The sequence below is a fragment of the Acinetobacter apis genome (assembly GCF_900197575.1).
Lineage (GTDB): Bacteria > Pseudomonadota > Gammaproteobacteria > Pseudomonadales > Moraxellaceae > Acinetobacter > Acinetobacter apis.
In genome coordinates, this window is record NZ_FZLN01000001.1 from 1,153,429 (window position 1) to 1,268,771 (window position 115,343).

105 protein-coding genes, 11 tRNA genes and 2 pseudogenes (2 of these 118 only partly in view) are annotated in these 115,343 nt (G+C 39.4%); 49 read left to right on the plus strand and 69 right to left on the minus strand.

All coding sequences use genetic code 11. The annotated features are described in order from the left end of the window. Both pgeF and rluD read right to left on the minus strand, forming a co-directional pair. Window positions 1–360, minus strand: partial view of a peptidoglycan editing factor PgeF gene (pgeF, locus tag CFY84_RS05355; protein WP_407640197.1) — the beginning only. 375 nt of this gene lie to the left of the window's left edge; the window shows 360 of its 735 coding nt (coding positions 1–360); the start codon lies at window positions 358–360; its stop codon lies beyond the left edge, outside the window. 41 nt (window positions 361–401) lie between these two features. Further along, the gene (rluD, locus tag CFY84_RS05360) at window positions 402–1,457 is read right to left on the minus strand and encodes a 23S rRNA pseudouridine(1911/1915/1917) synthase RluD (protein WP_088823401.1); all 1,056 of its coding nucleotides are present in this window, start codon (window positions 1,455–1,457) and stop codon (window positions 402–404) included. A gap of 73 nt (window positions 1,458–1,530) precedes the next feature. Between rluD and CFY84_RS05365 the strand changes: the two are divergent. Beyond that, window positions 1,531–2,619, plus strand: a pseudogene (locus CFY84_RS05365) (outer membrane protein assembly factor BamD); the annotation flags it as partial. Between the two features lie 292 nt (window positions 2,620–2,911). Further along, the gene (locus CFY84_RS05370; RefSeq protein ID WP_088823142.1) at window positions 2,912–4,762 is read left to right on the plus strand and encodes a DNA primase; all 1,851 of its coding nucleotides are present in this window, start codon (window positions 2,912–2,914) and stop codon (window positions 4,760–4,762) included. A 43-nt stretch (window positions 4,763–4,805) separates the two neighbouring features. Here the strand turns inward: CFY84_RS05370 and CFY84_RS05375 are convergent, their stop codons facing one another. Next, entirely contained in the window at window positions 4,806–5,063 is a 258-nt protein-coding gene (locus CFY84_RS05375; protein WP_088823143.1) for a hypothetical protein, read from the minus strand. 271 nt (window positions 5,064–5,334) lie between these two features. Further along, window positions 5,335–6,627 (minus strand): glutamyl-tRNA reductase, encoded by a 1,293-nt coding sequence (gene hemA, locus CFY84_RS05380; RefSeq protein WP_088823144.1) that lies wholly within the window; start codon window positions 6,625–6,627, stop codon window positions 5,335–5,337. Between the two features lie 86 nt (window positions 6,628–6,713). On the opposite strand from hemA, the gene CFY84_RS05385 reads away from it, so the two are divergent. The 10 genes from CFY84_RS05385 (at window position 6,714) to pth (ending at window position 12,287) form a co-directional block, all read left to right on the plus strand. Further along, complete coding sequence (locus tag CFY84_RS05385) at window positions 6,714–8,447, plus strand: tetratricopeptide repeat protein (protein WP_088823145.1); 1,734 nt, start codon at window positions 6,714–6,716, stop codon at window positions 8,445–8,447. Further along, complete coding sequence (lolB, locus tag CFY84_RS05390; RefSeq protein WP_088823146.1) at window positions 8,431–9,012, plus strand: lipoprotein insertase outer membrane protein LolB; 582 nt, start codon at window positions 8,431–8,433, stop codon at window positions 9,010–9,012. The genes CFY84_RS05385 and lolB overlap by 17 nt, the downstream gene beginning before the upstream one ends. Before the next feature lie 16 nt (window positions 9,013–9,028). Continuing rightward, window positions 9,029–9,865 carry a 4-(cytidine 5'-diphospho)-2-C-methyl-D-erythritol kinase gene (gene ispE, locus CFY84_RS05395; protein WP_088823402.1) on the plus strand — a complete coding sequence of 279 codons (837 nt, stop codon included), beginning with the start codon at window positions 9,029–9,031 and terminating at the stop codon, window positions 9,863–9,865. After that, window positions 9,864–9,938 (plus strand) — tRNA-Gln (locus tag CFY84_RS05400). The genes ispE and CFY84_RS05400 overlap by 2 nt, the downstream gene beginning before the upstream one ends. A gap of 29 nt (window positions 9,939–9,967) precedes the next feature. Continuing rightward, window positions 9,968–10,042 (plus strand) — tRNA-Gln (locus tag CFY84_RS05405). Window positions 10,043–10,062: 20 nt separating this feature from the next. Further along, window positions 10,063–10,137: transfer RNA gene (locus tag CFY84_RS05410), tRNA-Gln, on the plus strand. Window positions 10,138–10,230: 93 nt separating this feature from the next. Then, a tRNA-Gln gene (locus CFY84_RS05415) sits at window positions 10,231–10,305 on the plus strand. Window positions 10,306–10,341: 36 nt separating this feature from the next. Further along, window positions 10,342–11,295, plus strand: coding sequence for a ribose-phosphate pyrophosphokinase (locus CFY84_RS05420; protein WP_088823147.1), 954 nt, complete (start codon window positions 10,342–10,344; stop codon window positions 11,293–11,295). Window positions 11,296–11,389: 94 nt separating this feature from the next. Then, a complete protein-coding gene (gene rplY / locus CFY84_RS05425; RefSeq protein WP_088823148.1) occupies window positions 11,390–11,686 on the plus strand; it encodes a 50S ribosomal protein L25 in 297 nt (98 codons plus the stop codon). A 22-nt stretch (window positions 11,687–11,708) separates the two neighbouring features. Next, window positions 11,709–12,287, plus strand: a complete 579-nt coding sequence (gene pth / locus CFY84_RS05430; RefSeq protein ID WP_088823149.1) for an aminoacyl-tRNA hydrolase — start codon at window positions 11,709–11,711, stop codon at window positions 12,285–12,287. 416 nt (window positions 12,288–12,703) lie between these two features. Here the strand turns inward: pth and CFY84_RS05435 are convergent, their stop codons facing one another. After that, window positions 12,704–13,189 carry a DUF1289 domain-containing protein gene (locus CFY84_RS05435; protein WP_088823150.1) on the minus strand — a complete coding sequence of 162 codons (486 nt, stop codon included), beginning with the start codon at window positions 13,187–13,189 and terminating at the stop codon, window positions 12,704–12,706. Between the two features lie 122 nt (window positions 13,190–13,311). Between CFY84_RS05435 and trhO the strand changes: the two genes are divergently transcribed. The 5 genes from trhO to CFY84_RS05460 all read left to right on the plus strand — a co-directional run bounded on the left by trhO (window position 13,312) and on the right by CFY84_RS05460 (window position 19,408). After that, complete coding sequence (gene trhO, locus CFY84_RS05440; RefSeq protein WP_088823151.1) at window positions 13,312–14,244, plus strand: oxygen-dependent tRNA uridine(34) hydroxylase TrhO; 933 nt, start codon at window positions 13,312–13,314, stop codon at window positions 14,242–14,244. 235 nt (window positions 14,245–14,479) lie between these two features. Further along, on the plus strand, window positions 14,480–15,007 hold the full coding sequence (locus tag CFY84_RS05445) for a fimbrial protein (protein WP_088823152.1): 528 nt from the start codon (window positions 14,480–14,482) through the stop codon (window positions 15,005–15,007). Window positions 15,008–15,068: 61 nt separating this feature from the next. Next, complete coding sequence (locus CFY84_RS05450) at window positions 15,069–15,797, plus strand: fimbrial biogenesis chaperone (RefSeq protein WP_088823153.1); 729 nt, start codon at window positions 15,069–15,071, stop codon at window positions 15,795–15,797. 60 nt (window positions 15,798–15,857) lie between these two features. After that, the gene (locus CFY84_RS05455) at window positions 15,858–18,395 is read left to right on the plus strand and encodes a fimbria/pilus outer membrane usher protein (RefSeq protein ID WP_088823154.1); all 2,538 of its coding nucleotides are present in this window, start codon (window positions 15,858–15,860) and stop codon (window positions 18,393–18,395) included. After that, the gene (locus tag CFY84_RS05460) at window positions 18,392–19,408 is read left to right on the plus strand and encodes a fimbrial protein (protein WP_088823403.1); all 1,017 of its coding nucleotides are present in this window, start codon (window positions 18,392–18,394) and stop codon (window positions 19,406–19,408) included. The genes CFY84_RS05455 and CFY84_RS05460 overlap by 4 nt, the downstream gene beginning before the upstream one ends. A gap of 72 nt (window positions 19,409–19,480) precedes the next feature. On the opposite strand, the gene acpP is transcribed toward CFY84_RS05460, so the two are convergent. The 5 genes from acpP to CFY84_RS05485 form a co-directional block, all read right to left on the minus strand. Further along, entirely contained in the window at window positions 19,481–19,717 is a 237-nt protein-coding gene (gene acpP, locus CFY84_RS05465) for an acyl carrier protein (protein ID WP_088823155.1), read from the minus strand. Between the two features lie 83 nt (window positions 19,718–19,800). Then, window positions 19,801–20,538, minus strand: a complete 738-nt coding sequence (gene fabG, locus CFY84_RS05470; protein ID WP_088823156.1) for a 3-oxoacyl-ACP reductase FabG — start codon at window positions 20,536–20,538, stop codon at window positions 19,801–19,803. Continuing rightward, complete coding sequence (gene fabD / locus CFY84_RS05475; protein ID WP_088823157.1) at window positions 20,535–21,521, minus strand: ACP S-malonyltransferase; 987 nt, start codon at window positions 21,519–21,521, stop codon at window positions 20,535–20,537. The genes fabG and fabD overlap by 4 nt, the downstream gene beginning before the upstream one ends. Window positions 21,522–21,669: 148 nt before the next feature. Continuing rightward, entirely contained in the window at window positions 21,670–21,852 is a 183-nt protein-coding gene (rpmF, locus tag CFY84_RS05480) for a 50S ribosomal protein L32 (RefSeq protein ID WP_023273709.1), read from the minus strand. 77 nt (window positions 21,853–21,929) lie between these two features. After that, window positions 21,930–22,487 (minus strand): YceD family protein, encoded by a 558-nt coding sequence (locus CFY84_RS05485; protein WP_088823158.1) that lies wholly within the window; start codon window positions 22,485–22,487, stop codon window positions 21,930–21,932. 95 nt (window positions 22,488–22,582) lie between these two features. Here CFY84_RS05485 and CFY84_RS05490 point away from each other — a divergent pair, with 95 nt between their 5' ends. The 3 genes from CFY84_RS05490 (at window position 22,583) to rluB (ending at window position 25,489) form a co-directional block, all read left to right on the plus strand. Further along, entirely contained in the window at window positions 22,583–23,245 is a 663-nt protein-coding gene (locus CFY84_RS05490; RefSeq protein WP_088823159.1) for an elongation factor P hydroxylase, read from the plus strand. Window positions 23,246–23,310: 65 nt separating this feature from the next. Beyond that, window positions 23,311–23,928, plus strand: coding sequence for an L-threonylcarbamoyladenylate synthase (locus CFY84_RS05495; protein WP_088823160.1), 618 nt, complete (start codon window positions 23,311–23,313; stop codon window positions 23,926–23,928). Window positions 23,929–24,550: 622 nt separating this feature from the next. Continuing rightward, window positions 24,551–25,489 carry a 23S rRNA pseudouridine(2605) synthase RluB gene (gene rluB, locus CFY84_RS05500; protein ID WP_088823161.1) on the plus strand — a complete coding sequence of 313 codons (939 nt, stop codon included), beginning with the start codon at window positions 24,551–24,553 and terminating at the stop codon, window positions 25,487–25,489. Window positions 25,490–25,530: 41 nt separating this feature from the next. Here the strand turns inward: rluB and bioD are convergent, their stop codons facing one another. The 6 genes from bioD to CFY84_RS05530 all read right to left on the minus strand — a co-directional run bounded on the left by bioD (window position 25,531) and on the right by CFY84_RS05530 (window position 30,968). Then, entirely contained in the window at window positions 25,531–26,172 is a 642-nt protein-coding gene (gene bioD / locus CFY84_RS05505; protein ID WP_088823162.1) for a dethiobiotin synthase, read from the minus strand. Continuing rightward, window positions 26,169–26,939, minus strand: coding sequence for a malonyl-ACP O-methyltransferase BioC (gene bioC, locus CFY84_RS05510; RefSeq protein ID WP_171289037.1), 771 nt, complete (start codon window positions 26,937–26,939; stop codon window positions 26,169–26,171). Before bioC ends, bioD begins: the two co-directional genes overlap by 4 nt. Further along, the gene (locus CFY84_RS05515; protein WP_088823164.1) at window positions 26,936–28,081 is read right to left on the minus strand and encodes an 8-amino-7-oxononanoate synthase; all 1,146 of its coding nucleotides are present in this window, start codon (window positions 28,079–28,081) and stop codon (window positions 26,936–26,938) included. Before CFY84_RS05515 ends, bioC begins: the two co-directional genes overlap by 4 nt. A gap of 2 nt (window positions 28,082–28,083) precedes the next feature. Then, the gene (bioA, locus tag CFY84_RS05520) at window positions 28,084–29,358 is read right to left on the minus strand and encodes an adenosylmethionine--8-amino-7-oxononanoate transaminase (RefSeq protein WP_088823165.1); all 1,275 of its coding nucleotides are present in this window, start codon (window positions 29,356–29,358) and stop codon (window positions 28,084–28,086) included. A gap of 67 nt (window positions 29,359–29,425) precedes the next feature. After that, window positions 29,426–30,148, minus strand: a complete 723-nt coding sequence (locus tag CFY84_RS05525) for an alpha/beta hydrolase family protein (protein WP_088823166.1) — start codon at window positions 30,146–30,148, stop codon at window positions 29,426–29,428. Between the two features lie 97 nt (window positions 30,149–30,245). Continuing rightward, the gene (locus CFY84_RS05530) at window positions 30,246–30,968 is read right to left on the minus strand and encodes an acid phosphatase (protein ID WP_088823167.1); all 723 of its coding nucleotides are present in this window, start codon (window positions 30,966–30,968) and stop codon (window positions 30,246–30,248) included. A gap of 153 nt (window positions 30,969–31,121) precedes the next feature. Here CFY84_RS05530 and CFY84_RS05535 point away from each other — a divergent pair, with 153 nt between their 5' ends. Next, window positions 31,122–31,757 (plus strand): riboflavin synthase subunit alpha, encoded by a 636-nt coding sequence (locus CFY84_RS05535; protein ID WP_088823168.1) that lies wholly within the window; start codon window positions 31,122–31,124, stop codon window positions 31,755–31,757. On the opposite strand, the gene nadB is transcribed toward CFY84_RS05535, so the two are convergent. Together nadB and nadA are read right to left on the minus strand one after the other, a co-directional pair. Further along, window positions 31,754–33,265, minus strand: coding sequence for an L-aspartate oxidase (gene nadB, locus CFY84_RS05540; protein WP_088823169.1), 1,512 nt, complete (start codon window positions 33,263–33,265; stop codon window positions 31,754–31,756). The two genes, CFY84_RS05535 and nadB, sit on opposite strands and share 4 nt — an antisense overlap. Beyond that, a complete protein-coding gene (gene nadA / locus CFY84_RS05545) occupies window positions 33,249–34,373 on the minus strand; it encodes a quinolinate synthase NadA (protein ID WP_407640198.1) in 1,125 nt (374 codons plus the stop codon). The genes nadB and nadA overlap by 17 nt, the downstream gene beginning before the upstream one ends. 289 nt (window positions 34,374–34,662) lie before the next feature. Here nadA and CFY84_RS05550 point away from each other — a divergent pair, with 289 nt between their 5' ends. The 3 genes from CFY84_RS05550 (at window position 34,663) to CFY84_RS05560 (ending at window position 37,199) form a co-directional block, all read left to right on the plus strand. Next, a complete protein-coding gene (locus CFY84_RS05550) occupies window positions 34,663–35,610 on the plus strand; it encodes an NUDIX hydrolase (protein WP_088823171.1) in 948 nt (315 codons plus the stop codon). A gap of 62 nt (window positions 35,611–35,672) precedes the next feature. Next, window positions 35,673–36,536, plus strand: a complete 864-nt coding sequence (gene nadC, locus CFY84_RS05555; RefSeq protein WP_088823172.1) for a carboxylating nicotinate-nucleotide diphosphorylase — start codon at window positions 35,673–35,675, stop codon at window positions 36,534–36,536. A gap of 168 nt (window positions 36,537–36,704) precedes the next feature. Beyond that, window positions 36,705–37,199, plus strand: a complete 495-nt coding sequence (locus tag CFY84_RS05560; RefSeq protein WP_407640199.1) for a peroxiredoxin — start codon at window positions 36,705–36,707, stop codon at window positions 37,197–37,199. Between the two features lie 4 nt (window positions 37,200–37,203). On the opposite strand, the gene CFY84_RS05565 is transcribed toward CFY84_RS05560, so the two are convergent. After that, on the minus strand, window positions 37,204–37,692 hold the full coding sequence (locus tag CFY84_RS05565; RefSeq protein WP_088823174.1) for a type IV secretion protein Rhs: 489 nt from the start codon (window positions 37,690–37,692) through the stop codon (window positions 37,204–37,206). Window positions 37,693–37,921: 229 nt separating this feature from the next. Here CFY84_RS05565 and CFY84_RS05570 point away from each other — a divergent pair, with 229 nt between their 5' ends. Next, complete coding sequence (locus tag CFY84_RS05570) at window positions 37,922–39,547, plus strand: NAD+ synthase (protein ID WP_088823175.1); 1,626 nt, start codon at window positions 37,922–37,924, stop codon at window positions 39,545–39,547. Window positions 39,548–39,629: 82 nt separating this feature from the next. Here CFY84_RS05570 and CFY84_RS05575 read toward each other — a convergent pair. The 3 genes from CFY84_RS05575 to CFY84_RS05585 all read right to left on the minus strand — a co-directional run bounded on the left by CFY84_RS05575 (window position 39,630) and on the right by CFY84_RS05585 (window position 42,912). Next, a tRNA-Met gene (locus CFY84_RS05575) sits at window positions 39,630–39,706 on the minus strand. An 85-nt stretch (window positions 39,707–39,791) separates the two neighbouring features. After that, window positions 39,792–40,649, minus strand: a complete 858-nt coding sequence (locus CFY84_RS05580) for a hypothetical protein (RefSeq protein WP_143218766.1) — start codon at window positions 40,647–40,649, stop codon at window positions 39,792–39,794. Window positions 40,650–40,689: 40 nt separating this feature from the next. Further along, the gene (locus tag CFY84_RS05585) at window positions 40,690–42,912 is read right to left on the minus strand and encodes a TonB-dependent hemoglobin/transferrin/lactoferrin family receptor (RefSeq protein WP_228149604.1); all 2,223 of its coding nucleotides are present in this window, start codon (window positions 42,910–42,912) and stop codon (window positions 40,690–40,692) included. Between the two features lie 301 nt (window positions 42,913–43,213). Between CFY84_RS05585 and CFY84_RS05590 the strand changes: the two genes are divergently transcribed. From CFY84_RS05590 to CFY84_RS05605, 4 genes are all read left to right on the plus strand, one after another. Beyond that, window positions 43,214–43,924, plus strand: coding sequence for a nitroreductase (locus CFY84_RS05590; protein ID WP_088823177.1), 711 nt, complete (start codon window positions 43,214–43,216; stop codon window positions 43,922–43,924). Window positions 43,925–44,069: 145 nt separating this feature from the next. Beyond that, complete coding sequence (yccS, locus tag CFY84_RS05595) at window positions 44,070–46,241, plus strand: YccS family putative transporter (RefSeq protein ID WP_407640189.1); 2,172 nt, start codon at window positions 44,070–44,072, stop codon at window positions 46,239–46,241. 84 nt (window positions 46,242–46,325) lie between these two features. Next, a complete protein-coding gene (locus tag CFY84_RS05600) occupies window positions 46,326–46,886 on the plus strand; it encodes a YcxB family protein (protein WP_088823178.1) in 561 nt (186 codons plus the stop codon). Window positions 46,887–47,039: 153 nt separating this feature from the next. Further along, entirely contained in the window at window positions 47,040–49,694 is a 2,655-nt protein-coding gene (locus CFY84_RS05605; RefSeq protein ID WP_088823179.1) for a PepSY domain-containing protein, read from the plus strand. A 230-nt stretch (window positions 49,695–49,924) separates the two neighbouring features. Here the strand turns inward: CFY84_RS05605 and CFY84_RS05610 are convergent. The 8 genes from CFY84_RS05610 to CFY84_RS05645 form a co-directional block, all read right to left on the minus strand. Further along, window positions 49,925–50,000 (minus strand) — tRNA-Val (locus CFY84_RS05610). Between the two features lie 35 nt (window positions 50,001–50,035). Next, window positions 50,036–50,112: transfer RNA gene (locus CFY84_RS05615), tRNA-Asp, on the minus strand. A 34-nt stretch (window positions 50,113–50,146) separates the two neighbouring features. Next, a tRNA-Val gene (locus CFY84_RS05620) sits at window positions 50,147–50,222 on the minus strand. A 37-nt stretch (window positions 50,223–50,259) separates the two neighbouring features. Further along, window positions 50,260–50,336 (minus strand) — tRNA-Asp (locus CFY84_RS05625). Window positions 50,337–50,370: 34 nt separating this feature from the next. After that, window positions 50,371–50,447: transfer RNA gene (locus CFY84_RS05630), tRNA-Asp, on the minus strand. 21 nt (window positions 50,448–50,468) lie between these two features. Further along, window positions 50,469–50,544 (minus strand) — tRNA-Val (locus CFY84_RS05635). A 129-nt stretch (window positions 50,545–50,673) separates the two neighbouring features. Next, window positions 50,674–51,183 carry a cell wall-recycling L,D-carboxypeptidase ElsL gene (elsL, locus tag CFY84_RS05640; protein ID WP_088823180.1) on the minus strand — a complete coding sequence of 170 codons (510 nt, stop codon included), beginning with the start codon at window positions 51,181–51,183 and terminating at the stop codon, window positions 50,674–50,676. Further along, complete coding sequence (locus tag CFY84_RS05645; RefSeq protein ID WP_088823181.1) at window positions 51,183–51,563, minus strand: YbaN family protein; 381 nt, start codon at window positions 51,561–51,563, stop codon at window positions 51,183–51,185. Before CFY84_RS05645 ends, elsL begins: the two co-directional genes overlap by 1 nt. Window positions 51,564–51,639: 76 nt before the next feature. Here CFY84_RS05645 and CFY84_RS05650 point away from each other — a divergent pair, with 76 nt between their 5' ends. The 3 genes from CFY84_RS05650 to dapE all read left to right on the plus strand — a co-directional run bounded on the left by CFY84_RS05650 (window position 51,640) and on the right by dapE (window position 54,067). After that, window positions 51,640–52,515 carry a DUF1853 family protein gene (locus tag CFY84_RS05650; protein ID WP_088823182.1) on the plus strand — a complete coding sequence of 292 codons (876 nt, stop codon included), beginning with the start codon at window positions 51,640–51,642 and terminating at the stop codon, window positions 52,513–52,515. Between the two features lie 148 nt (window positions 52,516–52,663). Beyond that, the gene (locus tag CFY84_RS05655; protein WP_088823183.1) at window positions 52,664–52,804 is read left to right on the plus strand and encodes an entericidin A/B family lipoprotein; all 141 of its coding nucleotides are present in this window, start codon (window positions 52,664–52,666) and stop codon (window positions 52,802–52,804) included. 129 nt (window positions 52,805–52,933) lie between these two features. After that, on the plus strand, window positions 52,934–54,067 hold the full coding sequence (dapE, locus tag CFY84_RS05660) for a succinyl-diaminopimelate desuccinylase (protein ID WP_088823184.1): 1,134 nt from the start codon (window positions 52,934–52,936) through the stop codon (window positions 54,065–54,067). Between the two features lie 159 nt (window positions 54,068–54,226). Here the strand turns inward: dapE and CFY84_RS05665 are convergent, their stop codons facing one another. Both CFY84_RS05665 and pilG read right to left on the minus strand, forming a co-directional pair. Then, a complete protein-coding gene (locus CFY84_RS05665) occupies window positions 54,227–54,589 on the minus strand; it encodes a response regulator (protein WP_088823185.1) in 363 nt (120 codons plus the stop codon). A 10-nt stretch (window positions 54,590–54,599) separates the two neighbouring features. After that, the gene (gene pilG / locus CFY84_RS05670; RefSeq protein ID WP_088823406.1) at window positions 54,600–54,956 is read right to left on the minus strand and encodes a twitching motility response regulator PilG; all 357 of its coding nucleotides are present in this window, start codon (window positions 54,954–54,956) and stop codon (window positions 54,600–54,602) included. Window positions 54,957–55,396: 440 nt separating this feature from the next. Here pilG and CFY84_RS05675 point away from each other — a divergent pair, with 440 nt between their 5' ends. Then, complete coding sequence (locus CFY84_RS05675; RefSeq protein WP_088823186.1) at window positions 55,397–57,112, plus strand: proline--tRNA ligase; 1,716 nt, start codon at window positions 55,397–55,399, stop codon at window positions 57,110–57,112. Between the two features lie 45 nt (window positions 57,113–57,157). Here CFY84_RS05675 and dcd read toward each other — a convergent pair whose 3' ends face one another. The 5 genes from dcd to CFY84_RS05700 all read right to left on the minus strand — a co-directional run bounded on the left by dcd (window position 57,158) and on the right by CFY84_RS05700 (window position 63,982). After that, the gene (dcd, locus tag CFY84_RS05680) at window positions 57,158–57,727 is read right to left on the minus strand and encodes a dCTP deaminase (protein WP_088823187.1); all 570 of its coding nucleotides are present in this window, start codon (window positions 57,725–57,727) and stop codon (window positions 57,158–57,160) included. A 186-nt stretch (window positions 57,728–57,913) separates the two neighbouring features. Next, window positions 57,914–58,399, minus strand: coding sequence for a DUF934 domain-containing protein (locus CFY84_RS05685; RefSeq protein ID WP_088823188.1), 486 nt, complete (start codon window positions 58,397–58,399; stop codon window positions 57,914–57,916). Then, a complete protein-coding gene (locus tag CFY84_RS05690) occupies window positions 58,392–60,035 on the minus strand; it encodes a nitrite/sulfite reductase (protein ID WP_088823189.1) in 1,644 nt (547 codons plus the stop codon). The genes CFY84_RS05685 and CFY84_RS05690 overlap by 8 nt, the downstream gene beginning before the upstream one ends. Window positions 60,036–60,198: 163 nt before the next feature. Beyond that, window positions 60,199–62,604 carry a glucose/quinate/shikimate family membrane-bound PQQ-dependent dehydrogenase gene (locus tag CFY84_RS05695; RefSeq protein WP_088823190.1) on the minus strand — a complete coding sequence of 802 codons (2,406 nt, stop codon included), beginning with the start codon at window positions 62,602–62,604 and terminating at the stop codon, window positions 60,199–60,201. Between the two features lie 184 nt (window positions 62,605–62,788). Next, complete coding sequence (locus CFY84_RS05700; protein WP_088823407.1) at window positions 62,789–63,982, minus strand: carbohydrate porin; 1,194 nt, start codon at window positions 63,980–63,982, stop codon at window positions 62,789–62,791. A 420-nt stretch (window positions 63,983–64,402) separates the two neighbouring features. On the opposite strand from CFY84_RS05700, the gene CFY84_RS05705 reads away from it, so the two are divergent. After that, the gene (locus tag CFY84_RS05705; RefSeq protein WP_213062824.1) at window positions 64,403–65,437 is read left to right on the plus strand and encodes an AraC family transcriptional regulator; all 1,035 of its coding nucleotides are present in this window, start codon (window positions 64,403–64,405) and stop codon (window positions 65,435–65,437) included. A gap of 48 nt (window positions 65,438–65,485) precedes the next feature. Here CFY84_RS05705 and CFY84_RS05710 read toward each other — a convergent pair whose 3' ends face one another. Then, entirely contained in the window at window positions 65,486–66,712 is a 1,227-nt protein-coding gene (locus CFY84_RS05710; RefSeq protein ID WP_088823192.1) for a class I SAM-dependent methyltransferase, read from the minus strand. A gap of 103 nt (window positions 66,713–66,815) precedes the next feature. On the opposite strand from CFY84_RS05710, the gene trhA reads away from it, so the two are divergent. Further along, a complete protein-coding gene (gene trhA / locus CFY84_RS05715; protein WP_088823193.1) occupies window positions 66,816–67,460 on the plus strand; it encodes a PAQR family membrane homeostasis protein TrhA in 645 nt (214 codons plus the stop codon). A 52-nt stretch (window positions 67,461–67,512) separates the two neighbouring features. Here trhA and CFY84_RS05720 read toward each other — a convergent pair whose 3' ends face one another. From CFY84_RS05720 to ppx, 5 genes are read right to left on the minus strand one after another with little or no spacing between them, the layout of a single operon-like run. Further along, a complete protein-coding gene (locus tag CFY84_RS05720) occupies window positions 67,513–68,082 on the minus strand; it encodes a YggT family protein (protein WP_088823194.1) in 570 nt (189 codons plus the stop codon). A gap of 13 nt (window positions 68,083–68,095) precedes the next feature. After that, entirely contained in the window at window positions 68,096–68,932 is an 837-nt protein-coding gene (gene proC / locus CFY84_RS05725) for a pyrroline-5-carboxylate reductase (protein WP_088823195.1), read from the minus strand. Window positions 68,933–68,958: 26 nt separating this feature from the next. Beyond that, window positions 68,959–70,311, minus strand: a complete 1,353-nt coding sequence (tilS, locus tag CFY84_RS05730; RefSeq protein ID WP_088823196.1) for a tRNA lysidine(34) synthetase TilS — start codon at window positions 70,309–70,311, stop codon at window positions 68,959–68,961. Next, window positions 70,248–71,072: an acetyl-CoA carboxylase carboxyltransferase subunit alpha gene (locus CFY84_RS05735; RefSeq protein ID WP_088823197.1), complete on the minus strand. Its 825-nt coding sequence runs from the start codon at window positions 71,070–71,072 to the stop codon at window positions 70,248–70,250. The genes tilS and CFY84_RS05735 overlap by 64 nt, the downstream gene beginning before the upstream one ends. 32 nt (window positions 71,073–71,104) lie before the next feature. Continuing rightward, window positions 71,105–72,625, minus strand: coding sequence for an exopolyphosphatase (gene ppx / locus CFY84_RS05740; protein WP_088823198.1), 1,521 nt, complete (start codon window positions 72,623–72,625; stop codon window positions 71,105–71,107). Window positions 72,626–72,886: 261 nt separating this feature from the next. Between ppx and trxA the strand changes: the two genes are divergently transcribed. The 3 genes from trxA to CFY84_RS05755 all read left to right on the plus strand — a co-directional run bounded on the left by trxA (window position 72,887) and on the right by CFY84_RS05755 (window position 75,452). Next, complete coding sequence (gene trxA, locus CFY84_RS05745; protein WP_088823199.1) at window positions 72,887–73,210, plus strand: thioredoxin; 324 nt, start codon at window positions 72,887–72,889, stop codon at window positions 73,208–73,210. A gap of 325 nt (window positions 73,211–73,535) precedes the next feature. Beyond that, a complete protein-coding gene (rho, locus tag CFY84_RS05750) occupies window positions 73,536–74,798 on the plus strand; it encodes a transcription termination factor Rho (protein ID WP_088823200.1) in 1,263 nt (420 codons plus the stop codon). Between the two features lie 405 nt (window positions 74,799–75,203). Continuing rightward, entirely contained in the window at window positions 75,204–75,452 is a 249-nt protein-coding gene (locus tag CFY84_RS05755) for a hypothetical protein (protein ID WP_088823201.1), read from the plus strand. 122 nt (window positions 75,453–75,574) lie between these two features. Here CFY84_RS05755 and CFY84_RS05760 read toward each other — a convergent pair whose 3' ends face one another. From CFY84_RS05760 to CFY84_RS05785, 6 genes are all read right to left on the minus strand, one after another. Beyond that, complete coding sequence (locus CFY84_RS05760; protein WP_088823202.1) at window positions 75,575–75,868, minus strand: integration host factor subunit alpha; 294 nt, start codon at window positions 75,866–75,868, stop codon at window positions 75,575–75,577. Further along, the gene (gene pheT / locus CFY84_RS05765; protein ID WP_088823203.1) at window positions 75,865–78,246 is read right to left on the minus strand and encodes a phenylalanine--tRNA ligase subunit beta; all 2,382 of its coding nucleotides are present in this window, start codon (window positions 78,244–78,246) and stop codon (window positions 75,865–75,867) included. The genes CFY84_RS05760 and pheT overlap by 4 nt, the downstream gene beginning before the upstream one ends. A 76-nt stretch (window positions 78,247–78,322) precedes the next feature. Next, window positions 78,323–79,303: a phenylalanine--tRNA ligase subunit alpha gene (pheS, locus tag CFY84_RS05770; protein ID WP_088823204.1), complete on the minus strand. Its 981-nt coding sequence runs from the start codon at window positions 79,301–79,303 to the stop codon at window positions 78,323–78,325. 266 nt (window positions 79,304–79,569) lie between these two features. Further along, a complete protein-coding gene (rplT, locus tag CFY84_RS05775) occupies window positions 79,570–79,929 on the minus strand; it encodes a 50S ribosomal protein L20 (RefSeq protein ID WP_088823205.1) in 360 nt (119 codons plus the stop codon). An 11-nt stretch (window positions 79,930–79,940) separates the two neighbouring features. After that, window positions 79,941–80,135, minus strand: coding sequence for a 50S ribosomal protein L35 (gene rpmI, locus CFY84_RS05780; RefSeq protein ID WP_001096359.1), 195 nt, complete (start codon window positions 80,133–80,135; stop codon window positions 79,941–79,943). 181 nt (window positions 80,136–80,316) lie between these two features. After that, window positions 80,317–80,934 carry a glutathione S-transferase N-terminal domain-containing protein gene (locus CFY84_RS05785; RefSeq protein WP_088823206.1) on the minus strand — a complete coding sequence of 206 codons (618 nt, stop codon included), beginning with the start codon at window positions 80,932–80,934 and terminating at the stop codon, window positions 80,317–80,319. A 192-nt stretch (window positions 80,935–81,126) separates the two neighbouring features. On the opposite strand from CFY84_RS05785, the gene CFY84_RS05790 reads away from it, so the two are divergent. Together CFY84_RS05790 and CFY84_RS05795 are read left to right on the plus strand one after the other, a co-directional pair. Further along, entirely contained in the window at window positions 81,127–82,176 is a 1,050-nt protein-coding gene (locus tag CFY84_RS05790) for a tetratricopeptide repeat protein (protein ID WP_088823207.1), read from the plus strand. 189 nt (window positions 82,177–82,365) lie between these two features. Further along, entirely contained in the window at window positions 82,366–84,570 is a 2,205-nt protein-coding gene (locus tag CFY84_RS05795) for an OsmC domain/YcaO domain-containing protein (protein ID WP_088823208.1), read from the plus strand. A 64-nt stretch (window positions 84,571–84,634) separates the two neighbouring features. Here CFY84_RS05795 and CFY84_RS05800 read toward each other — a convergent pair whose 3' ends face one another. Next, window positions 84,635–85,351, minus strand: coding sequence for a LemA family protein (locus tag CFY84_RS05800; protein ID WP_088823209.1), 717 nt, complete (start codon window positions 85,349–85,351; stop codon window positions 84,635–84,637). Window positions 85,352–85,653: 302 nt separating this feature from the next. On the opposite strand from CFY84_RS05800, the gene CFY84_RS05805 reads away from it, so the two are divergent. Further along, window positions 85,654–86,592, plus strand: a complete 939-nt coding sequence (locus CFY84_RS05805) for a 2-hydroxyacid dehydrogenase (protein WP_088823210.1) — start codon at window positions 85,654–85,656, stop codon at window positions 86,590–86,592. A gap of 154 nt (window positions 86,593–86,746) precedes the next feature. Then, entirely contained in the window at window positions 86,747–87,292 is a 546-nt protein-coding gene (locus CFY84_RS05810; protein WP_088823408.1) for a DUF2062 domain-containing protein, read from the plus strand. On the opposite strand, the gene CFY84_RS05815 is transcribed toward CFY84_RS05810, so the two are convergent. After that, entirely contained in the window at window positions 87,293–88,057 is a 765-nt protein-coding gene (locus tag CFY84_RS05815; RefSeq protein WP_088823211.1) for a class I SAM-dependent methyltransferase, read from the minus strand. It lies immediately after the preceding gene. A 318-nt stretch (window positions 88,058–88,375) separates the two neighbouring features. On the opposite strand from CFY84_RS05815, the gene CFY84_RS05820 reads away from it, so the two are divergent. The 4 genes from CFY84_RS05820 to CFY84_RS05835 all read left to right on the plus strand — a co-directional run bounded on the left by CFY84_RS05820 (window position 88,376) and on the right by CFY84_RS05835 (window position 93,305). Then, complete coding sequence (locus tag CFY84_RS05820) at window positions 88,376–90,031, plus strand: MFS transporter (RefSeq protein ID WP_088823212.1); 1,656 nt, start codon at window positions 88,376–88,378, stop codon at window positions 90,029–90,031. A gap of 2 nt (window positions 90,032–90,033) precedes the next feature. Then, a complete protein-coding gene (locus CFY84_RS05825) occupies window positions 90,034–91,155 on the plus strand; it encodes an HlyD family secretion protein (protein WP_088823213.1) in 1,122 nt (373 codons plus the stop codon). An 11-nt stretch (window positions 91,156–91,166) separates the two neighbouring features. Beyond that, entirely contained in the window at window positions 91,167–92,033 is an 867-nt protein-coding gene (locus CFY84_RS05830; RefSeq protein WP_088823214.1) for a 1-aminocyclopropane-1-carboxylate deaminase/D-cysteine desulfhydrase, read from the plus strand. 75 nt (window positions 92,034–92,108) lie between these two features. Then, a complete protein-coding gene (locus tag CFY84_RS05835) occupies window positions 92,109–93,305 on the plus strand; it encodes a BaiN/RdsA family NAD(P)/FAD-dependent oxidoreductase (protein WP_088823215.1) in 1,197 nt (398 codons plus the stop codon). A 4-nt stretch (window positions 93,306–93,309) separates the two neighbouring features. On the opposite strand, the gene CFY84_RS05840 is transcribed toward CFY84_RS05835, so the two are convergent. Together CFY84_RS05840 and CFY84_RS05845 are read right to left on the minus strand one after the other, a co-directional pair. Then, entirely contained in the window at window positions 93,310–93,624 is a 315-nt protein-coding gene (locus CFY84_RS05840) for a hypothetical protein (RefSeq protein ID WP_088823216.1), read from the minus strand. A 165-nt stretch (window positions 93,625–93,789) separates the two neighbouring features. After that, window positions 93,790–95,271, minus strand: a pseudogene (locus CFY84_RS05845) (mechanosensitive ion channel); the annotation flags it as partial. Between the two features lie 498 nt (window positions 95,272–95,769). Between CFY84_RS05845 and CFY84_RS05850 the strand changes: the two are divergent. Further along, complete coding sequence (locus CFY84_RS05850; RefSeq protein WP_088823218.1) at window positions 95,770–96,192, plus strand: hypothetical protein; 423 nt, start codon at window positions 95,770–95,772, stop codon at window positions 96,190–96,192. Between the two features lies 1 nt (window position 96,193). On the opposite strand, the gene CFY84_RS05855 is transcribed toward CFY84_RS05850, so the two are convergent. Next, window positions 96,194–96,955: a ferredoxin--NADP reductase gene (locus CFY84_RS05855; protein WP_088823219.1), complete on the minus strand. Its 762-nt coding sequence runs from the start codon at window positions 96,953–96,955 to the stop codon at window positions 96,194–96,196. Window positions 96,956–97,039: 84 nt separating this feature from the next. Here CFY84_RS05855 and gigC point away from each other — a divergent pair, with 84 nt between their 5' ends. After that, the gene (gene gigC / locus CFY84_RS05860) at window positions 97,040–97,945 is read left to right on the plus strand and encodes a LysR family transcriptional regulator GigC (protein WP_088823220.1); all 906 of its coding nucleotides are present in this window, start codon (window positions 97,040–97,042) and stop codon (window positions 97,943–97,945) included. A 37-nt stretch (window positions 97,946–97,982) separates the two neighbouring features. On the opposite strand, the gene upp is transcribed toward gigC, so the two are convergent. From upp to ndhC, 14 genes are all read right to left on the minus strand, one after another. Then, entirely contained in the window at window positions 97,983–98,621 is a 639-nt protein-coding gene (gene upp / locus CFY84_RS05865) for a uracil phosphoribosyltransferase (RefSeq protein WP_088823221.1), read from the minus strand. A gap of 106 nt (window positions 98,622–98,727) precedes the next feature. After that, window positions 98,728–100,227, minus strand: coding sequence for an NADH-quinone oxidoreductase subunit NuoN (gene nuoN, locus CFY84_RS05870; RefSeq protein WP_088823222.1), 1,500 nt, complete (start codon window positions 100,225–100,227; stop codon window positions 98,728–98,730). Between the two features lies 1 nt (window position 100,228). Then, window positions 100,229–101,821 carry an NADH-quinone oxidoreductase subunit M gene (gene nuoM, locus CFY84_RS05875; protein ID WP_088823223.1) on the minus strand — a complete coding sequence of 531 codons (1,593 nt, stop codon included), beginning with the start codon at window positions 101,819–101,821 and terminating at the stop codon, window positions 100,229–100,231. Between the two features lie 9 nt (window positions 101,822–101,830). Then, entirely contained in the window at window positions 101,831–103,723 is a 1,893-nt protein-coding gene (nuoL, locus tag CFY84_RS05880) for an NADH-quinone oxidoreductase subunit L (RefSeq protein ID WP_088823224.1), read from the minus strand. Further along, complete coding sequence (gene nuoK / locus CFY84_RS05885) at window positions 103,720–104,028, minus strand: NADH-quinone oxidoreductase subunit NuoK (RefSeq protein ID WP_088823225.1); 309 nt, start codon at window positions 104,026–104,028, stop codon at window positions 103,720–103,722. Before nuoK ends, nuoL begins: the two co-directional genes overlap by 4 nt. Continuing rightward, complete coding sequence (nuoJ, locus tag CFY84_RS05890; protein WP_088823226.1) at window positions 104,021–104,542, minus strand: NADH-quinone oxidoreductase subunit J; 522 nt, start codon at window positions 104,540–104,542, stop codon at window positions 104,021–104,023. The genes nuoK and nuoJ overlap by 8 nt, the downstream gene beginning before the upstream one ends. Further along, complete coding sequence (gene nuoI, locus CFY84_RS05895; protein WP_088823227.1) at window positions 104,539–105,081, minus strand: NADH-quinone oxidoreductase subunit NuoI; 543 nt, start codon at window positions 105,079–105,081, stop codon at window positions 104,539–104,541. Before nuoI ends, nuoJ begins: the two co-directional genes overlap by 4 nt. 19 nt (window positions 105,082–105,100) lie before the next feature. Next, entirely contained in the window at window positions 105,101–106,114 is a 1,014-nt protein-coding gene (gene nuoH / locus CFY84_RS05900) for an NADH-quinone oxidoreductase subunit NuoH (RefSeq protein WP_088823228.1), read from the minus strand. Next, a complete protein-coding gene (gene nuoG / locus CFY84_RS05905; protein WP_088823229.1) occupies window positions 106,111–108,801 on the minus strand; it encodes an NADH-quinone oxidoreductase subunit NuoG in 2,691 nt (896 codons plus the stop codon). The genes nuoH and nuoG overlap by 4 nt, the downstream gene beginning before the upstream one ends. A gap of 11 nt (window positions 108,802–108,812) precedes the next feature. Continuing rightward, the gene (gene nuoF, locus CFY84_RS05910) at window positions 108,813–110,144 is read right to left on the minus strand and encodes an NADH-quinone oxidoreductase subunit NuoF (protein WP_088823230.1); all 1,332 of its coding nucleotides are present in this window, start codon (window positions 110,142–110,144) and stop codon (window positions 108,813–108,815) included. After that, window positions 110,141–110,650 carry an NADH-quinone oxidoreductase subunit NuoE gene (gene nuoE, locus CFY84_RS05915; RefSeq protein WP_088823231.1) on the minus strand — a complete coding sequence of 170 codons (510 nt, stop codon included), beginning with the start codon at window positions 110,648–110,650 and terminating at the stop codon, window positions 110,141–110,143. Before nuoE ends, nuoF begins: the two co-directional genes overlap by 4 nt. Before the next feature lie 12 nt (window positions 110,651–110,662). After that, window positions 110,663–112,453 (minus strand): NADH-quinone oxidoreductase subunit C/D, encoded by a 1,791-nt coding sequence (gene nuoC, locus CFY84_RS05920; RefSeq protein ID WP_088823232.1) that lies wholly within the window; start codon window positions 112,451–112,453, stop codon window positions 110,663–110,665. Window positions 112,454–112,537: 84 nt separating this feature from the next. Further along, a complete protein-coding gene (locus CFY84_RS05925) occupies window positions 112,538–113,215 on the minus strand; it encodes a NuoB/complex I 20 kDa subunit family protein (RefSeq protein ID WP_088823233.1) in 678 nt (225 codons plus the stop codon). Between the two features lie 27 nt (window positions 113,216–113,242). Beyond that, window positions 113,243–113,749, minus strand: coding sequence for an NADH-quinone oxidoreductase subunit A (gene ndhC, locus CFY84_RS05930; RefSeq protein WP_088823234.1), 507 nt, complete (start codon window positions 113,747–113,749; stop codon window positions 113,243–113,245). Between the two features lie 447 nt (window positions 113,750–114,196). Between ndhC and CFY84_RS05935 the strand changes: the two genes are divergently transcribed. Beyond that, window positions 114,197–114,550, plus strand: a complete 354-nt coding sequence (locus CFY84_RS05935; protein ID WP_088823235.1) for a hypothetical protein — start codon at window positions 114,197–114,199, stop codon at window positions 114,548–114,550. Between the two features lie 26 nt (window positions 114,551–114,576). Here the strand turns inward: CFY84_RS05935 and bfmS are convergent, their stop codons facing one another. Continuing rightward, window positions 114,577–115,343, minus strand: partial view of a sensor histidine kinase BfmS gene (gene bfmS, locus CFY84_RS05940; RefSeq protein WP_088823236.1) — the 3' portion only. Its footprint extends 874 nt past the window's final position; only the last 767 of its 1,641 coding nucleotides appear in the window; its start codon lies off the right edge, out of view — the gene reads right to left on this strand; the stop codon is at window positions 114,577–114,579.

The window sequence follows — 115,343 nt, forward strand, 5'->3', positions numbered from 1 at the left end:
GCTAGCTGCATTACCAAGCACAATAGGTAAGCAATCTGCTGTCATAATCATCAGCACATGACCCACTTGGCTTGTGACCAATGCATCTGCGTTATGGGGTAAAAACTGACTATTCTCTGCTACACGAATGCACGTGGTACTGTGGGTTTGATTTAACCATGTGAGTTTTTTAGCCCCATGGGCTGCCAATTGATTCAGCAATAACATACGGTGTTGTTGGACCCGTGCTGTATCATCCCCCACATGCAGTGCTACATTAAACCCGTGAAGTTCAGACACATCTGTTGGACGCGCCATAGCATGATGAATTTCTGTTTGACCTACATAAACGCCTTTTGGGACATCTGCAATCCGATCAATCATTAACTATACTCCTTATCATCCTATCTATGGCACATCTATTAGTATGCTTTATTGTCTTCTCTTAACACTTCAACCAAGTGCTTAAAGTCTTCAGGCCATGCGGCTTCAAACTGCATTTCCTTTTGTGTTCTTGGATGAATAAGCCCAAGTTTGGCAGCATGTAATGCTTGACGGCGAAAGCCACGTAAAGTTTCAGCCAAGCGCGTAGATGCACCTGCAGGTACACGCACACGACTCATGTACACTGGATCGCCAACCAAGCCAAAGCCAATATAAGAAAAATGTACACGAATTTGATGGGTACGACCTGTTTCTAACTGCGCTTGTACGCGTGTAAAGTGCTGAAAACGCTCTTTCACATTAAAATGAGTCACCGCATCACGCCCACCTGGCAAAACAGTCATTCTGATACGATCAACCGGATGGCGCTTAATCGGCTCATCAATGGTGCCACCTGCAATCACATTGCCATAAACAATTAAATCATAAACACGATATACCGATTTATTGGCAAGTTGTTGTGACAATGAAAACTGTGCTTCTAGTGTTTTTGCGACAACCAATAACCCTGATGTGTCTTTATCAATTCGATGCACTAATCCTGCACGTGATAACTCAGCAGCTTTAGGTACATGATACAAAATAGCATTAATCAGTGTTCCTGATGGATTCCCTGCGCCTGGATGTACGACCATCCCTACAGGTTTATCAATCACTAAAATGTCATCATCTTCATAAATAATGTCGAGTGGAATATTTTCAGGCTGGCTGTACGTTTGTTGTTCAAAGACAACATCTAATGCTAAAGTTTCATCACCTTCGCAGCGATATTTTGGCTTAACTTGGTTACCATTGAGTAAAAGATGACCATCTTTCATCCACTGCTTTAACTTTTCTCTTGAAAAATCAGGCCAAACCGTTGCTGCGACCTGATCAACTCTCAAGCCTGCATATTGTTCGTCTAATTGAACTTGCAGTGATAAGTGAGTTGCAGTTGGCGCAGAAGTATGATTATCTGCATCATCATCAGACTCTTCAATGGAATTGAAATCTGTTTCAGTGAAATTAGAGTGAGAATATTTTGTCGAAGTCATTTGGCTCATTAGAACAATTAATGGTTTAATAGTGCCATTGTAGCTCATTGCCCGTATTAACTGAGGAATTTTTATGTCGCTACCACGTTATAAAATTACAATGCTTGCACTTTCTTTAGGCATGGCTTGTACATTTGTGGGCTGTAGCAGTAATCCAGCAAAAAAAGAACTTGCTGATCTTGGACCAAAAGCCAGTGAAGAAACCTACTTTAGTGCTGCACAAACAGCATTAGATAAAGGTCAATATAACGAAGCTGAAAAAAATCTCCAATCTATTGACACCTACTTCCCGACAGGAACTCATATTTCACAAGCTCAGCTTGAATTGATTTATGTGAAATTCCAACAAAAGGATTATCCTGGTGTCGTTACTGCTGCAGATCGTTTTATTCGACTGAACCCAGAAAGCCCAAATTTAGAATACGCATACTATGCACGCGGTGTAGCCAACATGGAACAAAACTATGAAGGTTTGATCCGTTATACATCACTCAAACAATCACATCGTGATGTTGGCTATTTAAAAATTGCATATCAAAACTTTGTAGATTTCATCCGTCGCTATCCATCTAGCCAATATGCTGTTGATGCTGCTGAACGTATGCGTTTTATCGGACAAGAATTGGCTGAACATGAAATGGAAGCTGCACGCTTTAACATTGAACGTAAAGCATGGATTGCTGCTGTAGAACGTGGTCAATGGGTGATTGAACACTATCCTGATACACCACAAATTCCAGAAGCTTTAGCTACGGTTGCCTATGGCTATCATGAGCTTGGCGACCAAAAAACAGCGCAGCAATATACTGATATTATAAAACTAAACTACCCAAGCTTGTTAAAAGCCAATGGTACAGTAAACCTCAGTGCAGCACGTCAAGAAGGTAGCTTCTTAAACCGTGCAACATTAGGTATTTTTGGGCGTGGTGAGCAAAATGTCATTCGTTCAAATGAAAATGGTGAAGCACCACGTAGCTTAACCAATCGTCTATCGTTTGGGCTCTTGGGTAAACCTGATGCAGAGCAACCAAAGACAGCCCCTGTTAACGCTGAAACGACTACTGAACATCGTAGCTTGACCAATCGTCTGACTTTTGGGCTCTTAGGTAAACCTGAGACAGAGCAACCGAAAACTGCTCCTGTTGAGGCTGCTCCTGCGACTGAACAGCGCAGTTTAACTAACCGTCTTACTTTTGGACTCTTGGGTAAACCTGCGACAGAACAATCTGCTGCACCTGAAGCAAAAGTCGTTGAGCCTCAAGCACAACCGACAACGCCAAAAAGAAGTTGGTTAAACCGTTTGTCTCTTGGTTTAGTCGATAAGCCGACTGCCGCAACTGAGTAACTCATTGTGTATTAATAAAAGGTGAGCATGATTGGCTCACCTTTTATTTTGTCTAGATGATAAATTTGTTACACTGATGACGTTTTCTTGAGACGCAAGACTGCAAAATATGGCTATTCCACAACAAACCATTGACCAAATCCTTGATCGTACAGACATTGTTGATCTGATTGGACAACGTGTAAAGCTCAAAAAAACAGGGCGAACCTATTCAGGATGCTGTCCTTTTCACCAAGAAAAAACCCCCTCTTTTCATGTCTATCGAGATAAACAATACTTTCACTGCTTTGGCTGCCAAGCCAATGGTAATGCTATACGCTTTTTAATGGATTTAGAAAGCCGTAATTTTGTTGATGTCATCAAAGATCTTGCCAGTCAAACAGGCATTGAATTACCCAAAGATTCAACCGAACATAAAAAATTAACGTATAAAAAAAGTACGCCAGCAGCGTCTACACAAACACCCTCTTCTGCAACCCCACCTGCTTTTCAACCTGATGATGACCCCTTTTATGCATTTCAAATGCAGCAAAATGAAGAGGATATGGCAAGTTTTGATTTGGCCGAGAATCAGGAAGGCAATTTATATGATTTGCTTGAACACATTACACAGTTTTATGAAAAAGAATTGGCACTCAATCATGGTGCACAAGCATATTTTAAACAGCGTGGACTCAGTGCACAGACCATTCAGCAATGGCGTTTAGGCTATGCACCTTCAGATTGGCAACATTTGGAAAAAGCATTTCCAACGGATATTGAAGGCTTAAAACATATAGGTTTAATTCGAACCAGTGAACAAGGTCGTGACTTTAACCTGCTTCGAGAGCGCGTCATCTTCCCAATCCGAGATACCAAAGGTCGCGTGGTCGGCTTTGGCGGTCGCGCACTCAATGATGAGATTAAACCCAAATATATCAACTCTCCTGACTCTGATATTTTCCATAAAAATCGTTTGCTATATGGCCTCTATGAGGGCAGTAAGAATAAAGCTTCAGATTGGTTAATGGTTGAGGGGTATATGGATGTCATTGCACTTAGTCAAGCGGGCATTCATGGTGCAGTTGCAACATTAGGTACAGCCAGTAATACTGAACATTTAAATATTTTATTTAAAAGAAATCATCGAATTACTATTGCATTTGATGGAGACCAAGCAGGACAAAAAGCAGCCAAACGCACCCTTGAAATTGCTCTTCCTTTACTGAATGATGGCCGTGAACTGAAGTTCTTCATTTTACCCAATGAACATGATCCTGACTCTTTAATTCGCCGTGAAGGGACAGAAACGTTTAAACAACTGTGGCAAAGCGCGCCATTGTTGTCTGATTTTTTATTTGCATTACTCAGCCAAGAATATAATACCGCTCATCCTGAAGGTAAAAGCCAAGTCATGGGTGAGTTAAAGAACTTAACCAACCTATTACCACAAAAAGGGTCTTATCGCTATTTGCTCACCCAATCCTTCCGTGAAAAACTAGGGTTAGGACGGCGTTTTACCGCTCAAGTCAGTCATGATGCATCTTTATCTTTTAATATCCAAACCCGTAATGAAGAATTTGTGATTGCACTTTTAATCAGTCATCCTTATTTGTATAAACAATTTGAACAACTGCGTGCTTATGTGCCAAAAGAAGAGTTGTTAAACGATATATTAACCATTCTCGACCGCGTATTTGATTTATTACCTGAGGATCAAGAACATGCTGTTTATTATATGCTTGGGGCAACCAGTCAATTCAGAGACATAATCAGTGAAATTTTAATTCGAACCAATATTTTTAGTTTGGTTGATGTGCCCGAGAAATCTTTTAAATTGGCCGAAGAATATGCATTGTCTTTGCAAGAAGATTATTTACGCAAAAAAATGAAACAACCCCAGTCGCTTAAAGAGTCCCATAATTTGCGTATGCAACTTAATGAGTTGACCAAACAAATTAGTTTAAAGCTGATGGGCTAAAACAAAAACGCTGTTCAACTGAACAGCGTTTTTGCTTAATAACTTATTTGATGTATTTGCCTAACCCTGTTTTTTTGATTTGCTCAATAAAACTTTGGTTTTTTTCTTCAAATTCGCCATCAAATACGCCAATTGAAATATTTGGTAGATTGAGTTTAATATGCTCAGGTAAAGCTTGTTTTAATTGCTCTGCTTTATCTACACATTTAGTCATCATTGACTGTTGATAAAGACGTCCTTGTTGTACATATTGGTTTTCAAGTACTTGCTGTAACAATTGATTAATTTCTTTATTTTTCATGGTCACATCTCCTCAATTCATCATCATCATGAATTCAATTGAGAACCACCCTCAGGTCAACATTGATACTTACATGACAATCTATTTGCTTATGGTTTGATTATAACCAATTGTGCTTTTTTGCCAATAGACGCCCTCTTACACAAACTGTATCACAAGCAATCCATTTAAAATAATTATTTAAAAACAATTATTTATAAAATAAATAAAAAGTGACTATAGCGTTCAAATTTAAAGATTGACATAAACACTGTCACATAATGCCTAGACATTAGTGTTTATTTTTCTTCGCTGCACGCCCATTCACTAAGATTTCTTGTAAGTTTTCTTTTAACCAATCAAAGTATTCAGGCTCATCCTCTTTGGCTGCCTCACGTAATAATAATGATGTTGGATGAAGTAACTTGTTGGTCAGGCGATGCGCGAAATTTTGCATTACCTCAGCAGGGTTTTCACCTTGCTCAAGCTGCGCAAGGGCAAGCGCCAGCTCTTGTTGTTGTAAATGATGACCTGAATCACGATAAGCTGCAACCACGCCACCAGCACGTTTAATTTTTTGTTGTGACACCAATTGTGTTGCCAATTGGTTAACCATAATTTCAGCTTCAACAGCTGCTTGGCGTCGTTGTGCCAGATTATCTTCAATCACACTTTGTAAATCATCAACACCATATAAATAAACGCCATCTAAACTGTCCACTTCAGGATCAATATCACGGGGTACTGCCAAATCAACCAATAACATTTGCTGATAACGACGCTGTTTTAGCGCTTTTTTGATGGGTTTAAATTCGATCACTTGATGTAAGCTGCCTGTACAGCTTGAAATGACGTCAGCACGGTGTAAATGATCTGCTAACGCATTAAACGGAATAATTTCTACATCCACATGGGCTGAAATTTCACTTGCAAGCTGCTGAGCACGTTCTGCACCGCGGTTACAAATTAAAATCTTCGCAACCCCTAAGTCAGCCATATGCTTTGCAACCAAACTGTTCATTTCTCCTGCCGCAACCACCATCACTACAAGTTTTTCAGGATGTGAAAACACTTGCAATGCCAACTGAGCCACCGAATATCCCATCGACACTGCATGACTACCGACCGCAGTTTCAGAGCGAACACGTTTAGCTGCATAAAATGCATAATCAAATATTCGACCCAGTGCTGTTGAAACAGTGCCCTTTTCTTTGGCTAAGGAAAGAGCTGTTTTTACTTGACCTAAAATCTGTGGTTCACCCAGCATTAAAGAATCTAAACCACTTGCCACACGCATTAAGTGTGATACCGCTTGAATATTTTCATACCGATACACATGATTCATCAGATGATGTATATCAATGCCATTGGTGTTTGCCAACCAATGAAGCAAGACATCATGATTCTCAGCATTGGCATAAATTTCTGTACGGTTACATGTCGATACCACTACCAAGTCATTCAAGTCACTTTGTTGTGCTTGTTGAAGCAATAGATCGCCCAAGCGTTCAGCATTAAATGCAACGCGTTCACGAAGTTCAACTGAGGCGGTATGATGGTTGACACCAAGGGCAAAAAACGTCATGTGGTCATATCATCATTTAACAAAAATTGTGCATGTGCTATTGTGCATCATAAGTATCATAAATAAGCTAAAATTTGGATAAAACTTTGCAGCAAATCACCCGTCAGCAGACCGGCATGGTCATTCGGCGCTATTCTAACACACTCTTGCTCTTAGGTAGCATTGCTGTGTGTATGCCTGCTCAAGCCGATACGCAAAGTATAGTTCAACGCTATAATGCCTATCCGTTAAAGCAAAGCTTAATTGCTGAATTTGCAATGCAATATGGTCAACCTGCTCGCGCACTTCAAAACTACAGTGAGCTTGCCATTCATACTGACTCAACCATTGCAAAACAGCGTGCACTTGATATTGCATTAGAAGAAAACAATCTTCATGCTGCTTTGAATATTGCAACACATTGGGTTCAGCAAGATCCCTCTGATGTCCCTGCACTATTCTATTTAACACATATCGCACTAAAATCACACAAATACGAACTCACTGCGGCAACATTAGATAAAATTTTAAACATTGACTCGGATGCTGACCTTGCAGAAATTTTAGCAGGGATTTCACCTGACAGCCCACAAGATCGTCATGTTTTACTTGATACTTTACGTAAAAGTCGAGCCAAGCATAACCCATCCATTATTGTGTTAATCGCCAACTTAGAAGCGCAAAATAACGATATTGCACAGGCGCTCAAAGACATTCAGGTGGCATTAAACAAGCGACCAAATGTAACAAGCTTTATTCTGCTTAAAGCCAATTTACTTGATGCATCAGGCAATGTGGAAGCAACCAAAGCATGGTACCAAAAATCAAGCCAAACACATCATCATAACTATGAAGTGAGACTTGCTGAGGCAAAATACTTGATTCGTAATGGCCAACCAGCGCTTGCCCTTGCTAAGCTGCAAGCGATTGCTCATACATGGCCCCATGCCGATGAGGCACTGTTTATTGCAGGACTCACAAGTATTGACTTAAAACGTTATGAAGCTGCTGAACACTACTTATTACAATTGAGCAATTCTGCGCAATATCAAAATGAAGCCAGCTTTTATTTGGCTGTTAACGCTGAAAGAAAGCAACATTATGAAACTGCAATTGCTTATTATAGGCTAGTTGGTGGCAGCTTATATACTGTTTCCCGACGTAGCTTGATTAATATTTATGATAAAGAAAATCGGTTAGGTGATGCTTTACGCTTCTTAACTCAAGAACGTGTCAATTATCCGCAATATGCCAGTTTTTTATACCAACTTCAGGCAGATATCTTAAAAAAACTACAAGATAAACCTGCTGCAATTGAATTATTAAGCGAAGCGATTTTAAACTTACCTGATGACCCCGACTTAATTTATGCACAAGTTATTTTACTTGACCCATTTCAAGATCGTGTCTTACTTGAAAAAGACCTCAACAAATTGCTTGAGATTGAACCCAACAGCCCAACTTATCTCAATGCATATGCCTATACCTTGGCATTACAAAATCGACGTTTAGACGATGCACGCCAATATGCTGAGCGTGCATTAAATAATGCACCTGATCAAGCTTCAATTTTAGATACCTATGGATATATTGCATTTTTACAAAATGATTATAAAACAGCCATTCCTGTATTAGAAAAAGCCTATCTACTCAATGAAAACCCAAAAACGGCAATTCGGCTTGCGCGTTCGTTATATCTATCAGGCAATAGCCATCACTTCTTAACACTGTTTAAACAATTGCAAAAGAAGTTCCCTGACAACAACGATATTTTACAGCTACAATCGCTGTTACCGTTAAAATCAAGCATAGGTCATGTTCAACATGCTCGTCAGCAATAAAATTTCTTTGGCAATCGTAATGACAAGCCTAATGACGCTGTCAGGGTGTCAAAACTATATTCAACCAACGCCACCTTCACCCTCACAGCAAATCGCTGAAAAAAATAATTTCTCTATTCAAGGTAAAATTGGGGTCAAAACTACTCAACAATCAGGCAGTGCATTTTTTGATTGGCAACAACAAGGTGATGCGTTTAATATTGATTTAACAGGTATTTTAGGTATTGGGAAAACCCATATTGAAGGTACAGCACATCAAGTTACATTAACCAGTGCTCGTACAGGAACCATCACCTCAGACTCGCCTGAAGAGCTGCTTGAACAAGCCACAGGTTGGCAAGCACCAATTACCTATTTAGTGTCTTGGGTACAAGGACAACCTGCCACCAAAAAGCCCGTTCTTGAACGTGATTCACAGCAAAGAATTACTCAGATTAAAGAAGAAGGTTGGATCATTTCGTTATCCTATAATGGTCTAAACAACCTACCAAATAAACTTATTTTGCAACAACCGCTGTCAAGCCAATTAGAAAACCGTATTACGATGGTCATTCAAAATAGATAATCCTCTTATGCAAGCAATTTTACGTGTTCCATCCCCTGCAAAACTGAATCTTTTTTTGCATATTACCGGCCGCCGAGCAGACGGTTATCATGAATTACAAACGATTTTTCAGCTTATCGATCTTTATGATTGGCTTTCATTTCATGAAACATCTTCTCAAGAGATTCAAATCCATGGTCTAAGCCAAGTCGATGTGCAAGATAATTTAATTTATAAAGCTGCAATGCTCTTAAAGCCATATGCAACGCGTCAGTATGGTGTTCAAATTCAGTTAGAAAAAAACATTCCAATGGGGGCAGGACTCGGTGGCGGTTCATCTAACGCAGCAACCACCCTGCTTATTTTAAATCAATTATGGCAATGTCATTTCAGCAATGCACAATTGGCTGAGCTTGGCATGCAATTGGGTGCAGATGTACCTGTATTTATTCATGGCACATCTGCATGGGCTGAAGGAATTGGAGAAAAGCTAACCTGCATCGACTTGCCTCAAAAACAATACATTGTCTTAAAACCTGACTGTTTTATCAGCACTCAAACGCTTTTTGCAGAAAAATCATTGACAAGAGACGCCAAGCCCTCTAAATTTTGCGCCTATCAACAAACACCATCTACTTTTGAAAATTGTTTTGAGCCTATCGCAAAAAAACTTTATCCAGAAGTAAATGAAGCTTGGCACTATCTAAATACCTTTGGACGTGCACAGCTTACAGGAACAGGTGCTTGTGTTTTTGTTGAGGTAAATAAGCAAATGGACACTGACTTCATTTTAAAACATGCGCCATGTCAATCGTATATGGTATCAAGTTTAAAAGAGTCTCCTGTACATGCAGCAAGTTTGCCCGTGTTATAGGGGTATCGCCAAGTGGTAAGGCAGCGGGTTTTGATCTCGCCATCCGTTGGTTCGAATCCAGCTACCCCTGCCATTAACACATCCATCTGACATTTACATACTAGGGGTATCGCCAAGTGGTAAGGCAGCGGGTTTTGATCTCGCCATCCGTTGGTTCGAATCCAGCTACCCCTGCCATATGTATGTAAATAAACTTTAGGGGTATCGCCAAGTGGTAAGGCAGCGGGTTTTGATCTCGCCATCCGTTGGTTCGAATCCAGCTACCCCTGCCAATTGCTTCACCAGAAAGACAGCCTCTATGTTTTTATTCGTTGTCAAATCTTATTGACAATTTTATGTAAAAACCTTAAAGTGCTGCACATACTAGGGGTATCGCCAAGTGGTAAGGCAGCGGGTTTTGATCTCGCCATCCGTTGGTTCGAATCCAGCTACCCCTGCCATATTTTACTAAACATGCCAACCGCCAAGGGTGCTTCATGCCCAATCTTGTCGTTTTTAGTGGAAATGCTCATCCACAATTCGCTCAAAAAGTTGTAAGCCATTTACATGTTCCTTTAGGCTCAGCTTCTGTTACGCAATTTTCAGATGGCGAAATCGCTATTGAAATTACTGAAAACGTGCGTGGCAAAGATGTCTTTATCGTTCAGCCGACTTGTGCGCCAACGAATGATAACCTAATGGAAATCTTAGTCATGGCCGATGCCTTGCGTCGTGCAAGTGCTGGACGTATTACAGCTGTTATTCCTTATTTTGGTTATGCACGTCAAGACAGACGTCCACGTTCTGCACGTGTTCCAATCACTGCGAAAGTTGTAGCAGATATGCTAACAACTGTCGGGATTGACCGCGTTGTCATGATTGATTTGCATGCCGACCAGATTCAAGGATTCTTTGATATTCCAGTAGACAATATCTACGGAACCCCTGCGTTACTTGCTGACTTACGTCAACAACAACATGACAACTTAATGGTGGTTTCACCTGACGTTGGTGGTGTTGTACGTGCACGTGCTGTGGCAAAACTTATGGGTGACATTGATCTTGCTATTATCGATAAAAGACGCCAAAAAGCCAATGTATCACAAGTGATGCATTTGATCGGGGATGTAAAAGACCGTGACTGTGTTATTGTCGATGACATGGTAGATACTGCAGGAACTTTGTGTAAAGCAGCTGACGCACTTAAGCAATTTGGTGCACGTCGCGTAGTCGCTTATGCAACTCATCCTGTATTATCAGGCAAAGCAATTGAGAATTTACGCAATTCTGTGATTGATGAGTTGGTGGTTACTGACACCATTCCACTTTCACAAGAAGCATTAGAACTTGGTAAAATTCGCCAAGTATCTGTGACAAGCATGGTGGCTGAAACAATTCGTCGTATTAATAACGAAGAATCGATCAGTGCAATGTTTGATAGTTATATTTAAAAAAATTAACAGCCCTTATTGAATACTCAATAAGGGTTTTTCTAACCAAGCTGGTCGCAAGCTTGGTTTAACTTCACTTAATGAGGATAATCTCATGGCTAATTTTGTATTAGACGCACAAATTCGCGCTGACAATGAACAAGGGAAAGGTGCGAGCCGCCGCCTTCGCCATTCAGCTTCTTTACCAGCAATCATTTATGGTGGTGATGCAGCGCCAGTAACAATTACACTTGAATTACGTCAACTTGTAAGACTCTTACAAGAAGATGCTTTCTTTACTGATGTAATTGAAATTAAAATTGGTGATCAAGTTGAAACTGTAAAAATTCAAGCATTACAGCGTCACCCATCAAAAGAAACACCAATGCACGCTGACTTTAAACGTGCTTAATTGGTAAAAGAGCTTAAATTTAGTGACTAAAATTTCGCTCATTGTCGGTTTGGGTAATCCTGGTTCACAGTATGCCCAAACCAGACACAACGCAGGCTTTTGGTTTGTCGAACGTTTGGCAGAACAATATGGTATTGCGTTAAAAGCCGACCATAAATACTCTGCATATACAGGTCGTGGAAAAATACATGGACAAGATGTCCGTTTATTATTGCCACAGACATATATGAACAAATCTGGTCAAAGTGTTGTCCCCTTCTCCAAATTTTATCAAATTCCGCCAGAATCTATCCTCATTGCACATGATGAACTTGATTTACAACCTGGTATCATTCGCCTAAAAACAGGTGGTGGTCATGGTGGTCATAACGGTTTAAGAGATATTGTGCCGCATATTGGGGCAAATTTTCATCGACTTCGTATTGCAATTGGCCATCCAGGATCAAAAGAACTGGTATCTAATCATGTTTTAGGTAAAGCGCCTCAAAGTGAACAACGCCTTATGGATGATGCAATTCATCATGCTTTAAGTTATACCAACCTATTGGTTGAAGGCGATGTACCGCAAGCAATGAACAAAATAAATGCATATAAACCTTAATCAATCACTATTTGCAATGCATTGATTTTTTATAATTTATTGTTTCGTCTGTTAAAATTTTAAATCCACTGTAAAATTGTCATTCATGTACGGCATTATAAAAGGTTCGTATGCCCTTCTTAGCAGAATGAGTTGAGCAGGCATTCAAGCATATTAAAAAGGTCATACTTGAATTATCGCAACTGTACTCGTTTTATCACTCACTCGATTCTTAATAAAAATTATTTCGGCATCTTAGCAATCAATGAAGCTATCGCACATTGAGCAAACATCTATGGCGCGATATAACTGTTACAGTGTTTGCTTGATTCAATGACAATCACTTTTTCATCATTTAAGCCATGTTTGGTCTATATCAATGCAAAGAATACAGTGCGTCATATTACAACTATATTCTTGTGGGGATGAACGATATGTTACTGTTCTTCGTGCATCTGAATAAGCTTTTTACCCATACTGTGTGCTCGAATCCATGCCAATTCATAACTGGCTTGTGCCAATTTTAGTACCTTATCTTCAAATACACGCCAAAGTGGTTTCACTTGGTCAGATTGAATACCAAGCCCGCTCTCTTCTGCTAAATGAATGTTTTTTTCACATAATTTTAAGGCATGATACAACTTACGCCCTAACGTTGCTTCAGGTAATAAGCGAATGCGTTTGCTGTCTAAAAAAGCGTGGACTTGGTTCAACTGCATATGTGGCAGCATATTGGGTAAAATATGATCGAGTTGTTCATCTAATCGCTGCCATACAGCCAACTGCTGAGATGAAGTATAATTGTTCCATCGAATGACTTCATGGTTAAAGCGTCTACAGCCGCGACAAACATGATCACCAAACACAGTGGAGCAGCGTCCTGCACAAGGCGTTAACGCGGGTATTCGATGATCTTTACTCAACTGAGTCTCCTTAAAATGACTAATAATCCATATTTTTTGTATGGTTTTCTCGCATGTTTAAAACTTTCACGGTAAAATATGCGCTTTAAAATTTCATCTTCATTATACGATTGGAGTTCGCTATGAACGCTACTGTAGAACAGCTTGCACCTGTAGAACAGCAAGCGACCACACCTTGGGTTGTTGCCGCATTATATCAATTTAAAGAAGTCAAAGATCCTGCCCAATTACAGCAAAATCTTCTTGATATAGTAAAAACGATCAACCTGTGTGGAACTCTTATTGTAGCAAAAGAAGGAATCAATGGCACAATAGCAGGCGACCAACATGCCATTCAAGTTATGCATCAATTTTTACTTGATGCAGGTTTTAATGACATGGAGTATAAAGAATCACATAGCTCTGACAAGCCATTTCGAAAAATGAAAATTAAGCTCAAAAAAGAAATCGTGACTTTGGGTGTCGATGTAAAACCACGTAATTTGGTCGGTCATTATCTTGATCCTAAAGCATGGAATGATCTTATTTCACGTGATGATGTGATTATTGTCGATACACGTAATGACTACGAATATAAAGCTGGAACATTTAAAAATGCTGTAGACCCAAAAACTGAAAGCTTTCGTGAATTTCCTGATTATGTCAAAAAACAATTGGCTGAGCATAAAAATAAAAAAATTGCGATGTTTTGTACTGGCGGTATTCGATGTGAAAAATCAACATCATTACTTCTACAAGAAGGCTTCGAAGAGGTTTATCATTTAAAAGGTGGCATTTTAAAATATTTAGAAGAAACGCCTGCTGAAGAAAGCTTATGGGAAGGTGAATGCTTTGTATTTGATGGTCGAACTGCTGTAACCCATGCTATGCAAGAAGGTGAAAATGTAAAATGTCATGCATGTGGTTGGCCGCTAACACCAGAAGAGGTGGCATTACCAACATATGAGTTGGGTGTCTCTTGCCTTTATTGTATTGAAAAGACCTCAGAACAACAAAAAAATAATTTTCGCATGCGCCAATCTCAAATTGTAGCGGCAAAGCGCAAACGCTTATAAAGTTTGATTTTTACAAAAAACTGCATCCTATGGTGCAGTTTTTTTGTTACATACTGAGTAAAACAACCTTAAATTTCAAAATAAATCTAGATTAAATAACACTTTATCACAATAAAACACATAGTAATACTTTTAAGACATTTTATGTTGTATTTTTAGTCATATTTTAATAAAATGTGACTACTTTAACACTTCTGTGTAAGTCCCCAATCTAAACACCCGAAAGGTAACAAAGATGAAAAAAATACTACTCGCATCTCTGACATCTGTGACTGCAATAAGTGCCACCCATGCAGCTGATGGAATCATCACAATCAATGGTTTGGTTACAGACAAAACATGTAATATTGTCACAGCTGCTGGTAAGAACTTTACCGTCACTTTACCAACTGTTTCAAAACAAACTCTTGCAAATGCAGGAGATGTTGCAGGCCGTACGCCATTTACAATTAACCTTGAAAGATGTTCTGATGGTAAGGTTGCAACTTACTTTGAACCTGGTGTGAATGTAGATTTTAATACTGGACGTTTAAATAATGTGTCTGGTACAGCAACGAATGTACAAGTACAACTTTTAAATAATAACAATGCATTTATTCCAATTCTTGCAAGAGGCACAGCAAATGCACAAGCCAACTCGCAATGGGTTGATGTAACAGCTGGAAAAGCAGATTTAAGTTATTTCACTGAATATTATGCAACAGGTGCAACAACTGCAGGTACTGTATCCACTTCAGTTCAATACACCATTATCTACCAATAATAAATTTGGGATAAATGCTTTTCATTTATCCCTCTCTAACTACTGTGTAGGGGGCATTGCAATGCGTAAATTTAACTCATTTTTAAAGTTGCTTGTGACTGGGATCTGTCTTATTCCCCCAATGAGTCATGCAGAAATTGTATTACATGGCACACGTGTCATTTATCCATCTGATGCTCGAGAAGTCACCTTACAAATTAGTAATGACGGTACACGACCTGCCCTCGTCCAAGCATGGGTTGATGATGGAAATCCAGAAAGTACCCCAGACCAAGTAAAACTACCGTTTATGATTACTCCACCAATTACTCGAGTAGATCCAACCAAAGGGCAAACTTTACGTATTTCAACCTTACCAAGTATACAAAAAGTAAAGCAAAACCAAGAAACGATGTATTGGTTAAATGTACTTGATATTCCACCAAAAACACATAAAGAAAAAAATGAAACACCTGAAAATGCATTACAACTTGCTATTCGCTCACGTGTAAAACTCATTTACCGTCCATCAGCATTACAAGAACAAGCTGTCCATGCGCCTAAAAAGCTTGAATGGACAAAACAAGGTGCATTATTACACGTAAAAAATCCAACTCCATTTTATATCACCATTACCTCTGTTTTTACGGAGAAATTACGTCAAAAAACCGATATTACCCCAAAAGGTCTGATGTTAGAGCCTTTTTCACAACAAGATATTCCTGTAACACCAAGTGATACACGTCAATTTAGTTTTATTACAATTAATGATTATGGCGGTCGTGTCGAACATCCAATAACGCTCAAATAACGCTTACTTTTAGAATTCAACTTCAATTTTCAAGCTCATCATGTATGAGAAGAGTGAGTCATGGCCAAAAAAAAGGTAACACAAGAGTTTTTAATACATCAAATCGGCTATCCACTCCTATGTGGCATGGCATTTTTTAGTATCTCAATGTCTGCACACTCAGAAGATAAAGCATTGCAAGAAGCTGATTTTGATTCTGTATTTTTAATGGGCGATGCTAAAAAAATTGATGTGTCTCGCTTTAAATACAATAATCCTGTGTTACCTGGAGAATATAATGTTGATGTCTATGTCAACAACAATTGGTTCGGTAAGCGAAAATTTACATTTAAAAGTATTCAAAACCAAAATAATGCTATCACCTGTTTTGACTTAACCACTTTACTTAATTTTGGGGTGAAGAAAGATGCTTTAAGTCAATCCATTGAAAACCTACAAACAGATGATCGCTGCAAAACCATTGATGAGTGGGTTCCAAATGCATTTTATGACTTTGATTCATCATCATTACGTTTAGATATTTCTATTCCACAGATTGCCATGCAAAAAAATGCACAAGGCTATGTTGACCCAAGTATTTGGGATCAAGGAATCAATGCTGGTTTTTTATCATATAGTGCCAGTGCCTATCGTACTCAAAATAATATTTCTGCGGATACATCAAATGCTTTTATGAGTATTGCGGCTGGATGGAACTTAGCCGGTTGGCAATTACGCCATTTTGGACAATGGCAATGGACAAGCGCAAAATCTGCTGATCAAAAACAAGCAAAATACAATACAACCAGTACCTATATTCAAAAATCATTTCCACGCTACCGTGGTGTACTGACGGTTGGAGATAGCCATACCAGTGGTGAGGTATTTGATTCTATTGGCTACCGAGGAATTGATTTTTCAAGCGATGACCGTATGCTTCCAAACAGTATGCAAGGTTATGCACCACAAATTCGAGGCAATGCAAAAACAACGGCCAAAGTCGAAATTAGACAACAAGGGCAACTTATTTATCAAACGACTGTATCGCCAGGACCTTTTGAAATCAATGACTTGTATCCAACCGGTTTTGGTGGTGCAATTGATGTTACCGTGATTGAATCTGACGGACAAATTCAAAAATTTGCTGTACCTTATGCCTCTGTTGTCCAAATGCTTAGACCTCGTATGAACCGGTACGCTTTTACTATTGGTCAATTTCGTGATCAAGGCATCGGATTATCGCCTTTAATTTTCCAAGGCAAATATCAACGCGGCTTGAACAACTATATAACCGGCTATATGGGAATACAAAGTACCAATCACTACTTTGCAGCGACCCTCGGTAGTGCTTTTTCTACACCTATCGGTGCTATTTCTTTTGATGCAACGCAAGCGCAAACACGAGTAAACCACGAGACACAATCGGGCCAAAGTTTCAAAGTCAGTTACAGTAAACTTATTACTCCAACACATACCAATTTAACGCTTGCTGCATATCGTTATTCTACAGAAAATTTTTATAATTTACGCGACGCTATATTAATTGAAGATTTGACTCGCCAAGGGGTAAGTGCATCAAGTGTAGGTAAGCAACGCGGTGAATTTCAGATGACCTTAAACCAAAGCTTGCCAGATGGTTGGGGAAATCTGTATATGATAGGTTCATGGCAAGATTATTGGAATCGCAATGAAACAGCACAGCAATATCAAGTCGGTTACAGTAATCAATTTAAAAGTATGACTTACGGTCTCTCTGCAATGCAGCGCCAATTACAGTCTACAACAGCGCAAAATAGTAAACGCGATACAGAATATCTATTCACTCTCAGCTTCCCTCTTAGCTTTAAAAAATATTCAGCCAATGTTAATGCATCTGTGGCTGATAATAACCAAACGCTTGGAATTAATGGTATTGCAAATGATCGCTTACAATATGGTGCAGCGGTCACACGCCAAGACAATAACAACACGTCATGGAATTTAAATGGTGCATACAAAACCAACTATGCAACCTTTGGTGTTTCTTATAATCAGTCAAATGCTATTAAACAAACCATGCTCAATGTACGTGGTAGTGTGATTGGTCATGCCAAAGGCTTATTATTTGGTGCAGATCAAGGTCAAACTATGGCTATTGTTTATGCACCAGATGCAGCGGGGGCAAGGGTTAACAATGCTACAGGATTACATATTAATCATGCAGGTTATGCATTAATTCCCTACCTCACCCCGTATCGATTAAATGACATTGTATTAGACCCTGAAGATATGTCGAATCATGTTGAACTTGAAGAAACCAGCCAACGTATTGCCCCATATGCAGGTGCAATCTCTAAGGTCAGTTTTGGCACAAAATCTGGTTATGCCATTTATATTGAAAGTAAACGTGAAGATCAGTCCACATTGCCTTTTGCCGCTGAAGTTTATAACGCCAACAATGAAGTGGTCGGTATGGTGGCACAAGGCAGCTTAGTTTATTTACGAAGCAAAGATTCTGTTGGAGATTTAACCGTGAAATGGGGAACAGAATCATCAGAACAATGTCATATTCATTACAACATTCAAGATCAGGTTAAACACGAAGCCAATATGATTATGACCGAGGCCATATGCAAATGAAAAAACTTGCTCTTTTATCTTTACTCGGTGGACTAAGTGCTGGCTATTCGTTATCAACATATGCTGCATGTACACCAAACCAATCATTTAGCACAATTGATATTGCAATGTCTGTGGGCCGTGTTGTGGTTCGTCCAACAGATACTGTGGGTACTGTGCTTAAAAAAGTAAGCTTTCCAATTACCGCCAATAACTCAATTTATAACTGTGATCGTCGCGGGGGCCAAATTATTGCCCAATTATCGCAAAGCTATCCAAAAAGTAATATTGGCGACTCAATTTATAACACCAATATTCCAGGCATTGGTATTCGTTTATATCGAGAAGCTGAGAATGCATCTAATTTTTCAGGGTATTATCCCTATCAAATACAACTTAATACCAACACCAGTTACCGTTTAGCTTCAGGCTATTTTTCTGTGGAAATTATAAAGACAGATACACAAACAGGCTCTGGTGCATTGATGCCAGGAAGGTATAGTTCATACCACAGCAATAGCCACCCAGGCAGTCCTTTTTTGACCAGTACAGTCTATGGTAATACCATCACTATTGCTTCGTCATCTTGTGCAATTCAAGGGGCAAGCAATCAAACCATTACCCTGCCAACAGTAACAAAAGCAGCCTTTACTGGTATAGGTTCGACTCAGGGTAATCAAGCATTTAATTTTAATATTTTATGTAATGGTGGAAATAATAATACAGGGTTTCAGGAAAAAAACAGCATCAGTTTAAAGTTTGGTTTTACTCAAGATACATCAAACGCTAATGTGATTATGAATTCAGCACCTGATAGCACCAAAGCTCGCGGTGTTGGTGTACAAATTGTTTCAGACTATCAAAACAATAGCCAAGCAATAGCCAATGGTGGCAATATTCAACTCGGCACAGTTTCATCGAATGAAGTCGCTCAATATAATGTCCCACTCCGTGCAAGATATTATCAAACCGAAAATACAGTCACCGCAGGTCAAGTGAGAGCCATTGCAACCATTACGATAGATTATCAATAATGACTTGATATGTCGTTTAATTCAACAATAAAAAAGCCACGATCATCGTGGCTTTTTTAAAAAATTAAGCAATTACGCTAATTTTTTAGTTACATAATCAATTGCTGCTTGAACTGTTGTCAATTCATTTGAATCTTCATCAGGAATTGTGATGTCAAAATCATTTTCAAAAGACATCACTAGTTCTACTAAATCTAAAGAGTCAGCCCCTAAATCATCAGTAAAAGATGCATCAGTTTTGATTTCTTCAGCACGCATACCTAATTGTTCAGCAACCGCTTGTTTAACACGTAGTTCGATATCGCTCACAGGAGATCTCCTCATTGCTTGTGGCGTTTTAAAATGCCGTTAGTTTAATTGAATATTGAATATAATGGAAGTTCACAGGCTATTTAAGCCATGTATAAACCGCCGTTTACATGTAATACCGTTCCAGTAATGTAACTTGCCCGCTCGCTTGCTAAAAAGCTTACCGCATTGGCAATGTCTTGTGTATTACCTAAACGACCAAGAGCAACTTGTTCTGTCATTTTTTGACGAATGTCATCACTCAACTGATCTGTCATTTCTGTCGCAATAAAACCAGGTGCAACTGAGTTCACTGTGATTTGACGACTTCCCATTTCTTTTGCAAGGCTACGGCTAAACGCTTCAATGCCCGCTTTTGCTGCAGAATAGTTTGCTTGTCCTGGATTAGCAAAATGTGCAACCACCGAACTAATATTAACAATACGACCAAAGCGCGCACGAGTCATACCTTTTAATACACGTTTAGACAAACGATATACTGCTTTTAAATGTATATTTAAAATGTCATCCCAGTCATCTTCGCTCATACGCAACAATAAATTATCACGTGTGATACCTGCATTGTTGACAAGCACGAGTACAGCACCGTGTTTCTGCTCAATTGCAGTCACAACAGCATCTATGGCAGCAGCATCACGAACATCTAAAACAACGCCTTCACCATGTGCAGCAAACTGCTCGGTTAGTGCATCTGCACCCGCTTGTGATGTGGCTGTACCAACTACAAAATATCCATCTTGAATCAGTTGCTTTGCAATTGCCGCACCAATACCGCGGCTTGCACCAGTGACTAATGCAACTTTACGTTGTTCTTGTGTCATACATTTTCTCCTTCTGCCACTAAAATCGCTTGGAGTGCATCTTCAATCCGACTTTGAGTATCTAATGAAAAAGTTTTTTCAATACCAGGTAAACGCTTTGCCATGTTACTTAATACAGTTCCAGGTCCACATTCAGCCAAATATACAATGCCTTGATCTTGTAATGATTGAATAGTATTGGTCCATTGTACCGATTGATATAGCTGCGCAGTTAGTGATGAACGAAGCTCAGTAATACTCGTTGCAATCGCTGCATTCACATTATGTAGAACAGGTATTTGAGGTAACTCAATGGCAGTTTGTTCCAACGCTTGGGCAAACTGCTCAGCAGCAGGTTTCATCAATGCACAATGTGATGGAACAGAAACAGGCAATGGAATCGCCTTTCCGCCTTGCTCTTTAGCCAATGCCATTACATCGTTCACGGCTTGAGTTGCGCCTGCAATTACCACTTGCCCTTTGGTATTATAATTCGCAGCATCAACGCTGCCTGCATTTGCTTGTGACACTTGCTCACATAAAGTAATAATTTGTGAGTCAGTTAAGCCTAGTATAGCAGCCATTGCACCCTGACCTTCAGGCACAGCACTTTGCATTAATTGGCCACGTAAATGTACAAGCTTTACCGCATCAGTCAATGTCAGCGCTTGTCCTGCAACCAAGGCACTGTATTCACCTAAAGAGTGTCCCGCTAGGAATTTTGGTGCAACACCACCTAAAGACACCCACAAGCGCCATAATGCAATACTTGCAGTCAGTAATACCGGTTGTGTATTTTGTGTTTGATTTAAACCTTTGCCTGACTGTGCAATATGCCATAAGTCAAAACCAACAGCATCAGATGCTTCAGCAAAAGTGTTTTTTATTTCGCTAAATTGTTCTGCAAGATCAGCCAGCATGCCAACTTTTTGTGAGCCTTGGCCCGGAAAAACAAATGCAGTTTTTTCCGCTTGAGCCAGCTGCTCGAGTCGTATAGCAGACATATTCAATACCTTTTTGATCTTCTATTGAAGTTAGGCCAAGCAATTTATCATTATTTGTTGTACTTTTTAATTGCCAAATGCAACATTTCACGCAACAAAAAAGGAGCTTGCGCTCCCTTTTCTAATCAAGTTGCCTTGATCTTACCAATTATTCAGCTGATGCTTTAGCGAACAATTGACGACCACGGTAAAAACCGTCTTTAGTTACGTGGTGACGACGATGAGTCTCACCAGTCGCTTGGTCTACAGTTAATGCATTCTCGGTTAAAGCGTCATGAGAACGGCGCATATCACGGCGAGAGCGGCTTTTACGGTTTTGCTGAACAGCCATGATGGCTCCTTACATAAATCGAAAAAAGGATCAGATCAGAACAAAAAGGTTCTTTTGTGAAAGTATAACATACTTTCTCAGTTAAGTTTACCTTTCAAGTTTGCCAAAATATCAAACGGGTTATCCCGTTTTTCTTCAGCAACGTCCTGTTCACTAGGTTGATGTTTATGTTCACAAGCATCATGCTTAGGGGACAATGGCATCAATAATAATAACTCATCTTCTAAAAGCATGAGCAAATTCACCACAGCAGGTTCATCAAATGTCCCTTTTGTGGAAGACTCGCCTTCGCCAAGAACGATGAAATCAGCATCCTCATCCAAGCGCTCTATCAGTGACTCATCCTCTACCAGTGCCAAATGAACATCTGAAACTAAATCAACCTTTACAGTTTCCAAACAACGTTGGCACTCTAAAGGCGCTTGGGTTTCAATATGCGCATCTAACCATACTAGACGTAAGTATGCGTCCATAGATAGCTTACAATTTACTTGAACCTGTTGATTTTCAACTGATCCAACTGTTTCACGAGCTATACGACTAAGGCGAGACAGGGGCAGTGTTCCTGACCATGTAAAGCCTTGTTCAGCCCATTTAAACGGCTCAATGTGTGCCGGAAAGGTATTTGCTGACATAATTAAGGCGGCAATTCTACAAATTCATCAGAACTCTGTCAAAGTTTAAGATACAATTTCTTACTTTAAAACAGAACATGTGAGTCGATTAAGTCATGAAAATGCTTCAACCAGCGTCAAAACCTTCTTTTTCATCACTTAACACGACACTTTGCCAATTGGACACTCATCTTACAAAAAACCAAGTTAAATTAGCAGCTTGGTCGACTTTGAGCGATGAAACATCTCAAGTGGATTGGCTTATTTTACACTTTAATCATTGGTTTTCATATCACAATGTGAAATTAATTCGTGGTGAGCATGAACCTGAATATTTTCCTGCAACCAAAAATACAGCTGCACAAATTCAATTTGCCCATGGTTTTTTCAATAGCGCTTTGCATGAAATTAGTCATTGGACCATTGCCGGGCCAAAACGTCGTACGTTACCTGATTTAGGCTATTGGTATGCACCTGATGGTCGTACACAAGAACAACAGCAACAATTTGAACAAGTTGAAGTTAAACCACAAGCCATTGAGTGGCTTTTTTCCCGTGCATTTGATCGCCCTTTTCGCGTGTCTTTAGATAATTTAACCGGTGATGCGACCGACAGTACTGCATTTAAAGACCACGTGTATTTACAGGTATCTCGTTATTTATCAGGTGAACAATCACTCCCTCGTGATGCCCTACACTTTATTCATTTTATCTGTCTGTCGGTTCGAGATGGCAACATGCTTAATCCAGATGAGTTTTTAAGGTCTGCACTTGATTAATCATTGGTGTTTTCAATGATTTCGTTTCATAATATAGACTTTACAGGTCACTTTGGAGAGCCATGATGCTTCATTTAAGAGTCCATCCTGACAATCCACAACCTCGACTAATTGAGCAGGCTGTAGATTGTATTCGTCAAGGTGGTGTAGTGGTATATCCTACTGATGCAGCGTATGCAATTGGCTGTCAGATTGGTAATAAAAGCGCAATTGACCGTATTGCCCAAATTCGCCAGTTGAATGAAAAACACCAATATTCGATCTTGTGTAGTGATCTATCTCATTTAGCCAATTTTGCGAAAGTTGATAATCCAACTTATCGGTTGCTTAAATCACACACACCATCGGCCATTACTTTTATTTTGCCTGCAACCAGCGAAGTTCCTAGACGTTTAATGCACCCTAAAAAGAAAACCATTGGTTTACGTGTGCCTGAAAATAAAGTCTGTCAAATGCTTTTACAGTCACTTGGTGAACCATTGTTAACCAGTACTTTAATTTTACCTAATCAAGAAGATCCACTTGATGATCCTTATGAAATTGAAATGCAGCTAGGCAAACGGATTGATTTATTCATTGATAGTGGTTTTGGCACACTCAACCAAACCAGTATTGTGGATTTATCTACTGAGACACCAGCGGTAATTCGTCATGGTTCAGGTGATGTAAGCGCATTTGATTAGGATCAGATGAACCACTATTCTCAGTAGAACAGCGACTATGGTTTTTTAAACATCGATTCTGTCTAAAAAACCAATGCTTTATAATATTTGTAAATAAGTACATCGAAAAAAAGCGTTATAGCCTCGTCACCGTTATAAAAAAACCAATGTTTTTTATAACTAATTTGATATGTTTTAATCTTTTTTACTTTAAAACATTGACCTCGTTATATTTTATTTAGCGTCTTTTCTGCCTTACCCACTATCCTATATATTTTAGATACCCTAAAATGCTTTATTTGTAGCAACATGTCATATATGACACCAAACCTGTTGCATAAAACAGCCGCAATTTGCCATATAGTATGCAATTACTATGTCGTTATTGTGACTGAGTCAGTCAGCATATGAAAGCACTATCGCCCAATTGGCGCAATTTAAAAGCAATGCTTGCCGTATGTAAACTTGGCTCTATGATGTGATCGGCATTGTTAGTAACAACGCCACATTTAAATTTTGCTTTTGGTGTATGGTTTTAAGCCAATTGCCCCCCTGTATCGTCTGCACGTTATATATTCCATCCATATATCGTGCATTGTCAGAAAGATCGACTGCAGGTTATTAATTCTAAGGTTATGCTGTTATGAGTGAAAAACTACAAAAGGTGTTAGCGCGCGTTGGACTTGGGTCTCGTCGCTACATGGAAGAAGTCATTGCCGCAGGTCGTGTAAGCGTCAACGGTAAAGTAGCTCAAGTGGGCGAACGAATTGAACAAGGTGATGAATTACGAATTGATGGACGTAAAGTACAATTTCAGCTTGAAGAAGAAATTCGCCGTCGTGTATTAATTTATTATAAGCCTGAGGGTGAAATTTGTTCACGCAGTGATCCTGAACAGCGCCCAACTGTTTTTGACAGCTTGCCGCAAATTTCTAATGACCGTTGGGTGATGGTTGGTCGATTAGATATTAACAGTACAGGCCTATTGATGTTTACCAACGATGGTGAGTTGGCAAACCGTTTAATGCATCCATCAAATGAAGTCGAGCGTGAATATGCAGTTCGCGTAATGGGTGAATTAACTCCTCAAATGCGCCAAAAACTGATTCAAGGTGTTGAGCTTGATGATGGTCCTGCTAAGTTTGAGTCAATTTCTGATCTTGGTGGTGAAGGAATTAACCGTTGGTATCAAGTTGTGGTTAAAGAGGGACGTAACCGTGAAGTACGTCGTTTATTTGAATCACAAGAATTAAGAGTCAGCCGTTTATTGCGTACGCGCTATGGTACTGTAATTTTACCGCGTGAATTGCGTACAGGACGTTGGACTGAGCTAGATAAGCATGACATCGATACACTTGCTAAACTTGTGGAATTAAAGCCACGTCAAGGTACAGGCTTGTTTGGTATTGCAAAACGCCGTGCGGAAAAAATGGTTGAAAAACCAATGCCTGCACGCCGTGGTGGTTATTTACGTCAGCAGCATCGTACAGACGAACAGCCTTCACAATCACAACAACCACGTCAGCAAAATTCTGAGAAAAACCAGCAGCGTTCACCACAGAATCGTCATAACAAACGTTAAACTGCAATGGGTTTAAAAAATGCCTCAACCGAGGCATTTTTTTATTGCTGTGGAATATCAATCCAAAGTGCTTTTGGAAAGTTTTTAATCATATAATCATATAAATAAGCTTTGGTATCTTTTGCAATAAGATGGTCTTTTGCATCATCATTTAAATTATAGGCAATTGCATGTAATACCACCTGATGTGCTTTTAATGCCTGTAAGCTGAGCAGTGTGTGGTTAATACTGCCTAACCGACCTGATGTAACCAAGATCACTGGCAATTTTTGTGCTTGAATATAGTCGATGGTCAAGTAATGACGAGTGAGCGGCACCATCAACCCACCTGCGCCCTCAAGTAAAACCACATCAAAACGTTCAGACAGTGTGTGTGTTGCGGCTTGAATTTTAGCAAAATCAATTTCACGCTGATCAATTTCTGCAGCCAAATGTGGCGATGCAGGATAGCTAAAAATTTCTGGCATGGTTAAACCCGCATGATCTTCTGCTAAAAAATCAATTCCCATAATTTTTCGATGCATTTGAATATCTTCAGATACAGCTTCATTGCCTGTTTGTATCAACTTTTGGGTAATGACTTGCTGCCCTTGCGCTGCATATTGCTGTGCTAAATATCCTGTGGCATAGGTTTTGCCAATTTCAGTATCAATTCCACTGATAAAATAAACATTGTCTGTCATATCACTCTCCGTGCAATGATATAAATTGGATGATAAGTCAAAGGATATACTGTTAATCCTGTGTCTTGTGGCTGAGCAAATTGCGCATAATCTGCATAAAATTGCGCTAAGCTTTGTTTATTCCACACAAAATCTGTGGTGTTTGCAGTAACACCTGTGGCTTTTAAATGTTTAAGCACGTGTAAAGGATGGGTAAAATTCACATCAATATCATGTTCATGCAGATATAAAATTTCAAAGCCAATCTCTTTTAACTCAGCGCAAAGTTGAGCTGATGATAAATAATGTAAGCCCTGTCCTGTCAATGCTTTCATTTGATGCAAATTTCTTTCACCAAAAATTGAAAATGCCAACACACCATGCTGCTTTAAAGCCTTATGAATTCGCTTAAAGACCTGTTGAATATCTTGCATCCACTGTAAAGCCGAGCTTGAAACCACTGCATCTAAAGGATGTGGCAGTGTGATGGTTTCAATATCTCCAATACAAAAAGACAATGTATCTGCTTTCGGCTGTAATTCAATCACATCTTCATATAAATCATTGGCAATATAATGCTGAGGCTGAATATTCTTGAGCAAAAGCTGTGTTAACGTACCCGAACCACATCCAATTTCAAATATAGATTGCACATCAGTGGGAAAAAACAGATTAATCTGCTCTGCCAAATGCTGACAAATTTGTTGTTGAGCAATCGCATGTTCAGCATAACTGTCTTTGGCTTTGGTAAAGCGCTGCTTCACTTTATCTTTATCAATCGGATTCACAAGATTTGAACCAATTGTGCAAGCTCTGCTTGCTGTATAGATGCATTTAATGAGATCCGTAAGCGTGCACTTGCTTTAGGTACAGTTGGTGGACGTACCGGCATAATATAAAAGCCATGCTGTTGCAAGACGTTGGCTTTAGACAATGCAACATCGCTTTCTCCCACAATAATCGGAACCAAATGACTGCTCGATGGAGAACTATAGCCTTTTAAACGGACTTGTTGCTGTAAATCATGGCTCAATTGGTTCAAATAGCTTCGTGCAGCCACCATACTTTGCATATGCTCAAATACATAAGCTGTCCATGCCACATTTAATGGTGGCAATGCTGTACTAAAAATTAAAGGTCGCATGGTATTAATCAAGTACTGCTTGATGACTTGATGACAAATCAAATATCCACCAATAGATGCCAATGCTTTACCAAATGTTCCGACTAAAAAGTCAATTTGATCCATGACTTGGTATTGTTCTGCACAGCCTAACCCTCGCTCGCCTCGTACACCAATGGCATGGGCTTCATCAACATAAAGCATAACTTTTGAAAAAGTTGCTTTTAATTTCACTAAGGCGGTTAAATCAGTTTCATCTCCATCCATACTAAAAATGCTTTCTGTGACCACAATAATGCGTTCAATTGCTGCATCATCATGATATTTTTCAAGTAAAGTCTGTAGATGAACAAGGTCATTATGTCGGTAGCGCACATAGGTGGCTGAACTCAAACGAATACCATCAATGATGCTTGCATGTACGAGTTTATCCGCAAGAATGAGTGTTTTTGCATCTGTGATTGCAGGTAGAATCCCCAAATTCATATGGTAGCCGCTATTAAAGAGCAATGCCTCTCGCCCAAATGCTTTGGCAATGACATCTTCACATTCCTCGTATGCAGCAAAATTTCCTGTTAATAGACGTGATGAAGAACTGCTTAAATATGCTGAAGATTGAGATAAAAACTGTTCACGTAAATCTAAATCTGAGGCTAAACCCAAATAATCATTGGATGATAGATTCAGCATTGTATGCTGCTGAATGGTAATCCAGCGCGCTTGCTGTACATTGGTGGTTAATGTTCGTAAATTACCACTGTGCTTTAACCGTGTAAGCTGATCTTCGTAATGTTGTAATAATGACATGACTATTCCTTGATTTGCTCAATCACATCAACCAATTTAGTCAGTAACGTTTGCAATGTACTTTTGGTCATCACATATGGCGGCATAACATAAATTAAACGACCAAACGGACGAACCCAAATTCCATTTTCTACAAATAAATCTTGAAGTTGTGCCATATTGACGGCATTTTTCATTTCTACTACGCCAATTGCACCTAAAACACGTACATCAGCGACAGTAGACAATACAGATAAAGGCTGTAAATACTGCGTTAAAGTCTGTGCTAAATCTGAGATGGTCTGTTGCCAATTCGACTCTATAAGCATGGTGGTACTTTTAAGTGCCACTGCACAAGCCAAAGGATTGGCCATAAAGGTGGGTCCATGCATAAATACCGAAGCTTCACCTTGTGAAATGGTGTCTGCCACATGTTTAGTGGTTAAGGTTGCTGCCAAGGTCATGTATCCCCCTGTCAATGCTTTACCAATACACATTACATCAGGTTCAACCCCTGCATGTTCCCAAGCAAATAATTGACCTGTACGCCCAAATCCTGTCGCAATTTCATCAAAAATCATCAGTACCTGATATTGCTCACACAGTATTTTGGCCTGACGTAAATACTCAGGGTGATAAAAACGCATCCCACCTGCCCCTTGTACAATCGGCTCAATAATCATTGCAGCAATATGATGATGATGTTTTTCTAATGTTTCTGCCAAAGGCTCAATATCAGATGGATGCCATGTTCCATGAAAAGTGCTGATTGGTGCAGGTACAAAATAGCGAGTAGGTAATGCAGAACCAAAGACCTGATGCATGCCAGTTACAGGATCACATACGGACATGGCATTCCATGTATCACCATGATAACCCGAGCGTGTCGAGACAAAATTGGTTTTTTGAGTTTTCCCTTGGGCTGTCCAATATTGCACTGCCATTTTGAGTGCGACTTCAACGGCAACAGAACCTGAGTCTGCATAGAAAATTTTGTCTAATTGTGGTGGTGTGATTTTTAATAAAACTTTACCAAGCTCAATGGCAGGGTCATGTGTTAATCCACCAAACATAACGTGCGACATTTTTTCAAGCTGAGAAATCACGGCTTGATTGAGTTCAGGATGATTATAGCCATGAATGGTACACCACCATGATGACATTCCATCAATCAGTTGCCGTCCATCTTCAAGTTCAATGGTCGTACCATATGCCCGTTTAACTTTAAACGTAGGCAGCGGATGAGTCATTGACGTGTAAGGATGCCACAAATGTGTTTGATCGAATGAATCTACCATGCCTGTACTCATTGTCTGAATTTGCTTTGCATATTAGAAGTTTTATTGACAACATACTATTGCCAGATCAGTCAAATATTTGGTGTTCTTGTTGCAAGAAAGCATGAATTGCATCTGCTGTTGCATGAGGATGCAAAACAGGAAAAGCATGGCTAACATTTGACATTGTTGCAGTCGTCAGCCTAGGCGATAGTATGACCTGTTTTAATGCATGTTGAACTTGGCTAGGTACTAGAGTGTCATTGCTTGCAAACAAATGGTGGCTTGTGATTGGAAACTCAAGTGTCTGTAAAGCATTGATAGTTTCAAGCAGAGAGAGCCCATGTTGTAAAGCATCAAAAGGCGGGGTGGTTACATGTGATTGCAGTGTAAAAGCCGCCGCTTTTAACTGAGCTTCGCCACGACAAATATTAAAATAAAATTGTTTTAATGTCTGTGCAGGGTGGTCATTGAACTGTGTTTTAAATTGAAAGAATTGTTCCACTGACATCGCATAAGGCCAGTTTTCTTTAGCAACAAAACAAGGATTCGACGCTAAGGTCATTATTTTCGGTGCTGTTTGAGTGTCCTGATATAATCTTGCTGCACACCATATGGCCAATTGCCCACCCAGTGACCAACCAACAATTAAATCTGCTGTTTGTGCTGCACAGTAGATATCTTGCTCAGCATCAAAAAAATCAAATAATTGGACTTGGTGCCCTTGTTGTTGTAAAGCAGACTGCAAAGGTATTAACGCTGTGGCTCCTACCCCCCAACCTGTAATTAATAAAATACGTCCTGTGCTCATGGCTCACATACATGGTGGTTGAGCTGCCATTATAAAGCTGAACGCGCTAATAAATCACGCATCGCATGAGACAATGCGTGATTTATCATTAGGAAATTTATTTTATTTTCTTTTGGATTTCACGCTTTGCATCTTCTAAAGTTTTTGCAAAATCTTTGTCTGCATGTAAGCGTGCAACAATGGCTGAGCCAGTAATTCGTCCTGCATCGACATCACTTTGCCAATGTACACCACAAATAACGCGGCTTTGACCATATTGATAGCCACGCTCTAAAATTTCATTTTGGCGGTCTGGTCTGATTTCAGCCAAAATTAATGCAGATGACCAACCAATGGTTGTATGACCTGATGGATATGCCCCATTTTTACTTAATGATGCTTCATCATTTGGAGTACATGTATGCGAGTTAAAAAACACAAATGGACGCATGCGCATATAATGCTCTTTTGCTGTTTTTGTCGCATAACCACCGGCATCTGTACGTAATTTTCTTAAAATTTCGTATGTCACAGGTGTATTGGTTGGTGAGATTTCCACGCCAAACGCTTCAGAAAATGACTTACCGATATTGGCATCAGACAAATCGGCATCAACTGCAGCTTGTTGCCAGCGCGCTGTTCCTACAAGGCTACGTGCTTGATCATACGCGGCTTTATCTCTTAAAAAATCGACACTATTAAATGCAGGCGGTGCAGGTACGATTTTTAAACTATCAGGAACTTGATTGAGTTGTAAAAAAGAATTATTGCTGTCTGCAGCATGTGCAGTAGATAATAAGCCCAGCGTAAAGAGTACACTGAATCGTGCTTTTATTTTCATGAAAGGTCATTCCTTTGATCAGGTGTAACAAAATATATTACAGATTTCTGACATTAATATGACACATCCTAAATTTAACAACTCTTCTCTTGATCTCTTGTTAAATATCAGTCAGTTTGAGTCATTATTTTTTTAGAATATAGACCTTATCCCATGTATAGCGGCATTGTTTTTGGCACAGAAAAAATTCAAAAAATCGAAGAGAATATCGGTTATAGCACCATTTATGTCACAGATACCCAGTCTTTTTTTACCGATGCTTTTATTGGCGCCAGTGTCGCCATAGACGGTGTCTGTTTAACGGTCAAAGAATTACTGACTGATCAAGGCATGGTAAGCTTTGATATTTCAGATCTGACCAAAGAAGTAACCACACTGAAGGATTTACAGATTGGTCAAGTGGTGAATGTTGAACGATCACTAAAAGTCGGTATGGAAAACGGCGGTCATAGTATGTATGGACATATTGAATCAACCGCATTAGTACAGAACTGTACTTTTAAAGGTGAAACATTACACTTAACCCTTAAACTACCTAGCGAGACAATTAAATATTTCTTTTTGAAAGGTTTTATTGGTTTACATGGCTGTAGTTTAACGGTTAATCATGTCGATAAAGCTCGTGCAGAATTATCTGTGTATTTAATTCCAGAAACATTACGTTTAACCAATTTTAAAGATGTTCAGCCAGGACAGGCGTTAAATTTTGAAATTGATCAAACTACACGTACCCTTGTCGATACATTAACCCATATATATGCGCAACAAGCTGATCTTAAATCGCTTTAAACGGGTAAACACGCTGTCCAAGTAGGTGATGTTTCTGTATGTTGATGGTCTTGTCGATAATGGACACCACGGCTCTCTAAACGTGTTAATGCAGAACACACCATCAACAATGCCACAATAATTTGCTTTTGTTGTGGCTGTTGTTTTTTCCAATACATGAGCTGTGTATATAAGGTAATTAATCCTGCTTGATCTCGTAATAACCCCAAATGCTCACTCATCATTTTTTTTAACTGCGTCATTGAAAAATCGGTATATTCAGGCAAATCATCTATTACTGTCTCATATTGAACCAAATGACCATGTTCAATTTGCGGAGCGACCCACTTCGCTTTAGATGATATATGTTGGGATACATTTAATCCCGTAACCACACACTCAAGCAATGAGTTACTCGCCAAACGGTTTGCCCCATGTAGGCCTGTACATGCCACCTCACCAATTGCATAGAGCTGTGGTAAATCAGTCAAACCTTGATGATTTGCCAATACCCCACCACAGTGATAATGCGCAGCAGGCGTTACAGGAATAGGCTGCTGACAAATATTTAAACCGAGTGATAAACAATATTGATAAATACTTGGAAAGTGCGCTTGAATAAATGAATCTGCTAAATGCGTCATATCCAAGACTACAGGCTGATGATATTTCAACTGCTCTTGCCCATTTGCACGCGCTACAATATCTCTTGGAGCAAGCTCTGCACGATGATCATAATCAGGCATAAAACGATGACCTACCGCATTTCTTAATATGCCACCTTCACCGCGTAATGCTTCTGAAATTAAAAAACCTGCTGCATTTGGTAACGCCAATGCCGTTGGATGAAATTGCACCATTTCAAGATTGACAAGACGACAGCCTGCTTGCCATGCAACCGCTAAACCATCGCCGAATGAATGCGCAGCATTGGTGGTATGAGCAAACAATTGACCCACACCCCCTGTTGCAAGCACAGTAGATGCTGCTTTAATCTCTTGGCTCTCTACCAAAGATGACGTGTAATACCTGACGCCTTGACATTGACCATGCTCAATGCACAGTGAATCAAGCGTCACATCTGTAATACATTCAATATGTTTAGCCGCTAAAACCCGATCTGCTAAAACTTGCATGACTGCAAGACCGGTATGATCTGCCACATGAACAATACGGCGATGATCATGACCACCCTCTTGGGTTAAATGCAGCTCACCATTTACCTGATCAAACTCCACCCCTTGCTCAATTAACCAATCAATGGCCAATGGTGCTTGCTCTAAAATATGGCGGGTATGCTCTAAATGACACAACCCTGCGCCTGCAATATGTGTATTTAAAATATGACGATCAATATGGTCAGATTGATCAATGACAGCAGCAATGCCACCTTGGGCTAAATGACTTGAACATGTCAATAAAGGTGCTTTCATCAGCACAGCCACACGATAATCCGTAGGCATCGCCAATGCAGCTGTTAAACCTGCAAGCCCTGTTCCCACAATGACAACATCATATTCTTTTTGCATGATGTTGCTCGACTAACCATGTTGCATAGGCATCTTTACCACCTGATAAATCAAGTGGTTTCCCTTGCTTAACATGTTGGTATGTGGCTGAAAAATCAAGCATCTTTACAATTGGCTGTTGGGCGCGTTCTAATAATGCGTCATCCACATGTACTTCTTGATGACCATGCTGCAATACATCAGCACATGCTTTTAATCCATTCATTGCCATCCATGGACAAAATGCACATGATTTACAGGTCGCCCCTTTGCCTGCTGTTGGCGCTGCAATAAACTTTTTATTGGGTGCTTGTTTTTGCATTTCATGCACAATGCCTTGATCCGTTGCCACAATGAATGTGTCATGATCTGCTTCCATAACAGCATGCAGTAATTTACTGGTTGAACCCACCACATCGGCATGAACCACCACTTCAGTAGGTGACTCAGGATGCACCAACACCAAAGCATTTGGATGTTTTTGTTTTAAATGTAATAGCTCAATGCCTTTAAATTCATTATGAACAATGCATGAACCTTGCCACAGTAGCATATCAGCGCCAGTTTGATTTTGAATATATGTTCCCAGATGGCGATCAGGCCCCCATAAGATTTTTTTACCTTGTGCATGTAAATAACTTACAATTTCAATGGCAATCGAAGACGTTACCACCCAATCTGCTCTTGCTTTCACTTCAGCACTGGTATTGGCATAAACCACCACTGTACGGTCAGGATGTTGATCACAAAATTGATTAAACTCAGCAATCGGACAGCCTAGATCTAAAGAACATGTTGCATCTAAATCAGGCATGAAGACCCGTTTGTGTGGACTTAAAATTTTTGCCGTCTCTCCCATGAACCGTACACCGACCACAAGTAAGGTCTCCGCAGGATGCGTTTGGCAAAACTTGGCCATCTCTAAAGAATCCCCCACCATTCCACCGGTAGCCAAAGCAAGGTCTTGCAACTCAGGCTCAACATAATAATGGGCCACCATAACCGCATTTTTTTCTTTTAATAATCGTTTGATGTTTGTTTGGTAATGCTGTTGCTGCTGTGCTGATAAAGGCTCAGGTACTTTTGCCCAAGCGTGTTGTAAAGTACATGCCTGTTGTTCTACATGCATCGCATGTTGCTGCATATGGTCTAAAGATGGCTTTTCATACGGGTAATGATTAATTGCTGTCTGCATGTGCTCAATCCGAATCACGAATTAAATTATTATGCTCATAAAGAGTATAACAAAACAATGACTTTTTAATCAAAATGAGTATAAATAAAATAAACTATTGTTTTTAAAGTTATTAATTTAAAAAAGACCAAAAAAAACTTTTTTCTTCCCGAACGGTTGAGAAGCTTTGTTTTTTTACTACAATAAACAAGATAAGACTCAATACAATAAAACTCGAGTATTCATGCCGCATCTTTCTGCTTTAGATTCAAATACCACGCAAAGTCATACTGAACTTGTGGCGGTTTTATTGGCCGTCACTGGCTTTTCGGCACGAGTGTTAACCATACAACAGGGCACACTCCTGCCCTTTGGTCCACTGACGCCAATACATCATTCTTTACAAGCAGGTGCGCGTGCATGGGTACAACAACAAACCCAACAGCCTTTAGGCTATATGGAACAGTTATATACCTTTGTCGACATTAAACGTTCACAACATATTGGTGCACCACTCATCTATGTTAGCTATTTGGGCTTGGTTCGGGAAATCGAACATCCAAACTTAGATCTCGATGTAAAATGGTGTGATTGGTATGATTTTTTCCCATGGGAAAACATTAAATGCCCCACTGTCAACGCTAAAATTCATCTGATTGTTTTAAAAATTCAAGATTGGGTTGATGCAGCGCCAAGCTTAGCGGTCAGACAGACTCGTTTAGAACGAATGAACTTATGTTGGGGGAAAAATGGCTATGAGTGGCTAGAAGAAAATACCTTATTGCGCTATGAACTGATGTATGAAGCTGGGCTCATTGCAGAATCACCTTATTTCGCCAGTCAATTGCCCGAGTATATTACAGGTAAACCGATGCAAAACCATCACCGCCGTGTACTTGCCACTGCGATTTCGCGTTTGCGTGCCAAATTAAAATATCGCCCTGTCATTTTTGATTTAATGCCACCTGAATTCACCTTATTACAACTACAAAAAACCATTGAAGCACTGACAGGCACCGAACTGCATAAACAAAATTTTCGACGTTTAATGCATCATCAAAATATCATTGAAGCCACCGGAAAAGAAGCCGCTGTAGAACGCGGACGACCTGCACAGCTTTATCGTTTTAAGCAAGATGTTTTACAAGAACATTTACTGTCAGGTTATAAACTTCCATTGCTGAACAATTAATTGTTTACATCTAGAGCAATCTGCACTATATACTCTATATGAGCATATATTGGAGATTTGCGATGTCTTTCACCCTGCCTGATATTATTTTACAGACCCAAGTGCAATCTGCATTACTTGAAGATTTGGGACGCCGTGGTGATATTACATCTGCAGCCACCATTCCTGCACAGCACACAGCAGACCTTCATATTGTGGCACGTGAATCAGGCGTGTTATGTGGCTTGGCATTAGCACGTCTTGCATTTACAACACTTGATGCTCAAATTCAATTTCATTCAGATTTAGCAGATGGCGATCTTATTCATGCCGGCAGTATTATTGCCTCAGTACATGGTAATGCACGTGCAATTTTAAGTGCAGAGCGCACTGCACTCAATTTTTTAACCCATTTAAGTGGCATTGCTAGCATTACCCAGCGTATTCAATCAAGTATTGCGCATACCCAAGCACAGCTGACCTGTACTCGTAAAACCATTCCAGGACTCCGTGATTTACAAAAATATGCTGTACGTGTCGGAGGTGGTCGCAATCATCGTATGGGTTTAGATGATGCTATTTTAATTAAAGATAATCATATTGCCCTCGCAGGAGGTGACTTAAAGCAGGTGCTACACCAAGCAAAGCAAGCAGCAGGTCATTTAATTCCGATCGAAGTGGAAGTCGATAACCTTATACAGCTTGAAGCTGTATTAAGTGAAGGCATTGATTTGGTTTTATTGGATAATATGGATACAGCCACGTTAAAAACAGCTGTTGAAATGTGCCAAGGTAAGGCAAAAACTGAAGCCTCTGGCGGGATTACCCCTGCGCGTGCAGTTGAAGTGGCAGAAACAGGCGTTGATTTCTTGGCACTTGGATATATTACTCACAGTGCAAAATATTTAGATATTGGTTTAGATTTTTTATCACCCACAGCACCATAGCGGATGACAACTAACATCGACAGCGATCAATGAATTTACAGACCAAGTAAATATCTCAAGGTATACTTAATTCTACACAAACCAATAATAACAAGGAACGCCATGTTGAATATATTGCAGTCATCTATCATCGGTCTGACATTGGCACTTGCTGTTGGATTTAGTCCAATGGCTTCTGCTGAAAATACACTGACATCACAACCTGAACGCGAGTGGGTGGGTCATACCGCGCCCATTTATAAACTTCAAGATCAGTATGGCAAATGGCATCAATCTAGCCAATATTTAGGCCAATGGGTGGTGCTTTATTTTTATCCAAAAGACAACTCACCCGGTTGTACGCAAGAAGCCAATGCATTTAAAGCGCTTTATCCACAATTTTTAAAACACCATGCTGTGGTATTGGGGGTTAGTTTAGATGATGTGCAGTCTCACCAAAAATTTTCAGAAAAATTAAAACTGCCTTTTCCGATCTTAGCGGATGATAAACAAATTTTGGCCAAATCGTTTGGAATTGTACGCAATTTTGGCATTTTACAAGTGGCAAAACGTGAAACCTTTTTAATCGATCCTAAAGGCAATGTGGTGTATCACTATACCAGTGTTAATAGTCAAACCCATGCCGATCAAGTGCTTAAAGACATTCAAGCCAACCAAAAGTAATTGATCATGTCTGTATCTGTGGCGGCACAAAAGGAATGCATTTTTCATATTCAGTACAGATCTGTCCACTTTTCTTGCGAATGAAATAATCTTGCACCATTTGTGCTTGCTGTTCGACCCCATAGCTTAAAAAATGCTTGCCAGCTTGAAGAATATAACGGTAACGGCGATTCAGAATTGCTTTACGCACTACACGAATTCCTTGCTGTAATTGCCATACATGTACCATTTCATGGATCAACCAAGCTTGGATATGTACATCAGCTGTTGAAAAATCAGGACGCCAATTGTATGCATTAAAATAAATATGGCCATTGGGGCTGAGCGCATAATCTTTTAAAATAGCGCGGTGTGCGATAATTCGAATGTGATCTAACTGTTGAATCTGATCGGAAAAAACCGACTCAATCAATTGAATTTCACCCAAAGTTAGCCCACGCTCTTGTACAATAAACCACTGATTTAATTTTTTTAATCCTTGTTTAAACACCATGTCATACCCATATGATCATAAATTGATGAATTATTGATAGATCTGTACATTTTTGTAGTGACTAGACAGTTTTTTAATTTTTTAATCTGAATCTTGATGTAGTTTCGTATATAGTATTCACTACCTAAATGATTCCCAGATATCAGTGTACCACCGACAATACATTGAATAATTAAAGTTAAAAAATCAACGTATTGTTCATCCTTATAGGAAATAGGATTTTGTTTAAATGAAGAACTTTAAAATTGCACTTGCTCAATTTTCTCCACATATTGGTAACCTTGAAAGCAATACTCAAAAAATTATCGAACAGGTAAATCTAGCAAAAAAAGATCATGCAGATTTAATTATATTTCCTGAACTTAGTATTGTTGGCTACCCGGCAGAAGATTTGCTTTTACGTCCAAGTTTAAAAAAGCGAACTTTACACGCGTTTAAACAGCTCAGTGAAATCAAAGATATTGTTATGGTATTTGGTTTTGCACATCAAACAGATGATGGAAAAACATATAACTCTGCAGCTGTCATGAAAGATGGACAAGTTTTAGGCGTATATAATAAGCAAAACCTACCAAACTATAGTGTCTTTGATGAAAAGCGTTACTTTACACCAGGTCAGCAGCATTTAGTCTTTGAATATTGTGGTCATAAATTTGGTGTTTTGATTTGTGAAGATGTATGGAATCTAAATACTGTTCAGCAACTGTCAAAATTAAATGTAGACAGTATTTTGGTGTTAAATTCATCACCATATGAAGTAGGCAAACCTCAGCACCGTGTCACAACCCTATCTGAAGTTGCAAAACAATTAAATGTGAATTTAATTTATGTTAACCAAGTGGGTGGACATGATGACCTCATTTTTGATGGTACCAGCTTCTTAGTCAATCGTAATGGCGAAGTGGCATTTAAAGCTGAAAGCTTTAAAGAAAATCTTTACTTTGTATCATTTCAAGCAGAACAGGCACAATTTCAAAAAACCTTAATTGCACCTGAATTGGATACCATGGCTGAGATTTACCAAAGCCTTGTACTAGCAACAAGAGACTATGTTCAGCGTTCAGGTTTTCCAGGCATTATTTTAGGTTTATCAGGCGGGATCGATTCTGCACTCACGTTAGCAATTGCTGTTGATGCAATTGGTGCAGATAAAGTACAAGCCGTGATGATGCCTTATACGTATACTGCACAAATTAGCGTTGAAGATGCTGCTGAGCAAGCGAAAAAGCTAGGTATTGCTTTTGGTATTGCTGAAATCAATCCAATTGTAAACAGCTACTTAAAAACGCTCTATCCTTTCTTTGGTCAACGTCCAGCAGACACCACTGAAGAAAATCTACAAGCACGTGCACGCGGCACATTGTTAATGGGCTTGTCGAACAAATTTGGTAATTTGGTGTTATCAACGGGAAATAAATCTGAATTGGCAGTGGGTTATTGCACTTTATATGGCGACATGGTGGGTGGCTTTGCGGTCTTAAAAGATGTGTATAAGACAATTGTATTTGAATTGGCAAAATACCGTAATAAAGTCAGTGAACAACCTGTAATTCCTGAGCGTGTGATTAGCCGTCCACCATCGGCAGAATTACGACCAGATCAAACTGACCAAGATGCTTTACCAAGCTATGATGTGCTTGACAGTATTTTATATGCATATATAGAAGAAGATCAAAGCCAAGATGACATTATCGCCAAAGGGTTTGCAAAAGATGTGGTTGAAAAAGTCATTCGCTTGGTCGATCACAATGAATACAAACGTAGACAAGGTGTGATTGGACCACGTATCAGTTCTCGCGCTTTTGGCCGTGAACGACGCTACCCAATCATTAACGGTTGGAAGCCTGGTATCTAATTGAGTACCCCCCAAATCTTTGATTTGGGGTTTTCTTTTCATGAAACATAAAAAAACCATGCATACGCATGGTTTTTTTAAATGGTGGCTATGACTGGACTCGAACCTGTGACCCCAGCATTATGAGTGCTGTGCTCTAACCAACTGAGCTACATAGCCATTTTGTGGTTGCATTATCTATACTAATGTTAAAGTCGTCAACCTCTTTTCATACTTAGATGCTCAGCAAACAAGCAAACTCACCTCAAGATTCATTGATCTCAAGGCGACCATTTTTATTTTTATCCCAATAGACAAACAATTGATTGGCAAAATGGGTTAAATCTTTACGTCGAATCGTCGATTTTCCCTGGGCTATTGCAATGAAGCGTGCATTATAAAAATCAAACCACGCTGATTTAGCTTGTTCTTTATTTTCATGATAGCGCAGCCTAAACTCATTGACATATTCATCTTCTGATAATACCCAGTCGCGATTGGCATCTGTCTGTATAAACAGTTGTTCACGTTCTGTTAAATAGTGCGCCAAGGTAACTTCTGATTGACCTTGACCATGCTGTGCAATAAATGCCTTCACATCAGTTGCAACAGGCATCGCCACTTTGGATTTAAACATAGCACCGCCATGTAATCTTTCTTTGTGGTCTTCAAGTGCAGCATCAGAGGCATTGACTATACCATCTGAATTTTTATCAAATTTTTCAAAAGCTTGTACACCAATGTCTTGAAACTCTTTCAGTGAAATATACGAATCTTTATTTTTATTGAGTACACCAAAGCGCACATGGGCTTGCTGAATAGATGCATCTTCATAAGCTTGAACTGTTTGATCAAAGTCATGCATTTCAAAAGCAATAAATTCAGCCTGTGTGACCTCAGCATGTTTGTTAAATAAAGCATCATACGGCGCAATAAATTGCCGAACAAAAACATCTTTTTTAATCGATGTTGCATCAGCTTGACCTGATAACTCTTTAATCCACCTATTTTGCATTGCTGCGGTAGACTCTTGAAAGCCTGTAAAGTATGGATTCACTGTAGTATCATTTGCCGCAAATACCATGCTACTCATTGCGATGCTACATAACAAAATTTTTTTCATTGACTTTACTCTCTATCAAATACTGACGGGCTATTTTTAATTAAAATTTGAATGCCAAACTAGCAACCACATTACGTCCAGGTAACGTTGCTCGATCAATTAAAGTTGCGCTGGTTAAAGTGCCTACCGTTGCATAATCCCAATATTTTTTATCAAATAAATTATTGAGTGCCACATTGAAAGTGACATGTGAGTTGGCATGCCAATACATGGATAAATCATGAATAACATACCCAGGCACATTTTGATAACTTGTACCAGAAGTACTGACTGTGGTGTCTTTGGCTGCAGTTTTAGCCCCAACAGCTGTACTTGTAAAACCTAAACCAAAACGATGGTCAGGGTCATCATAAGCAACTGTAAAACTGGCTTTTTCAGGTTGAACTGAATTCACCCCACCTTTTACACCACTGTTATTTTTAGATGTTCCTCGTGCTTTACCTGCAACCAATGCCACACTCATGCCAGATGAATATGGAAAAAATTGTGCAAGGTCAATCCGCGTAGACAACTCAGCGCCCCAAATATTGGCTTGAGCTACATTTTGTAATTGATAAATCGCACTCGACAATTGTTTGTAATCAATAAAGTTATGATATTTAGTATAAAACCCTGTTAAATCAAACTTAAGCCCTTCAATAGGTGTGGTTTTTAGACCAATTTCAAAAGCATCACTGCTTTCTTTACTTAAATTACTGTTACCAATAATAGAATAGCCACGTCCAGGATCATAAGTTCCAGACATCTCTGCTGCAGTCGGAATACGATTGCCACGGTTATATTTTGCATAGAGATAATAATTGGGTGACAACACATAACTTATGGCTAAATTTGGCGATAGATACCGATAACTTTCAGATTGAATACTAGATTGAGCCACTGCATTCGATGTCACACTTGAAGTATTTTTCGGGTCATAACTTTGATACTCTGCACGTATCCCTGGGGTAATTTCCAATAACCGCTGTGCAAGTTGAAATTGCATTGTGTCTGCAATATAGAGGCTATATTTATTATTTTCTGATGCCATCATTCGGTTTTGTGTTACGACTGTACCATTGGGATTCGATTGCACCCATGGGCGATTACTTTTGATTTGATTCCATGCCAAACCATAACGAATATGATGATTGGCAAGCTGTTTTTGAGCATCGGTTTTAATGCCATAATTTTTTTCTTGGTAATTATTATCGGTATAACGCATGCCTGTTCCATAAGCACCGCTGTAATAAGATACTGTGTTATTGTCATTATGAGTATCTTGATAAAACGCAGTTGATTTAAGCTGATCAAATAAAGCGAACTGATCTGTGAATAGTGTATGGTCTATACTATAACGAATACGCTGACCATCTACAGTTTGGCTTGCACCTCGTGGATATAAGCTGCCTAAAACATCATTGCTAATAAAACGATCTGTATCTTTTTGATATAAATCAAAAGTAAACCCAAGTTTTTGTTGTGGTGTCAGCTGCCACAACACTTTAGCCAACACAGCATCTGAACGCCAGTCCACAGGATTTTCTTTTAATTGCCCTTCACTTTGTGTTTCATGCCCTTCACGATGTGCATAAGCTACCAATGCTTTTAACGTGTCATTCCCGACTGCACCTGTCAATGATGTAAACCATGCATCATCAGCTGAGCTATAACCACTTTTTAACGTTGCTGCCACCTGCTTATCTGGTGATAAATAATCTTCAGGTGACTTGGTTTTAAAGGTTACACGTCCCCCAATACCATCTGAACTTACATTACTGGTACCTGATTCAATCGACACCTGACTGAACATTTCAGGATCAATAAAATCACGACCTGAACTAAAACTGTTACTTTTCATGCCATCAGGTTCTGTGGTGGCAACAGGTAAATCGACACCATCAATATCTAAACCAATTCGATTTCCTTCAATTCCTCGAATATTATAACCACTGGTACCTGCCCCATCCCATGCACTGCCACCACCACTCACAGCTTTAGGTGCGCTAACCAAGGGCAAATAACGCACGATACTTGCCATATCTGTTGCGCCTGTTTGGTCTAAATTGGCACGGTCAATCACGACTTCAGATTCAGGGACATTATGTTTTTGCTGAGCATAGACTGTCATCACAGGCAATGGGGTGGTTTCAGCATCTTGTTTAACTTCAGCTGCATTTGCAGAAAAAGGTACTCCCAATAAAATCGTCAAACAACAACAGGTTAAATATCGATATTGGAATGACTTTTGGAGCAACACATTTTTCTTAATCAAGGACATCATCACAGCTCTACTGCATATTATTCATATCAAGTCACGCTTAACTGTTTAATTCATAAATTATATAAATGTTATATATAAACAGTTTAAGCACCATTTATTAAATGATAATCATAATCAATAGCATTTATCAACTGTTTTTAGCATGAGATGGATGTAACCCATTCAAATGATGATGCAGGCTTAAACCAAAATAGCGACTATAAAGCTGCCAAAAATTACAGCCTATACCAATTGCCCCTTTATTTTTAATCAGTTTGTTTTACTATCAGATAGAACATCACATCTATGTTGAGACGTATTTATGACGACATCTTCTTCAACTCATGCCATTGATCAAGTTATACAATCACGCCATTCAGTTCGTGCTTTTTTAGATCAACCTGTTCATGTAAATATGATCAAAGAAATTTTAGCTGTTGCAGCGCGTGCACCTTCAGGGACCAATACCCAACCTTGGAAAGTTTATGTTGTAACAGAACAAAAAAGACAAGATATTGTGCAGCAAGTCTGTGATGCACAAAAAGACATCAACACACACCCTTCACTTTCTGCCGACCATCAAGAAACCTTTGCTTATTACCCTCAAACATGGAAGTCACCTTATATTGATCGACGCCGTCAAAATGGGTGGGCACTATATGGACTATTGGATATACAACGTGGTGAAAAAGACAAAATGGCTGCGCAACAACTCAGAAACTTTAAGTTTTTTGATGCACCAGTCGGCTTGTTTTTTACTGTTGATCAAAGCATGGGGGTTGGGGCAAAAATGGATATTGCCATGTTCATGCAAAATATCATGTTGGCAGCCAAAGCGCGTGGTTTAGACACCTGCCCACAAGCTGCATGGAATCATTTTCATTCTATTATTTTACCATTGCTTGGTGCAGATGAAGATGAAGAGTTGGTTTGCGGAATGGCGCTCGGATATGCTGATCCTAAAGCGCAAGTAAACCAATTAGAAACGCCACGTGAAGCTGTAGAAGATTTTGCACATTTCTTAGCGAAATAATAATTTAATACCGTATGGTGAACTTATAAATTTTGCAATAATATAGCTAGATGACTGTTAAATATTTAAAATAAGTCGTTATACTAAAGTCTTAGTGAAGCAGTTAGATTCGACTTCATCCATTTCGTTGAGTAGGGATACCGCATTGAAATTTGGGCTACAGCATATTCATCAAATGACCTATAACTCGTCATTAATGTATAACCTAAGAATCGCGATTGCATTTCTTGGTACCGCGTTTGTTCCTTATTTTCTCAATTTTCAATTGGCAACGATTCCATTGACCTTAGGTGTTGTTGCTGCGGGCTTAAGTGACATTGACGACCGTTTTTCTGCGCGAATTATGAACCAATGTTACACCTATATTGGTTTTTTTATTGCGGCATGCTCGATTCGTTTTTTATTCCCTTACCCTGTTCTATTTGCAATTAGTTTACTGTTTGCCTGTGTCGGTTGGATTTTACTAGGCTCTTTAGGACGGCGTTATGCCACCATTGCTTATGGCTGTTTGGTGGTGTCTGTTTACAGTATGCTGAGTGTCCATTTATTTGAACAATGGTACATGCAACCCGTGTTATTGGTCACAGGTGCAATTTGGTATGGTGTCTTGTCTACACTGTCATCTGTGATTTTTCCAACCCGCCCTGTCGAAGAAAAATTAGCGCGTACATATACATCACTTGCCGGCTTTTTACATGCCAAATCTAATTTATTTGATGTAGACATGAATGCACAGAGCTATCGACAAAGTTGGATTGCTCTGTCTAAAGAAAACAGCCAATTGGTACAACTGTTCAATGAGATGAAAGTTGCGCTTTTAACACGGCTCAAAGGTGACCGCGGTCGTAAGGGTACACGTCGCAGCTTACAATATTATTTCGTTGCCCAAGATATTCATGAACGTGCAGATTCATCTCATATTGATTACCAAATTATTGCTGCACATTTTAAACATAGCGACATTGTTTTTCGTTTTCAAAAAATTCTATTCATGCAAGGTGAAGCATGTAAAAGCCTGAGTAAAAGTATTCGTCACCATACGCCTTACCAACATAACAGTCGTTTTCAATCTGCTTTTGACAACCTCAACTTGTCATTAAAACAGCTGCATATGCAATATCCCGATGACCCAATTTGGATTCGTGCATTTCACTCTTTGTATAAAAATTTAAAGTCAATTGATAGCCAATTAAGAAACTTAGAAACAGAACAAGCACTGAATTTTGAAGACCTAAAACAAGAGAACTTACTGACAGATGATGACTTAAAAGGCTTCTCAGATATTAAGTCACGCTTCATTCAGCATTTCACACCGGAGTCTGTATTATTTAGACATGCGATTCGGGTATCTATTGTCCTATTTGTCTCTTACTTATTTATTCAAACCATGCAAATGAGTCATGGTTATTGGGTCATTTTAACTGCCCTTTTCGTGACTCAACCAAATTTCAATGCCACCAAACGGCGTTTAAAACTCCGTATTATTGGCACAATTATTGGGGTCTGCGTTGGGCTATGTGTGTTTTATCTGATTCCTTCGGTTGAAGGTCAACTTATTGTACTAGTGATTAGTGGCGTACTGTTTTTAGAGTTACGCAGCCAACAATATGCTCAAGCAACTGCATTTGTCACATTATTGGCATTAATCAACTTCAATTTAGATGGCGGCTTAGGCTATAGTGCTGCTCTACCTCGAATTGTTGATACCATCATTGGCTGTTTCTTTGCATGGCTTGGTATGATGTTTATTTTCCCTGATTGGAAATTTAGACGCCTACCTCGAAATATTCGTAAAGCCTTTTCTTCGCAATGTGATTATTTAAACGAAATTATCAAACAATATGTTTCAGGTAAAAATAATGACTTGCCTTATCGGGTCATTCGACGCGCAGCGCATAACAGTGATGCAGAGTTGGCATCAGTCATTTCCACCCTTGCTACAGAGCCTGATTATGATGCACAAAAGAAAAGCCTCGCCTTTGATTTACTGTGCTTAAATCATACATTTTTGAGCTATATTGCGGCCTTGGGTGCCCATCGTGAAAAAATTGATGACCAAAGCATTATTCAACTGTTATATCAAGCCATGGAAGATATTAAAGGTGTTCTCATTCATGATGAAATGCCTGACCTTACAGTTAAAAATGTATTGCAAGATATGCGTGAGAAAATCAATCAAAACCAAACGGATAACCATGCAAGTGTTTTAATTCTACAGCAACTGTCTTTGATGTTTAGTATTGTCAGTCAGCTGAGAACCTTAAAACAGAATTTAAGCTATGATCAAGATGATACAAATGCATATCAGCCTTTTTAAAAGCATGTAATTTGCTGTAATATGCTCACGTCAAATTTAGATTTGATGTTAAAATTCTCAAGTTATCGATGACAATGATCCATTATGACCAATAAAAATGTATATGCGTACACTTTACAGCCTGTAAGTTATGAAGTGTCAGAAGCAGAGCAACGCCAAGCACAGCTCACTATTTGGCGTAGCACCAACAAAATCAGCATGAAGGCTTGGGGCATCATGGCAGCAATTGCTATTTTGTCGATCCTTGGCATTGTTCTTATTAAAAATTATTCAACCATTTTCTGTTGGGTTGCTTTAATTGCCGTCGCAATTTATTTACTTGTTCGCAAATTTGGTTTGGAGTGGTATGTCAAACGTAAAATGAACGAGTTCCCTGCTCAAAATATTCAAGGCATTCGCTTAGGGGTTCAACCAACAGGTTTAGTCATGCGTCAAAAAATGGGTACACAAGAAGGTGTGGGTTCCATTGGTTGGAAAGACATGTATGAATGGTATGACACACCAGAGTTTTTACTCATCAACTTTAAAGTAAAAGATCAGCAAGGTGCTTATATTTTACCTAAACGTATGGACAGCCGAAATTTTGCCTTCTCAACTATTCGAAAGCATTTAAAACAATCGGTTGGTGAAGCCAAGAAAATTTAACCACTTTAAAACCCCTATAGATTAGGGGTTTTTTTGAACCTAAAAACTTGAATGATAATAAATATTGTTTGTAAAGTAATAGCGTTTAAAAATGATTATTAGCTATAATGTGGCCATATTTTCTGTTCTAGCCGCCTTTGGTCAATATCTATCATGTTTAAAAAGACTTTGTTTCAAATACATTGGTTTCTCGGGATTACTGCAGGGCTCATTTTGTCCCTCATGGGGGTAACAGGTGCAATCTATTCTTATGATCAACAAATCTTAAAATGGATTAACCAAGACAGCTATACAGTAGAAATACGACAACAACCAAAGCTCACACCTGATCAGCTATATCAAACGCTCACAACCAAAGATCCTAACATTCAAATCAATAGTGTAACCATCTTCCAAGCACCTGATGCATCATCAATGATTAACATCAAAAAAGAAGGTGAACGTCGTGGCCTAAATGTGATGGTCAACCCTTATGATGCGAGTATCTTGCCAGAGATTCAGGGTCGTGACTTCTTTCAGTTTATTCAGCAATTGCATCGAAATTTAACGGTTGGCCCAATCGGGAAACAAATCACCGGTGCCTGTGCATTAATGTTGATTTATTTTGTCTTGAGTGGACTTTATTTACGTTGGCCTAAACGACATTCAATTAAACAATGGCTTTTGGTAAAACCTAAACTCAAAGGTCGCAACTTCATTTGGGACTTGCATGCTGTTGTTGGGACATGGGTTGTTGTTTTTTATTTGCTTTTCGCAATAACAGGTCTGTATTGGTCATATGATTGGTGGCGTGATGGCATGTTTAAAATCATGCAAGTTGAAAAACCTCAGCCTCAGCCAATGCAAGGTCAGCAAGGTCAGCAAGGTCAGCAAGGTCAGCAAGGTCAGCAAGGTCAGCAAGGTCAGCAAGGTCAGCAAGGTCAGCAAGGTCAGCAAGGTCAGCAAGGTCAGCAAGGTCAGCAAGGTCAGCAAGGTCAGCATAACGGTGGCGACAGAAAACACAAAGATAAAATGTCATCAACTGACATCCAAGCTGCATTTAATCAAACATGGCAAGGCTTTAATCAGCAATATAAAAATGGCTACTCAAGTATTACTTTAAATGTACCAAAAGCCAAAGATGGAAAAATTGAGCTCAGCTTTGTCGATGCCGAACCTCAACATGAACGCGCAAGAAACAGTGCCAACTACAATTATCAAAGCCAAACAATTGAAGATTTAAAACTGTATTCTGATAGAAAATTAAATGAAAAAATCATGACCAGCATGCTGCCTGTGCATCGCGGTAGTTTCTTTGGTCCGATTTATCAAATTGCAGCATTGTTAGCCTCATTAACCATGCCATTATTTTTTATTACAGGCATCATGCTGTACTTGAAACGTAGAAAGCAAAAGAAACAAACCCGATTGGCAAAACAACAACTCAATGCGCCACTTGTGACAGCAGCATCAGATACACCGCCATGGCTAATTGTTTATGCATCACAAACCGGTGTATCCGAACAAATTGCTTGGCGGACAGCATCAAGTTTACAGCAATCAAATCAAATGACGCATGTAAAACCAATTCAGCAGGTTACAGCTGAAGATTTAACACAGCATGAAAATATCTTATTTGTTGTCAGTACTTATGGTACAGGTGATGCACCTGACCTTGCTGTTCGCTTTGTTAAACATATCATGAGTAATGAATTATCATTGGCACATGCAAAATATGCAGTATTGGCTTTGGGATCTAAAGAATACCCAGACAGTTACTGTAGCTTTGGTCATCAAGTCAATGATTGGCTACAACAATGTCATGCTGTTCCCCTCTTTCAAACCATTGAGGTTGACAATGCCAATCACGATGCAATTCACGCATGGACTCAAGCCTTATCTCAAGTTTTAAATACTGAGTTACAGTCAATGGATGTTGAAAAAACATATGATCGTTGGACGTTAAGCCAGCGTAGCGTGTTAAATCCAAATAGCTTAGGACAACCTGCATTTCATATAGAATTGACGACTCAAAGTGATGTGACATGGCAAGCAGGTGATATTGCAGAAATTCAGCCGATGAATAGCAATGAGAGAATTGCACAGTTTCAAGCTCAACATACATACCAATTTGATGCTGAAGATCTTGCCTTTTTACAAGATAAAAATCTTACAGAAAATCAGCCCATCCACAGTAAAGACAGTCTAAGTGCTTTAAATGTCTTGCCATCTCGTGAATATTCAATTGCAAGCATTCCAGCTCAAGGCTATTTACAATTGGTCATTCGATTAGCTCAGGATGAACAAGGTGAAGTTGGCTTGGGTTCAGGTTGGTTATGCCAACATGCACAAGTTGGACAAGAGGTTGCTTTACGTATCCGCTATAATGAATCATTCCATCTCATTGATGATAACCGCCCACTGCTCTTAATTGGTAATGGTACAGGCATTGCAGGGCTAATGAGCCTATTGCAACAGCGTCATCAGCTGCATTATGCGGACAATTGGTTAATTTTTGGTGAGCGCCAACACGACAAAGATTTCTTCTATCAAGCCCAACTTGAACAATGGCATTCAGAAGGTCATCTCACACAATTAGATGCCACTTTCTCAAGAGATGGTCAAGCATGTCAATATGTACAGCATCAACTGCTTGCACATGCTGAACAAGTCAAATCTTGGATCATTGAACGTGGTGCTGTGATTTATGTTTGCGGTAGTATTCAGGGAATGGCAAGCGATGTAGACCAAGTTTTACGTCAAATTTTAGGTGAAGAAACTGTTGATCAACTGCTAGATGATGCACGCTATAGACGTGATGTCTATTAAGTCAGTCATAAATCCAAAAACGCCGAGCCATGCTTGGCGTTTTTTTGACTCGCTCTGTTTTGTTAAAGCCTTTTAAGTATTGAACAAGACATGCAGCATGAGTTAAATTCATTTGCGCCTTATCAAGTACAGTGAAACGCTATAGCCTATATAAATAAATTAAATAGATATGAAATATACAGGCACAAAAAAACCACATATCTCAAAGATTGTGGTGAATATATTTTATATGGTGGGCGCTGACGGGATCGAACCGCCGACATTCTGCTTGTAAGGCAGACGCTCTACCAACTGAGCTAAGCGCCCTTAAATCAAAAATGATTTAGGATTAAGTCTTAAAATGGCGCAGCGGACGGGACTCGAACCCGCGACCCTCGGCGTGACAGGCCGATATTCTAACCAACTGAACTACCGCTGCATCGTTATAAAAGCAACTTACGACTTCTATAAAGTGGTGGGCGCTGACGGGATCGAACCGCCGACATTCTGCTTGTAAGGCAGACGCTCTACCAACTGAGCTAAGCGCCCTTAAATCAAAAAAATGATTTAAGATTAAGTGTTTAAATGGCGCAGCGGACGGGACTCGAACCCGCGACCCTCGGCGTGACAGGCCGATATTCTAACCAACTGAACTACCGCTGCTCTTTAAATACTTAAACAAACAATACATCTTAAATGGCGCAGCGGACGGGACTCGAACCCGCGACCCTCGGCGTGACAGGCCGATATTCTAACCAACTGAACTACCGCTGCATCTAAGATAAACGTAAAAAGTGGTGGGCGCTGACGGGATCGAACCGCCGACATTCTGCTTGTAAGGCAGACGCTCTACCAACTGAGCTAAGCGCCCTTTAAACGTCTTTATCGTTTGTGAGGTGCATTATAGAGAATCTATCACTTCTGTCAAACGCTTTTATGGGTGTTTCTTTGTTTTTTGCGTCAAACGATTAAAAAGTAATTAATTTCTTCAACTTAATTGCTAAAATTGCACTTTAAGTGCATGTTCAGAGATATAAACCAAAGCTTTTTCATCGATTAAATCAAATAATTGAATTACATCGTGGTTATGCATTCGAATACATCCATGTGATAAAGGTACAGCCATTGGATTGACATCAGGCGTACCATGAATATAAATATATCGATTAAACGTGTCATGCCCGTCGCCTGCATTCACACCTTGCTCGAGCCCTTTTAACCACATAATTCGACTTAGAATCCAATCTCTTTCAGGATATTGCTGAGCAAGTTCTGCATTATAAATTTCACCTGTGGCTTCTCGCGCAACGAAAACAGCATTCATTGCTGCATTAGCACCAATTTTATGTTCGATACAATGCCAACCGCGTGGGGTTTTTCCACTGTTTTCTGTTTCACCAATGCCATTGAGTGCAGATGAGATATTAAATCGGTATTGCAGCTTGGGTAAAAAAAGCGTTTGATTGGCTAAATCAATCAGAATGTCTGCATCTTCTAGCTTATATTGCATTAATGTCCCTCTAGTTTTTCTTTTTTTGACTCAGGGCGTAACCACAACCAAATTGATACGATCAGCATGGTCGTGTTGGTAAATATTTTCACCCAAATAGGTGCATTGGTAAAAATCATAATAATACCACTGACCAGCATCATGCCTGATGCTAACCATTTGGCTTTTCGTGGCACTGTACCATTTTCTCGCCAATTTTTTAGAGTCGGCCCATATTTAGGATGATTAAGCAACCACGCATCCATTTGTGGCCAACCTTTAGATGCCGCCCATGCAGCTAAAATTAAAAATACAGTTGTTGGCATACCAGGTAAAATCGCACCAATCACACCCAATGTAATAAATATAATGACGAGAAATCGCCAAAACAGTGTTTTCATGATAATACCTGATAGCATGTATGTCGTTTGACAGTATAAATAACTTTCACCACTTTCGTGGAGTTGTAACCTCAAGATGTCTGATTTATTTGAACCTTGGTTGATGTATAAACATGCTTGTGTTCGCCAACTTGCGTTTTGTTTAGCCAGCCCTAATATCATTAAGCATGTTCCCAATGACTTGGAGATTAAATTCAGTTTTAATTTACATGACAACGCATTTTGGGAAACACAATACGGTCTTTATACTGCGCGTTTAGCTTCGCTTGATCAAGATCCAACCCCACTACTCTCATTTCTCGAGCAACTTAAAAGTACACGACTTGGCTTAAGATTTGAAATGTTTATTTGGTTTTGGTTGTTGGATGACGACTATCATTCCTTTCAATTGCTTGGTCACAGTATTCAGCAAATTAAAGCGCAACAAACGATTGGAGAACTTGATTTTTTGGTTCTTAACACGCAAACCCAGCAAGTTGAACATTGGGAAGTCGCGATCAAGTTTTATTTGGCTGAGCAAGCCTTTTATTTAAATGAGTGGTATGGCTTAAACCGTCAAGACACATTACAACGTAAACTTTCCCATTTTACTCAAAAACAATTTCAGTTCTCTGAAGCCCTTGGCTTTCATATTGATAAGAAATATGCTGTCTTTAAAGGACAACTTTATTTACCACACCATACTCAATTGAATAATCCACTTCCAGAATGGTTTAATCCTGCACGGCGCTATGGCTTTTGGGGACAACAACCGATCGATGGATTATATAAATTATCTCGGCAAGAGTGGTTTACGCCCAATGCCGACACCACACCACAAACAGCAAATTATTGGTGGAATGACGGTTTATATACAGATTTTGAGCATGGTTTTTTTTACATGTTTCGCCATACACCATGGCCAACAATTTATACAAAACCACCGTTTTTTAAAAACTCATTACCGAGATAATCCCCTGAATTTTCAAAATTATTTGTTTATTCAAATTCAATACAATAGATACATTTAATTACATATATTAAGTAAAAGTAACTACTTTTTTCAAGGCAGATTCTTTACTCTTATTTTAGAACGTAAAATAAATTAACAGGAGATAATTATGAAAAAAGTTCTACTCGCTTCAATTGTAACAGCAGTGGTTTTATCAGGTTGTAATACTTTTAGCGGAATTGGGAAAGACGTATCAAGTGCAGGTAACGCTGTAACAAATACAGCGACTAAAACACAGTCAAAACTTTAATATATAAGTAAAAAAAACAAAAAAGTCTTACCCATTTGGTAAGACTTTTTTGTTTTTAGACGTTTGATCATTGCCTATAAATAATTATTTTTCCTATAATCGGCATACTCTTTTCTTTTACATAGACTCATGACCTCTTCAAATACATTAGATTTAAGCCTTGAACTTCTAAAGCAACCCTCAATCACTCCCAATGACCATAGCTGCCAAGATATTATTTCACAGCGTCTTGCACAAATTGGCTTTGAGATTGAAGCCATGCAATTTGGTGATGTTGATAACTTATGGGCGCGTAAAGGAACACAAGGTCCTGTATTTTGTTTTGCAGGTCATACTGATGTTGTGCCAACAGGTCATTTAGATGCATGGACATCACAGCCATTTGCCCCTGAAATCCGTGATGGCAAGCTATATGGTCGTGGTAGTGCAGATATGAAAACTGCACTTGCAGCAATGGTGGTTGCAACTGAACGTTTTGTTGCTAAACATCCTAATCATCATGGTTCAATTGCATATTTAATCACATCAGATGAAGAAGGTCCTGCTGTCAATGGCACTGTGAAAGTGATCGAAACGCTAGAACAGCGTCAAGAAAAAATCACATGGTGTTTGGTTGGTGAACCCTCTAGCACACATCGCTTAGGTGATATTGTCAAAAACGGTCGTCGTGGCTCGCTAAACGCAAAAATTACCATTCAAGGGAAGCAAGGTCATGTGGCATACCCTCACTTGGCAAAAAATCCTATTCACCTTGCCAGTAAAGCGTTAAATGAGTTGTGTGAAAGTGTATGGGATCAAGGCAACGAATATTTCCCAGCAACATCATTTCAAGTATCTAATATTCATTCAGGCACAGGTGCAACCAATGTTATTCCTGATACGCTTGAAATTACCTGTAATTTTCGCTTTTCGACCGAAGTTACTGCTGATGAATTAAAACAACGCGTTGTTGCGATACTTGACCACCACAAGCTTGATCATCATATTGAATGGAATTTATCAGGTCAGCCTTTCATTACACCTATTGGTGATTTAGTCCAAGCCACACAAACAGCCATTCAAAAGGTCTGTGGTTATGCAACTGAGCTTTCAACCAGTGGTGGTACATCTGATGGACGCTTTATTGCACCTACAGGTGCACAAGTGATTGAACTTGGTGTATTAAATGCAACCATTCATCAAGTGAATGAACATGTTAATGTGAATGACTTAGAGCCACTTGCTGAAATTTATGAAGAGATTTTAGTACAACTGCTGACTTAGTTGGTATCAGTCCATTTGGCAATAGACCAAATGTCGAGGATGGTGATCATGCTGTATAGATATTAAATACATCTATATAGCATGATGTGCCGCATTAATACTGACATTGAGATTAAATGCGCAAAATGGTTGATATCATCATTTAGAGTAAAATGCGTGTTACGAGAGATACTGATCAATAATTTCAATTAATTTTGTTTCATTAATTGGCTTTACTAAATAGTGCTTTGCACCTTGCTGTTTACCCCAAGAATGATTAATGTCTTGGTCTTTCGTACTCACAATAATAATTGGAATATGTTGGGTTTGTAGTGAACAAGAAATTTGCCGTGTCACTTGAAAGCCATTCATGCCTGGCATAACCAAATCAATAATAATTAGATCTGGCTTTTTTTCTTCAGCCAATGTCACACCATCAGCACCACTGAATGCTTCAATCACATCAAAATCATGTTTGTTCAAGATCTCTTTTAAGCGAAAAAGCTCCGCTGGTGAGTCATCAACAACCAAGATACGCTTCATTCAATGATCCTTAAAGCGATTCCACATGCTTTGATATAGCTTGTAATAACTCGCTTTTACCAAAAGGCTTCGTTAAATATTCGTCTGCACCAACCATTTGACCTTTTGCACGGTCAAATAAACCATCTTTACTTGATAGCATAATGATTGGAATATTTTGATAATCTGCATTATTTTTTAACAATGCACAAGTTTGATAACCATCTAAACGTGGCATCATAATATCAATAAAAATAATATCAGGCTTTAAATCAGGAATTTTTGACAACGCTTCAAAACCATCAATTGCTGTAAATACTTCATAGCCTTCACGTTGCAGTAAGCTTTCTGCTGTACGACGAATGGTCTTCGAGTCATCAATTACCATGACTTTACACTTTACACTCACTTGTTCTTCCACCACTTGACTACCCCTAAGTATTTTAAACGGTCATAACGTTAATGTGTTTTAAATTCACAATTCTGCTTATCATACATACATCACGTTTAAGTTACGTGAGACGAGATGAGCCTATTTTCACAAATCTACAAGACATGTTACTTTATATAATCAAGATGTCAAAAGTTGACATGTTTTTTTCATCTTAATTATGACATGACCCTGTTGTAATCGTGACTCATGTTCATTAATTTTCAAGAAGATTAGCATAATATATTTACTTCTGAATTTTTTTCGCACACACTTCACTTTTTAGTTGAAACCATTTATATCTTGGTTATTGGCACAATACAACCATTCAATGATGGGCTAACTTGTTTTTAGACCCTCGCCAGTATTTTTCATTTTTTGTATTAGGATAAACGTACATGCGCGCGAGCCGCTTTTTGTTTGCAACACTTAGAGAAACCCCAAATGATGCAGAAGTGATTTCACATCAATTAATGCTCAGAGCAGGGATGATTCGTAAGCTTGCATCAGGCCTTTACACTTGGTTACCGCTTGGCAAACGAGTACTCAGTAAAGTTGAAAAAATTGTGAAAGAAGAAATGGAACGTGCAGGTGCGCTTGAAGTGTTTATGCCCGTTACACAACCTGCTGCGCTGTGGCAAGAATCTGGTCGTTTTGTGCAATACGGACCAGAATTATTACGCTTTAAAGACCGTCATCAAAATGACTTTGTGCTTGGTCCAACGCATGAAGAGGTCATTACCGACTTGGTACGTAATGAATTAAAAAGCTATAAACAGCTACCTATTAATTTTTATCAAGTACAAACAAAATTCCGTGATGAAATTCGCCCACGCTTTGGCGTGATGCGTTCACGTGAATTCATCATGAAAGATGCATATTCATTTCATACCTCTCATGCCTCATTACAAGAAACTTATGATGTGATGTACGATGCGTATTCACGTATCTTTACACGTCTAGGCTTAGACTTTAGAGCAGTAGAAGCAGATACTGGCTCGATTGGTGGTACAGCATCACATGAGTTTCACGTGTTGGCATCAAGTGGTGAAGATGCCGTTGTATTCTCATCAGGCTCAAACTATGCCGCGAATATTGAAAAAGCAGAAGCAATTGCTGTTGGCGAGCGCCAAGCACCTACTAAAACCTTCAGCTTAGTGGAAACACCAAATCAAGATACCATTGCTAAAGTTTGTGAATTTCTAAATGAGCCAAAAGAACAATCTGTCAAAGCATTGCTTGTACAAGGCATTGCAAAAGAAGATGGTTCAATTCCTGTAGTTGCCCTGTTCTTACGTGGCGATCATGAGCTCAATGATATTAAAGCAGAAAACCATCCGTTGATTGCTGCTCCTTTGACCTTTGCCACAGAAGAGCAATTACAACAGTATGATTTACCTGCAGGCTATATTGGTCCACAAGGTTTAGTCGAAAAAGGGTTAAACGTGATTGTTGACCGTTCAGCTGCAATTTTGTCTGACTTTGTTGCAGGTGCAAATACAGCAAACCATCATGCGGTTGGTGTCAATTGGGACCGTGATGCCACATATACTGAAACTTATGACTTAAGAAATATTGTTGAAGGTGATCCATCTCCTGATGGTCAAGGTACTTTACTCATTAAACGTGGTATTGAAGTTGGACATATATTCCAGCTTGGTACCAAGTATTCTGAAGCTTTAAAATGTACAGTGCTTGGTGAAGAAGGTCGTCCTGTGCCTGTCACTATGGGCTGTTATGGCATTGGTGTAACCCGTGTGATTGCTGCTGCCATTGAACAAAACTATGATGATAAAGGTATTATTTGGCCAAAAGCACTTGCACCATTTGAAATAGCAATTGTTCCAATGAATGCGCATAAATCACCACGTGCTGTTGAGGCCGCAGAGGCACTGTATCAAGAATTGCAAGCACTAGGCTATGATGTCTTACTTGATGACCGAAACGAGCGTCCTGGCGTAAAATTCTCTGATTTAGAGCTAACTGGTGTACCACATCGTATTGTGGTGAGTGAAAAAGGTTTAGATGCCAATACCTTTGAATATAAACATCGTACTGATGCTGAATCTAAAAACCTGAATAAAGATGACTTGCTTGTTCAGCTTAAAAATTAAATTTAAGCCATAAAAAAACCGCTCATATGAGCGGTTTTTTATTTTTTAAGCTTTCGGTAGAGTTACACCTGTTTGACCTTGGTATTTTCCACCACGATCTTTATAAGACACTTCACACTCTTCATCACTTTCAAAAAACAACATTTGCGCAACCCCTTCACCTGCATAAATTCGTGCTGGTAAATTGGTTGTATTTGAAAACTCAAGGGTTACATGCCCTTCCCATTCAGGCTCTAATGGCGTGACATTGACAATAATGCCACAACGCGCATAAGTTGATTTTCCTAAGCAAATCGTTAATACATTTCTTGGAATACGGAAATATTCTACCGTACGTGCTAATGCAAAAGAATTGGGCGGAATGATACATACGTCTGATTCAATCGTGACTAAGCTTTTTTCATCAAAGTTCTTAGGATCAACAATCGCAGAGTGTACATTGGTAAACACTTTAAATTCAGGCGCACAGCGTACATCATAACCATAACTTGAGACGCCATACGAAATGAGCTTTTCACCATCTTTGTTAAAGCGTACCTGATTTTCTTCATATGGCTCGATCATGCCATGTTCGCGGCTCATTTGTTTAATCCAACGATCGGATTTAATTGCCATAGTGAGTTCCAAATAACAAGTGAATATTTTATTTGGCTATACTTTAACTGAAATCACGCACAATGAAAATCTCTGTCAAATCATTCTCTACCCACTGACCGACTCAAAAGGTCGATCAATACTTTTTCTCGCCTAGAACGCATAAAAAACCCGCCACAAGTGCGGGTTTTTATCATCAGCTAGATTTTAACTGCCGACTTGGTAATTGGCTTGTTCTACAGCAGTAGACGCTTGATATGGCTGTTTAAAATCATCTAAACCTGGCGCTGCTTCAGCAACGTCTTTTCCTTCTTTAATCACAAAACTATTAAAGCCTGAACGTTTTAAATAATTTAGAACATCCTTAAAAATATCACCAACTGCACGTAAGTCACCTGTAAAACCTTGACGGCGTAGTAATGCTGCAAATGAATAGCCTCGACCATCATTAAAGCCTGCAAACTCAACAAAAATAGTGTCAAACTTATCAAGAGGAAATTCATGATCTTCAGGAGAAGTATCTACTGTAATCAGTAACGCCTTTTTGCCTGTTACATGCGGTAAATGATCTAACTGTTCTGCAGTTAAAACCACATCACCTGAAGGTAACGCACCCGACTCATCAATCAACTGATAGGTATTCGCGACAACAGAACCATCAAGCAGCAAAACTGGTAATTCTAAATTAGGCATATGCTCGCTCCTTAAATGGTTTAATGCCAACACGGCGATAAGTATCTATAAACTTCTCATTGCTTTCACGCAAATCTAAATAAGTATTTAAGATTTCTTCCACCACATCAGGTACAGCATCTGCAGCAAATGATGGTCCTAAAATGTTACCAATCGATGCATCATGATCTGAATGTCCACCAAGAGTAATTTGATAGAATTCTTCACCTTTTTTATCAACACCTAAAATGCCGATATTTCCCACATGGTGATGACCACATGCATTCATACACCCTGAAATATTTAAATCAATTTCACCTAAGTTATAAACTACATCTAAGTCATCAAAACGGCGAGTAATTGCTTCTGAGATTGGAATTGATTTTGCATTCGCAAGCGAACAAAAGTCACCACCTGGGCAGCAAATAATATCTGTTAAGAAACCAATATGTGCACGTGCTAAATTGGCTGCTTCTAACTTTTCCCAAAGCGTAAACAAATGCTTTTGTGGTACATCTACCAATGAAATATTTTGCTCATGTGTGGTGCGCAATTCACCAAATGTATATTCATCAGCTAAATCAGCAATGAAATGCATTTCTTCAGTGGTCATGTCACCTGGGGCAATTCCTGCACGTTTTAAGTTAATATTAACAATACGATAGCCACTGATTTTATGTGCATGGGTATTGATATTAAACCACTGTTTAAATTTAGGATGCTGTGCAAATAAAGCATCGAAATTTTCGTTTTCAAGTGTTTGATAATCAAATGGTGTGAATACAGCATCCATTTTTTCAAGCAACTCTTGTTTTACAACCAAATGATCACGTGTGTGCAAGAATTCAGCTTCAACTTTTTCTGCAAATACTTCAGGCGTCATGGCTTTTACAAGAATTTTAATTCGTGCTTTATACTTATTATCACGGCGACCGTGTAAGTTATATACACGTAAGATCGCATCTAGATAACCAATTAGATCTTCACGCGGTAAAAATTCACGAATTACACTACCAATCACAGGTGTACGCCCTAAGCCACCGCCTGCTTTAATTTTATAACCGATTTCACCCGCTTCATTTTTGACAATATAAACGCCAATATCATGAAAGGATGCTGCAGCACGGTCTTTCTCTGCAACAGCAGAAACTGCAATTTTAAATTTACGTGGTAAGAATGCAAATTCAGGATGAAAAGTGCTCCACTGACGAATCAATTCACATGTTGGACGTGGGTCAGCAATCTCACCTTCAATCACACCTGCATATTGGTCAGTTGTTGTATTACGGATACAGTTACCACTAGTTTGAATGGCATGCATTTGTACTGTTGCTAGCTCTTCTAAGATGGTTGGTACATCTTCAAGCTCAGGCCAATTCAATTGAATGTTTTGGCGCGTTGAGATATGACCATAGCCGCGGTCATATTGCTTTGCAATATCAGCAACTTTTCGAAGCTGCGTTGTATTCATTAAACCATACGGTACAGCAATACGAAGCATTGGCGCATAACGCTGTACGTAAAGACCATTTTGCAAACGCAATGGTCGATATTCATCTTCAGTTAATGTGCCAGCCAAGTAACGTTGGGTCTGGTCACGGAATTGTGCAACTCGTTCATTAACAAGTTGTTGATCAACATCAGTGTATACATACATGGCTTTTAGCTAGTAAATTAAAATTATATCTGTCTAGCATACGGTGTATTGATCTATCAGCAAAATGTTTTTTTTGTATACTGAATAGCTATTTTTCTGATAAAGCTTTTTAAATTGATAAAAAAAAGCCTAGTCGAAACTAGGCTTTTCTTCAATCATATGATTATTTTGCATCTGGTAAAGCGTAAGCAACGATATAGTCACCCATCTTCGTACCAAATGAACCATGACCACCGGCCATAATCACAAGATATTGTTTACCATCTATTTCATAAGTCATTGGTGTTGCCTGACCACCAGCTGGTAGACGACCTTCCCATAACTTATCACCATTTGTCACACTGTAAGCACGGATATAGTTATCTTGCGTACCTGCAACAAACATAACATTACCTGCAGTTGTAATAGCGCCACCAAGACCTGGTACACCAATTTTCAATGCTGGTAATTGGAATAGATTCGGTAAACTATCACGAATCGTACCAATACGTTTCTTCCACACCACTTCGTGCGTATTCAAATCAATTGCAGCCACAAAGCCCCAACCTGGTTGCTTACATGGTAAGCCAAGCGGAGATAAGAATGCTGAGATATTTACACCATATGGCGTACCATACATTGGTTGTAAACCATGCTCACCACCTGGGCCTTTTCTTGGAATTTCACGGTTTGGATCTTGTGGAACAAGTTTAGATACAAACGGTAATGCCAACGGATTCGTTAATGCCACTTGACGATCAGGGTTGATTGAAATACCACCCCACTCGAACACACCCAAGTTACCCGGGAATACCAACGTACCATTTTCAGATGGTGGCGTATAAATACCTTGGTAGTTCAGTGTCTTAAAGTAAACACGGCAATATAACTGATCAAGCATTGTGGCACCCCACATTTCTTTATCAGTCAACTTGTCTTTTGGTGCCAAGTTAAGATCTGAGAATGGTTGCGTTGGAGAATAACGCTCACCTTTAGTTTGTGGACCAATAAGTGTTTTTTGAGGTACAGGACGCTCATTTACAGGAACAATTGGTTTACCATCACGACGATCTAATACAAAGACATTACCTGGTTTTGTTGGTACATAAATCGCAGGAACAACGTTTCCGCTCTTGTCTTTAATATTAGCAAGTGTCGGTTGAGCTGGCACATCCATATCCCAAAGGTCATGATGTGTAGTTTGGAAATTCCAAACCAACTTACCAGTTGATGCATTGATCGCTAATACTGAGTTTGCATAACGCTCTTTCAGCTCTGTACGGTCTCCGCCCCAGATATCTGGCGTACCAACACCTGTTGGAATATAAACAATATCCAACTGCTCATCATAAGATAATGGTGCCCATGCATTTGGTGAGTTTTGAACAAATTTTTGATTTGGTCCAGGGATCGCATTTGGATCTTCTGCACCTGTATCAAACACCCATAACAATGCACCAGTATTCACGTCATAACCACGAATCACGCCTGATGGCTCTTGAGTCGAGAAGTTATCTGTTGTTGCACCAGCAATAATAATGGTTGTACCTGTTACAACAGGCGGCGATGTTGGGTTATAACCACCTAGATACGGATAAGGCATATCTCTAAGTAAGTCAACTTGACCGTCTTTACCAAAATCAGTACATGGCTTACCAGTATCTGCATTCACTGCAACTAAACGACCGTCATTGACAGGTAGAATAATTTTACGTGGACACTGCGTTGATTCTGATTTTTTGTATTTCAAACTTGTCGCAAATTCTTGCGTATTGTTTGCATCAAAGTATGATACGCCACGACATGTTAAATGTTGATATGTGATATCAGATTTAACTTTCGGATCAAAACGCCATTTCTCTTTACCTGTTTTTGGATCAAGAGCAAATAACCATTGATGTGCTGTACATAAGAAGACATTGTCACCAACTTTGATTGGCGTACCTTGGTTGGTCATTTCACCCGGGTCATTTGGTGTTCTCATATCACCCGTACGGAATGTCCAAGCCTCTTTCAAGTCTTTTACGTTTTTATCATTAATTTGAGTTAATGGTGAATAACGTTGACCATCTTGAGTACGACCATATGCTGGCCAATCGCCATCTGCTACACCAACTACAGATGTTGGTTTTGGTTGAGCAGTTTTAATTTCACCATTAATTTCTTGTGGGTCATTAAAAATTGAATACACCACAACAAGAATAGCAAGAATCAATGTTGCAGCAAGCACTAAACGGCTTGGTGCAGTTGGATGCTTAATATCACGAGATACAGCAGGAATAAGCATCCATACACCGATCACGCCAAGAATATCTAATCGCGGAACAAGTGCCCAGAAATCTGAACCTGATTCCCAAAGACTCCAAATAATTGTTCCCACAATGAGAACAGCATAAATGAGGTACGATAGGATTGAACGGCGAAGCAGCAAAAAGCCTGATGCCAAAAGCATCAAACCTGCAATAATATAATAGAGCGAGCCACCTAACACGGCAAGGTAAATACCACCGCCTAATATAATGAGACCCAATACCACTAGAACGAAAACTGTAAAAATTCTCATTCCCGAGCTCTTTGAGGGCTGATCCATAATCACCTCTAATTACGGCCTTAACCCCAACCCATATTTTTGATTTAGATTGGAGCTAAGACGAACTATTTTATTTAAATAAGAATAAATCTGCGAATGCACTTCATTGTAACTGACGTCTAAAAAAATGCACAGATTTATTGTAAAACCCACATTTTATAACATGTTAAAGATATTAACGCACTTAGAAGACAGTCATAAATTTTAGACCGCCAACCCAAGCATTGTTGCCATCTTTTAATGCGCCTACATGATGAATATATTGCACATTAGGACGAACCGTTAACCAATTTGTTGCATGGATACCGTAATAAATTTCAGCATTATATTCATTATCATAACCTGGTAGTTTACGATGAATACGACCTACACCAACAGCAATTTCATCTTTCTCACGGGCATCAAATAAACCTGTATATGAGAAAGCCATATTTTGCATGTCAGAAATTTGTCGATCATCTGGATTATTTTTATCATTATTAAAAAATGAAGCACTTGCAGATAGCGTTAAACCACGATTTGCATCGCCTAGATGATCCATCAGTTTTTGCTTCATCGAAACCCAAACAATTTGCTTACGCTCAACTTTCGTGTTTTGTGTACTGCGGTCGACCGTACTATATGAATAACCTAAACGATATTCACCAGGCAAATTATTTTGTGACAATTTTGGTTGCCATACTAATTCAACAGGGATAATTGCACCGTTTGAGCCATCTGTACTTAAGTTAAAGCCTTTGCTTCGTCTTAAGTTTTCATTGTTATGCTCAAACACACCAACTTGCATATAGAGGTTTGGCTCAAAATTATATTTTGCGCGAATTGCCCATTGGCTTACAGGCCAGTTATACCACTGATCCCCAGCCCAGTTCCCAATTTGACCACCACAAAGTGCTAAATTTTGAAAGTCACAGTTTGCGCCATTAAATTCGCCTGCTTGACCAAAACGACCGATTTTCACATCTAGCTTTTGATCGAAGAACTGTTTTTTAATCCAAAGATTGGTTAAACGCCATGTCTGCCCACGACCATAGACTTCTTGAACTTGACTCAATTGCCCTTTCAGTGCATCCGATGAACCAGTTAAGTTCTGTCCACTACGGTATGTGATGGTGACTTGAGCTTCGGTGTCTTTCCAACCTAAGATTTTATTTAAATCCAAATTTGCATTTAAAGCGGTTTGATCTGCATATTTGGTGCTGCCTTTTGATGTTTTATCAGAATCCAGCACACCTGCTGCTTCACCTGTATAACCCACAGAAAAGTCGTAACCTGCATCTTTTAGTGCAGTACGCTGTCCATTAAAGCTCCCCAGCATATATGGGCTATTTGGGTCGAAAATATCGCTTGCTTGAGCCTGAGTGCACCCTGCAATCATGGCAGCGCATAATGATAAACGGAATGAATTTACTGAAGTTTTCAACTGTACACATCCTTTGCTTCTTGTTGATGCGGGTAGCATACTATATTTCTGTAACACTTGTTATTAATTTTGTTAAGATCGTGTTTTTTATAATGTTAAAATTTCATCATTTATTCAATAAATGAGTGTTTATACTATAACTAACTTTTGTTTTTTTGGAAATATTAAATGAATATTAAATTATATTTTTATCAACTAAATTTAAAAATAAGGCATTAATAAAGTATTTACTCTATTTATTGGCTTTATGGTAATATACGCCATTCCTTGTTATCTCACATCACTGATTAAATCATAAAAACATATGCTCTAGAGGCTATGTAGATTAGAGATGGCCTCCCTTTATTAACGTCATTTGGGTTATTATTTGTGAATATTAAAGCTGCAGAAGAGCTCAACGTCAGTCGAAATACCATCAGCATTTATTATGTCAATGTTGCGCTTGCTGGTGTGCACAAATTAGGCATGGATGTTGAAGTACTGCTGTCTCATGTTGGCATAGAAGCTGAATTACTCAAACAGCCTAAAGCACGAATTTCTCCAGAACAATACACCCGCTTCATCAAAATGCTGTGGATGGTCACGCAAGATGAGCACGCAGGTTTCTCATCACAACCAAGAAAACTTGGTACATTTGCCATGATGTGCCAACTGATTATCCACTCTAAAAACTTAGGTGAAGCGCTTGAACTTTCTTCACAATTTTATCGTTTATTTGGTGATGATTGGTTTATAGGGCTTGAACGTGATAAACATGAAGCACGTTTTGTACCTTTTATTCCTCGTACAGAAGACCCTCAGCATTTTATGACAGACAATATGCTCATGATTTGGCATGGATTGGCATCATGGTTAATTGATCGCCGCATTCCTTTAGAGCGTGTGCATTTTAACTACCCTGCGCCAGAACAAGCAGATGAATATGATGCATTATTTTTTGCGCCATTAATCCAATTTAATGCATCACGTACTGAAATCACTTTTGCAGCTGATTATTTAGACCTACCTATTCGTCAAACGACCGAAACATTGGAAGAGTTTTTAAAAATTGGTCCAACCCAGTTTTTAATTAATTTCAAAAATACCAACTCGCTGACCTCTCGTATTCGTGATGTGCTTAAAAACCATATTGGCGAAGAAATGCCTACACTCAATGATGTTGCATCAATGCTTTATCTTTCACCGCAAACATTAAGACGACGCCTTGCAACTGAAGGTCGCAGCTATCAAGGTGTAAAAGATGCTCTGCGACGTGATGCTGCAATCCATCTATTGCTCAAGCCAAGTTTGACTTTAGAGGATGTTGCTCAACAAGTTGGTTTTAGTGAGACCAGTACATTTCATCGTGCTTTTAAAAAATGGACTGGCGTTACACCCGGCCTTTATCGTCAATTGCATACATCACTTTAAATTAATTGATATAAATACAGCACTAAAACATTGCTTTTGGTGCTTAAATTAGCAACGACAACCGATTTGTGCCTGATCCATCCATTCATCTTTCAATAAATTTTCTAAAGTATGAGTTTGAATGCCATACATCGCTTTTAATGCTTCGATTTGTGCCAAGATGTTTTGATTTGGCTCACTAATGGTCTGTTTCTTTACCGCCAAAATCATTTTATTTTTACTTGTATGCTCTAAAGCCACAAACTCAAATACCTTGGTTTCATAGCCATACGCATTTAACAGTAAAGCCCTTATGGTATCAGTAAGCATTTCTGCATGTTGTGCTTGGTGAATACCAAATTGCAGCATGGGTTTTAAAACTTGCGGGCTGGTTAATTGAGGACGTAACTCTTTATGGCAACATGGCGCACACATAATGACAGACGCATTTAATCGAATGCCACAATGGATAGCAAAGTCAGTCGCAATATCACATGCATGCAAAGCAATCATGACATCAAGCTGTTCAGGGTGATAGCTACGCACATCACCTGTAAAAAACTCAAGATGATTAAATTGATTTTTATTCGCTACTGTCTGACAAAATTCAACGAGGTTTTCTCGTAACTCAACGCCTGTAATGTTGGGTTGCAGGCTTTGCTTTAAATAATCATACATTGCGAAAGTCAGATACCCTTTGCCTGAGCCAAAATCGACAATATGCAAAGGTTGATCTGCTGTCATGATGGGTTGTACAGCTTGTGAAAAAATTTCAATAAATTTATTAATTTGCTTCCATTTTCTTGCCATAGATGGCACAAGTTGACCGTGTTGATCTGTGATTCCAAGATCGTGTAAATACGGCTGTTTTTGATCAATATAGCGCTGTTTTTCTCGATTATGCTGTTGGGCTAACTGTGTTTTAGGCGCTACAGTAGATTTGACTTTATGCTGCTGTAACAAGACATCTTTTTTCTTATTACGTTTAAATTGCGTATCATATTCACTTGACCATAGATTGGCTTGCTTCATATCTGGCAACAAATTTTGAATAACTGATAATGCTTCATCTAAAGCATAGTTTTTGGTGATATCTTGGGTTTTATACTGATAAATCATTGAAATTTTAATAGTATGTTGTAACTCAACCAAACGACAAGTGACTTTTCCTAAGCCTGCATCTGCCCCTTTATATTGACTCAAAATAAGTCGATCCAAGGTGTTTTTTTCGATCGATTCAGCAACCAACAACACAAAATCAACCTCTTGTTCTGATGCAATGACAGATTGAGACATATCAAAAAGATCCTAAATCAAGTTACAAATTCACTTTAAAGCCACTTACTTTTAAGTCAAATTTGAATTAATATACAAGTGTATTTTTAATCAAGTAGAGTCTATGAGCAACGGAACATCAATGACATATGATGCAAAAGAAGAGCTACTTAATGTCCTTACACATGGTGTAGGTGCCATTATAGCAGTCTTGGCCAGTATCGCACTTTTATATCAGAGCAGTCATCTATCTGCGTTGGCATGGCTTAGTGTTTGGGTCTATTGCTTTGGCTTAATTTTTGTCTTAACAAGCTCAACCCTGTATCATTGGTCAAAAAATGTCAAACAAAGATATTGGTATAAAAAACTAGACCATACCGCTATTTACTATTTGATTGCAGGTACATATACCCCATTATTATATTTAAATATACCCACCCATAAAGCCCATTATATTTTAATCGCGTTATGGGTGATTACAGCCATTGGAACGCTGTTTAAACTATTTTTTGCACATCGCTTTGATAAATTGTCGTTAGCAGCATATTTAACCATGGGCTGGTTTGCTATTTTAATGTTTGATGACATGCAGCAATATCTTGCACCTGAATGTTTAAAATTATTGGTCATTGGTGGCGTTGCTTACACGGCTGGCGCTGTATTTTATGCACTAGAACGAATTCGATATACCCATGCAATATGGCATGTTTTTGTTTTGGCTGGTGCAGCATCTCATTTTTTAGCCATTTATCTATATGCAATCCCTTAATCGCGCATAAAAAAAGCAATCATTGATTGCTTTTTCTGACCCAATTTATATTTTATAAACCCGACAATAATGCTTTTGCAACTTCACTCATAATCGTTTCAACCACAAACAACGCCAACAATGCCACAATAGGTGATAAGTCAATCATGCCCATATTTGGTAAAAGACGGCGAAATGGTGCCAATAGTGGCTCTGCAAGCTCTTGAATCACTTCAATATATGGCGAACGTGATTGCGTTAACATCGTCACCCAACTCAAAATAATGCTGCCAAAAATCAAGTATCGACAAATTGTAATCAATGCTTGAATCATGGTCACAAATGTATACATCAGCAAAAATAATGCACTATTCGGCGGATTGCCATTTAAATACATCTCACCAAAATTTTTCAGCAAACATAGCACCACAAGCAATACAATCGCAGCAAGGTTGACACGCCCTTTGCCAATTGTTGGGAATATACGACTAAATATATCCACAAATTTTGTTGATTTCATGGTCGCCAAAACCACTGGATTATAAGGGCTGATCACCGCCAACTGCATAAGAAAACGAAAAAACACTAGCAAAATAGCAGCATTCATAAAAGCACTAAAAAATAGCGCACTAGTTGCACCCATATACATACATCCTCTATTTCGATGATTTGGTACTATCACTTAATTCTTGAGCTAACTCTTGGCTGCGCCTTTGTGCTGCTGCTAAAGCTGTTTGAATACTTTGTGATACTGACATTTGATCAAATACGTCTAAAGCTGCCCGTGTGGTCCCTTGAGCAGACGTAACTTTTTTGCGTAGTTCCGCAGGTGTTGCACCACTGCTAATGGCCATTTGTGCAGCACCTAATGCTGTTTGTAATGTTAATGCTGTTGCTGTTTTTTCATCTAAACCTAAATTGCGTCCAGCTCGAATCATACTTTCCATCATGTAAAAAAAGTATGCTGGCCCTGAACCTGACAAGGCAGTCACTGCATCTAAATCAGACTCATGTGTTAGCCACACACCGAGCCCTGTTGCCGATAAAATTTGTGCTGCACGTGCTTTATCATCTTCTGAAATAAATTCAGGTGCATACATACCATGTGCACCAATATGAACTTGTGCTGGCATGTTAGGCATTGCACGAATAATACGGTCATGCCCGATCAATCCAGCAATCAAATCAATATTTGCACCAGCCACAATCGAAATTATTAATTGGTTACTAAAAAATTTTTTCCATGATGCTAAAGCATTTTGTACATCTTGAGGATTAACCGCCAAAATCACCACATCACAATCACTAGATGCAATCGGTTTTGCATAGACACGAATTTTTTTTTCGAGCAAAATTTCTTGAACAGACGGAGTTGGGTCAAAGACAGTAATATGTTCTACAGGAAAACCACGGGATAAGAGGCCACCAATTAATGCTTGTGCCATGTTACCGCCACCAATAAAACTAATCTTATAACTTAAAGCACTATTCATTCATTGTTCCAACTCAAACATAAATCTTAACTGATGCATAATTTGGGCAACCAGCCACCCTGCTGACAAGCGTCAGAATGAGCTAACCAAAAACCTTGGGGCGTAAATACCCCTAGAATAGCATTATCTCGATATAAAATTTGCACTCTATGGCGTAACCAAGGAAAAATATGTGCATCTTGAATGGCTTTTTTTAAAGGCCAACGTCCTACACGACCATAAAAGTGAATTTTTTCACCACCTTGCCGAGTAACTAAACGTAACGATTGACCAAGTAGTTGATCGGATAAACCCATCTTTTGCTGAGGCAAAACTGTAAAATCACCACTCAAGACATGTACAGGACAATGCATTGTAAATTGAATATCTGTCTCTGTAATGATATCTAAATCTTTAGCGCGGTATTGATCAGGCATTAACTGATATATTTTGCCTTGAAACCGTGTATACCAATATGGCTTACAAAATAAAGCTGTTTGAGCATCGACTCGTGCATGAATGACGTCATTTAATAATCGATCTACCATTTGAAAGCTTGGTCTATAATGGGTATCAGCCATCATCCATGTTGAGACTACTTGACGTTGTCTTGCTAAAGAAAGATCAGAAAAGCAAGTAATATCTAGGACTTCGTCTTGAACACATGCCTTCAAATCCGCTTGTGTAACTTCCGCCAAAATATCTTGAGCATCTTGCATTAAGATTGCTGTCCGTGCAATCGATGTCTGCATTTTTGGAAATCGGGAGGTTAATACTGGCCAAAGCACTTCTCGAGCCCAAGCACGATCAAAATGTGTATCGATATTGGTTGGATCAGTAATATGCCTAAGATGAATGGAGGTGGCCCATGTCTCAATTTGCTGTCGTGATAAGTCCAAAAATGGTCGCCAAATCATCATATCATCACGCAAGTCAATCGCTTTCATTGCACCAAGCCCTGTCACTCCTGCACCTGACAACAAACGCAATAAAACCGTTTCTGCTTGGTCTTGCTGATGGTGTGCGAGTACCAACACCTCATCAGCTTGTAAATGTTGCTGAAATGCTTGGTACCGTGATTTACGTGCTTCAGATTCTAAATTGCCTTGTGAAACTGCAACAGGACAAATGACACAGTCGATTTGCTGCTTCAATGCAAAATCTTGGACAAATTGACCCCAAGATGCACTTGGGTCTTGTAATTGATGATCAACATAAATTGCGCGGACACGCATGGGAAATAAAAACGCAAAAAGATGCAACAACAACATGGAATCCATGCCGCCGCTACACCCAATTAAAAACTTTTTTTCTGGAAAGAAAGTTTCAGCGTCTTTTAAGATGCAAGTCCTGGATTGTCGCTGCCAAACTTCATCAAACGTTGGTAACGTGCTTCGCATCGCTCATTCACATCCATTAACTTTAACTCAGCCAACGTCGTATTTAAAACATCACGCAACTGCTCAACTACACGCTCTGTATTTAAATGCGCACCTTCGCCTTCATCAATGACATATTCAACAATACCCATTTTTTTGAGTTTATCTGCTGTTAATGCCAAAGCTTCACTGGCCTGCTCTGCTTTATCGGCAGTTTTCCACAAAATTGAAGCACAGCCTTCAGGTGAAATGACCGAGTAAATACTATGCGAAAGCATAATCACACGATCTGCTACACCAATACCTAGTGCACCGCCTGAACCACCTTCGCCAATCACGGTTGAAATCACAGGAACTTTTAAACCTGAGAGTTGTGCCAAACTGGTTGCAATTGCTTCTGCTTGACCACGCTCTTCTGCGCCCACACCAGGATATGCACCCATAGTGTCAATAAACGTAAATACAGGCAGGTTAAAACGCTCAGCTAAATCAAGTAAACGCTGTGATTTACGATAACCTTCTGGATTACACATACCAAAATTATATTTTAAGCGCTCACGGGTTGAACGACCACGATGCTGTCCAACCACCATAACAGGTTGTCCTTCAAAACGTGCAAGTCCGCCCACCATGGCATCATCATCACCGTATAAACGGTCACCATGCAAGATATCAAAGTCTTCAAACAAAGCATTTGCATAATCTAAAAACTGTGGACGCTCAGGATGACGTGCGATTTGCACAGTTTTCCATGCTTTTTTTTGCGATGATTTATTCTTCATAGGTCGAACGTGATCCTTACATGAAATATGAGTTAATCAATAAACTGATCTGAGTGAATGACCAAATCAATATCCCAATGTTTAAATTGAGTTTGCTCATCATGCAAATCTGCCACCAATAATGGCCATTGTTTTGCATCACCAGATACGGTCAGCTGCCATTGTTGCTCATTCATAATATGTAATTCAATGGCAGGAAGCATCTGATCACTTCGACTGTGATTGAGTAAAACTGCAAGTCGAAGCAACAAGCATAAATAAACAATCGATTTAGGCGCAATTTTTAGCAGTTCAGCTTTGGCATCACTTTTAATTTTACGGCGATGAAATGCCACTAAATTGGAGAGATGATTTTGATCAATTTGTGAGAACCCAGGAATATCTGAATGCTCAAGTACATAGGCACCATGGCGATGATATCCACCATGACTAATCGCTAAGCCAATTTCATGTAAGTAGGCAGCACGTCGTAGTAAATCACTGTCTTCATTCGTTAATTTTAAATCTTCTGAGACATTATCAAACAATATTTGTGCCGTTGTTACTACACGTTCAGCATGTTTAACATCAACACCATAACGACCTAATAAAGCTTGAACACTGCGATCACGAATATCTTCATGCTTAAATCGACCAAGCAAATCATACATCACACCTTCTCGCAGTGCGCCATCTGAATACATTAAACGGTCAATATCAAGTACATTAAATGCAGCATAAAGAATGGCAAATCCTGCTGGCAAAACTGCTCGACGATCGTCTTTTAATCCATCAAAATCTAAATCTGCAATATGTTTATATTTAAGTAATTTGTCTTTAAGTTTTTCAATACCTGCACGTGTGACGCTTTCTTGTTCATCACTCCAGCCCATATTAATAATAATTTGGCCACAGGCTTTAATGGTACCACTTGAACCAACGACAGTGTCCCAACCTTCAGCTTTATAGCGACTGGCAATTGCAGAGAGTTCTTTACTGGCTGCAACAACAGCTTTATTGAAGTTTTTTGCTGAAATTGTACCGTCTGCAAAAAACTCTTTGGTATAGGCAACACAGCCCATTTGCAACGACTCGGTATGAATCGGTTCAAATTCCTCACCAATAATAAATTCTGTCGATCCACCGCCAATATCAATGACTAAACGACGTCCGCCATTAACCATGCTGTGTGAAACCCCTAAATAAATGAGGCGTGCTTCTTCACGTCCGGCAATAATTTCAATTTGTTTAGGTAAAATTTGGGCTGCTTTTTCAATAAACTCTTGACCATTTTCTGCTTTTCTTAACGCGTTGGTCGCAACAATACGTAAACGGTTCGGTTTGACTGAGCTCAATCTGCCCACAAAACGGGATAAACAGGCTAAACCACGCTGCTGAGCTGCTTCGGTTAAATTATTATTTTCGTCTAATCCTGCTGCAAGTTGTACTTTTTCTGACATTGAAACAACTTTTTTGACTTCCCCGTGGTCAACACGGGCAATTGCTAAGTGAAAACTATTCGATCCCATATCAATCGCTGCAAGTAATTCTTCATCAATTAAAAAGTCAGACATTATCCATATAGCTCAAAGTAAATTGCCACTTAGAGTAATTCACCCACCTTGAATTGAAAAGTGCTTTTCATCACAATATCTTAACTTTTTCATTTTTCGTCGATTGCTGAATACGATAAATGCTATTGTTAAGCTCCATTAGACAAATAATACACATATAATAAACTTAGAAACAATAATCGATAATACGTGTACAGATGCTGTGTCATACTATGTATAAAGACACGCTCAGCGTAAAAAACAAATTACAGGAGTCAACTCATGTCAAACTTGGTTAATACCACAGACAACAATTTCAAAACGGATGTACTAGAATCTGAAACGCCAGTATTGGTCGACTTTTGGGCAGGATGGTGTGGCCCGTGTAAAGCAATTGCCCCTGTTCTTGATGATTTATCACGTGAATACGACGGCAAAATCAAAATTGTGAAAGTCGATGTAACAAGCTGTGAAGAAACAGCTGTAAATTACAACATTCGTAATATTCCAGCGCTTCTACTGTTCAAAAATGGTGAAGTTGTTGCACAACAAATTGGCGCTGTACCACGCTCAAAACTTGTTTCATTTATTGATGAAAACATTTAATTTGAAAAAAAACACCTAAATCTGTGAATTACGCCTCAAAGTAGGCGTATTTTGCGCTTCTTAAATTGACAATTCTTCTGCTGTCACTTATATTTCAATCCTAAGAAAGATGAAGCCACACAAGCGACACTTTTTCTGAAAAGCTACAACACATAAGATCGCCGCTCGGCACAACAATTGGTTACTTTTCTATCCGAAACAATGAATCAGATCTCTTCTGAGTATCTATCGCGCAAAGAAATTGCTCAATTATACGTGTATACGGTCGACTCTTACATTTACTTCCTTTTTGACTCCCAATGTTCTCATCTATATTGAACCACATATGAATTTAACAGAACTCAAGAAAAAACCGATTGGCGAACTCATTAAAATTGCTGAGTTCATGGGCCTTGAGGGAATGGCGCGTAACCGTAAACAAGATATTATTTTTGCTATTTTAAAACGTCATGCAATGAACGGCGAAGAAATCTTTGGCGATGGTGTATTAGAGATTCTCTCTGACGGCTTCGGTTTCTTACGTTCAGCAGCTGGCTCATATTTAGCAGGTCCTGATGATATCTATGTGAGTCCATCCCAAATACGCCGCTTTAATTTACGTACAGGTGATAACTTAGCAGGCACAATCCGCCCACCAAAAGAAGGTGAACGCTATTTTGCATTGCTAAAAGTCAATCAAATTAACTATGACACACCTGAAAACTCACGTAACAAAATCTTATTTGAAAACTTAACGCCATTATTCCCGACTGAACAATTGATCATGGAATTGGGTAACGGCACAAGTGAAGATTTGACATCACGTGTGGTTGACTTGATTGCGCCGATTGGTAAAGGTCAACGTTCGATTATTGTTGCACCACCAAAAGCTGGTAAAACCATGCTTTTACAGAATATTGCACAATCAATTGTCCGCAATAACCCTGAAGTTTTCCTCATTGTTCTACTGATTGATGAACGCCCAGAAGAAGTTACAGAAATGCAGCGTACTGTACGCGGTGAAGTGATTGCATCTACCTTTGATGAATCGCCTGCTCGCCATGTACAAGTGGCTGAAATGGTAATTGAAAAAGCCAAACGCTTGGTTGAACACAAAAAAGATGTGGTGGTGTTACTTGACTCAATCACACGTTTAGCACGTGCATACAATACTGTTGTACCATCATCTGGCAAAGTATTAACGGGTGGTGTCGATGCACATGCATTAGAACGCCCTAAGCGCTTTTTCGGTGCTGCACGTAATATTGAAGAAGGTGGCTCATTAACAATCATTTCAACTGCATTAATTGAAACTGGCAGTAAAATGGATGAAGTCATTTATGAAGAATTTAAAGGTACAGGGAACCAAGAAATTACCCTAGACCGTCGCATTGCTGAAAAGCGTGTCTTCCCTGCAATGAACTTGAAAAAATCAGGTACACGTCGTGAAGAGCGCCTCATGAGCGAAGAAAATCTTCGTAAAGTTTGGATCTTGCGTAAACTGCTTCATCCGATGGATGAGTTGACTGCAATGGAATTCTTACTTGATCGCATGAAAGAAACAAAGACCAATGATGACTTCTTTGATCAAATGAAACGTAAGCAATAACCTTCCCTCAACCTAAGTCTTTATGAATGAAAGGCTTAGGTTGACATGTTTTACATAAAATAACAAAGTTCGTGACAACCATCTGCTTAATTTATTGTTTTGTTTCTCAGCAAATTTTAATTCATCTAAAAATTTACTATTTTTAAACAACTTAATCGATTATTCCCTCAATATAACTTGTCATCTCAATTGTTATTTTCTGTTAAAAAATCATACCAAATCGACTGTTTTTTTCGTATTTTTTCACTTAACTAGTAGTATTTAAATATACTCGGTGATAGCATACACGCATACCAGTTAACCTGCCCCGTGCGTTGTTACCTATCGCAAAACGTATAGTGATAATAAAAGCTTAAACAGGTTGGCGTTGGTTTTTTTTCTCTATTATTTTATGAGAGTGATGCCATGTTATTCAAAAAATTTGCTATCGTAGCTGCGGTTGCTACAACTCTAGCTTTTGTTGGTTGTGCTAAAAAAGAAAGTGCTCCTGCTGCTGCATCTGATGCAACTGCTGCTGCATCTGAAGCAACTGCTGCTGCTGCTGAAGCTGCTGCTGCTGCATCAGAAGCGACTGCTACTGCTTCTACTGCTGTAGCAACTGCTACTGCTGCTGCATCTGATGCTGCTCCTGTAGCTTCTGCTGCTGCACAATAATTCGGTTTACTCCGAATATGAAAAAAAGAGCCTTATGGCTCTTTTTTTTATGTCAGTTTGAATTGTTCAAGCAATGACTGCATAAAAAAAGCCCCGCATGCGGGGCTTTCAAAAATTAACTGTTATTCTTGTTCAGTACCAACGCGCTGTCTAAATTTCTGACCTGCTCTGAATGTCACTACACGACGTGCAGAGATCGGGATCTCTTCGCCTGTCTTCGGATTTCGTCCTGGACGTTGGCGCTTATCACGTAATTCAAAATTTCCAAAGCCAGATAATTTTACATGCTCACCTTCGATGAGTGCTTGGCTAATTTCATCAAAAAATAATTCAACCATTTGTTTTGCTTCGCGACGATTTAATGCGGTCAGCTCACTTAAATGATCAGCCATTTCTGCTTTTGTTAATGCTGTCATGACGCCCTCAATGTTGCTTGATACGTGCTTTGTAACACGTCAATTATTTTATCCATACCTGATTTAATTTCAGTATCTTCTAATGTACGCGATGGATGTTGCCATGTCATCCCGAATGCCAATGAGCGTTTCCCATCTTCAATACCCTGTCCTTTATAAACATCAAACAGCCACGTCGAATGCAAAAACTCTCCACCCGTTTTTTGTATCAGATGCTGAATTTCTTTTATAGCGATTGTATCATCAATTAAGAGTGCAATATCACGTCTAACTGATGGAAAACGTGAGAGTTCTGTAAAATTAGATACATAAGATTGCAAAACAGCATCACGGTCTAGCTCTGCGACCCATGTTAAACCCAAATCAAGCGATGCTTCAAGTGATGGGTGTAGTCGACCTAAATAACCAATAGATTGCCCATCTACGATAATCTCTGCAGATTGACCAGGATGTAACCATGCACGTTCTGAACGGACGTATTCTGGTTGAATACGGCCTGCTGCTAAGATTTGTTCAACCTCACCTTTTAAGTCAAAAAAGTCAGTTTCTTTGTCTTTTGCATGCCATTGTTCTGGAATATGTGAACCCACCGAAATTAATGCGAGTGTAGGAATTTGCTTCAATTCATCGAGTTGTTGCGCGTCTTGATAATCAAAACGTAAGCCAAACTCAAATAGGCGAACACGGCTTTGTTGTCTATTTAAATTATACTGTACGCATGGAATTAAACTTGATAACAATGTACTTCGCATAGCAGCCAAATCACTTGAAATTGGATTAGCAAGCATCAGTGGTTTGACATGTGGATTAAGTTTTTTCTCAAGCTTGGCATCAGCAAAGCTAAAGCTAATCGCTTCTTGATAACCCAATGTAACAATGGTTTGACGTAATTCGGTAAGCTCAAATTGGTCTTGATAAGGTGCAAATTGCACATCTAAACGTGGCGAACTGATTTGTATGTTGTCATAGCAATGAATTCGAGCCACTTCTTCAATTAAATCTTGATAAATAACGAGATCATAACGGTGAGATGGCGGCGTTACATGCCACTGATCGCCTGACTCAGTAACCACATGACAGCCTAGGCGTGTCAATGCATCACCAACAAAGCCAGCATCAATATGATAACCAAGGAGTGCTGTAATTTGTGTATGTTTTAATTGAATTGCTTTACGTTGCGGTAACTCTGCATTTTGTTCTGCAACCGTAATTGGACCAAACTCACCACCTGCTAGTTCAGCAATCAATTGTGATGCACGATGTATGGCTTGAAGCGGCAATTCAAAATCCACACCGCGTTCAAAACGCTGTGATGAATCTGTATGCAAACCAAAACGGCGTGCACGACCCGCAATAAAGATAGGTGCAAAGAAAGCGCTTTCTAAAAAGATATCTTGAGTAGCATCTGTCACACTTGAAGCTAAGCCACCCATAATCCCTGCAATCGCCAACACATTGCTATCATCTGCAATGACCATAACATCATCATTCAGTTCAACATTTTGCTCATTTAAAAGCTGCAATGTTTCATGCTGAGTGGCTTGACGCACATGAATTTGACCATCAATTTTTGCCAAATCAAATGCATGCATGGGTTGACCAAGTTCAAGTAAAACATAGTTGGTAATATCCACCAAAATACTATGTGTACGAATACCTGAACGTGTAAGGACTTCTTCCATCCAAGCAGGTGTTTTCGCAGCAATATTCACTTGCTTAATGACACGTCCTAAATAACGTGGCGCACCTAGCGTATGAAGGTTGACTGACAACTTATCTTGAATAGTTGCGGTAATAGGTTCAATAGCAGGTGCTGTTACTGTCGTTTGATTCACTACAGCAACTTCACGTGCAATACCACGTAAACTGAAGCAGTCACCACGGTTGGGCGTAATTGAAATATCAATAATTTGGTCGTCTAATCTTAAATAATCACGAATATTTTCACCAATCGGTGCATCCGCTGCTAATTCAAGTAACCCATCAATTTTATCTTCTAAGCCAATTTCTGATGCACCGCACAGCATGCCATTTGAAGCAACGCCACGTAATTTACCTTTTTTAATTTTAAAGTCACCAGGCAATACCGCACCCACTGTTGCTACAGCAACCCGTAATCCGACTCGAACATTCGGTGCGCCACATACAATTTGCAATGCATCATCTTGACCAATATTTACTGTAGTCACACGCAAACGGTCAGCATCAGGATGCTGCTCAACAGTCAGCACTTCACCCACAACAACGCCATGAAACGGTGCAGCTACAGGTGAAATGTCATCAACCTCTAAACCCAACATGGTTAATTGGTTTGCCAATGTTTCACTGTTAACATCAGGATTAACCCATGTGCGTAACCAATTTTCGCTAATTTTCATTTACTATTTAACCTTTACATGCTGTCTATGCTTGCATCGTTGAATGTTGTTTCAAATGCAGCACATTTTTAAATAATTAAGCAAATTGACGTAAAAAACGCACATCATTTTGATAAAACATGCGTAAATCGCTGATGCCATAACGTAACATTGCAAAACGTTCCACACCTAAACCGAATGCAAAACCACTGTATTTTTCAGGGTCAATGCCTGCGGCTTTTAATACGTCAGGATGTACCATGCCGCAGCCAAGCACTTCAAGCCACTTACCACGTTCATCCATGATATCGACTTCAGCACTTGGTTCAGTAAATGGAAAGTAAGACGGACGGAAACGTACAGTTAATTCTTTTTCAAAGAATTCATTTAACAAATTCACCAATAAGCCTTTGAGTTCCGCAAAGCTTGTATGCTCTGCAACATATAACCCTTCAATTTGATGAAACATTGGTGAATGTGTTTGATCAGAGTCACAGCGATAAACACGCCCTGGACAGACAATACGAATTGGTGGTTGACGCGCTTCCATTGTACGGATTTGCACACCTGAGGTATGAGTACGCAATAAATGTGTTGCATCAAAGTAAAATGTGTCATGCATTGCGCGGGCAGGATGATGACTTGGAATATTTAAGGCTTCGAAGTTATGATAATCATCTTCAACCTCAGGACCTGTTTCAACTGTAAATCCTGACTTCGTAAAAAACTGACAAATTCGCTCTTGGACTTGGGTCACAGGATGGATACTGCCTGTATGCTGACCACGTCCAGGCAATGTAATATCAATGACTTCGCTTGCAAGTTTTGCATTTAATGCTTGTGCTTGTAGCTCTTGCTGACGTGCTGTTAAAGCAGCTTGAATGGATTCACGAATCGCATGTATTTTAGCACCTTCCACTTTACGTGCTTCAGGATCCATTTTACCCAATGATTTTGACAGTTCTGCAAGTTGACTTTTTTTACCCGTAAATTGCACACGAACTTGATCAAGTGCGGCAAGATCTGTTGCTGCGGCAATCGCAGCCAATGCGTCAGTGGTCAAAGCTTCCGATGACATAATTATTCTCAAAGCATCTAAAAATTAGAAAAATATGGATTATTCTAACAGCTTTTCATCAGCTTGATGAAGTTGTAACAGACTGTACAGCATGAATATTGTACGACTTTGATAAGAATATCGTGTTTTTTAAAAATTTCGCACTGACATTTTTCTTTCATTTATTATTTTTATGATGCAGTTCAATAAAAGTAAATTTATGATTCTTTTCTGATCCAACATAAAAAAAGACCGCGAATAAGCGGTCTTTTTTTGAATCTCTAAACTTATGCAGTTAGAGCAGATTTTGCTTTTTCAGCTAAAGCTGCAAATGTAACCGCATCTTGCATAGCGATGTCAGCTAATACACGACGATCGATAATCACTTGTGCTTTTTTCAAACCATCGATCATACGGCTGTATGATAAACCATTTTGACGAGCACCAGCGTTGATACGAGCAATCCATAAAGCACGGAATTGACGTTTCTTTTGACGACGGTCACGGTAAGCATATTGACCTGCTTTGATTACTGCTTGGAACGCAACACGATAAACACGTGAACGAGCGCCATAGTAACCTTTAGCACGAGCAAGAATTTTTTTGTGACGACGATGCGCCACTACACCACGTTTTACACGAGCCATTTATAATCTCCTTAGATGTACGGGCACATACGACGAACTGAAGCAACGTCACTAACGTGAACCATTACACAGCCGCGTAATTGACGAATACGCTTAGCAGATTTTTTGGTCAAAATGTGGCGTTTAAACGCTTGTTTACGCTTGAAACCGTTTGCAGTCGCTTTGAAACGTTTAGCTGCACCACGGCGAGTTTTTAGCTTAGCCATAGTAACCTCTTTTAGATACCTGTTCGGCCTACTTTGCACCATGCAAAAGTAACCTGCAGGTAAGGAAGCGCGTATTCTAGCGTATATACCTGTTAAAATACAATCAATTTTAGTCCATGCCTGCTATAAAAATCGGCAGAATCGGCACACCACAAGTAAATACCGATTCTTTCAATTTAGACTAAACTGAAATCGCAAGTGCTTTAGCAACTGCAGGACGTGCTTTCACCCGCGCAACATAGCGCTCGACTTCAGGATAATCCTCTAACTGAATACTTTGCATCTCGTGATATAGCACCCATGGAAAAATGGCCATATCTGCAATTGAATACTCACCTGCAACATAATCTTGTCCTAGCAACTGTTTATTCAATACACCATATAAACGCTGAGTTTCTTGAATATAACGTTCTTGTGCATATGGCAATTTTTCAGGGGCAAAACGGTTAAAGTGATGGTTTTGACCGAGCATTGGTCCAAAACCACCCATCTGCCACATCAACCATTGCTCAACTTGAGTTTGCTTAATTGGGTCTTGTGGGTAAAAAAGTTTTGTTTTACGACCTAAATATTGCAAGATTGCGCCTGATTCAAACACTGAAATAGATTGCCCTTCAGGTCCATCCTGATCAACAATTGCAGGAATTTTATTGTTGGGGGAGATTTGCAAAAAATCTGCTTGAAATTGGTCATCTTGCAAAATATTAATGGGAATTACTTGATATTCAAGCTGCATTTCTTCCAATGCAATACTAATTTTTTGCCCGTTGGGTGTACCCCAATAATATAAATCAATCATCTCTTGTCCTTATTTTCACGCTTATTGCTGTTTTAGTGAATTAAACACATACTTTATTTATCACACGCTATCCACTTGAGTATGGGGGTTATTTCTTTGTTTTAATGCACTTGTTTACATTATTTTTCAATATATTCATACAAGGCAAGCTACCATATCAGCGATTAAAGTTGAGGCTGAGCAATTATACGAATGTGGCTCTTTGGGAAAAATAATCGAAAATCTGAAGATGAGATTGAACAGATTTTTAAGCGTGCGCAAGAGCACATTCAGCAGCATAACTATGCCTCTGCCATTGAAGATTTTAAAATTATTCGCGCGCACAATACCCATGACCCAAGGTGGATGACAGGACTTGGACAATGCTATTACTTGTCTACATCACATCAAAACATAGCAAAAGCATATCGTTTATTGAATAAAGCCTGTGATTTACAAGATGCAGATGCCTTTTACTATTTGGCATTACTTGAAGAGTCAGAAGGCCATGCTGAAAAAGCATTCTCACTTTTACAAAAAGCCATTCGTAATAAAAGTATTTTGGCCATGAATTATTTGGGTGAAATCCACTTTTATAATGCCAATTATGATCAAGCAAGCAATTGTTTTGAATTGGCTTATGCACATCACTCAACAGCGTTGGCGTTTAGTTATTTACCCCAAATTTATTATCGACTCGGTCATCGTGTAAAAGCCCGAGAATGGGCAAATCTTGGCGCACAACATGGTCACTTTGATGGAATTAATGCATTAGGTGATGCTTACTTACAAGATCAATCGCTCGATGAAGCCATTACGCTTTATGAGCGAGCCATAGAACACGGCAGCTTAGATGCCTTAAATAACTTAGGTTTATTGCACTTTCAAGAAAAGCATTATCAGCGTGCTGAACGCTATTTTAAAGATGCTTTTGAACTACATCATATTTATGGCGCACATAATTTGGCCACTGTTTATCAAGCCATCGCACATTATCATGATGCAGAAAAACTTTATGCTTTTTCATTTTTATATCACCAGCACATGCCCTCTTTACAGAGCTTAGCCACTGTATATGCAGACATTGAACAAGTCGAACTTTCTGAACAAATTATCGATATGGTTGAAAAAATTAAACAGCAACAAGATCTATCTTCAGCCGATAAACATTATTTACAGCTTTTACAAAACAATGCAGATGAAGTTAAAACTGCACTTGAACACTTAAATGAACAGCATGATGCCAACCCACCGAGTCCATAAGATCTGATATTGAAAGATTTGTTTTCATAAACAGCGTCTCAAGCCTGATAAACTAATGAGAAAGCTTTAAAATGGCTTTATAATATGGCGCATCTGTTTTACTCACATATCGCATCCAAATGATTTTATTGGATGCTACTCTTTTCTTGCTATACGCTACAGCCGCTTTTATTTAACTTAGGTGATTACATGGAAATCAAAGTCAATTTTCTCGACAATTTACGATTAGAGGCGAAATTCGATGATTTCACAGTAATCGCTGATCAGCCGATTCGTTATAAAGGTGATGGTTCTGCACCAGGACCATTTGATTACTTTTTAGCATCGTCTGCATTGTGTGCTGCTTATTTTGTCAAATTATATTGTTCAAGCCGTGGCATTTCGACAGAACATATTCGTCTATCACAAAATAATGTGATAGACCCTGAAGACCGCTATAAGCAAACTTTCAAAATTCAGGTGGAATTACCAGCCGATTTATCGGCTAAAGATCGTCAAGGTATTTTACGGTCAATTGAACGCTGTACCGTTAAGCGTGTTGTTCAAACCGGTCCTGAGTTTATTATTGAAGAAGTCGAAAATTTAGATGCAGATGCTCAAGCTTTATTATTGCCAAGCACAGCAAGTGAACAACCGACTTATATTGCCGGCAAAGATTTACCACTAGAGCAAACTATTGCCAATATGTCAGAGATTTTGGCCAAACTTGGCATGAAAATCGAAATTGCTTCATGGCGTAATATTGTTCCGAATGTATGGTCATTGCATATTCGTGATGCTCAATCCCCGATGTGTTTTACCAACGGCAAAGGTTCAAGCAAAGAAAGTGCGCTTGCTTCTGCATTAGGGGAGTTTATCGAACGACTTAACTGCAATTTCTTTTATAACGATCAGTTTTGGGGTACAGAGATTGCCAATGCACCATTTGTACATTACCCAAATGAAAAGTGGTTCCAACCAGGACCCAATGATGAATTACCAACTGAAATTTTAGATGGCTATTGCTTAGATATTTATAACCCTGAAGATGAGCTTTGCGGCTCACATTTATTTGACACCAACTCAGGCAATACAGAACGTGGCATTTGTGCTCTACCTTTTGTGCGTCAGTCTGATGGTGAAACTGTATATTTCCCATCTAATCTGATTGAAAACTTATTTTTAAGTAATGGAATGAGCGCGGGAAATACCCTTGAAGAAGCTCAAGTACAATGTTTATCTGAAATTTTTGAGCGTGCTGTTAAACGTGAGATTTTAGAGGGTGAAATTACCTTACCTGATGTACCACAAGATGTATTAAATCAATATCCGAGCATTGTTGCAGGGATACAAGGTCTTGAAGAACAAGGCTTTCCTGTGATTGTGAAAGATGCGTCATTAGGTGGTCAATACCCTGTCATGTGTGTCACCTTAATGAACCCGCGAACAGGTGGCGTATTTGCATCATTTGGTGCACACCCTCGCCTTGAAGTGGCATTAGAGCGCAGTCTCACCGAGTTATTACAAGGGCGGAGCTTTGAAGGTTTAAATGACCTGCCTGAGCCGACATTCAATACGCATGCAGTGACAGAACCAAATAATTTTGTTGAACACTTTATTGATTCAAGCGGTGTCGTGTCATGGCATTTCTTTAGTGCAAAGTCGGATTATGAGTTTGTTGAATGGGATTTTTCTGCCCAAGGTGAAGATGCCAATGCTCAAGAAGCAGCAACCTTATTTGCCCTTCTCAGCGATATGAATAAAGAAGTTTACATGGCTGTTTATGATGACTTAGGTGCAACAGCTTGCCGTATTTTGGTACCCGGTTACTCTGAAGTGTATTTGGTAGAAGATTTAATTTGGGACAACACCAATAAAGCCTTGCTATTTCGTGAAGATATTTTAAACCTGCATCGCTTAGATGATGAAAGCTTAGCGGCTTTACTTGAGCGTTTAGAAGAAGCAGATTCAGACGATTACACTGAAATTAAAACGTTAATCGGCATTGAATTTGATGACAACACGGTATGGGGTCAATTAACTATTCTCGAGTTAAAATTGCTGATCTATTTAGCACTTGAAGACTTTGAAGAAGCACATGATTTAGTGGGTGCATTTTTACAATACAACACCAATACGGTTGAGCGCGGCTTATTTTATCGTGCGCTTAATGTTGTACTTGAAGTGACTTTAGATGACGAGTTGGATCTTGCAGATTATGAACATCATTTTAGACGTTTATATGGTGATGAACGAATGAATGCTGCACTCGGCTCTATTAATGGAAGCGTACGCTTTTATGGACTAACACCAACCAATATGCAGCTTGAAGGTTTAGATCGCCATTTACGCTTAATTGATAGCTACAAAAAACTCCATGCAGCACGTGCGCTTGCGCATCAAATCACCATATAACTTTCTATTGGATATGCTTGGAGTTGCCCAAGCATATCCAACCTAAACCTATCTACGTTACCACTTAATTTTTACTGTGATGATCCGCCACTGAACTTGACTGAGACGGTATAACTTCTTTGGTGATCAAAGCTTGTTCTTTGTCGAGAGCAGGTTTCTTTTGCTGTTCAACTTTATCTCGAATATATTGAGACTTTTCAACAAAACGTTGTTTGGTGGCATCATATATTTCCGTCAAACGCTCTGAATGATCAGTATTGAAATTTTTGAGTAGTGTTTGTTCTGTATTTTCTTGATTAAAATCTAAATAAGGTGCTTCAGGAAATTTTAAAATATTGGCAATAAATACTGTTGGGATCGTTGAGCGACTGGTATTAAATTCACGGACTGATTCATTATACTTTTCACGTTGATGTGAAATGTCATTTTCGACCTCATTAATAGTAGTCATCAAACTTTGATAATGCTGATTGGCTTTTAACTCAGGATATTGTTGAATCACACCTTGTATACCAACCAAAGCACTATTGGCATTTGAATGATTGGCAGCAATATTCGATTGGGTCATATTGTCTGAAATAGTCAGGTGCGTTAGATTTTCATTTTCTTGGTATTTTTTAGTAACATCAATCAATTGATTTACCAAGTTAATCTTTTTTTGTGTGCTCACAAAAATGTTAGATAAGCATGCTTTGACATGCTGCGCATTACGCTGTAATTGATTATATGACGTGAATACAAAATAAATAATGGCAACAATAAATATAAAAAATATGATCATGTAATGTCTCTTTAACCCACGTGTTATATGTCATGATACATTCAAAAAAGCAAAACAAGTATCATTTTATATATAAATTGTGAATTTATTAATTATAAATATATTTAAAGTACATCTATAGACATTACTAAAATGTAATATTCAAATTAAACAGCACTCAGTCATGATTGGTTTGGACTAATTTCATAGTTATTTCATAAAATGACTGATACCAACCCATTCATGATCAAGATTTAAATCATCATCTCAACACACCATGTTTAATATATATTGAATGCCTATAAACAAGGTACATATCAGATATGAAACAAATCTTACCTTTTGTATGTCCAAAATCATGGTCAGATGCAGAGAGTTGGAAACATGCTTTACAACAAGCTATGCCGACAGAACATATTGTTTTATTTGATGAGTTGAATCAAGAAGACTATCTGAACTGTGATGTTGCAATTGTGGCCAATCCTGACCCTAAAGATTTAGACAAACTGCCCCACCTGAAATGGATCAACAGCGTGTGGGCGGGTGTTGAACACATGGTAGCCAATCACCCCAAAGTCCCGATTGTTCGGTTAATTGATCCTGAACTATCTCATACAATGGCAGAGGCTGTTCTCGCATGGACACTCTACTTACACCGCGATATGCCATATTATGCAGCGCAACAAAAGAACCATCAGTGGCAACCTCAAACCTATATCCCTGCCTATGAAAAAACCATTGCCATATTGGGTTTAGGCGAACTCGGCACTGCTTCTGCACAGCTTTTATCCGCCCATGGCTTTCGTGTATCTGGCTGGAGCCATACTTTAAAAACTGTTCCGAATGTTTGTTGCTATACAGGTGATGATGGCTTACAACACATGCTTGCAGACGCAGATATTGTGATTTCTTTATTACCCCTCACCCCTGCCACAACAGGCTTAATCAATGACACTATTTTTGCAGCATTTAAAGCCAATTCATCGCTCATTAATTTTAGTCGAGGTGCAATAGTTCATGATCTTGCATTACGTCATGCATTAGATTCAAGACACTTAAAACACGCGGTACTCGATGTTTTTCAGCTTGAACCTTTACCTGCTGATGCATGGCATTGGTCACATCAGCATGTCACTGTATTACCGCATATTTCGGCACCAACCAACCCATCTACTGCATCAAAAATTGTTGCTCAAAATATTCAAGCGTACCGTCAAAATCAAGTGATTCCTGAATCGGTCGATCTTCAAAAAGGATATTAACAGCCAATATGTGGTGATATATAACGGATTACCTACATCATCTTCATGAATTAATCACATATTAATCTTGCTGATTTATTCTGATATAAACAGCAGCCCTTGGGTCGAATTAGCGATGCAAGGCTCTGTTGTTATAAAAGGTGGTATTTAAATGATGCTAAAAACGTATTTAAAACATTGGCTACCCTCAAGCCAAGCCATCAACTCATCTAAAGTGATGAAAATTTTTGGTCAAAGAACATCAAACCCACTGCTTTGGTATATCAATCGTCACTCTATTTCAAAAGCTGTGTTCATTGGCGTGTTTTTTGGCTTGCTGCCTATTCCTTTTCACAGTGTTTTAATTGTTTTAGCTATTTTAATGCTCAATGGCAATTTACCCATTGGCTTATCATTGGCATGGCTGAGTAACCCACTTACCATTGCCCCTATTTTATATGTTGGGTTTTGGTTTGGTAGCAAACTCTATTCCACCAATATGATTGATCAGCACATGCTGTATGAGTTATTCCGTCAAATCTCGAGTTGGATAATGCATTTAGGTCATCAACATATAGATACACGTTTTGCAAAAATCTTAATGTCAGGTCTACTGATGGAAGCTTTCCTGTCTGCACTCTTACTTTATGCATTTACACGATTGTTTTGGCGTTGGAGTACATTACACACATGGCAAAAACGCCACCATCAGCACAGTTAATTAAGCTTTATTTAACACCATATACATCACATCATTGGTAAAGCTGCCATCTTCTTGAATGGCATAATAAGATGCAATTTCACTTGATACCCCTTGTTGTAAATAGCGTATGGTTTCGACAGCCATGAGAGGTGTTCGCATTCGTGCAACCCAACTACTAAAATCTAAAGCCAATTTCTGTTTTTCAATTTGGATTGGATTTAACTTGGCTTGCTCTGCAAATTGTACCCATTCTGCCACAGTGTAATTACGCACATGGCTTAAATCTCGAATCATTTCCATGGTTTGAATAAATGTATCTAATACCACTCGTCCTGTGCTAATGGTATCGATAATAATCACTTGACCACTTGGCTTTAAAACTCGATAAATTTCTTGCAATGCTTGACCTACATGATGCCAATGATGGGCTGAAAAACGTGTAATGACCATGTCAAATTGTTGATCTTCAAATGCCAACTGTTCGGCAGCACCTTGCTGTGTATGAATATGATGAAACTGTTGTTGAGCAGCCGTTTGTTGTACCACCTCAAGCATATCTGTGGAAAGATCATAAGCCACGACTTCTTGTGCAAACGGCGCCACAGCATAACTCACGTGTCCACCACCGCAGCCTAAATCTAAAATCTGTGGTGCTTGCGGTAAACTTTTTATTCTTTGAATGATTTTATCAAACTCAATTCCTTGACGGTGAACCATGCTATTTAAGTAATCGTTCGATTTATCTTGATATTGTTTTTGGCTAATTTCATGTTGTGTATTCATGGTTTATTCCTTCTCTTGTGGCTTGAGCTTAGTACAATATAAACCATAATTAAAATTGATTAATTTTTATATAATTAATAACTATTTGGAATATATTTTACTTTTAGAATTAACCAAAATGACACTATTTATAAAAAAGATGCCGACTTTTATAGAGTATGCTAAAAAGAAAATAAAATGAGTGCATGGACATTTGCACGACAGTTTTGTTTTAAGGTAAACATGCTTCAATAATAAAAACCAGTGCCAAAATCATACATTGATTGGCATGCATGGATCAGCTGTAAAAAAATAATATTCGGATTATATGGAAACACTATGTCTAATCAACAACCTCGGTATTTAGAAAAACCACCTGATTGGACTGAACATGAGCGACCTATTATTCCAGGCTCTCCCCCTGCGATTGAACACCCAACACCAAAGCGTTACTTATATTTCATTATTGGAACTTTCATTGCATTAACTGCAAGTTTAAGCAATGGTTTTATCACAGCCAACTTACCTCAACTACAAGGTGAATATGGCTTAACCCCTAGCGAAGGTGCATGGCTACCTGCCGCTTATGTCATGGCCAATGTAAGCTCAAATATTATTTTATTTAAAACACGGCAGCAATATGGCTTACGGCTGTTTACTGAAGTGGCATTGCTTGGCTTTATTGCTGTCATGGTAATGCATTTATTTGTTCATAATTATCACATGGCTGTATTTATTCGTTATGTGAGTGGTTTTGTTGCTGCACCTTTGAGCTCATTGGGCATGTATTACATCATGCAAGCGTTTAGCCAACCGAATCGGTTAAAAGGCTTATATATTGGTTTTGGTTTTAATCAACTTGGTATTCCGCTCGCTTGGATCATTTCACCCTATTTGGTTAGCGTAAACAATTGGGGCGATTTATATACATTTGAATTGGGACTCGCGATCTGCTGCTATGCCATGGTGGTGGCTTTAAAACTGCCTCGAGGACTCAAAATTGCCGTATTTGAAAAAGGTGATTTAATGACCTTTGCATTATTGGCACCGGGGTTTGCCTGTTTGTGTATTGTATTGTCACAAGGACCAATTTTATGGTGGTTTGATTCAAATTGGCTTGCCTATATGCTCATGATTGGCTTTAGCTTAGTAGTGCTTGGTTTGTTTTTTGAACATCAGCGCAGAAATCCCTTACTCATGGTACGTTGGCTTGGCACTGCACCTATGCTCAGGTTTATGTTTGGTGCGCTATGTTTACGTTTTTTACTGTCAGAACAAGGGTTTGCGGCTGTCAATTTCTTAAAAACTGTTGGCATGGGGCCAGACCAATTTGTTGGCTTATATACCGTTATATTTATTGGTATTTTTTCAGGTGTTATCTTTAGTGCACTGACCTTTTCTAAAGAACGTGTATTTTGGCATTTATTAGGCGCAACGTTATTAATTTTGATTGCCAGTCGTTTAGATGCGTATCTCACCAGTGACGTTCGACCGCAAAACTTTTTTTATAGTCAATTTTTGATTGCTTTTGCCAATGGCTTATTCATTGGACCATTATTACTTGCCGGCATGCTCAATGCCTTAAAACAAGGTTCGAGTCATGTCATTACATTCATCGTTTTGTTTTCAGCCACACAAAACTTTGGTGGATTAATTGGAACATCTTTTTATAACACTTATCAAAAACACCATACACAAATTTATCAAGTCGATATTAATCAAACCATGAAAAGCACAGATCCAAATGTGCTGTACCGAGTGAGTCAATATAAAGCAATTTATAACAGCCAAACCACTGACCCACAGCAAGTACAAATTCAGGCCAGTAAAATGTTGGGACAAATCAGCGCAAGAGAAGCTCAAGTGCGTGCCTATAATGATGTGATTAACTTAAATAGCGTGATCGCAATCTTTTTATTCGTTTGGACAATCACCAATATGACATGGCATAAATTCTATGCTTCACGAAAACAGGATCAGATGAGTGGGAGCTAACTATGAGTGATGAAAACAAAAAAACAAAGGAAGGCCCATCGCAGCCGTTGTCTAATATTGATTTACGTACCATGCCGCATATGAGTAAAATCATTAAAACGAAAAAGTCGACTTTGGTCTTGATGTTTTTTGTGCTACTGATTGGTATTACAGCAATTCTTTGGGCATGGCGTATTGGTCCTTTTAATACCCCAATTGAACAAACAGATAACAGCTATATCAAAGGTAAAACCACAGTTTTGTCTTCACAAATTAATGGCTATATTCAAGAAGTGATGGTGAATGATTTTGACCATGTTAAAAAAGGACAGCCATTACTGCGGATTAATCCTGACCAATATGACCAAAAAGTAATTCAGGCGCAAGCCAGTGTTGACCAAGCTGTAAATACATTATCTAACCACAAGCAAGAAATTGCACAGCGCCAAGCAGATATTCTGTCTGCACAAGCCAAAATTGAACAAGCTGAAGCACAATATAAATTATCAAAGCAAGAACTTAGCCGTTATAAGCAATTAGGTAATAGTGGTGCAACGTCAAAAACTGAACAAGACTCTGTGGCTGCCACCAACACCAATAATTTGACTCTTCTAGAACAAGCCCAAGCCAATTTAGTCGTGGCAAAAGAAGCGTTAAAAACTGCGCAAGTTGCAGAAACAGGGTTAAATGCACAAGTGAATAATGCAAAAGCGGCTTTAGACCAAGCACAAATCACTAAAAACTATGCTGTGATTGTTGCACCGATGGATGGTCAATTGGGTGAAGTTACCCCTCGCCTTGGGCAGTATGTTGCGGCAGGAACTCAATTATTGTTTCTAATTCCCCCACCACGTTGGATTATTGCTAATTTCAAAGAAACCCAAATGCAACATATGAAAATTGGACAGCCTGCATCCTTTACAGTAGATGCATTGGGCCATGAGAAATTTACAGGACATGTCGAGCAAATTTCACCTGCTGCAGGTTCAGAATTCAGTGTCATTAAAGCAGACAATGCCACAGGTAACTTCACCAAAGTGGTGCAACGAATTCCTGTACGCATTGCCATTGATGTTCAGCAAAAAGATTTTTCTCGATTAAGCCCAGGTATGTCTGTGGTAACATCTGTTGACACACAACATTAATCATTACCACCATGTTTGATGATCTTCAACAGTCTATGCCTATACAACATCTGACCACACAAGATGGTGTATCTGTTTCTATGAAACGGCTTGACCTTGTACACCCTCAGATTTCAGGCAACAAATTTTTTAAGCTGAAATACACTATACAAGATGCCATCAAACAGAATTTCTCATCGATATTAACCTTTGGTGGCGCTTATTCTAACCATATTTTGGCAACAGCATATGCAGCCAAACATGGTGGTTTAAAAAGTATAGGGGTCATTCGCGGCGAAGAATTAAAATACTCACCATATAACCATACATTGGCTCAGGCATCAGAATATGGGATGCAATTTCACTTTGTATCTCGTGCAGAATATAAGCATCGGCATGACCCTGTTTATTTAGAACATTTGCAGCAAATTTATCCCGATACCTATGTTATTCCTGAAGGGGGTACAAATGCCCTCGCCATTCAAGGCTGTCAGGACATATTATCTGCATCAGATTTAGCAGAATATGATGTGATTTGTGTCGCTGTAGGTACAGGCGGTACAATCACAGGATTAATTGAATCAAGTACACCACAGCATCATATTTTGGGGTTTTCGGCACTCAAAGGCGACTTTTTAACACACGATGTGGCTGCACTAACGTCCAAAACGCATTGGTCTATTACTGATCAATACTGCTTTGGTGGTTATGCCAAAAGCTCAAACACATTGACTGCCTTTATAGATGCCTTTGAGCAACGTTATCATATTCCTTTAGAACCCATTTACACAGGTAAAATGATGTATGGGTTATTTGATTTAATTAAGCAATCTAAATTCCAATCTGGTATACGCGTTCTTGCCATTCATAGCGGTGGCTTACAAGGACGCACTGCTTAGCAATCCATGTAAAGCATATCTGAGGCAATAAAAATGGCGTATACTCCTTCGCCTTGATCATATGGAAGAAAGCGCATGACACAGCAATTTGACGTCATTGTATTGGGTGCAGGTGCCGCTGGACTAATGCTTGCTGCCTTGGCAGGCCGTCGAGGGCGCTCTGTATTAATCCTAGAAAAAGCCAATAAAGTGGGTAAAAAAATATTGATGTCAGGTGGTGGGAAATGCAATTTCACCAATTTATATATTGAGCCTGAACATTACCTTTGCCATAACCCCCACTTCATTAAATCTGCGCTTTCACGCTATACCAATTGGGATTTTATTGGTTTAGTGGCAGATTACCACATTGCCTATGAAGAACGTAAACACGGGCAATTATTTACCATAAATGGTTCAAAAGATATTTTAAACATGCTGTTAAATGAGTGTGAAGAAAGCCAATGCGTTAGCATTCAAACTCAGCATGATGTTCAAAAAGTACAAAAACAAGACAATGGACTGTTTCAAGTACAGACTTCAAAAGCTGTTTTTGAGTGTCAATCTGTTGTGGTTGCAAGTGGTGGATTATCCATTCCCACCCTCGGTGGCTCAGGCATTGGGTATGAAATTGCGCGTCAATTTGGGCATCATATTTACCCGACACGTGCAGGACTAGTTCCCTTCACCTTTTCAGACTATGTAAAAGACACTTCGAGTCGTTTAAGTGGAAATGCCATTGATGTTGTACTGTCTAATGCTAAAAACTCATTTGCAGAAGCATTGTTATTTACCCATCGTGGTTTAAGTGGACCAAGTGCATTGCAATTGTCTAATTATTGGCAAGCAGGAGAAAGCTTTTTTATTAACTTTTTCCCTCAGGTCGATCTGTTTGCCATCTTAAAACAAAAGAAAATTGAACAACCTAAAGTCTTACTTCGTACCATTTTCTTGGCTTTGACCACCAAAAGTATTGCTCTTGAATTACAACTGTTAATTTGGCCACATGAAGCTGAAATCGCGATTGGAAAAATCAGCGATGCACGACTATTAGAAATTAGTCAAGCATTACAACAGTTTGAAGTTAAACCTTCAGGCACCGAAGGCTATCGAACAGCTGAAGTGACTTTAGGCGGTGTAGACACCAAAGAGGTTTCATCAAAAACCATGGAAAGCCGCTTGGAAAGTGGATTATTTTTTATTGGGGAAATTTTAGATGTAACAGGTCATTTAGGTGGGTATAACTTTCAATGGGCATGGTCATCTGCAGCCGCAGCTGCAGAATATGTCTGACCGATTATGCTTTTTTTTCATTGAGCGTCTGCTGTCCTGAATGCGTCACATCAGATGACTGATCCTCTGCTGAAGATGCTTTGACATCGCGCACAGGTTTTGCATGTTCTTCATGTGATGCTGGTTTAGCCTGCTTTGCTTGTTCAGGTGTTGTATCACGCTCAGCAGGTTTCGGTTCTGCCAAATGTTTTGGCGCCGGTTTTTGCTTTGCTTTTGGTTCACTAAAAATCGCTTTGTAAGCTTTATACAATACGCCTGCTGCAATACCTGTAATCACAATAGGTGCTAAACGACTTGGTTTCTTTGCTTGACGACTCATGTGCTGCTCCTTAAATATATTCGATCACCCGAAGGTGATCGAAAATCGATGTTATATCACCAAACACAATTATCCATTTGGATTGTCATGTTTTGGCTCATGTGAATGTACTTCATTTGCTTTGTCAGCTGTTGCTGATACATGCTGCTCAGCTTCATGTGCTTTTGGATTTGGCTTATCTGCTTCAGCTTTTGCTTTATCAATCAGATCAGTCAATACACGCTCTGCTGGTTGACGACCGCCTAAACCAAATGCAAGTGCAAATGCCACTGCGACTGAACCTAAAGTTAAACCAAATGCAAGGTTAACAATTGAATCTGCAATGCCCATCGCACGAAGACCCATTGCAAGTACTAAGCCCATAATTAAAATACGAACCAAGTTACCTAACCAACGTGAGCTGTTGCTTTGTCCACGTTGCACAACACTTGCAACAATATTTGCTAACCAGAAGCCGATGACTAAAATGACAGCGCCCAATAAGATGCTTGCACCAAACTGAATAAACACTGAAATTAAGTTACTGATTTGATCAAAGCCTAAACGGTTTGATGCTTCAGATACAGCAAATAGCATCGTGAAGAATACAATTAAAGTACTTACAACATTTGATACTTTAACTTCACCAATAAAACGTTGCGCACCTAATTTTTCAGGGATCCCGTCAATGCCTGTACCTGATAACACATCACGTACAAGATTTGCCACAAAACGCGATACAGCATAAGCAATGATTAAAATTAAACCTGCTGCAACAATATTCGGAATTGCAGAAGTGATTTGATTTAACATAGCAGTTGCAGGTTGTGAAATCGCTGCAATACCCAATGCTTCAAACGAAATAATTAATGAAGTAATAATAATAATTGCAAAAACGAAAGAACCTAAAACAGAACCTACGCTTGTATTTTTAAACAAGCCAACTTTTTCAACTTGTGCTTGTAAACCAACGCTTTTAATTAACCCTTCAACAATGCCACGCACAATTTTAGCCAAGATATAGCCAACAAATGCGATTACACCAGCAATAAAGATGTTTGGTAAGTAACCAACAACATTATTCACCATGTTTTGTACAGGGGTCAGTAAGCCTGTTAAACCTAAAATTGATAATACAATTGGTAAAAATAGTAGTAAAATCAACCAATAAATAATATCTGCAATATTTTCACTGATCGGTTGTACACCAACTTGACTACTTAATTTTTCATCAAGGTCTGTTCTTGCCAATAAGTTGCTGATGCCTGTACGTGCAAGACGCCCAATCACCCAACCAATTGATCCCACAATCACTGCTGAAATTACATTTGGAATGAACACAAGAACTTGCGTCACCATTGCGCTAAATGGACCACTTACGCTGTTAATATTTAGAATATTAAGTGCTGCAACTAATCCAATAATCAGTACAAACCAAAATGTAAACTTAGAGATCAGAGACTCATAATCTGGTGTATGCCCTGTCGCATCAGATAAACGTCTATTTGTACCAATTGCATTTAAAGCTTTTTTAACACCTGCCGCGATAACTAAAGCGAGTATCCAGCCGACAATAAAAATTACTATTGCGCCTAGAATCGGCTGAAATTGATCCCAATAATAATTAAAATCAAATCCACCCCGACCACCCGAGAAGTAACTATTCATTTTTATACCCTCTTGTTTTTATTACGAGTTCATACACTTTTGTTTTTTAAAAATGATGACTTATTTTATTGTTTGAGCAAACGTTCAATCATTCGTTTTTTGATTTTTCAAGATAGCTGCTCACATTCCAATAAGCCAAACATATCAGTCTATTTATACAAAAGCGTGTTATTAGTCACGTTTAAATCATATTTATTGATTAAATATGAACCATAAGGCTTGTTCTTACCGAACATTCAAACACTTATCGCTCTCTTATGTTACTTATTATACATCGTACATCTCTATGCCATCTGATTAAGTAACAATATGTATAAAAATAAACGTATTCTATGTATGGCATTTATTGTTGGCACAGCCAATACTTAGCCCTCACTTTAGACAGCTTGAGCATTATTTTTTTGACCACATGGGTGAAATTTGCATCATTTATGTTTTTTTCAGCGTCTGATCGAAAATCAGTTATAATACATTTTAGTTTTTTTAAAATCTCTTTATATGGTCTATAAGCTTCAACCGATATCTCTCGACTTAAAAACAGACATTACCCATCAATGTTATGTACATCATACTCGTGATCAGCATTTGATTGGCGTGATTGAGTTTCACAAAAACAATTACACTTTTTCTTGGGAAGATCTTGAGTATTTAAGACGTCGTACAGAAGAATTTTCTGTTATGCCGCTGCCAGATTGTATCAGTGCAATGGTCATTGATATTCGTAACATTGCACCGTTTATTGATCAAGACACACCTATTGTGCCATGGCGTTTGGTCGATGAAGAATGCTTAATTCGAATTGTCGTACCTGCCGATCGCCTTGAATTTTATACAGGTTTCTTTGAACCCACATGGCTGACCTCTGATATGGATACAGCACTATCAGAAATTCGTAAATTTATGGATATGTTTGTCCATTAACTTACCAGTAATTTTCGACAGCAATATTGCCTACACCTCGGCGGTTCATGGTCAAGCCACGTGCTTTTAAAGCCTCTTTGGTGTCTTCAACCATTTGTGGATTACCACACAGCATAATATGGCTGGTTGCAGGATTAAACTGACCACCTGCGGCCTGTTCTAATGCGCCTGATGCAATTAATGCAGGTAAGCGTTCATTTAAGGCAGCTGTTTTACTGCGTGTAATAATTGGGATAAATTTGAATCCTGTATGTGACTCACCAAAAGTGGTTTGAATCTCTTGAATTTGCTCAACATATGCCAATTCATCTTCAGTTCTTACGCTATATACCAAATGAATAGCTGAATAGTTTGACCACACATCAAAATCTTGTAGCATGGATAAAAATGGAGCTAATCCTGTCCCTGTCGCAAGCAACCATAAATCATGTGGTGTTGGTTCTTGGTATCTTGCCAACGTTAAAAAGCCATATGGTATTTTTTCTAAATAAATATCTGTACCTACAGTTAAATCTTTTAATTGTGATGTGAATGCACCATCAGGCACCACAATCGAAAAAAACTCGAGTGTCTCATCATATGGTGATGAAACAATCGAATATGCTCTCACAATCAGCTCACCATTAACTTCAATACCAATTCGAGCAAATTGCCCTGCTGTAAATTTAAAATGCGCAGGACGAGTCAGGGTAAAACTAAATAACTGTGCTGACCAACGGCGAACAGAAAGGACTTTTTCGAGGCTAAATTTTTCAGAAGTCATAATTTCAAGGTACAAGAAACTGTGTCCTCATGTTAGCATGCTCTCAGAAATATTCATATTTTACCGATTATTAAGGCTTTCATCATGCGGATGACTTTACGCCAATTGGCTGTTTTTGTGGCTGTAGCACAAGAAGGAACGGTTACTAAAGCAAGTGATGCTGTTAAACTGACTCAAAGTGCAGCCAGCATGGCACTCGCAGACCTTGAAGATGGATTGGGTGCACCACTTTTTGACCGTTTAGGTAAACGCTTACAGCTCAATGATTTAGGACGTTTTTTGCTGCCACAAGCATTAGAAATCTTAGGACGTTGCGAGGCATTTGAACAAGTAGCCCGTGGCGAATTACAAAGTGTTGATTTAAGGCTCGGCGCAACACTGACCATCAGTGATTATCTGATGCCAGATTTAATGGCTGACTTTTTAAAGCATCAACCCTCTGCACATTTGCAGCTTCAAGTGGGTAATACACGCCAAATGATTGAAGCGGTCAGTCAATTTCAGTTAGATTTGGCGCTTATTGAAGGTGAATGCCACTTGCCGCAATTGCATACATTACATTGGCATGATGATGAGCTAGCGTTATGTTGTGCCCCGCATCACCCGCTAGCACAATTAAATCGTCCCTTACAAATTAGTGATTTTGAAGATGTAGAATGGATTGTTCGTGAAGAAGGATCAGGCACACGTGATGTATTTGACAAAGCTGTTTCTAAAGATCTCAAACATACCAACATCCGTTTAACGCTCGGACACAATGAAGCCATTTTAAAAATACTTGCAAGTGGCTTAGGTGTATCGTGTATTTCTAAACTTGCCTTATTGCCGATGTTGCAGTCAGGTCAATTGGTTGCTTTAAAAACGCCTTTTTGGCAACTCAAGAGACCATTGTATATGCTGATCCATCGTCATAAATACCAAGGTCCAGGTTTAAAAGCATTTGTAAAATTTTGCCAAGACAAAGTTTATGAGACAACAGATTTGATATAAAAAAAGCCAGCAGATGCTGGCTTTTTTATACAAAAGACTATTCGCCCTTTTCGACACTACCAAAGATTTTATCTCCAGCATCACCAAGGCCTGGCACGATATAACCGTGTTCATTTAAACCTTGATCGACTGATGCAGTGAAAATACGGACATCAGGATGATATTTCTCTACTTTTGCTACCCCTTCAGGTGCAGCAACCAAGACCATGACACGGATATCTTTACAACCACTTAGCTTTAACACATCAATGGCTGCAATTAACGAATTGCCTGTAGCAAGCATCGGGTCAATGATCATTGCAATACGCTGCGATACATCTGGTACCAATTTTTTGTAATATGTACGAACTTCAAGCGTGTCTTCATCACGCTCTAAGCCCAGCACACTCACTTTAGCACTTGGGATCAGGCTTAAAAAGCCCTCTAACATCCCAATGCCTGCGCGTAAAATAGGTACTACAGTGATTTTCTTCCCAGCGATACGTTCAACAGTAACCTTCCCTGCCCAACCATCAATTTCGTGATCTGTGAGTAATAAATCTTGTGTTGCCTCATAAGTGAGTAACATCGTAACTTCTTGTGCCAACTGACGAAAGTTATTGGTACTGATATTTTCACGACGCAATAAACCAATTTTATGGCGAATAAGCGGGTGATGAATTTCTTGAATGGGCACGACAGAACACCTAAAAACAGATCATGGTTGTACTAGTATAATCGGTTTTGACGTAGAAATAAAAAAGCCTTCACGAATGAAGGCCAGATAATGATTTTTTATCAATCTATTGTTGAAATAATAACACTTGAATCGGTGCAGTCAGCTGCGATGAAGCCGCCCACTGAATCAGTGGATCAGGGTAAATACCTATCAGTAATACCAATAATGCAGACAATAGCACCATGATTCCGCCTGCTTTTTGTCCCCAATTTACCTCTGCATCCATATGTATAGACTCGGTCGTCGGTGTCATATACAAGGTCATAATGACACGTAAATAGTAATATAGCCCGATCCCACTTCCGACAATAATCATGGCAGCAAACACCCAATGCCCAGCTTCAACATTGGCTTTAATTAACATAAATTTACCAATAAAACCTGCTGTGAGAGGAATTCCTGCCAAAGACAGCATCATTACAGTAAGTGTCGCAGTAAGTAACGGACGGCGCCAAAATAGGCCTGTATAGGTAACCAATTGCTCAGCATCTTTTTCGCTATATGGGCTAGACATTAAAGTGACCACACCAAAGGCACCAATGGTGGTTAATATATAAGTGACCATATATACATTTAAGCTGTCTAAACTTAAATAATTTTTACTGACCAGTGCTGTTAACACATACCCAAAATGAGCAATCGAAGAGTATGCCAATAACCGCTTTAAGTTATTTTGTTTTACTGCCAACAAGTTACCCAGCACAATAGACAACACTGCAATGATTGATAATATAGTGAGAATAGATGGAATTAATACACCTGCACCCAATACATAACGAATCAATAATCCAAACGTGGCTACTTTTGCCACCGTTGCCAAAAATGTCGCCAATGGTGCGGGTGCACCTTGGTACACATCAGGTGTCCATTTATGAAATGGCGCCAATGACAATTTAAAAGCCACAGCAAATAAAATCAGTCCAATACCAAGAATAACCATTGGATTGCCTGCTTTTAGCATGCCGAGTAAAGCATCAAATCCAAGATAAAATGACAAACTACCCGTATATGCATAAATATAAGCCATACCCATTAACAGCATGGCTGATGCTGTCGCAGACAACACCAAGTATTTAATACCTGCTTCTAATGAATTCTCTCGCTCATGGGTATAAGCCACTAACCCATATACAGGTACAGACATCAACTCAAGTGAAATAAAGAACGACGCATAATGTGTACTGTTCACCATGAGCAATGCGCCCATCACCGACAACAGCATCATTAAATACAATTCTTCACGGCGGTTTTGGTAACCTTCAATATAGGCATGAGATAGCGTACAGCATGCTAAAGCAGCCACAAGAATCAACAGTTGATATAACAAACTAAAGCGATCAATCACAAACAGTCCCATCAAGTCGACAGGATTAAATGTTGTCGATACCAGATGTACAATGAGAGTCACTGCTGCCAAATTGAGTCCAATCACGCTGACAGTAGCTATCAGATGATGATGACGTTTTACTGCAATCAATAACATGACGATGACAGCGGTCAAGGCAATGATCCACACAGGCGCAAGCAACATTAGATCAGCCACATTAAATATTGAGTGATTCATCTTATTGCGCTCCTAATTGATCAAGCTGAGTGGCAGCTTGTTGAATAAAATCAGTGCCATGTTCAACAGGTAGGTAGCGTGTGGTAATCCAATGCATTGATGCATTCGATAGATCTAAAAAGCTTTGTGGGAATAAACCCAGCCATACCAAGCCAATGACACATACCATCAACAAGGTGATTTCTCGAACATTTAAATCTTTCAGTGGTTGAATCCGTGACACGTCTGTATCAGGCTGACCAAATAAAGTGCGGTGAATTAGAATCAGACCATATAAACCTGCAAAGACCAAACTTACCGCAGCAATAATGGTAAACGTTGGGTAACGTGCATATGCACCCATTAAAATTAAAAATTCACCGATAAAATTACCTAAACCAGGAATACCGACCAAGGCTGCAACAAAGAACATCAAAAAGAATGAAATATGACGAAATTGCCCACTCATCCCACCCATTAGACGTAAATCACGGGTTTGTAAGCGCTCATAGATTTGACCACACATCATAAATAGTGCAGCAGATGATAAACCGTGTGCGAGCATCATAATCATCAGTCCTTGATATGAAATCAAATGACCTGAATAAATGGCAAGTACTACAAAACCCATATGCGATATTGAGGTATATGCCAATAATCGTTTCATATCAGTTTGTTGATAAGCACACCATGCACCGTAAAAAATGCCAATGAGCCCGAAGATAATGGCAATATCTGCAAATTGTTGTGACGCTGCAGGGAAAAATGGAATGACAAAACGCAATAGACCATAAGCTGCAGTTTTAATTAAGATCCCTGCCAAATCCACTGACCCTGCGGTCGGTGCTTGTGCATGTGCATCAGGTAACCAACCATGTAAAGGGAAAATAGGAAGCTTAACGGCAAAACCAATGAACATACAGAGCATGAGCCCATAGGCAAATGGCGGTGGTATTTGTTGCGCAACATTCATTAAGAAGAAGTAATCAAAACTCACCACACCACGGCTTAGAATATAACCCCATACCACTAAACCTAAAATACCAATGAGGAGAATTAAACCGCAGACTTGAGTGTAAATGAAAAATTTTGTAGCAGCATAAACACGGGTTTTACCTCCGACCCCTTCATGCCCCCAAAGAGCAATTAAGAAGTAAATCGGTACCAACATCATTTCCCAAAAGAAGAAAAACAAAAACAGGTCAATGGCTAAAAACACACCAATTACACCACCTAAACTCCATAACAAGTTCAAGTGGAAAAAGCCCACATGTTTTTGAATTTCGCCCCATGAACAACCGACTGCAAGTAAACCCAATAGAGCGGTTAAACCCACCATCAACAAAGACAATCCATCGACTGCCAAATGAATGGTAATTCCAAGATGTTGGATCCAAGGCACTTGAAATTGCGCAGCAAAAACAGGTTGTGTCATGAGTGCATAGTGATAATCACCTTGCTGCCACAATACCAAGGTCAGTAACAGCGTGATTGCCATACCAAGTAAAGCAATCCAGCGTGGTAAATGATGATTGACTTTATCAAGCAACCAACAAAGAAAGCCTGCAATAAACGGAATCAGTATCAATGCAGGTAATATCCAATTATTTTCCATGTTATTTCCCTATATGATCTGAATTGCAATCAACACCATCAGTAGAATCACCGCTGCAAAGGCGATACTTGATGTGTACTCTCTTAACGATCCTGTTTGACGAGTACTTGCGGCATGATGACCCGATTTAACAAGCACAGGTAAAATTAACCAGACTTGATCAATTGGGTCATGACCGAGAAGCTTGGCAATCAATTGATATGGACGAACAAACAGTAATTGATATAAAGCATCAAAACCAAATGCTGCATAGAACAAGGTAATTATACGTTGCCCTAACCAAGACTGTGTCCATTTTTCAAGGGGTTGTTTGAAAACAATCCATACCATGCCTGCCACCAACACACCTATCAGTGCAATCCATACAGCCTGATGTTCTGCATGAATAATCTGTTGTTCTAAAGCCAGTGGAATGTTTAACGCAGGAATATGTGCTGTTGTAAGTAAAGTCTCAACAGGATGCTTGAGTGCTGCGCCTAATGTAGTGGACAAAGCCAGTAAAATTGCTAAAGGTAACCAATAGGTGATGCCATGTAATGCATGTGCATGAGTTTTTTCTTGTCCAAAAAACACCACCAAAATTAAGCGGAATGTGTAAATTGAAGTTAAAAAGGCACCAACCACACCCACCCAATATAACTGTTGGTATATTGGTAACTGTTGCATTAAACCTTGTGCATACACTTGACCTAAAATGGCATCTTTAGAGAAGAAGCCAACGGTAATCCATGGCATTGCAGCCAATGCACCACCGCCAATCACAAAACAGGCAAATACAAATGGAATTTTTTTGCGTAAGCCACCCATTTTAAAAATGTTCTGTTCATGATGACACGCTAAAATCACTGCACCTGATGAAAGGAATAACAAGGCTTTAAAAAATGCATGTGCCAGCATATGAAATAAGCCCGCTTGATAGGCTTCCGCACCCACAGCCATAAACATATAACCCAATTGGCTCATGGTGGAATACGCTAAAATGCGTTTGATATCTGTTTGTACCAAAGCAGCACAGCCTGCCACAATCAAAGTCACGGCACCAATAATGGCAATGCCTTGTAATACTTCAGGCGTCAACTCAAATATGCCATGCATACGGCAAATTAAATAAATCCCTGCGGTGACCATGGTTGCTGCATGGATTAATGCAGATACAGGAGTTGGCCCTGCCATCGCATCTGCAAGCCATGTTTGTAATGGAATTTGTGCTGACTTCCCTGCTGCACCAAGGAACAGCATGACACTGATCCAAAAAGCGGTTTCATGTGGAACATAAGCCAACACCTGTTGGGCATGCGCTAAAATGGTTGCAATATTTAGTGTGCCAAACTGCTGATACAGTAAAAATAATGCGATCAGTAAGAAAACATCACCTACACGGGTCACAGTAAATGCTTTTATGGCAGCAAAGCCATTGGCTGGATTATGATAATAAAAACCAATCAATAAATAAGAGCATAAACCAACACCTTCCCACCCTAAAAATAAAAGTGCTAAGTTGTCAGCCAAAACCAGCACCAACATGCTTGCAACGAATAAATTAAAGTAAGAGAAAAACCGTGCATAGCCTGCTTCACCGCGCATATACCATGAAGCAAACACATGAATTAAAAAGCCAACACCCGTAATCATGCCCATCATCAGCAAAGATAAACCATCTAAATGAAAACTGATGCTTGGCGCCAAGCCTGCAACACTAAACCATGTCCATAGATGTTGGGTAAAATCAATTTGACCTTGATTAACAAAGTTCACACCGACCCATATAGTGGTCAGAAAGGATAAACCAATTGCACCTACGCCAACCCAAGCCGATAGGTTTTCAGAAAAACGTTCGCGTCCAATCACCAAAATAATAAAACCGAGTAATGGAAATAAGACGGTTAAAAATAGAGAACTCATCCGTGCATCTCCTTGGCCGCATCAATATCTAAATGGTGGAAACGGCGATAGAACTGCAGTACCAATGCCAAACCAATACATGCTTCCGCTGCAGCTAAGGTCAACACCAAAATGAACATGATTTGCCCATCGGCTTGACCCCATGCACTGCCTGCCACCACAAATGCCAATGCGGCTGCATTCATCATGATTTCTAAACTCATTAGAATGAAGAGAAAGTTACGGCGAACCATCACACCATATAAACCCAGTGCAAATAATATACTGGCAACAATTAAGCCATGATCGAGTGGAATATTACCCATGATCCACCTCACTGTCGTTGTTTCGCTTTCCTAAGTGAAATGCTGCAACCAATGCTGCCAATAAAATCATGGCAGCAACTTCAACCAATAAAACATATTGGGTAAAAAGCAATTGACCGACTGCTTTTGGCCCCACCATCTGATGACCTAAAAACAAATCATCTGCCGTATGATTACGTGCTAGCATCCACACCAACACCAGTCCCAATAACACGCTTAAACCAGCTGGAATAGCCCATGTTTCTGAACTGAGCCATTTTTTTTCTTGCGCGGCTGTATGCTGTCCTAGATTCAGCATCATGACCACAAATACAAACAACACCATGATGGCACCTGCATAGACAATGACTTCTAATGCTGCTGCAAAGGGCGCACCTGAAATCATAAAGATGCCTGCAACTGCCAATAAAGACACGATTAATGACAGCAATGCATGCACAGGATTGGTGTTCGTGACCACACGAATTGTCGAGATAATTGCTACCAAAGCAATTAAGTAAAAAGGCCAGCTCATGGTAATAGACTCCGTACATCGACAGGCTGGCTTTCATTTTCAGCTTGTCCTTTGCCTTTACCTTGAATTGCCATGCCTGTCATGCGATAGAAGTTATAGTCTGGGTATTTGCCTGGACCTGAAATCAGTAAATGTTCTTTTTCGTAGACCAAATTTTGACGTACATATTCGCCCATTTCAAAATCAGGGGTCAGCTGAATGGCGGTGGTCGGACATGCTTCTTCGCACATGCCACAAAAAATACAACGTGAGAAATTAATTCTAAAAAATTCAGGATACCAACGTCCGTCTTCTTTTTCTGCTTTTTGTAGTGAAATACATCCTACAGGACATGCCACTGCGCATAAGTTACATGCCACACAGCGCTCTTCACCATCAGGATCACGTGTTAATACAATCCGCCCACGGTAACGTGGTGGTGCAATTTGTTCAGCTGGCACTTCAGGGTATAAAATGGTATCGCGCTTACGTGTTGCATGGCTAAATACCATAAATAATGAACGGATAATTGACCCGACGCCTGTTAATATTTTCATCATGATGCTGCTCTCCCTGCAACTATGCTGAATGCTTCAGTAAAATGACTGCTCCAGTAACCAACACATTCACCAATGCCAATGGCAAACAGACTTTCCAGCCAAAATTCATCACCTGATCATATCTTGGTCGCATTAATGATCCGCGTGCCAAAACAAACATCATGACAAAAAAAGCTGTTTTTAATACAAACCAAAAGGCAGCTGGAATAAAAGGAATATCAAGATTAAATGGAGCCAACCACCCCCCAAAAAACAAGGTCACAATGAGGGCTGAAATCACAATGACATTGACATATTCCGCCACAAAGAACATACCCCATTTCATACCGCCATATTCGACATGGTAACCTTCAGATAATTCTTGCTCAGCTTCTGGTTGGTCAAATGGATGACGATGTGTCACTGCCACACCTGCCACCACAAACACCATAAAACCAATAAATTGCGGTACGATATTCCATAAATCACGCTGTGATTCGACAATATCACGCAAGCTAAATGAACCAGCAATGGCCACCACCCCCATCAGCGATATTCCTAAAAACACTTCATATGAAATGGTTTGTGCTGATGAGCGCAGTGCGCCTAAAAGTGCGTATTTATTATTTGATGCCCAACCACCAAGCAAGACCGCATAGACTGCAATGCCTGCCATGGCCATAAAAAACAGTAAGCCAATATTTAAGTCAGCTGCCCCTAAATATGGGCTCACAGGAATGACCATAAAGGATAAAACTGCAGTTGCCATGGCCACGGCTGGTGCCATTCTAAAAGCCAATTTATCTGCAAATTTTGGGGTCCAATCTTCTTTAAACATGATTTTAAGCATGTCAGCAACAATTTGTAGCGAACCATTTGGCCCTACACGGTTCGGACCATAACGGTCTTGCCAAAGTGCAAGTAAACGGCGCTCAACAAAAGACAATAATGCCGCACACAAGACCACAATTAATAAAATCATCACGGCTTGTAATACGCTGTAAGCGACAGGCCAATCTGTCGCCCATGCGGGTAAAAGGCGAAGTTCATTCATGCTGCGCCCCCAATTAAAATATCAATCGGTTCTAGAAAAGAAACCGTTGGTGCTAAGCCAATTGGATAGCCCAAATGCCCTTCAGGCACATAATCCAACACACTCACTTTGAGATAAATCTCATGTTTTTGTGAGCGAATTTTAATTTCTTGCCCATCACGAATATTTAGTCGTGAAGCATCTTGCTGACTCATGGTTAATACTGGCTCAGGCAAACGCGATTGCATGGCTGGTGTATGAATTGTAAATTCACCTGAAGCAAAAATATGATGCATTGGAAATAAGCGGAAACGTTGTGCTGTGGTGTGCTCTGCTGCTGGTGCAACATATTGACGTGCAGCTCGTTTCGGTAAGCGATCAAATAAACGAATACCTGAGTCACCACCTTTTAAATGTCCGCCCACTTCATCTTGATATTTATTCCAAGACTGCGGAGAATTCCAACCGGGTGCCCATGCAAATGGAACCAATGATGCTGCATTTTGACTTCCTACAAAGCCTTCCATTGAAAAGGTCAATGCTGAATCTAAATCGCTTGGCTGCTTAGGCTCATGTACCGAAAGTGCTGAACGCATTGCGGTACGTCCTGAATAACGACGTGGCTCACGGGCAATTTTTAAGCCATGAACACGATAACCTGCATCAGGAGCAACATCTTGAATAGCGTTCAATACAGGAATGTTTTTTACTGTATAGTCAATCACATCATCAAGAACACGCCATTCAATCGGACGTTTTTGAATACCCGTAGCAATCGCATGTAACCAACGCCATGATTCTTTAATCGCATCTTCAGGGCGATAATAGCTTGAGTCATAAACTTGATAATAACGTTGCGCTCGCCCTTCTTGGCTCACCACTGTGCCATCACCCTCTGCAAAACTTGCCGCTGAAAGCACCACATCTGCTTGTTTTACAGTTTCTGTTTCACTATGGTCTAAGACAATGACATCTTTGGCTTTTGCTAATACTTGATCAATCAGTGCTTTAGGTAACCTGCGGTATAAATCATTTTCAACAATTACCAATGCATCATAGTCTTCATGAAAGGCATCTTCTAAGCTCAAGCCACCAAGCAATGTCACACCCATTGAATTGACTTCAGGTAAAACCAAACTCAAACCCGCTTTATTTGGTAAAGCTTGTGCAATTTGTGCTGCCGCTTCAATTAGTGATGCATCTTGTAGGCTCGTTCCTGAAATAATCAGTGGTTTATTGGCTGTTTTTAACACGTGTGCAATTTGCTCAGCAAACGCAAGCGTTTCAGCATCTAAACCACGGCTTTGACGACCTTCAATCGCATTTGCAATGGCAAAACCAAGTAAAGCAATATCATGAGCAGATGCCACGACTTCACCTGTTGCTACATCTGTTAAACGAGTATGTGTTGCAGCTGCAATATAAATGGGTGATTTTTCATCTTGCCCAATACGAAGCACAGGCTCGGCCAACCATTCTGGTGTACGTGCTTTCGCAGCCATCGCTTTGGCTTTGTTTTTTGCCGCTTGACGGACAGCCAACGCCATACGTGGTGCAGTTTGCGTTAAGTCTTCACCTAAAATGAGTACCGCATCATGTGCCTCAATATCACGTAAGCTTGGTGTGTAAATGCCTTCGGTTTGAAAAATCGAAGCGACAAGCTCAACCATTTTTTGCTCATGCTTGGCCATACCTGTTGAATAGCGCATGCTACCCACCCAAGACTTTAAAGCGACATTGGATTCAATACTTGCACGTGGTGAACCAATGCCTAAAATTTTACGACCATTAAGTTTATCAATCACTGCATCTAAAGCTTGGTCTACTGAAACCATAGTCACTTGTGAAGTGGTGCGAAATTGAGGCTGACGCGGACGATCCTCACGATTCACATAGCCTGCACCAAAGCGCCCTTTATCACATAAAAAGTACTGGTTTACATCGCCATTAAAACGGTTTTCTATACGGCGTAATTCACCATAGCGTTCACCTGGGGAAATATTACAACCTGATGCACAGCCGTGGCAGATGCTTGGGGCATATTGCATATCCCATTTACGGTTATAGCGCTCGGAATGGGTTTTGTCGGTAAATACCCCTGTTGGGCAAATTTCAGTTAAATTGCCTGAAAATTCACTCTCTAAGGCACCCGATTCAGGACGTCCAAAGTACACACGCGATGCATTGCCATACACCCCTAAATCAGTACCACCAGCATAATCTTTGTAATAACGGACACAGCGATAACAGGCAATACAACGATTCATTTCATGGGCAATAAATGAACCGAGTTCTTGGTTATGATGGGTACGTTTGGTAAAGCGATAGCGTCTGCGATCATGCCCTGTCATCACCGTCATATCTTGTAAATGACAATGTCCACCTTCTTCACAGACTGGGCAGTCATGCGGATGGTTGGTCATTAAAAATTCAACCACTGATGCACGAAATTCTTTCGCTTCATCATCTTCAATAGAAATATAGGTATCGTTTGATGCAGGGGTCATACATGACATCACCAAACGACCACGTTTATCATCGGCATTGGCATATTGTTTTACCGCACATTGACGGCAAGACCCAACTGAACCGAGTGAAGGATGCCAGCAAAAATAAGGGATATCTATGCCGAGCGATAAACAGGCCTGTAATAGATTTTCTGAGCCATTGACGTCGTATTCTTTGCCATCGACATGTATAGTCGCCATTGTCGAACTCCTTAAGCTTGTTCTGCGTACGTTGGAGCTAAAGCAGGTTGTTGAATCTTTGCTTCAAACTCATGTCGCCAATATTTTAATGCGCTCTGTAACGGCTCCATTGCACCGGGTGCATGCGCACAGAACGTTTTACCAATCCATAGTTTTTTCGTTAGCTCTTGCAAATGTTGGATATCTTCCATTTTGCCTTGGCCATTTTCAATGGCACGTAATGCTTTTACACTCCACGGCAAACCATCACGGCACGGTGTACAAAAGCCGCATGATTCTCTGGCAAAAAACTCTTCTAAATTACGAGTTGCAGCCACCATGCATTGCTGTTCATCAAATACCATCAGTAAACACGTTCCCAAACGTGAACCTGCTTTCATAATACTGTCTGAATCCATGGGTAAATCTAAGTGGTCTGGGGTCAGAAAATCAGTCGATGCCCCACCTGGTAACCATGCTTTTAAGGTCAAACCGTCTTGCATACCGCCTGCATGGTCTTCAATCACTTCACGTGCTGTAGTACCAAATGGCAGTTCCCATAGTCCAGGAAATTTCACTTTACCTGATGCACCATAAATTTTTGTGCCTGGGTCTTTTGATTTGTCTTTTGATAAACCGATATACCACTCAGCACCACGAATTAAAATTGCAGGCAAGTTATTATAAGTTTCAACATTATTGACAATCGTTGGACGACCCCAAGCGCCTGCCACCTGTGGGAAAGGCGGTTTAGTACGGGGGTTGGCACGGCGGCCTTCTAATGAGTTAATCAGTGCGGTTTCTTCACCACAAATATAACGTCCAGCCCCAGTATGCACATGTAACTCAAAACCCCAACCAGACTGTAAAATGTTGTCACCTAAATAACCACATTCATGTAATTGGGCAATCGCATCATTTAAATATTTTGCCGCTTCAATATATTCGCCACGAATAAAAATATAACCATGTGTGGCTTCTAAGGTATATGCAGCAATCAGCATGCCTTCAATCAGTTGATGCGGTAAACGCTCCATCAATAAACGGTCTTTAAACGTGCCCGGTTCCATTTCATCAGCATTACAAATTAAATAGCGTGGACCACTAAAATCATTCGGTGCCATTAAAGACCATTTAATTCCAGCAGGAAACCCTGCACCACCACGACCTTTGACTGTGGCCGCTTTAATCACATCAAGCACTTCGGCAGGTTTCATGGTTAATGCTTTTTTAAAACCAGCATAACCCTCTAAACGTTCATAATCAGCCAATGAATGAACATGGTCTTGCTGGCTCAAACGCCAAGTCAGTGGATGGGTTTCTGGATTACCATCGCCATAAACAGGTTTCGGTTCAGTATTCATTTGTACTTCTCCAATAGCGTTTGAATGGACGATACGCCCACTAAACCATGCGTATCCTCATCAATCATTAAGGTTGGCCCTTGGTCACAATTGCCTAAACAGCACAGCGGCAATAAGGTAAAGCGTCCATCACTTGTGGTTTGACCAAGTTGAATGCCCAACTCTTTTTGAAATGCAGCAGATAAGGTTTCTGCTCCCATTAAAAAGCATGCAATAGAGTCACACAATAAAATGACATGTCGTCCAACAGGCTGACGGTAAATACGGTTATAAAATGTCGCCACACCCTCCAAATCAGCCGCACTAATATTGAGTAGTTGTGCAATTGCATACATCTGACGATCATTCACCCAACCAAAACGGCGTTGAACACACTTTAAAGCATCTAATGATGCTGCACGTGGATAAGGATAATGGCTGACATGATGTTCAATTTCATGAATCTCATCTGCTGTTAATACACCTGCAACATCTACACGTGGTTTGCGATCAGTTAAAATCATCATTGCTCGTTCTCCTTAACGATCCACATCTGCCATGACGACATCAATCGTTGCCAAATAAATGATCAAGTCTGAAACCAAACTGCCATTAATGACGGACGGTATTTGCTGTAAATGGGTAAATGTTGGTGTACGAATCCGTGTACGGTAACTCATGGTGGCTTTATCAGAGGTTAAATAATAGTTGCTTGCACCTTTGACCACTTCTGCCATCACAGAGGCTTCACCTGCCGGCATGACAGGTCCCCATGACACACTTAAAAAATGGGTAATTAAGGTTTCAATGTCTTTTAAGGTTTTGTCTTTTGGTGGTGGTACTGCCAATGGGTGATCGGCTTTATAAGCACCTGATGGCATATTGTCCAAACATTGCTGTACAATTTTTAATGATTCACGAATTTCATGAAAATGTACCATCACACGGGCATACGCATCGCCTTCGTATTCAAGCGGCACATCAAAATCATAATTTTCATAACCACTATATGGACGATATTTCCGCACATCAAAATCAATTCCTGTGGCACGTAACCCTGTGCCTGTGATGCCCCAAGCTAAAGCAGACTTCGCATTGTATTGTGCAACATGTCGAGTACGGCCAATAAACACCGAGTTTTTCAGCGCAGCTTTATAATATTCATCAAGACGCTTTGGTAACCAACTTAGAATTTCACGAATTAACTTTTGCCAATTATTGGGTAAGTCATGTGCTGTTCCCCCAATACGGAACCATGCAGGGTGCATACGAAAACCCGTAATGGCTTCAATCGCATCATAAATTTTTTGGCGGTCAGCAAACATATAAAATACAGGTGTCATACCGCCTGCATCTTGAATGGCTGTTCCGATATAAAGTAGATGATTATTAATGCGAAATAATTCTGACATCATCACGCGGATGCATTGCGCACGGTCAGGTACAGTAATGCCTGCCAATTGTTCAACACCCATCACATAGGGCATATTTTGTGCACAGCCACCTAAATAATCCACACGGTCGGTATATGGAATAAATGAGTGCCATGTTTGACGCTCAGCCATTTTTTCCACACCACGGTGGTGGTAGCCAATATCAGGGACGCAATCTTTAATTTCTTCGCCATCTAACTGTAAAATGACACGAAATGCACCATGTGCTGATGGATGGTTCGGACCTAAGTTTAAAAACATAAAGTCTTCGTCATCATTGCCACGGCTCAAGCCCCAATCTTCTGGCACGAAGCGCAAATGCTCTTGCTCAAAATCTTGTTTGGCTTGGTTTTGCATATATGGCGTATATTCTGTTGCACGTGCAGAATACTCTTTACGTAATGGATGACCTTCCCAATACGTTGGCAATAAAATACGACGTAACATCGGATGCCCATCAAAATGGACGCCAAACATGTCATACACTTCACGCTCATACCAATTGGCATTCGGCCAAATGTTGGTGGCAGTCGGCACATTTAAATCGTGCTCAGAGAGTGCCACTTTAATACGAATATCTGCATTTCGCTCTAACGACAGTAAATGATAAAACACTGTAAAATCAGAGGCAGGCAAATCATATCGATGCTGACGCAGACGCTCATCCACGGCTGATAAATCAAACAACATGACATATGGTCGTGCGACAGTGCGCAAAAACATCAAAACGGTATGGAGCTGATGACGCTCAACCCATATAGTTGGGAAGTTTTCAAAGGTCGCTTGAAGTTTAAATTGGCCCGCAAATTTTTGGGTTAATTCATCAACAATTGCAAATGCTGGACGTAAGTCGCTTGGACTTAATTCATCTGGCGTCGCAAAATCCATTTCAGCCATCTTTGGCTTCCTTTTATAAGTTTTATCGTCTCAATCCCTAACAGCAAAAGCACTGATCCTATGCGTTCACCGACATGTTAAGAATTATTCAATCTCATCCATTGAGCGTAAATTGGTCACAGCAATACGCTGCTCATTTTTACGGTCTCGCTCTGGTGTCATTTTTGGTTTATAAATTGGTTTTAAATCATCTCCCATGACCGCAGACAATGGACGACGTTCAAGCTGAATTTGATCTTGTAATAACATCAAAGCTTGCATTAACGCTTCAGGACGAGGTGGACAACCTGGGACATATACATCCACTGGAATGATTTTATCTACCCCTTGTACCACAGAATAAATGTCATACATGCCGCCCGAATTGGCACAGGCTCCCATAGAGATGACCCATTTAGGCTCTAACATTTGCTCATATAAACGCTGAATGACAGGTGCCATTTTAATAAAACATGTCCCTGCAACAATCATTAAATCCGCTTGACGGGGCGATGCACGAATGACTTCTGCACCAAAACGTGATAAGTCATGTACACCTGTTAATGTAGTGGCATATTCGACATAACAACATGATGTCCCAAAGTTAAATGGCCAAACTGAGTTTTTGCGTCCCCAGTTCACCACATGATGCATCACGTCTTCTAAGCGGGTCATAAAGATGTTTTTATTGACTTCTTCTTGAAGCGGATCACTTACCGTTTGCCGATCTTGTAGCGGATATTCATCCGCATTTGGATTGGCACGGGTTAATGTGTATTTCATCCCGTTGACTCCTTGTCAGTGTAACTTTTATTTTTTTACTCTAGATTGGGCAGGAATACGCCCAGTTGCATCACGCACTAACTCATCCACTGAATTAAAACGTGTAATTTCTGCCAAATCCATATTTAGCGATGCTGCATTTTGGGTTTTGACTCGAGAACGATCGGCAGGTGCCCATGTTAGTGCCCCTGTTGATAAGGCATAAACAAGACCAATCAAAAGATCGACAACAAAAATGGTAACCGTGACAAATCCGAACCAACCGACTTCACGCACAGAACTTGCCCATGCATATAAATACAGTGCTTCTAAATCGAAAATAACAAAGAAAATTGCGACAAGATAAAATTTGGCAGATAAACGCATACGCGCACTACCGACACCGACAATCCCAGATTCAAACTGTTCTTGCTTTGCACGCCCCCATGACTTACCACCCAAAAGCGTGGGTACTGTAAGCATAAAAACACACAAAAATGTCACTCCAATCACAAAGGCAATCGTTGCCCATTCATACGATGTGACGGCACTCATGCGGGGATTCCTTCCTAGCTGGCCTATAGAATATTGAATACATTTGTTGAAAAACAAAATGAACCAATCGTTTTATTTTACTCACTTATTTAGGCACTGACTAGCTGATAAATCTAGTTCAAATTTTTAAGATGATGAAAATATAAGCTCAAAAGCAGGCTAAGACTAAGGTATATATACTTATTGATGAATACTATTAATTCATCCATAAAGCGTTTTTTTTTCAATGCGAATCCATTTTATAAATAGATCTGAATAATGTGCAAATACGGCCACATTGGGTATTAAGAATCATGCTCATTCAGGAACATGATAGGACGATAATTTATTCTTAATTTTGAAGTTTTTTAACGCATGCACTCAAAATTTAGCAATTCTTGTACAGAGCAAATTTAAAAAGCAGCATAAGCTGAAAATAGAAGTAAATCATAGTATGAGGAGAACATCATGAATCTTCAATTCACCCACAAACCGAACTATTTTTTAGGGGCGCAATTGGTTGTACGTCATTTGCAAAACACCTTACAAAAAGAAAAACGAGATCATGTCATTTTTTCGATTGATGACTTTAAACAGTTATTCCAAGGCGACAATGCATCAGCGACCATCGATTTAGACAGCATTTTGCATATTGCAAAACAATATAAAGTAGAAACGCTCTCTGGGGATACAGCGCTCATTCAGTCATATCATATCGATGGTGAAAAACATAACGTGAACTTCACCATCAATACCTCTGCAGTTGATGCTTTAAATGAAGGTAAATCATTTATTACCCCTGATGCCTCATCATATGAATAATAAAAAAGGGCGATCATCGCCCTTTTTTAATCTGCTTGTTTCATCACTTGTCGCTGTAATTTTTTCTTTGCAGGCCACTTCATTGTAAAACGCGCACCGCCTAATGTTGGGCTTTGATCAACTTCTATTGTACCGCCAAACCAAAATACAATTCGGCTCACAATCGACAACCCTAAGCCATATCCACCTGATGCACGGGTTCGGCTGTCATCTAATCGGGCAAAAGCTTCAAAGACACGCGCTCGGTCTTCTTCTGGAATGCCTGGCCCATCATCTTCAACACACACATAAGCCAAACCATCTTCTTGAACACCACCGCTCATCAGTACACGCTCATCACAATAACGGACCGCATTACCTACCAAGTTTTGCACAACGCGGTGTAAATAACGACGTTCTGCATCTGCAATTGCATGTTCAGCTGATGCATCAAACAAAATTTGTTTTTGTGTTTTTAATGCATTGGTTTCTACTACAACTTGCTCAAGCACATCATGAATATCAATTGCTTCTATATCCAATGAAGGCATACCCTGCTCAAGCTTGGCATAAGTCATGATTTCATCAATTAACGTATTTAATGCTTCAATATCTTTATCAATCATTTCAACTTGGCTAAGTCGGAACTCATAATCATCTTCTTCTGCCATCATTTCCATGGCAAAACGAACACGAGCCACAGGTGTTCTTAACTCATGTGATACTGCACGCATTAATTCACGCTGTGCTTCAATCAAACGCTGAATATGTGTGGCCATCTCATTATAACTTGATGACAAATTGGCCATTTCAT

Bases quoted from the DNA above. Each gene is read 5' to 3' on its own strand.
- CFY84_RS05565 (WP_088823174.1), bottom strand. From the start codon at position 37,692: ATGGTGTTTAAACAAGGATTAAAAAAATTAAATCAGTGGTTTATTGTA.
- CFY84_RS05495 (WP_088823160.1), top strand. From the start codon at position 23,311: ATGCTTCATTTAAGAGTCCATCCTGACAATCCACAACCTCGACTAATT.
- CFY84_RS05535 (WP_088823168.1), top strand. From the start codon at position 31,122: ATGTATAGCGGCATTGTTTTTGGCACAGAAAAAATTCAAAAAATCGAA.
- CFY84_RS05785 (WP_088823206.1), bottom strand. From the start codon at position 80,934: ATGATTGATTTATATTATTGGGGTACACCCAACGGGCAAAAAATTAGT.
- CFY84_RS05795 (WP_088823208.1), top strand. From the start codon at position 82,366: ATGGAAATCAAAGTCAATTTTCTCGACAATTTACGATTAGAGGCGAAA.
- dapE (WP_088823184.1), top strand. From the start codon at position 52,934: ATGACCTCTTCAAATACATTAGATTTAAGCCTTGAACTTCTAAAGCAA.
- rplT (WP_088823205.1), bottom strand. From the start codon at position 79,929: ATGGCTCGTGTAAAACGTGGTGTAGTGGCGCATCGTCGTCACAAAAAA.
- CFY84_RS05445 (WP_088823152.1), top strand. From the start codon at position 14,480: ATGAAAAAAATACTACTCGCATCTCTGACATCTGTGACTGCAATAAGT.
- CFY84_RS05710 (WP_088823192.1), bottom strand. From the start codon at position 66,712: ATGTCTCAATCTGTCATTGCATCAGAACAAGAGGTTGATTTTGTGTTG.
- nuoN (WP_088823222.1), bottom strand. From the start codon at position 100,227: ATGAATCACTCAATATTTAATGTGGCTGATCTAATGTTGCTTGCGCCT.
- rplY (WP_088823148.1), top strand. From the start codon at position 11,390: ATGGCTAATTTTGTATTAGACGCACAAATTCGCGCTGACAATGAACAA.
- fabG (WP_088823156.1), bottom strand. From the start codon at position 20,538: ATGACACAAGAACAACGTAAAGTTGCATTAGTCACTGGTGCAAGCCGC.
- bioD (WP_088823162.1), bottom strand. From the start codon at position 26,172: ATGACAGACAATGTTTATTTTATCAGTGGAATTGATACTGAAATTGGC.
- pheS (WP_088823204.1), bottom strand. From the start codon at position 79,303: ATGTCATCGGAAGCTTTGACCACTGACGCATTGGCTGCGATTGCCGCA.
- CFY84_RS05490 (WP_088823159.1), top strand. From the start codon at position 22,583: ATGAAAATGCTTCAACCAGCGTCAAAACCTTCTTTTTCATCACTTAAC.
- CFY84_RS05515 (WP_088823164.1), bottom strand. From the start codon at position 28,081: ATGTCATTATTACAACATTACGAAGATCAGCTTACACGGTTAAAGCAC.
- rpmI (WP_001096359.1), bottom strand. From the start codon at position 80,135: ATGGCTAAGCTAAAAACTCGCCGTGGTGCAGCTAAACGTTTCAAAGCG.
- CFY84_RS05840 (WP_088823216.1), bottom strand. From the start codon at position 93,624: ATGAGTCGTCAAGCAAAGAAACCAAGTCGTTTAGCACCTATTGTGATT.
- gigC (WP_088823220.1), top strand. From the start codon at position 97,040: ATGCGGATGACTTTACGCCAATTGGCTGTTTTTGTGGCTGTAGCACAA.
- CFY84_RS05855 (WP_088823219.1), bottom strand. From the start codon at position 96,955: ATGACTTCTGAAAAATTTAGCCTCGAAAAAGTCCTTTCTGTTCGCCGT.
- CFY84_RS05835 (WP_088823215.1), top strand. From the start codon at position 92,109: ATGACACAGCAATTTGACGTCATTGTATTGGGTGCAGGTGCCGCTGGA.
- CFY84_RS05805 (WP_088823210.1), top strand. From the start codon at position 85,654: ATGAAACAAATCTTACCTTTTGTATGTCCAAAATCATGGTCAGATGCA.
- CFY84_RS05420 (WP_088823147.1), top strand. From the start codon at position 10,342: ATGCCCAATCTTGTCGTTTTTAGTGGAAATGCTCATCCACAATTCGCT.
- CFY84_RS05760 (WP_088823202.1), bottom strand. From the start codon at position 75,868: ATGACAGCATTAACAAAAGCAGAAATGGCTGATCATTTAAGTGAGCTG.
- CFY84_RS05825 (WP_088823213.1), top strand. From the start codon at position 90,034: ATGAGTGATGAAAACAAAAAAACAAAGGAAGGCCCATCGCAGCCGTTG.
- CFY84_RS05790 (WP_088823207.1), top strand. From the start codon at position 81,127: ATGTGGCTCTTTGGGAAAAATAATCGAAAATCTGAAGATGAGATTGAA.
- proC (WP_088823195.1), bottom strand. From the start codon at position 68,932: ATGAATAGTGCTTTAAGTTATAAGATTAGTTTTATTGGTGGCGGTAAC.
- nadC (WP_088823172.1), top strand. From the start codon at position 35,673: ATGTCTTTCACCCTGCCTGATATTATTTTACAGACCCAAGTGCAATCT.
- CFY84_RS05570 (WP_088823175.1), top strand. From the start codon at position 37,922: ATGAAGAACTTTAAAATTGCACTTGCTCAATTTTCTCCACATATTGGT.
- trhO (WP_088823151.1), top strand. From the start codon at position 13,312: ATGAACGCTACTGTAGAACAGCTTGCACCTGTAGAACAGCAAGCGACC.
- CFY84_RS05800 (WP_088823209.1), bottom strand. From the start codon at position 85,351: ATGATCATATTTTTTATATTTATTGTTGCCATTATTTATTTTGTATTC.
- CFY84_RS05375 (WP_088823143.1), bottom strand. From the start codon at position 5,063: ATGAAAAATAAAGAAATTAATCAATTGTTACAGCAAGTACTTGAAAAC.
- trxA (WP_088823199.1), top strand. From the start codon at position 72,887: ATGTCAAACTTGGTTAATACCACAGACAACAATTTCAAAACGGATGTA.
- nuoM (WP_088823223.1), bottom strand. From the start codon at position 101,821: ATGGAAAATAATTGGATATTACCTGCATTGATACTGATTCCGTTTATT.
- CFY84_RS05925 (WP_088823233.1), bottom strand. From the start codon at position 113,215: ATGAAATACACATTAACCCGTGCCAATCCAAATGCGGATGAATATCCG.
- CFY84_RS05735 (WP_088823197.1), bottom strand. From the start codon at position 71,072: ATGAAGAATAAATCATCGCAAAAAAAAGCATGGAAAACTGTGCAAATC.
- CFY84_RS05580 (WP_143218766.1), bottom strand. From the start codon at position 40,649: ATGAAAAAAATTTTGTTATGTAGCATCGCAATGAGTAGCATGGTATTT.
- CFY84_RS05530 (WP_088823167.1), bottom strand. From the start codon at position 30,968: ATGAAAATAAAAGCACGATTCAGTGTACTCTTTACGCTGGGCTTATTA.
- CFY84_RS05665 (WP_088823185.1), bottom strand. From the start codon at position 54,589: ATGAAGCGTATCTTGGTTGTTGATGACTCACCAGCGGAGCTTTTTCGC.
- CFY84_RS05650 (WP_088823182.1), top strand. From the start codon at position 51,640: ATGTCTGATTTATTTGAACCTTGGTTGATGTATAAACATGCTTGTGTT.
- nadB (WP_088823169.1), bottom strand. From the start codon at position 33,265: ATGCAAAAAGAATATGATGTTGTCATTGTGGGAACAGGGCTTGCAGGT.
- pheT (WP_088823203.1), bottom strand. From the start codon at position 78,246: ATGAAAATTAGCGAAAATTGGTTACGCACATGGGTTAATCCTGATGTT.
- CFY84_RS05645 (WP_088823181.1), bottom strand. From the start codon at position 51,563: ATGAAAACACTGTTTTGGCGATTTCTCGTCATTATATTTATTACATTG.
- nuoL (WP_088823224.1), bottom strand. From the start codon at position 103,723: ATGAGTTCTCTATTTTTAACCGTCTTATTTCCATTACTCGGTTTTATT.
- hemA (WP_088823144.1), bottom strand. From the start codon at position 6,627: ATGACGTTTTTTGCCCTTGGTGTCAACCATCATACCGCCTCAGTTGAA.
- nuoE (WP_088823231.1), bottom strand. From the start codon at position 110,650: ATGATGATTTTAACTGATCGCAAACCACGTGTAGATGTTGCAGGTGTA.
- CFY84_RS05675 (WP_088823186.1), top strand. From the start codon at position 55,397: ATGCGCGCGAGCCGCTTTTTGTTTGCAACACTTAGAGAAACCCCAAAT.
- ppx (WP_088823198.1), bottom strand. From the start codon at position 72,625: ATGTCTGACTTTTTAATTGATGAAGAATTACTTGCAGCGATTGATATG.
- CFY84_RS05525 (WP_088823166.1), bottom strand. From the start codon at position 30,148: ATGAGCACAGGACGTATTTTATTAATTACAGGTTGGGGGGTAGGAGCC.
- CFY84_RS05850 (WP_088823218.1), top strand. From the start codon at position 95,770: ATGGTCTATAAGCTTCAACCGATATCTCTCGACTTAAAAACAGACATT.
- nuoG (WP_088823229.1), bottom strand. From the start codon at position 108,801: ATGGCGACTATACATGTCGATGGCAAAGAATACGACGTCAATGGCTCA.
- CFY84_RS05685 (WP_088823188.1), bottom strand. From the start codon at position 58,399: ATGCCTAATTTAGAATTACCAGTTTTGCTGCTTGATGGTTCTGTTGTC.
- rluD (WP_088823401.1), bottom strand. From the start codon at position 1,457: ATGACTTCGACAAAATATTCTCACTCTAATTTCACTGAAACAGATTTC.
- tilS (WP_088823196.1), bottom strand. From the start codon at position 70,311: ATGCGAAGCACGTTACCAACGTTTGATGAAGTTTGGCAGCGACAATCC.
- trhA (WP_088823193.1), top strand. From the start codon at position 66,816: ATGAGCAACGGAACATCAATGACATATGATGCAAAAGAAGAGCTACTT.
- CFY84_RS05450 (WP_088823153.1), top strand. From the start codon at position 15,069: ATGCGTAAATTTAACTCATTTTTAAAGTTGCTTGTGACTGGGATCTGT.
- rho (WP_088823200.1), top strand. From the start codon at position 73,536: ATGAATTTAACAGAACTCAAGAAAAAACCGATTGGCGAACTCATTAAA.
- dcd (WP_088823187.1), bottom strand. From the start codon at position 57,727: ATGGCAATTAAATCCGATCGTTGGATTAAACAAATGAGCCGCGAACAT.
- CFY84_RS05720 (WP_088823194.1), bottom strand. From the start codon at position 68,082: ATGGGTGCAACTAGTGCGCTATTTTTTAGTGCTTTTATGAATGCTGCT.
- CFY84_RS05820 (WP_088823212.1), top strand. From the start codon at position 88,376: ATGTCTAATCAACAACCTCGGTATTTAGAAAAACCACCTGATTGGACT.
- CFY84_RS05460 (WP_088823403.1), top strand. From the start codon at position 18,392: ATGAAAAAACTTGCTCTTTTATCTTTACTCGGTGGACTAAGTGCTGGC.
- CFY84_RS05370 (WP_088823142.1), top strand. From the start codon at position 2,912: ATGGCTATTCCACAACAAACCATTGACCAAATCCTTGATCGTACAGAC.
- CFY84_RS05455 (WP_088823154.1), top strand. From the start codon at position 15,858: ATGGCCAAAAAAAAGGTAACACAAGAGTTTTTAATACATCAAATCGGC.
- bioA (WP_088823165.1), bottom strand. From the start codon at position 29,358: ATGGTAGATTCATTCGATCAAACACATTTGTGGCATCCTTACACGTCA.
- ndhC (WP_088823234.1), bottom strand. From the start codon at position 113,749: ATGAGTGCCGTCACATCGTATGAATGGGCAACGATTGCCTTTGTGATT.
- pilG (WP_088823406.1), bottom strand. From the start codon at position 54,956: ATGGTAATTGATGACTCGAAGACCATTCGTCGTACAGCAGAAAGCTTA.
- CFY84_RS05560 (WP_407640199.1), top strand. From the start codon at position 36,705: ATGGCTTCTGCTGAAAATACACTGACATCACAACCTGAACGCGAGTGG.
- CFY84_RS05590 (WP_088823177.1), top strand. From the start codon at position 43,214: ATGACGACATCTTCTTCAACTCATGCCATTGATCAAGTTATACAATCA.
- nuoF (WP_088823230.1), bottom strand. From the start codon at position 110,144: ATGAATACTGAACCGAAACCTGTTTATGGCGATGGTAATCCAGAAACC.
- CFY84_RS05755 (WP_088823201.1), top strand. From the start codon at position 75,204: ATGTTATTCAAAAAATTTGCTATCGTAGCTGCGGTTGCTACAACTCTA.
- fabD (WP_088823157.1), bottom strand. From the start codon at position 21,521: ATGTCTGCTATACGACTCGAGCAGCTGGCTCAAGCGGAAAAAACTGCA.
- nadA (WP_407640198.1), bottom strand. From the start codon at position 34,373: ATGCATGTAGAACAACAGGCATGTACTTTACAACACGCTTGGGCAAAA.
- CFY84_RS05655 (WP_088823183.1), top strand. From the start codon at position 52,664: ATGAAAAAAGTTCTACTCGCTTCAATTGTAACAGCAGTGGTTTTATCA.
- CFY84_RS05485 (WP_088823158.1), bottom strand. From the start codon at position 22,487: ATGTCAGCAAATACCTTTCCGGCACACATTGAGCCGTTTAAATGGGCT.
- nuoH (WP_088823228.1), bottom strand. From the start codon at position 106,114: ATGAATGAACTTCGCCTTTTACCCGCATGGGCGACAGATTGGCCTGTC.
- CFY84_RS05935 (WP_088823235.1), top strand. From the start codon at position 114,197: ATGAATCTTCAATTCACCCACAAACCGAACTATTTTTTAGGGGCGCAA.
- nuoJ (WP_088823226.1), bottom strand. From the start codon at position 104,542: ATGAGCTGGCCTTTTTACTTAATTGCTTTGGTAGCAATTATCTCGACA.
- CFY84_RS05695 (WP_088823190.1), bottom strand. From the start codon at position 62,604: ATGGATCAGCCCTCAAAGAGCTCGGGAATGAGAATTTTTACAGTTTTC.
- CFY84_RS05700 (WP_088823407.1), bottom strand. From the start codon at position 63,982: ATGATTGCAGGGTGCACTCAGGCTCAAGCAAGCGATATTTTCGACCCA.
- CFY84_RS05600 (WP_088823178.1), top strand. From the start codon at position 46,326: ATGACCAATAAAAATGTATATGCGTACACTTTACAGCCTGTAAGTTAT.
- elsL (WP_088823180.1), bottom strand. From the start codon at position 51,183: ATGCAATATAAGCTAGAAGATGCAGACATTCTGATTGATTTAGCCAAT.
- lolB (WP_088823146.1), top strand. From the start codon at position 8,431: ATGCTCGTCAGCAATAAAATTTCTTTGGCAATCGTAATGACAAGCCTA.
- CFY84_RS05585 (WP_228149604.1), bottom strand. From the start codon at position 42,912: ATGATGTCCTTGATTAAGAAAAATGTGTTGCTCCAAAAGTCATTCCAA.
- CFY84_RS05605 (WP_088823179.1), top strand. From the start codon at position 47,040: ATGTTTAAAAAGACTTTGTTTCAAATACATTGGTTTCTCGGGATTACT.
- CFY84_RS05810 (WP_088823408.1), top strand. From the start codon at position 86,747: ATGCTAAAAACGTATTTAAAACATTGGCTACCCTCAAGCCAAGCCATC.
- CFY84_RS05690 (WP_088823189.1), bottom strand. From the start codon at position 60,035: ATGTATGTATACACTGATGTTGATCAACAACTTGTTAATGAACGAGTT.
- nuoC (WP_088823232.1), bottom strand. From the start codon at position 112,453: ATGGCTGAAATGGATTTTGCGACGCCAGATGAATTAAGTCCAAGCGAC.
- CFY84_RS05815 (WP_088823211.1), bottom strand. From the start codon at position 88,057: ATGAATACACAACATGAAATTAGCCAAAAACAATATCAAGATAAATCG.
- nuoK (WP_088823225.1), bottom strand. From the start codon at position 104,028: ATGGGTAATATTCCACTCGATCATGGCTTAATTGTTGCCAGTATATTA.
- rpmF (WP_023273709.1), bottom strand. From the start codon at position 21,852: ATGGCTGTTCAGCAAAACCGTAAAAGCCGCTCTCGCCGTGATATGCGC.
- rluB (WP_088823161.1), top strand. From the start codon at position 24,551: ATGAGTGAAAAACTACAAAAGGTGTTAGCGCGCGTTGGACTTGGGTCT.
- nuoI (WP_088823227.1), bottom strand. From the start codon at position 105,081: ATGATGAAAATATTAACAGGCGTCGGGTCAATTATCCGTTCATTATTT.
- CFY84_RS05830 (WP_088823214.1), top strand. From the start codon at position 91,167: ATGTTTGATGATCTTCAACAGTCTATGCCTATACAACATCTGACCACA.
- CFY84_RS05550 (WP_088823171.1), top strand. From the start codon at position 34,663: ATGCCGCATCTTTCTGCTTTAGATTCAAATACCACGCAAAGTCATACT.